The organism is Aliivibrio sp. S2TY2 (genome assembly GCF_028765525.1).
In the GTDB taxonomy this organism is placed as follows: domain Bacteria; phylum Pseudomonadota; class Gammaproteobacteria; order Enterobacterales; family Vibrionaceae; genus Aliivibrio; species Aliivibrio finisterrensis_A.
The window spans coordinates 1-108,892 of the sequence record NZ_JARACS010000013.1 but is presented as its reverse complement, the minus strand read 5'-3'; the positions used below and the strand labels follow the sequence as shown (position 1 = coordinate 108,892).

Here is a 108,892-nt window from a genome sequence, read left to right as displayed (position 1 = left end):
GACTCAATGATTAATACTGATTTGTTACATAAATAAATTTGTGTAGCCACTCAGTTCATTGATAGTTGCTTACCCATAAATGGATAATGCTATTTTGACTATCAATCCATAAGTGTCCACACAGATTGCTAAGGTCTAATTATTAAAGAGCTCAAAGCTAAGTTTTCACTTTGCTTTGCGTGAAGTGTCATCTAAATTACTAAAAGTAAGCTGCAAGCAACTTTTGAAGACTCCGTTCGCGTCAATGTTTCACTTCTTGCTGTACATAACCATTATTAGAAATGGTTTATTGTGACAACGGGAGCGGATTATAGACTTTTAATAACGAGTTGCAAGGCCTTTTTAAACATAAAAAATCGAATGATTAAAAAACAAGCAATAACCTCACTTAAGACCACTTTTATTGTTCCCACTCTTTCCTCATTCTCTTTATTACACTCTCAGGGACATTATGAATACTTTTAAATTGTCCTTTACACACTTCTATATGTAATTCGGCATTATACTTCTTAGCTATCTTTCTATATGCATCCATTTCCCATTGTTTCACAAAAGTATTCGCAACCACCACGCTTTTTCCATGATATAAATTAAATTCACACTGCGACTGACACCATTGATGAGCTGAACTTAATAAAGTACCGTCAAAACAATATAAACCTTCCTCATTAACAAAAAACTGATCCGCTTCAAGATGCACCAATCCCAACGTTTGCGCTAACGTTGATTTACCACTTCCAGGTAAGCCTCTTAGTAAGCGTAACTCGAGTTTCTCCATCATTTAGTCTGCCCTTTCATTAAGTTCTCTTTTACAAATTCAGTAAACACTTTTAAACGCGAAGGCATATATTTATTCTGAGCATATTGCATGGCTATTACGCCATGGTAATTCCCTTTGATTTTCCAATCAGAAAGTACAGGGACAACATCTTTATTTTCCAATGCATCTTTAATCACAAAATCAGGGAAAATACCGATCCCAAAGCCATCTTTAACACCATTTAATCTCATTTGTGAATGATTGACAGCATAGCGCCCAGTAACAGCGATAACATGACTTTCTTCAGCTTTAACAAATTCCCAGATATGATCCGTTGTCGTTTCACCTAAATACAAACAGTCATGATGAATAAGATCGTGTGGGTTGGTTGGCAATCCTCTCTTCTCTATATAAGAAGGACTCGCACATAAACTAAGGTTAACTTTACCGATCTCTTTCATGATCAGTCCTTCGGTCGGCTTGTCAGTTAAGCGAAAAACCACATCAATGCCTTGAGCTATCATATCAATATCGCCATCTGACGCTCTTAGCTTAAGTTGGATTTTAGGGTACTTAGTCAAAAAAGGCGTAACGAGCGGTTGAAGCACAATAGTTAAAAATGCCTTTGGTGCTGCCACCGTTAAACTTCCAGATGGAACGATATGTTCAGAACTAGAGATATCAATCGCTTGCTGTGCAGCTTCCACCATAATGACGGATTGCTGATATATTTTTTTACCCGATTCAGTAATCAATAAACTGCGGGTTGTACGCTCAAAGAGTTTAACTGATAACGCATTTTCTAATCGAGTAATTAATTTACTCAATGCAGATGGAGTAACACCTAGCTTCTTTGCTGCTGCAGTAAAGCTCCCTTCATTAACAACAACGATAAATGTGGCTAAATCCGGTAATAATGTAATGAGTTTATTTGTGACCATGATTCACTAATGCTTTTCCATTTTTAGGGATAATAGTCGTAATTGATTTGAATTAGAATCTATTTATCATAACTAAAAGAAGGGAACACAATGTCTTCTGCATTCTACACACAAATACAAAACCAAATTGAAGAAGTAAAAAACGAAGGTCTATATAAATCAGAACGTATTATTACTTCAGCTCAAAAAGCATCAGTTTCTATTTCTACTGGCCAAGAAGTACTGAATTTCTGTGCAAATAACTACTTAGGTTTAGCTAATCACCCTGCTCTTATTGAAGCTGCAAAAGATGGAATGGATGAGCATGGCTTTGGTATGGCATCAGTTCGTTTCATTTGTGGTACTCAAGACTCACATAAAGTACTGGAAGAGAAACTATCTACTTTCTTAGGTAAAGAAGACACCATTCTTTACACATCATGTTTTGATGCAAACGCGGGTTTATTTGAAACGATTTTAGGTGCAGAAGATGCAATCATCTCTGATGCTTTAAACCACGCATCAATCATTGATGGTGTCCGCCTTTGTAAAGCAATGCGTTTCCGTTACGCAAATAACAATATGGCTGAATTAGAAGAACAATTAATCGCAGCAAAAGAAGCCGGTGCGCGTCATACACTTATCGTTACGGATGGTGTGTTCTCAATGGACGGCGTAGTTGCTAATCTTCCTGCTATCTGTGACTTAGCTGATAAGTACGAAGCACTTGTTATGGTTGATGACTCTCACGCAGTTGGCTTTATGGGTGAAAACGGTGCTGGTACTCATGAGCATCACGACGTTATTGATCGCATCGATATCATTACTGGTACGCTAGGTAAAGCAATGGGTGGTGCATCAGGCGGTTATACTTCTGGCAAAAAAGAAGTGATTGATTGGTTACGTCAACGTTCTCGTCCGTACCTATTCTCGAACTCTGTTGCTCCTGCGATTGTTTCTGCTTCTATTCGCGTTCTTGATTTACTGGCTGAGTCTGGTGATTTACGTACAAGCCTATGGGAAAACTCTGCTCATTTCCGTACTCGTATGGAAGCTGCTGGTTTCACAATGGGTGGTGCTGACCACGCCATCATCCCAATCATGCTTGGTGACGCAAAAGTCGCTGTTGAGTTCGCAGAGCGTGCATTAGAAAAAGGCATTTACGTTGTTGCTTTCTCTTTCCCAGTAGTGCCTAAAGGCCAAGCTCGTATTCGTACACAAATGTCAGCGGCTCATTCTCGTGAGCAGTTAGATCGCGCAATTGATGCCTTTATCCAAGTGGGTAAAGACATGGAGATCATCAAATAATGAAAATTAAAGCACTTTCAAAACTAAAACCTGAAGAAGGCATCTGGATGACCGAGGTTGAGAAACCTGAAATGGGTCATAACGATCTTCTTATCCGCATTAAGAAAACCGCAATTTGTGGTACTGATGTACATATCTACAACTGGGATGAATGGTCACAAAAAACCATTCCTGTTCCTATGGTTGTAGGCCACGAATACGTAGGTGAAGTGGTTGGTATTGGCCAAGAAGTCCGTGGTTTTAGCATTGGCGACCGTGTTTCTGGTGAAGGTCACATCACTTGCGGTCATTGCCGTAACTGTCGTGGCGGTCGCACGCACTTGTGCCGTAATACAACAGGTGTAGGTGTTAACCGTACTGGTGCATTCTCTGAATTCTTAGTGATTCCTGCATTCAATGCATTTAAGATCCCTGCTGGAATTTCTGATGACCTAGCATCTATCTTCGACCCATTTGGTAACGCGGTTCACACTGCTCTATCATTTGACTTAGTAGGTGAAGACGTTCTTATCACAGGTGCTGGTCCAATTGGCATCATGGCTGCTGCAGTTGCTAAACACGTTGGTGCTCGTCACGTTGTAATTACTGATGTAAACGAATACCGCTTAGATCTTGCTAAAAAGATGGGCGTAACACGTGCAGTAAACGTAATGAACGAGAAGCTTGAAGACGTAATGTCAGATCTTGGCATGACAGAAGGCTTTGATGTTGGTTTAGAAATGTCTGGCGTTCCATCGGCATTCAACAGCATGCTAACTAACATGAACCATGGCGGTAAAATATCTCTATTAGGTATTCCACCATCAGACATGGCGGTAGATTGGAACCAAGTGATCTTTAAAGGCTTGGTAATTAAAGGCATCTATGGTCGAGAAATGTTTGAAACGTGGTACAAGATGGCAAGCTTGATCCAATCAGGTTTAGATCTAACCCCAATCATTACTCATCACTACAAAATTGACGACTTCCAAGCAGGCTTTGATATGATGCGCTCTGGTATGTCAGGTAAAGTTATTCTAGATTGGGAATAATCATTCTCATTTAAAATGAACTATAATAAGGCTAAACTTCGGTTTGGCCTTTTTTATATTTCCTATTTAAGAAGATAGTATGCACGAATCAGACATCAATGGTTATCATGTTCACGTTTATTTCGATCAAACAAGTATCGATTTTGCTGTTAGTTTAACAGAACAGCTGCATGAAAAATTTGGATACCAATTAGGAAAAGTGAATCAAAAACCTGTCGGACCTCATCCAGTTTGGAGTCGACAAGTTTCTTTCAAGCATCATGATTATGATGAAGTAATAGTATGGCTAGAAGAAAATAGAAATCAATTATCGGTGTTAGTCCATCCGTTAACTGAAGATGAATATCTTGATCATACTAGCTCTGCTGTGTGGTTAGGTTTACCACTAGAGCTAGATCTTAGTATATTCACAAAAAAATAAAAAAAGAACAAAGATACATGCTGATAAGTTAGGATTAAACTTTAATGGCGTGACCAACAAGTTAGTTCAAATGGCCTCAACACTCTATTGAGGCCATTTATTTTTAAACAGTTAATCTAAAAGTAATGTTAACGGTATTTATAATCAATCCATCCATTTGTGAATTTCCACTGATTACCATTTGACCAATATACTTCTGACTGTTGCGTACATTGATTTCCACTATTTACAAAACCAACACCATAGAAATCAGTTTTATTAATAGCACACAAGACTTGCCCGTTATTCGTTACCACTCGTTCACCTTTTTTCTCTGGAGAATATAGAGATAACCATTCAAATTCATTGATAGAAGAGGCAACATTCACTTTATCGCCACTTGGTAAGCGATAAGAGATCTCCTCTCCACCAGTACAACGATATTGTGTATCATCTACCGCTTCAACATAGCCATGCAACGTTGTTGAACCCATTTCTGTTGTGTATTCAAAACGACACAGATACGGATCATCACCATGGATCGGCATTTTCGCTAACATCATACGCTCTTGATTATTAAGGTTATCTGGCGCGAATTGATCTGAATGAGTAAACCAACCTTGTGGCATATCAGAGAATGTCATGAAATAATCATCAAGCAGATACATGTGTGATTCACTGCGGTGCTTACGTTTACCATGACTTATGCCAGCATAGTGATACTCAGTGTTTTCTTCTTTATAGAATCCATTGATGTTATCGTCCATGTAAGGCATATCACCCTTACGGATGTGGTAGTTTGCAACCACTGTCATTAATGGCTGCCAACCGTTACCACCATTTGCAAAACTGGTGTTGTGGCTATAAGATTTACCATCAAAACCGTGACCAAATTCATGCGCAATAATACCCCATTGACCGTAGTAGTGGCTATAGAACATCCATGAATCCACCCCCGTGATAGCCGCAGATCCTAGTCCGCCTCCCATTGCTGTAATGCCAACATTAACAAATGGACGCTTTAACATACTATTGTAATAATGCTTATAGTCTTCATCTGTAAAGTAACCACCCGGTTGATCCACAGGTCCCGCATACGCATGCATGTTGTAGCCCATGATATCTTCAAAATTAAACCATACATGTTTAAATTCACCTGACGAGACAAGGTGGGCAAAGTTAGTCATGATAATCAACCATTCACGAGCATATAAGCCATTCATATCACGCCACTTATGATCGGCAGTGCCTGCGAATCGAATTTCCCACGTTGGTTTTAAACGAGATAATTTTTGTGCAAACTCATCTGAACTAGAGCTAAAACGATGTTCAAAAAGATCTTTTACTTCAATATCACTCGAAAATAGATCAGAAAGATCAAATACACCATCACCATTAGCGCTATTAAATTGGTAATTTGAACTGAACGCAGATAACGGTAAAACAATTTGTGCATAAGCAGGAATACGATCAATCGTCCCAAGCTTAAACCACTTGTCTACACCATTTAATTTTAACTCAGAAGATATATCGCGTAACTCTTGAGCCGCATAGTTTGTAATTTGAACAGTATTATTATCTAGTAATTTAGTTTGAACTAATGAGTTAATGTTAACCGAACGCAACTCTCGGTTCATTAAAACATCATGCGCTTCATCATTAGTTAAAATCTGAGTTACTGATGTCGGCATTAATTGTTCAAATTTAATCGTATTTTGATCAATGCTATCACCAGATATAAATGTAATTTCATTATTCAATAAATGATTAATTGAAATTTTCTCATTCGTGGCAGTTACCATTTCATTATTTGAAAAATGAATATCTTTCAAACTAGAAATCGCTTTACCATCTAATGCATTGATCGTTCTTTTTGGTTCACCAAGCTCAAAATTATTTTGAATAAAGGCATCAACATCATGCCATTCAATACGATTATTAAAGCTAACTACTAACGTATTATTCTCTACGTCTATTTTTTGTACGTTAATTGACACTACTTTTTCAGCGGCTAAATTAACACCATCAACTAATGCTTGCTCTACTTTCGTTAAATCATAAATAAAGTAACCACGATCCGCCGTAGAAACAATAAGATGCTCACCAATTGTGTGCATTTGCACTTTACGATTACTGTATTTTCCTTCAAAAGCCAGGAAACCTGCACGCTTAGCATAATTAGGATTATCAAGTGTTAAATCTTTTTGGCGATACACCGATATACGAGTTTGTGCATCAGTTACAAAAACATAATCTTTTGTTGCCGCCGAAGCTTGTGCATGAATAAGTCCGTTTGAACCCGACCATGAACCAGTGCCAGATCCTAAAGAAACGACCAATTCATTATTGTTTTCTAAATCAAAAATATCAACACGGTTTGAAGAAAGAGAAGAAACATATAAACGCCCGTCAGTAATGGAGATTTCATTAATACGATTATATGCTTGGTACCCACGCGGGGTATCAACTCCCTCAATGCGACCAATCACTTCTTTAGTATTAACATCTAAAATAGTAACAAATGCTGGGTTCGTATCTTGAGTTACAAACAGTTTATCTTGGTAACGCTCAACTGCCGTAATTGCTAAAGTTTCAACACCCAATTGCTCAGCTGTAATAAATGAACCATTACTAAAGTACTGTTGAGTAGTTTCAAAATTATTTACTTTACAAGATGTTGTTTCAAGGGCTACATGAGTTGCGCCATTTACATCAACAGTACCATCTGGGTAATATTCCATTAAGCAGCCGTTGCCGTAATCGTAGTTACCAAAGTGCTTATTAACGACAACCATTCCGCCTTCATACCATGTTAATTCCCAGTCGTCATCAATGAAATCGAACACATTACGGAATGCGGTTTCATCAAGGAAAGGCCTAGGCATGTCAAAGAAAATATAGTTGTCATCAGTGATGTAGTATTTCTCTCCATTCACTTCAATTTTTCGCTTACCATTTTCAATAATGACATTATTTGTATCTGATGCATAAACTTGTAATTCATCAATTTTATTTACAATGTTTTGATGTATCGCTTCAGAAGTCGATTTAAAGTAGGTTTGCTCTACATCATTATTTGTAGCAATAGCGTTTGCTGATAATAGCGATGTTATTACAGCCGGTAAAAATTTAATTTTCATAACACTCTCGATAAAAGTAATCATTTCACAAATGAATATGACAGAACTTTAATAGAACGTATGTAGATATACCAGCTCACACATGTGACCTTCACCCAACAAATAGCGCTTTGAGTGATGAATTATTTTAATCGTTATAATGAAAATAATTAATAACTCTGGATTGAATTAAATATTACAAATCAATAATTTATCATGAAACAGCACTCACAAGGGCGAGAGTACCTGTGAACGTGTATTGAACAGACAAGAACGCTTACAGCAGTAATAGATAGATAGATAGATAGATAGATAGATAGATAGATAGATAGATAGAATTGAAAGTAGTAACAGGTGATCATAAGAAGTTCACTTATAACCACCCTGAAAAATGTTTAGAGCTCTAGTTGCCCACCACATTAAAAAAGAATAACCATTTCTGCTTGTCACTACATACTGTCACACTGCAACGTAAAATTCGGGTTTACTTTGCTTTATAAATTGAAAATTCCTTTGCCAATTTATACTCAGACCATGCGGTTTCACCCATAGCTTCAAGATAGGCTTGTTTTGCTGCAATAAACGCGTTTTTATCACTCATTGTTTTCGTTGAGAATATTTTAAATTTATAGCTGCTTCGCGGTGTTTGTCCAACAATGCCTTTATAGATAGTTTCATCTTCTACTACTTTAACAACGACACCAATAACACCAGATGAGGGGTGAGAAGCTTTAAAATACTTACCCTTTGCCGATTCAGCTTTACGCTCATTTTTATAATGAGCCCAATTATAATTAGCCTTCATTAACGCGACTTTTCGCAATACATGCGTAGGATGGGTACAAGCTATAAATTTGTGCAAATGAATGGTAGATCCGGTTTTCACAAATTCTTTCTTTACCACGAAATTAGACTTATCTTCCGCTTCAATCATGAGTATTTGCTTTGGTTTTCTTTTGAATTCAAACCAAGTATCTTTAAATTCAGCTTGGCAACCATCCATTGCTTTCTGAATTAATTGATCACAAATTTCACGCATTTCAAATTTAGATAATGGTGTTGTTGTTAATGTTTTACTTGGTATAAAACTTTTAATATCTGCATCTTTTGTTTTTAAGTAAGTATCTAATACCTCACCTATTGCATTTAATTCCGCAAGAAATGCACCAAGATCATCAAAATTAACGTTATATAAACTGCGAGAAAAATTATGTGAGCGGTAGCATGATTTGCTTTCATGTCGTTCAAAATGGCTATTAACGTAAGGAGTACCATTAACCATTGACAATTTTAATTGAATATTTGGATGTAGACCTTTAAATGCAGATTTAGCAGTAAACGTTTTTACCTTACGAGCCGCGTCTGCTGTTTCATATTCATCTTGCTCAACAAGTTCAGCAATTGACCACGCCGCTTCAATAATCGCCTCTGAACGTGCATCTACGTCATCTTCTTCATTATCAAAATCAGCGTAATAAGCTTTACTATAATAAGGTTGTCCTTTACGAGCGAATCGAACTTGTGCAAATTCCATGCGACGACGTTTAGTTGATTGCCCATCATTCCAATTTATTCCAATAGGGATCCAATATTCAGTCCCCGCTATATCTACTGGCTTAACTCTTAATAACAAATTTTCTTCGATATATGTCTTTTTGCCACGTACGACAAGAAAAGTACTGTAATCCAGTCGGGGAGATAAGGGATGGTACATAGTAAAGCCTCTGAACACATTGGAATAAACAAATCACACTAAATAAAAAGACTTGAAGAAAGCGCTTTTTATTACATTGTTATCTGTTTTTTATTATATCACCGTTTTAATTACTAATTCAATTCACTTATAACAATATAAAAAAAGGCATAAAAATGATCTTATGCCCTTCCCCTTTATTATATTTAAGAAGTTAGCTTAGAACGTATTACGTTATATATCCCCTCACCACTTTCTAATTCAATAGGAGACCCCATCAGTAATTCAATCGATTCACTTACGTGCTTTACAGCCCAAATTGTAAAAGTTCCTTTTTCTATCGCTTGAGTTACTTCACTGTTTAACATTAAGTTTTGAATATTAGATTGAGGAATAATCACACCTTGATTAGGCTGTAATCCTTTGATTTTACAGACTTGATAAAAACCCTCAATTTTTTCATTCACTCCACCAATTGGCTGTGCTTCACCAAACTGATTCATAGAGCCTGTAATTGCAATATCTTGACGAATTGGTTTTTCAGAAAAAGCAGAGATAATAGAACAAAACTCAGCCATTGATGCGCTGTCACCATCAACACCACCATAAGACTGCTCAAATGCAAGGCAAGTTTTTAATGGGATTCTTTTTTCATTGCCAAATAATGAAGATAAGTAAGCACTAAGAATAAACACTCCTTTTGAGTGAATACTTCCACCAAGCTCTACTTTTCTTTCAATATCAAAAACTTCACCTTTGCCAAAAGAGGTTGTTGCCGTGATTCTATTTGGCATACCGAATTGATGATTTGATGTCGATAAGACAGATAATGCATTGACCTGCCCAACAACTCCTCCATTCGTTTCCATTAAAGTAGTACCATTAATAAAGCTTTGCATTACCCCGTATTGTACTCGATTCACTCGATGTTCTTTATTCGCTAATGCTTGTTCTACATGCTTTAAACGGATCATATTTGAATTAGCTGTCTTCGCTATATAGTTGGTTTCTTTTAATAAATTAGAAATATCAGCAGAATGTAGAGAAAGTCGATTCTGATCCCCAGCTTGACGAGAGCTGTATTCTATAATTCGTTCTATTGCCTTTTTATCACATTGCAGCATTTTTCCATCATGAACAATACTTGAAATAAACTGAGCATAATGAAACTCCGAAGCCTCAGTTCTTGGCATATCGTCTTCAAAGTCTGCAGTCACTTTAAACAATTCACTAAATTCTGAATCATAATGCTGAAGTAGTTGGTAAGTTTGATAATCACCAAATAAAATTATTTTTACATTGAGCGGAATAGGCTCTGGCTCTAAAGAAACCGTACCAGAAAGTGTCACTTCTTTTTCAAGAGAACTCAGGTTTAAGTTTTGAGAGCGTAACGCCCGTTTTAACCCATCCCAAACATACGGTCTCTCAAGCACTTTCACTGCATCCATAAGCAATACACCCCCATTTGCTTTATGGAGACTCCCAGCTCGAATTAAAGAATAATCCGTAAAGACCGTTCCTTTAAATGTTGCATTTTCGATATAGCCAAACAAATTATGATAACTCGGGCTCTCTTCTACAATGAGTGGAAACTGTTCATCTTTTTGGCTAACAAGTAAATTAATCTGATATCTTCTTGGTAATTTTTTCTCTAGCGATGCATACGCTAACTCAGCATCTTCTTTGCCTTCTTGAAGGAACACATCAAAATTTTCTAATATGTCTTTTTCCATCTCTTTAAGATGTTGGGCAATAATTTTTGATTCATTATATTTACTTTTAATTGCTTCAAAGTTAACCGTTAATACTTGAGAAACAACATCTTCATTGAGCTTTTCAATCTTATCGGAATATTTGTCTTCCCACTCAGTCAATTGACGAACAAGGCTCCGTAATTTAATTTCTAACTCATCAATAATAGACTCAAGCTGACGTTGCTCTTGCCTATCTAACGCATCAAACGTTTCTTCTGTATGAAGTTCCTCACCGTTCATTGCGATAAATTGATAATCACCTTGTGTAGTCACTGCAAGGCTAATCCCTTTGCTTTTTGCTTCTTTGGTTAATGTACCAAGCAAAGATTCTTGTTTATCAACCAATTGATTCTTTAATGTTCCGGTTCTGGTGTAATAAAGTTCATTATCAAAAGCTAATGGGATCGCTTTTACCAATTTTAAGGTTATCTTTTCAATTTCTTTTTTAAAGCTTAACCCAGTTCCAATCGGTAATTTTAGTACTTTAGGGGTTCGAGTATCATCAAAATTAGTAACATAACACCAATCATATACTCCATTACCCGCTGGGTTATGACGTTTAAGATAGCGTAATACCATGGTGCGTTTACCAAGGCCATTTTGACCGACAGCGTAAATATTATAGCCCCGATCGGGAATAGACATCGCAAACTCAACGGCTTGTTGCGCTCTGTCTTGCCCTACAATTTCATCAATGGGTGTAATATATTTTGTTGATTTACAAGTATTTTCATCAAGACTTGCTGAACGATACACTTGCTTATGCGTGAGAGGTAAAGTTGACATAAGGCGACCTCTTATTTTGTTATAGTTCTCATCAGTATAGATTGAAAAAAATAACAATTAAGTGACCTAGAGTTAAATATTTGAAAAATTTATGGTTTTCACCAAGCGAGGCGATTAAAAATGAGATGAAATTATCACTATTACAAAACGCCAGATACGACAAAGCACGCCACTAAGCGCTTATTTTTCAATAAATTTGAATTTTAAAACAGAAACAATCTCTTGAGGATGATAAAAAGAGATTGGAGCGTACAGCGGGAATCGAACCCGCATCATCAGCTTGGAAGGCTGAGGTAATAGCCATTATACGATGTACGCACATCGTTGGAACGAGATAGATAATGCCACACTGAGCGCTGAGGTAAAGTTCTTTTTTCATTTCAACAAGTTAAACGGTGGATATTTGTTCAAATAACAATAAAAATCGAAGCTAGATCACAAAAAACCTATTCAAAAACTTATGCTGCTTTTGAATAGGGCTCTTTAAACCCTTTATATTTTTCTTTACGAGCAAAGCTGCCCTTTCCTTTTTTGGCTTTCATTACCCTTGTTGTAAATAATTGACTTGTAACAACGGCTTTTAAAGCATTATCTCTAATCGTGCCTCTGCCATGCTCATATTCAGAAGCTGGCATCCCTTCTTTTCTATTCTTTTTCATAGCGTCTCGTTCTCTTTTATCTGTATAAATACCGAGCACATTCTCTTTTCTTTTACCTTTTAAGTCAAATTTGTTACTAATTTCTACTTTATCCTATTTGTTTTATTCATTTTGCTTTAGAATCCTTTCGCCTAAGCAAACGATTAACTCGATAATTCTTAGGCTCTTATTTCTTTTTCTGGTGGGAGCAGCAAATGACAACTTTAACAATTACTCGTCCTGATGATTGGCATTTACACTTACGTGATGGTGATGTATTAACTGACACTGTACGTGATTCTGGCCGTTATAATGGCCGCGCATTAATTATGCCAAACCTAGTTCCACCAGTAACAACGACTGAGCAAGCGCTTAGCTACCGTGACCGCATTCAAGCAGTAAACCCATCTGATACTTTTGCTCCAATTATGTCTTTATACTTAACTGAAAAGACCACATCAGATGAGATCCGCAAAGCGAAAGCAACGGGCCATATTGTTGCCGCTAAACTTTATCCAGCTGGCGCAACAACCAATTCAGATTCTGGGGTAAGTGACGTTAGCAAGGTTTACCCTGTATTAAAAACCATGCAAGAAGAAGGTATGCTTTTACTTATTCATGGAGAAGTAACAACACACGACGTTGATATTTTTGACCGTGAAAAAACCTTTCTTGATACTGTTCTTGCGCCTATCGTTAATGATTTCCCTGAGCTAAAAATTGTTCTTGAGCACATCACAACAAAAGATGCGGCAGACTTTGTTAAAAATGCAGGCCCTAACGTAGCGGCAACAATTACAGCTCACCATTTATTGTTCAACCGCAATCATATGTTAGTGGGTGGTATTAAGCCTCACTTCTACTGCTTACCAATTTTGAAGCGTAATACGCACCAGCAAGCTTTAGTTGAAGCAGCAACAAGCGGTAACCCTAAATTCTTTATTGGTACTGACTCTGCACCACACGCGAAAGACAAAAAAGAAGCGGCGTGCGGCTGTGCTGGCTCTTATACCGCGCATGCCTCAATTGAATTATATGCTGAAGTATTTGAGAACGAAGGTAAATTAGAAAACCTTGAGGCATTTGCAAGCTTCAACGGTCCTGATTTTTACAACCTTCCTCGCAACACTGACTCGATTACTCTTGTAAAAGAAGCGTGGATCGCTCCTGAAACAATGACGTTTGGTGATGACTTTGTTGTGCCAATTCGCGCTGGTGAAGCAATCGAATGGCTAGTTAAATAATTAAAATCTATTTAATTAAATAAAAATGGGATGCTAATTGGCATCCCATTTTTGTATCCAATTGAATCTAGAGGCTGTTTCTATGGCACACCGTGGCCTTTTGACTCAACCCATACGCGATACCATTGTTCACGAGTTAAATTTATATCCATTGCATCAACAGCCGCTTGCACACGTTCAATTTTACCAGAACCAATAATAGGTAGGGGCTTTGACGGTAACTTACGCACCCAAGCATAAATCACTTGGTCAATACTTTTCGCTCCAACTTCTTCTCTTAACTCTTCAAGTACATTTCGGACACGAATCGCTTGCTCTGACTGACCAGAGAAAAGCTCTCCTCCCGCCAAACATGACCATGCCATAGGCTTAATACGATTCATCTGTAATTGGTCAAGCGTACCATCATGCGCCACTTCAAAATTAAGCGGGTTGATTTCAACTTGATTAGTCACTAATGGTTTATCCAGGCGTGATTGCAATAAATCAAAATGGCTTGGCGTGAAATTAGACACCCCAAAATGTTTAACCTTACCCTCTTTCTGGAGTTGATTAAACGTATCAGCTACTTCATCTGCATCCATTAATACATCTAAACGGTGGATCAAAAGTACATCAATTTCAGAAATATTAAGGCGAGAAAGTGAATTATTTACTGAGTTAACAATATGTTCTTTTGAGGTATCGTAATGATTAATTTTTCTATTTGGAAAATCTGAAGTACATAAATTAATATCACACTTAGTGATAATCTCTATTTGATCACGTACAGAAGGTTCTAAAGATAAAGCTTCGCCAAACAAATGTTCACATTGGTAACCACCATAGATATCGGCGTGATCAACGGTTGTAATACCCAAATCAATGTGTTGCTTTAAGAAAGTTAACCGTTGTTGTGGCGTCATACCCCAATCACCAAGTCGCCAGTAACCCTGAACAAGTTCAGAGAATTCTGGACCTTGTGGTGCTATTGTTGTTTTATTAATCATCGTATTCTCCATAGTCTTTTTTTATAGTAAAAGGCAACCCACGGAGTTACAGTGATGGAGGTCTTAAATTCAACATAATGAGTGAATAATAGTATTAGATACTGCCGTTATATTAGCAGCCTTATCAGTTGACAACCCTTACAGGACGACACCCCAATTAAAGGTAATTTATTTCCTCTCCAGTATTGCACTCCACATACTGTAAAAGTAGAATCGATAAACATTATTAAAGTAAGGTTTATGCCAGTATGATAAAGCGCCAATTCTACGCCTTATTACTTACATTCATTTCATTTAGTTCTGTTGCTAATATTGTAGCAACCCCTGAAAATGAAGATATTTGTCAGCAAAAATACGTTAAAGAAGTATTTGATAAACAAGTACAATACAGTAACTCTCAAAATAGCCCTCAGGTAAGACGTACTGCAGAGCGTCATATTGATCGTGCACGTGAAGTATACGGTGAGACAAGTAGTTTTTGCGCTGCACTAAACTATTTACAAAACGAAACATCAAATGGATTACAAGAAGATTTTCAACGCGCTAAAACTGGTGAATCTCAATTCAAATAACAAATAAACAAAGCATGAATTTAACCCTCATGCTTTGTTTTCATTAATGCCGCGATTATTGGTATTTTAATGGTCGAATGACCTCATCTAACCCTTCTATTTTCATCGCTAAACACAATGCCATTAGCTCACCTAACTCTCCGTTAGGAAAACCATCTTTGCGCTCAAACCACAAAAGATATTCTTCAGGCAAGTCAATAAGCACACGACCCGCATACTTACCAAAAGGCATTTTCATTTGAGTTAGTTTTAAGATCTGCTCTTTATTGAACATGTAAGCGCTCTTTGACAATTAAATGCAATAAGAAAGTTTCACGTTCAATGCTCATCCCTTTCTTATCACTGTTCATAATAATATCTTCATTATGCGCAATCGCTTCATGGATATTAATCCAAACGGGTTTCATGCCATTTCGGATTTCATAGCTTTCATAGTTCGTCTCACCAAGCTCTTTATCCGCATCGCAGGTATAGCAATATGAAATCATGTGTAAAACATTACATTCGTGCTTATACCAAGGACGAAACTCTTCATAAATACCAAAGGGTTCAATGTTTGAAATATTTTTGGCACCCGTTTCTTCTTCTATTTCTCGAACCAAACCCGCAATGACATCTTCCCCGTCATCAATACCACCACCAGGTAACGAGTAATCATGATAACGCTCAGTATATAAAAGAAGAATATCCTCCCCCTTCAATACAATGGCACGAGTCGCGTTACGTTGAAGAATTTTCTGATTATCTAAATGTTCTAGATCTGGATGCGTTGTAATATTTAAAATTCGCATAAAAACTGACAAGCCTACTTAAAAAATAACATGGCTATTATACGCATTTTGCTTTTTGTTGCAGCTATCAAATAATCTTAACGATTAACTTCATTTTTCAATGAAAGTGTAAAGAATGTGTAAATGTTGTGATAACCAACTACTTCTTTTGTTCATCCTTTCATATAATAGTGGTTTAAAATAATTACAAATCAAGGAAGTTTCAATTATGAAAACACTGAAAACATTGGTTATCGCTTCAACTCTTTTGGCTTCAACGTCTGTTTTAGCTCACACTTTTAACGAAGCAGATAAAGCGATTAAATACCGCCAAGCCGCATTTACCATGATTGCTGGTAACGTTAGTGAAATGGGCGAAATGGTCAAAGGAAAAACAGAGTGGAGCGATGCTATTTTTGCTAAACGTGCAAATCAACTGTCTGAACTTTCTCTTATGCCGCTTGATGCTTTTTATGTAGAAGGCTCAGATAAAGGTAAAACCAACGCACTGCCTAAAGTATGGGCCAACTTTCCTGATTTTGAAGCTCGTCTAGCGCAGTTCCAAGAAGATACAGCAGCTCTAGCAAGTATTGCCGATAAAGGCGACAAAGCAGCCATCCGTAAAGCATTTGGTAAAGCGGTTAAAAACTGTAAAGCTTGTCATTCTGATTACAAAGCAAAATAAGTAGTATTGAGTAATTAAAGGATATACATGAAAATCTGGGATAGCTTTATCCGAGTTTATCATTGGAGCCAAGTAATTTTACTTGGCTCACTTTGGTATACTGCGGAAGAAGGATTAATGGAATGGCATTTTACTCTTGCTTACCTATTAATGGCATTATTAAGCACAAGGATCTTATGGGGTATTGTTGGCAGTGATACCGCTAGATTTACTCACTTTGTCACTTCGCCCAAAAAAGCCATCAACTACCTTACAGCGATAAAATCTGGAAAAGTATCACAGGCTGTAGGACACAACCCCGCTGGTGGTTACATGGTGTTAGGTCTTTTCTTTTTACTGGTACTTCAATTAACAACAGGTTTATTTAGTAATGATGATATTTTGTCAGAAGGGCCGTTAGCGTCTTTAGTAAGTTACGATACCAGCAGTCTATTAACCTCAATACATCATCAAATATTTAATGTTCTTCTTGGTTTTATTGGTTTACATATCATTGCCGTATTATTTTATCGCGTAAAAGGGGTAAATTTAATTACTCCCATGCTCACAGGGATTGCTAACGTGGTAGGAAATAGTCCAAAAATGAAAAATGTGGCTATTGCATGGGGGATTTTTACAATAATATCAGTATTGATCTACTTCCTTTGGGCTAACGAAGTGATAAGCTATCTTTTTTAAATAAAAGAGAACTATCAATGACTCGCTTCCTTGATTGGTGGAACACCCTATTAGAATTTAAAGATCACGATTGGGCACAAAATATAATCGTGATCTCTTTATTCAGTGCTTTTCTTTGGTTATCTTGGCGCATTATTATTCAACGCCTACACCACATGGCAACAAAAACTCAACTTCCTTGGGATGATGCTGTTATCACTGCAATTTCATCCCCTATAACTCTTGTTATTTGGTTATGGCCAGCGACAGCCTCACTAAAAATACTACTGACAACCCATACTCACTTTAGTACGACTTGGTTACCGGAGTTGCAAGTATTCATTCTTGTTTGGAGTTTTATTTGGTCTGCCCTTAGACTAACCACGCTTATAGAAAAAGAAGTCCTAACCAACCCTAAACACGATGAAACTACGGTTCTTGCCTTGGGTAAGGTCAGTCGCCTTATATTCATTTCATTAGGTCTACTTTCATTAATGCAGGGAATGGGATTAAGTCTCTCGGGCCTTTTAACTTTTGGTGGCGTTGGTGGCTTAGTTGTCGGTTTAGCAGCAAAAGATTTATTGTCTAATTTCTTTGGCGGAATGATGATCTACTTTGATCGTCCTTTTAAAGTTGGAGATTGGATACGCTCACCTGATCGTTCTCTAGAAGGAACCGTCGAGCGCATTGGGTGGCGTATGACAGTGATCAGGACCTTTGATAAACGCCCTCTTTATGTACCTAACTCCGTATTTAGTAATATTGTTGTTGAAAACCCATCAAGAATGCTTAATCGTCGTATCAAAGAAGACATTGGTATTCGCTACGATGACATTAATAATATTGGGTTTATTGTTAGTGATATAAAAACAATGCTACAAGAACATAATGATATCGATTCTAATCAAACATTAATCGTTAACTTTAATGGCTTTGGTCCCTCTTCACTTGATCTATTAATTTACACCTTTACGAAAACGGTCAATTGGATTGAGTATCACGAAGTTAAGCAAGATGTGCTGATTAAGATTGGAAATATTGTTGCTAAATACAATGCTGAAATTGCGTTCCCTACACAAACAGTAAAAATTGAGCAGCTTCCTATTAATGAGTAATTGCATACAAATTAAGGTAATAATACTAAACAAAGTAGGCATCTAATCATTCTTATTTGAATTGGTATTACATAAAAGCCATATAAATAAAAAGGGCATCCACTTTCGTAGATGCCCTTTTCTATACTTTAAATTTACTAAATCAACCAGTTAACACTGTATCTTCAGGGTATTTAACGCAAGATTTTTCTGATCTTGCTAACATATAGGCTAAGGTTAATGGTCCAATTCGACCAATGACCATTACGATAACCATAATACATTTTCCTGTTTCTGATAGCTCAGCCGTTAAACCCGCAGTTAAGCCTACCGTGGCAAAAGCTGAAATCACTTCAAACATGACCTTATCAAAACCAGCTTGCTCAGTGAGCATTAAAGTAAACATTGCAATGGACAATAACGAGCCACTAACCACAATAATAGCCAATGATTTCGTTACGATTGGCCAGCCAACGGTTCTTTTAAACATCACAACGTGCTTTTTCTGACGTAAAAAAGTCCATGTAGCCACAGTCGCTACCGTAATTGTCGATACTTTTAAACCACCACCCGTAGATGTTGAGCCAGCACCAATAAGCATGAGTATAATCATGATAAACAACGCTGGTTGAGTGAAATGCGTTAAATCCACACTGTTAAAGCCCGCAGTACGCGCACTAGCGGATTGAAAAAAAGCCGCGAGCCATTTATCACCTGCAGATAATGACGCTAGCGTACTCGGGTTGTTATATTCAAGCACATAGAAAAATAGAGTACCTACCAATAATAAGGTTGGTGTTGCAATGATCATTATTTTTGTATGCAGTTGTAGACGACTAAACCCTTTTGAACTGTTTTTAACTAAATCAACAATAACAGTAAAGCCAAGCCCTCCTCCAATAAACAAACATGACAGCGTAAATATAACAAGAGGATCACCAACATACCCCATTAAGCTGTCCGAGAATAAAGAAAATCCTGCATTATTAAATGCTGAAATAGAGTGAAATGCTGCATAAAACAGTCCTTTAGCTAAACCAAGATCAGGCACCCAGCGAAAAGAGAGGATTATCATGCCTATAAGCTCAGCAATTAATGCAAAACAAATAATACTTTTTATCAACTTACGTAAATTTACTTTTTTCTCTTGGCCTAATGCTTCTTTAGCTAATGCTTGTTGACGTAAGCTCAAACGTAAACCAAAGACATACAATAGAACGGCTGATAGTGTCATTTGCCCTAGACCGCCAATCTGCATCAGAAACATAAGTAGGATCTTACCACTGATAGTAAAGTGTGTACCTGTATCAACCACACCTAGTCCAGTTACACTGATTGCCGATGTCGCCGTAAATAAAGCGTCAACAAAACTTAAACCTGAAACAGAAAAAACAGGTAACGTCAGTAATATAGCCGAGGGTAATAAAATAGCCAAAAACGAAAAAAGTATAATCCTCGGTTCAGACCACTCTTTCGCTTTTTGGTTATTCTTTATCGGATATAAGCCTCGCTTAGGTATATAACTCATAAGCTTCTAATTTTTTTTGCTAATTTATCTTCAGGACCTACGATAATTAAAATATCACCGATCTCTAATATTTTGCTGTGTTCTGGAGCACTTTCAATCTCAGGACCACGCTTAAGCGCTAAAATCTTCACGTCTGACATTTGACAAAAATCAAGCTGACCTAAAGTTTTCCCCATGTTCTGCCCTCCAATGACAATCTCTGTCATTGCTAAGCCACTGCCTAATTGATGGAACTCAAATACACGACGGTCTAACATTTTTCTTGCTACTCGGATCCCCATATCGCGCTCAGGAAGAATAATATGATCGGCACCAATTTTAGTGAGTATCTTTGCATGAAATTTATCATTCGCTTTTACCCAAACCGTTTTAACCCCTGCTTCTTTGAGTACCAAGGTCGTTAAAATACTTGCATTAATATCAGAACCAATCGCAACCATTACCATGTCATATTCATCAAGCTTTAATTCTGCAATGGTTTCTTCATTAGCACAATTTGCTACAACGGCCGTAGACACAAAATCGGTTGCTTTTTTTACTCGCTCTTCATTGATATCAATCGCTAATACTTGAGAGCCATATTGGTGTAATTCTTCACACACAGTTAATCCAAAACGGCCTAAACCAATCACTGCATATTGTTTATTCTCTGCTTTCATCTAATTTACTCACTCACATTATTACGATACAAAAAATGCGCTTTTCTGCATCATCCTCCTACCCACCATCAAGTTCAATCTAATTGAGGCACAGAAATAAAAAAACTTAATCCATGTATTAAAGCTAAGACTAACAAAAGGTTGCGATTGCCCCTTCACTTTCAACAAATTTAGTTATCAACAGGAAAATTAATCAAGATTCTATGAGAAAATGTGACCACAATCTCATGACACTATAAAATATAGGCATAAAATAGCCACATATCGAGAAAGATAATTCAACAAATTTAGTTACACCGATTTTATTTTTAATTTTTCAAACCGGAGACCTTATTATGGCTACCCCACACATTAATGCTCAAGCTGGTGATTTCGCAGAAACTGTTCTTATGCCTGGTGACCCACTTCGTGCAAAATTCATTGCTGAAAACTTCTTAGAAGACGTAAAGCAAGTATGTGATGTACGTAATATGTTTGGTTACACAGGTACATACAAAGGTAAAAAAGTATCGGTAATGGGTCACGGTATGGGTATTCCATCATGCTGTATCTATGTTCATGAACTTATCGCAGAATTTGGCGTGAAAAACGTAATTCGTGTTGGTAGCTGTGGCGCAGTACATGATGACGTTAAGTTAATGGACGTTGTTATAGGTATGGGTGCATCTACTGATTCTAAAGTAAACCGTATCCGCTTTAACAATCACGATTTCGCAGCAATCGCTGACTTTGGCCTTTTAGAAACAGCGGTAGGCCAAGCTCGTGAATTAAATGTTCCTGTTAAAGTAGGTAATGTTTTTTCTGCTGATCTTTTCTACTCACCAGAAGCTGATCTATTCGACAAAATGGAAAAATTAGGCATTTTAGGTGTTGATATGGAAGCAGCTGGCATTTATGGTGTAGCCGCTGACTTAGGAGCTAAAGCACTGACTATCCTAACCGTTTCTGATCACATCAAGCGTGGTGAGAAACTAAGTTCTGAAGACCGTCAAAAATCATTCAATGACATGATGACCGTTGCGCTAGAAACAGCAATCAAACTGTAATTATGCTGCGCCAGATAAACTCTGGCGCTCTCTATCTATAAGGGGTGTCTAGTGCCGACCGAAAAACTGCCGTTGGCTGCTAAAGGGTTACAACTCAATTTTTGTAAAACATTGGCGTGTGACAATTTTGGTGATAGCGATGAACAACATTATTTAGTTCAACGTACTAACCCTAAGCGACCGGCATTAGTTTGTCGGAAATGTGGCGCTTTTCCTCCCTTAATCAATAATAATGAAGTATTGAATGAACTGGCTCGTCAGCATACCGTTCAATCACACTCTTTGCCTTCCTGTAATAATTCAAATTGCGATCATTTTGGTCTTGATGTACTAACGCATCGAGAGCTTTATCACGCCTTTGGCTACAGTGGCGATCGTCAACGCTACCGTTGTAAAGCCTGTGCATCTACCTTTGTGGATAAATGGTCAGGAGAAAACCAAAAAAGCCCTATTCAGCAAAAGATTTTAGGTTTTTTATTTACTGGATATTCCGTACGTGAAATTTGCCGTCGATTGGATATAAACCCTAAAACCTTTTACGATCATATTAATCAAATAGCGAATCGCTGCCGTCGTCATATGTCTCTGTTTGATGCTCGATTACAGCACGACAGAACCGAAATTCAACTCGCTTCGAACGCGACCTCATTACAACCAATAAGTAACAATGGCGTATTTTGGTATGCCAGTGCTGAAATGAATTCAGGTTATGTTATTGCACAACATATTAATTACTCAGAATGTGATACACCTGGAACACAATCTGACCATGACCCTTTTCAGGATAATGCACAATTTTTACCAACCGCTTTTATTGGAGAAGCTAACTCTCAAAGCTCAGTGATGGAGCAATCTATTTTTAAGCGTGTTGATGCGAAGTATCAAGAAATACTAGCAAGAGCAAATGTAGAAGACCCTCTGGGAAACTACGTGTCTCTAAATTATCCATCTAAAGGGGCATTAATTAGACCTCCGTATACCTCCTATGCTCATTTTTTAGAGATCCAACAAGCCTTTGCTCATTGTGAATCTATTGAAATATATATGCCTCAGGAACCAATGTTGCGTTCGGCTGCAATGTCAGTATTTTTAAAGCGAATTACTGAAAACAGCATTGATTTATTATATGTAACCCAAGACGCTCAATTCCCACTAGAACAGAGTGGCGAAAAAATTGATATCCACCTAGTTGGTTGGTGGAGAGATCGCTGGGCTTTTACTGAATTTAATGGTTTACATAAAGGTATTTGCCACTTAAATGGGGCTGAAAATAATGAAGTCTATTGGCTAAAACGCGCATCGGCTAGCTCTGCTGCGGAATATCAAGAGCGTTTTTATACTCAGTTTACTTCGCTAGTGAATGAACCAAGACGTAAATTACGTCCTGCTAGCCTTCTTCCACTACTCGATATTTTCAGAGCGTGGCATAATCTCTGTCATCAGGATAAACTTGGCACTACGCCAGCACAAAAGCTTGGGTTGATATCTAAACCAATCACTCTTGCTGAATTATTAAGTTAGGAACACTTGCATGACCTTATTGCCTTCACAAGATCAAACTGAAAACACAGATATGCTAACTGAAATTGCGATTCTTTATTATCAAGAAGGTGCAACTCAAGAAGAAATATCGAAAAAATTTGGTTTATCTCGCGCAAAAGTAGGACGGATGCTAAGAAAAGCACGAGAAGAAGGCATCGTTGAAATTACGGTAAAATTTCACCCTGTCTACAGTGCACAACTAGAACAAAAATTAGTTGAGAAATTCAATCTAAAACGTGCGCTTATTTCATTAGATCAACCTAATACTAATGAACAACGTAAACAAGTGGCAGCTTTAGTCAGTTCATATTTAAACAATAACTTACAAGATGATATGGCGGTCGCTGTTGGTCAAGGCCAAAATGTAGCTGCAGTTGCTGATCACGCAGGTATTGTCTCTCATCGTAATGCTCGATTCGTTTCTGCTATTGGCGGCACTCATCGCAGCGGTGATATTATTAATGCTGACCATATTTGCCGTCGTTTAGCGAAAAAATACGGCGGCAGCAGTGAGACTCTTTATGCGCCTGCTTATGTGAATGATCCGAACCTTCGCTCAGCCTTTATGGAGCATACCACCATCAAAGAGACCTTAAACCAAGCCCGTAAAGCCGAGTTTGCTTTAGTAGGCATTGGTGATATGGATGAAAATAGCCATATGGTTAAACTAGGTTTTTTCACTCCTAAAGAGTTTGTGGAAGCACGATTAAACGATGGTATTGTCGGTGATATTGGTGGTTTTGATTTCTTTAAGTTAGATGGTACAAACGCAGATACGTTAATGCGTGGTCGTGTAATTGGACTTGAAATGGAAGATCTCCGTCAAATATCGAATGTTATTGCCATGGCCAGTGAAAGCCGTAAAGCACTCTCTATTATGGGAGCGTTAAGAACAGGTGTTATTGATGTTCTTGCTACCAGCGTTAGCTGCGCGATGGCATTATTAAACCTTGCTGAAAATGAATAAGAAAAAAACCTCTTTCCTTCCTTTTTAACTGGATCGCATATCCAGAAAATAGTTCGTGACTTCAATAGATTAGTGGATATATTGGGAGAATGAATAAGGAAGGATAGCTGTGAAAGAGTCTAAAAATAAGATCATTTCTAACCTAAAAGCACTAGAATTAATCGTCGGAGACGATACCTCAAATATACTGAAAGAAGCCAAGTACCAACTAGAACTCTCAGAAAAAATTCATTTTAAATACGGAACTGCATACTCAAAATTAATTATTTCTATCGCTCATTGGCATTTAATGGATTATCAAGCCGGCTTTAAGTCTGCAAAAGAAGTCTTGCAGCTTCAGCAAGAACTTGAAAATGATAATTTACTTCCATTAATTTTGCATACTTTAGCCTTACATTCGTGGGGACAAGCAAAACTTTTCTCTGCACAACAATACTGGATAAAAGCATTAGAGCAATCTTCTCTTATTGGCAATCATGAAATTGAGATCGAAGCATTAATTGGCCTAGGTAATACTTGGCGCATGACAAACTGCCTTGAACAAGCAAATTCCACCCACAATATTGCTGCGCAGCGTGCCAATTATTATCGTATGCCTCATTTAGAAGCCAAAGCTTATATCCTACAAGCTTGGGATAGTTACTTATTATGCGATTACCAAGCAATGCTGCCGATTTTATTCAAAGCAGAGAAGTTGCTAACAGATAATTCTAATTTAACTTGGAAAGCTGAAATCTACGACTTTCGAGGCCTTGCTTTTCTCGGTCTAGACGATCTTGATTCGGCACAAAAATGTTGTAGTTTAGCCAATCAACTTGCGATTCAACATGATCTTATATGGATGAAAGCTCACTCTGCCATTAGTTTAGCTCGGATCGCTTCAGCTCAATCTCATTTCACCTTAGCTTATCAGTTATTAACTGACGCGGAAGTCATCGCCCAGCAGTTTGACAAAGGGGAACTGCGCTCTCAAATTTGCCTTGAACAATCTAGGATCGCTGAACTAACTCAAAATTTTGAGCTCGCTCTATATTCTTACAAACGCTATCGTCAATATGAAATTGCATTAATTCAAGAACAGTCAAGCTCTTTAGGTCGTGATAAAACTAGCACTTCAAAAGAGCGGTTGGATATTCGAGCAAAGAACTTAATTCAGCGCATCGAAATGCAGTTAAAATTCAACTCAATGTCATCGCTTACCTATTTATTACCACGAGAAAAATGGTATGCTCATCTTAAATCAATACTCACAAATGTATTATCTGATGAATATCATTTAATTATGATAACTGACCCTTCTGAAGATAAAATTAATAACCTTATGTTATTAGGCCACCATTATTGCAAACACGGCGATACTATTACTCGTTTAAATGACACTGAGATAGCTATTCTTATCAACGAAAATAAAAATAAGTCTCAAGAGATCGCGCACTCAATATCAACATTACTTTCAACTTACCCTTGGTCCCGTTACTCACTGAATGTTTCTATACCATCAGTTACACATTTTAGTTTGCATGAATTAAATCATCACGCAACATTATCCCAAATGCAAATGGAGATCGTATAGTGGATAATCTATTAACTCGCATTTCATCCAAAGGAATAGACTTAATGGCACTTAACTCTCAGCAGTCATTAATGCTCTGGCACTATGTTGTTGATGAATTTGCCGAGTCTAATACTGAAAAAGCATATGCTCTACTGATGTGCTCTGAATTTGAAGTTGAATTCAATCAAACACAAAAAAGCATACAGCATTTACAGCGGGCTTTATTACTTTTATCTCTACCCGATAATATTGACCTAATATTACAAATCTACTCTTCGCTCAGTTATAGATATACTGATATTGGAGAATACCAATCTGCTTTAGAGAGCTTATATTCTCTTTCTAAACTTGCTGTTGATTTTGGAGATAATGAATTTTATATTCAATCGATTTTAGGGATAGGTAATTTATGCTCTATATATGGCGACCATTTAAAAGCATTACGTTACTATCAAAAAATAGAATCTTTAAGTAAAACTATACAAAGTAATAACCTTTCATTACGTTATCGGCTATATATTGTAGCTTGTTTATTAGACCTAAATAGATTATCAAAAGCAAAGCAATTATTAAATGAATGTCATGTTATTAAGTATGTATCTGACGATCTCCAATTAATGATGCAGGTGCAATTGTATTCAGCTAAATTACTTCGATTACAAAATAAACCTCAAACAGCATTAGATGCATTAATTGTATTTCGTAAAGAAAATATTAACCTAGATTCGTTTCCATGGTTGAACAAACTCTTTTCTATTGAGGCATCCTATTGCCTTATTCAATTGCAACGTGGAGAGTTAGCAGATGTTCTAATTACTCATCAGTTAAAGCGAACTAAAAAATATTCGCAAGGTTATTATATCCGTCAATTATTGGATGTAAAAAGTGATGCGCTTGCAAGTTGTCATGACTTTTCAGCAGCGCTTGAATGCGAAAAAGAAGCACATCAGCTTACTGTTGATATAGTTAAACACTTCCCTATCAATGAACTTGGCGGGCATGCTTTACGTCGCTTAACTCGCTTAGAGCTGCAACTGCGCTTAAATATATCTGAATCTGAAAACATAAAGCTCAAAAAAGTATCAGATGAACAAAAAGATACAGTAGCTAAATTACAAAAAGATGTATTCCACGACAGTTTAACTAAACTATTTAATCATCGCTGGTATAAATCAACCTTTGCTAACGAGATTAAGCCTAAATTAGCAACCTATCAACTTCTTGTCATTGATATCGATAATTTTAAATCTATCAATGATGAATACTCTCACCTTACTGGTGACGTTGTACTTAAGTTGGTTGCACGAATCATTGAAGAATCATCAGGCTCTAATAATTATGCCTTACGATACGGTGGTGAAGAGTTCATCATCATTGTTGCTTCAAATGATCAACAATATGGTAAAGAAATAGCGGATCGCTGCCGCTTAAGCATTTCTAATTTTGATTGGCACGAGACCTTGCAAGACAGGCTTGTTACTGTAAGCATAGGTATGACGGTATGCCAGCATAATGAAGATATAAATACAACCTTCCTACGAGCTGACAAAGCATTATACCAAGCTAAGCGCTCAGGAAAAAATAGAGTTTGTATTTACTAAAAAGAATATTAACCAAAAACTAAAAAGCCAGCATTCATGCTGGCTTTATTTATTAATGAAATACTTAACGATATAGACCAAGATCTTTTTGTAAGTGTTCCGATAATTCTGCAGTGTAATGTGTCGATGTTGTTTGGCCTTTGCCAAATAATACATCAACAAAATGAGCAATCAATCCTTTGATATTTACTGAGTAGGCCTTCTTATCCAAAGAAGAAGTAGCGATGGTATTAACGTTCATTGCTGCTTGTGCCATGATTGCCTCACTTAAAAGTTATTTTCGATTAGATGAGTTGATTTTAAGACTAATTTCACTGCTCAAAAAATGACTTTTTCTCTAAACTAATATTAGTTTTTCTAATGTAAAAATTACATTTAAAGGCAAGCGAAATAAATGCATATAAAATCACAATGCACAATAAATTTGAATAGTTAGTCATTAAATAAGAAAATTAAGCAGTTAGATATGAATATATTATCTTATATGTTTCGAAATTGTTAACTAAAACAAATCTCAGCTACATTAGCTCTATTAACCTAATGTAATACCATTCTGGATAAGTAGTTGTTCAGATAATTGCGTAGGAAAAATCGATTATAGCAAGGCATAAATTACAGTAACTAGTGGATCTAATTACACCTAATTTTTGCAATAGAAAGGTATAACGCTGATATAATCGATTTTAACAAGCAAGAATGATCAAATACTTATGTAGATTGGTATAATAAGGCCCTCTTAAGTTAGAGGGCCTTATTATTATCCAGAGAATTGGACAAAGTAGGCAATAACGGCCCAGGCAGAAAACCACGCTACGACCAAAAGTTTATCGGATAAATCACCATCCATACAAAAACCTATTCAATTAATTCAAATTTACTCATCTCATTTGAATTAATAGCAAAGCTCATGCCAATTAAACAAGCACTCGTTTATTTTTGTGATACTGGTTCAAACAAGCTGTTGGTTTCGCCAAATTAGGGTAATGTGATAAATAATCGATAAAACAATCGGCCATTGAAAAGGTCGTTGTTACACACTCACGTTCTTTATTGAGTAAAGGTGCATAACCTTCTTTACCTTTGATGGTATAAGCGGTTGATGTCCCAAAATATACCTGTTCATCAAGGATAGGTGCCCAACCAATATCTTGGTGATAAATGCTGAACTCAGTAATACGTTGGCCACTTGGCTTACTTGCTTCATAACAATAACGCATCTGTGATACATAAGGAAAACTACCTGAACCGCTGCCAATAATCCCGTTATCCGTAGCATTGTCTATAGCTCCTTCAATTGCCGCTTTAAGATGCCGCCCTTTGATACTATAGATGACAATCGGTATGGCAAAAGGCAAAACTTTTCCGGCAATATCAGAATAGGTGATATCACCTTGATTTAAGCCAGAACGCACTCCGCCAGCATTATGCATTGCGAATTGAACCCGATTATCCAATTGATGAGCCTTTGAATAAAAAGACTCTACAACCCATGGAGCAATATCACTTTGGCCTTTATCATCAGGGATCCGACGGTGTGATAAGTCTTCCATACAGTGACCAATCACTTTTTGAGAAAGTCGATCAACCTCACCACGGTATTTATCTATTAATAATGTTTCTATCTTAAGGTCTTTTTCACAGACCTCTGCTAGGTCGAATGAATTAATCAATGCTAGTGTCTTTGATAAATGAGGTTCATCCATTTTTTGGGTACATGCTTTGTCTTTGTAAGCCATCTTATCCAAAAGTAAAATATTACGACCATTAAAACTCAATAACTCACCTTCTTCAGAGTATTCTAAATCACAATAGCCAAGTGCAAGTGCGTGGCATCCAGCCTGAACAATATGTGTGTCATTAACAAGCTCACCGTAGTTATCACGAGCCTCTAAACCAACGTTTGAAAAATCACCCTGCAACACATGACTATGCCCTCCAATGATCAAATCAATACCATTAACCACTTTTGCTAGTTGTTTATCCCCCTCATAACCAAGGTGACTAACAATGATGACATTAGTTATGCCTTGAACGGCTAAGTAGTCAACGGTGTTCTGTGCTGTTTTAATAGCATTCATAAATGGCGTATCAGGATCTGGGCTTGCTAATACGTCCATTTGATCTATGGTTAAACCAAATACCGCGACATCCAAATTTCCTACTTTTTTAATCAAGTAGTTTGCAATACCGAGTGTTGGATTAAAATCTAATATTCGTTCTTGTTGTTTTAATTGATGGCCCTTAGTTTGATCTTCCTGGCTTAAATCCCAATTACCCATAAGAATAGGGAAATGGGTATTGGCAATAAAGTCACTGACTAATTCATTACCTAAATCAAACTCATGATTACCAAGAACCATACCATCTAAAGGGAGTTGATTTAGTAAATCTGCGTTGGCCTTTCCCTTATATAAAGAGAAATATAAGGTCCCTTGAAAACAATCGCCAGCATGGAAAAAAACGGTATTTCCCCCTTTTGCTTTTGCTTCCTCGGTAAGGACTGAGACTTGGTGAGATATTCGCGCAAATCCACCACATTTAATATAATATTTCTCACCAACATCACTGTGTAATGGGATCACTGATTCATCAAAATAAGAGTGTGTATCATTAATATGCATCACTCTTAAAACATGATTCTTTTGATTTTTCATTGATTTCATATCCTGTCTAGAACCGTATTTCAATTTAAGCAATCAGTTCACGGTAAACCATTTTTATAAACAATGCGTTAATTGGTAATATTTCAGTACTTGGTCACTCATCTATCAGTATAATTGATAAATGTGACTGCCATTGTGCTTTCATCGATTCAGTTGCTATATAGTTATTTATATAAGTCTCTGATAAGGAAGTGCTATGCTCTTAGAACGAATCGAAGTTTCAGGATTTAGAGGCATCAAACGCTTATCTCTTTCTTTTGAACAATTGACGACCTTGATTGGCGAAAATACATGGGGAAAATCATCGTTACTTGATGCCCTATCTATCGCCTTGCCTGTGTCTGGAGAGCTTCATCAGTTTACGTTAAAAGATTTCCATCAAGATCATTCCATCTCTTACACCCAAGACCAGCATATTCAAATTATTATTAGCTGGAAAACCACTGAAAACAACGAACATAAAGCAGGTCGTTACAGAAAGTTGTCTAGTTTATGGCAATCTAACCACAATGACCATGCTCAACGAATTTATTATCGCATTAGCGCAACGAATAATGAGGGAAAGATTAGCTCATCAAGTTCGTTTCTCGATAATGAAGGCAATGTTTTACGTTATCATAAAATTGAAAGTCTAGTGACTGAGTTAATACGCCTTCATCCCGTCATTCGTATTCGAGATTCTCGTCGCTTACAACCAGACGATACGCTTGATACCCTTTCTAATGACCGAATTGAACGACGAATAAATAATACCTGTCGTCGACTTATCACCGCTCCAGGCCAAGTAAATAGTGGCGAAATTAAAAGTGCCTTGCATTCTATGCAGTCTTTAGTGGAACATTACTTTGCATTTAAAGGACATAAAAGAAACGAGCAACACAAAATTCATGATGATCTCTTTTTTGGTCAAAAAACAGAAGGCGTTTCACTAACCCAGTTTATTAATCAAAACAAAAATAAACAAACTAAGCTCCTTCTACTTGGGCTGTTAAATACTTACCTAAGAGCTAAAGGGCCTAACACACTAAAAAAATCAGCTCGCCCTCTCATGATCATCGAAGATCCAGAAGGACGGTTACACCCAACACAGTTAATTCAAGCTTGGTCGTTGCTTAATCATATTCCCATGCAAAAGATATTGACCACAAATAGCAGTGAATTATTGAGTGCCGTTCCTCTATGCTCTATACGTAGATTAGTCAGAGAATCAGACTCGACATCAAGCTATTCTATCTCTCCAACCAGCTTATCTCGTGATGATTTACGACGCATTACGTTTCATATTCGCTTTCAACGTTCTAATGCCTTATTTGCGCGTTGCTGGTTACTGGTTGAGGGGGAAACCGAGGTATGGTTATTTAATGAGATGGCTCGCCTTCTAGGATATAACTTAGCAGCCGAAGGGGTACAGATCATTGAATTTGCACAATCAGGATTAAAGTCATTAATTAAAGTAGCAAAAGCACTTCATATTGAATGGCACGTTGTAACCGATGGTGATGCTGCTGGTAAGAAGTATGCGTTTGCAGTTAAAAATCAATTAGGTAATGAGCATGAACGACATCGACTCACTGAATTACCGCGTAAAGACATCGAACATTATCTTTATTACAATGGTTTTGAGGATTTATTTAGAGAACTTTCTAATATCTCAAAGGATCAACCGATCCCTCCGAAAAAAATCATTATTAAAGCATTAAAAAAATATGCGAAACCTGATTTAGCCTTAGCGATTGTCCAATATAGCGAAGAACAAGGTGTTGATATCATTCCATTGTTATTACGTTGGACTTTAAAAAGAACGGTAACCATGGCAAAAGGTCAAGGGTGACCCATTTTTTGTACTAAAAAAACGCCAGTCATGAAAATGGCTGGCGTTTCGTTATTCTAAATAACTTACTTATTTCGGCGAGCAGTTACCGCATCCGCTAATTGGCGAAGTACCGTTTCTGTATCATCCCAACCAATACATGCATCTGTGATTGATTGGCCATAAGTTTCTGCTTTACCGCAAACTAAATCTTGACGCCCTTCAACAAGATGACTTTCAATCATGACACCAAATACTGCGTCTTCACCACCAGAAATTTGACCACAAACATCATCAGCAACAATCATCTGACGCTTAAAGTCTTTTGAACTGTTCGCATGACTAAAGTCGATCATCACTTTTTCAGGTAAACCTGAAGCGGCTAATTGCTCTTTCACTGGCTTAACATGATCTGCGCTGTAGTTTGGCTCTTTACCACCACGAAGGATGATATGGCAATCAGGGTTACCGGCCGTTTCAATAATTGCAGAGTGACCATATTTAGTTACTGATAAGAAATGGTGAGAAGAACCCGCAGAGCGGATTGCATCAGTGGCAATTTTAATGTTGCCATCAGTACCATTCTTAAAACCAACAGGACAAGAAAGACCTGAAGATAGTTCACGGTGAACTTGTGACTCAGTAGTTCGTGCTCCGATAGCACCCCAACTGATTAAGTCACCCATGTATTGTGGAGTGATCATATCTAAGAATTCACCAGCAGTTGGTAAACCCATATCAGTAAGATCAAGCAGCAACTTACGTCCCATACGAAGACCATCATTTAACTTAAATGAATCATCCATGTACGGGTCATTGATTAACCCTTTCCACCCGACTGTTGTACGTGGTTTTTCAAAATAGACACGCATAACAACTTCAAGACGATCACCTAACTCATCACGTAATGTTTTAAGTTTTGCACCGTACTCTAAAGCCGCTTCAGTATCATGAATTGAACACGGGCCAATAATAACAAGAAGACGATCATCATCACCTTGTAAAATATTATGGATAGCTTCGCGAGATTGAAATACGGTTTTCGCCGCAATCTCAGTCGCAGGGAATTTTTCTAAAATAGCTACAGGCGGTAATAGTTCTTTTACTTTATTAATTCGTACATCATCAGTTTGATACATTGCTTCTCTTCCATTTATTTATGCAGTTTATTGTTTATATACTGCATCTTTATTCTCCATACTGTTAACGTAACGTGTCTTTAACTGTTGTGCAATGGTTAATTTAATATAAATTTGCTCTCAGCTGATTTTTAACATTTAGCAGGTATAACTTCATATTTTGATTAAAAATCAATCACTCCATTAAGAATCACTTCTTTAGCTTTATGAATATGTTACAGTAAGTTTAGTTCTCAAATGCTAGGATGAATTGTGACTAATAAAAATACAAATAAAGCCAATATCATTGAATTTAAGACCGTAGATAAGTACTACGGACAATTTCATGCATTAAAAAAGATTACCCTTTCTATCAATGAAGGGGAAAAGGTCGTTATCTGTGGTCCCTCTGGCTCAGGAAAATCCACTCTTATTCGTTGCATCAATGCCTTAGAATCCATTCAAAGTGGTACTCTGTCGCTCTTTGAGCAACCGCTCTCATCAAAACAACTAATGAATGGCCAAGTGGGTATGGTATTCCAACACTTTAATCTATTCCCTCACTTAACGGTATTAGAAAACCTAACGTTGGCACCAATTAAAACATTAAAATTATCAAAGAAAGCTGCCATTGAGCGTGCTTTAATCTATTTAGAACGTGTGAATATTGCAGAACAAGCAGATAAATACCCTTCTCAGCTTTCTGGTGGACAACAACAACGAGTCGCGATCGCTCGATCTCTGTGTATGGAGCCTCAAATCCTTCTGTTTGATGAACCGACATCTGCACTTGATCCTGAAATGATCAGCGAAGTATTAGACGTTATGTCAGATCTGGCTAAAGAGGGAATGACCATGGTCTGTGTCACGCATGAAATGGGCTTTGCTAAGAAAGTAGCAGACCGTGTGGTATTTATGGATGAAGGCGAAATCCTTGAAATTGCTGAGCCTGAGCAGTTCTTTGACAACCCACAACACCAACGTACTCAACAATTTTTAAACCAAATCTTAAGTTACTAATATGCTTCGTTTAAAAACTATTTTTTCACCAGCGCTCTCTGCTTTATTGCAAATCAGTTTATTAGCTGCCGCACTTTACTGGATTTTAAATAGCGGTGCTCAAGCCATGAACTACCAATGGCAATGGGATCGCGTACCTGATTTTCTGTTTTTTTATGAAGATGGCGAATGGTTCCCAGCAGAGCTTATTGAAGGCCTACTCGTCACTTTGCACATTTCAGCCATTAGCGCCATTGCCACTTTAGTCATCGCATTAATAACCGCTTTATTACGCCTTTCGAATTCAATCGTAGGTCGAAGTATCGCCACCTTATATATCGAACTAATACGTAATACGCCTTTACTTGTGCAAATCTACCTACTCTATTTTGTTTTTGGGCCATTTCTAGATTTAGATAGATTCACAACAGCAGTACTTGCTTTGGCTCTATTCCAAGGAGCCTATACTGCTGAGATTTTACGTTCAGGGTTAATCAATTTACCAAAAGGACAATTTGAAGCCTGTAAAACGTTAGGGCTATCTTCATTCAATAGCTATCGCCATGTCATATTACCCCAAGTGGTAAGAAAAACATTGCCTTCATTAACGAATGAATTAGTTTCTTTAGTCAAAAACTCTTCTATAGTCAGTGTGATGGCTATTTTTGACTTAACAACCGAGGGACGAAATATCGTCTCCGATACGGCAATGCCTTTTGAAATTTGGTTTACTGTCGCCGCTATCTATCTCATTATTACATTAACACTTTCTGGGCTATCAGCTTGGTTAGAACACCGCATGCACAATGCATATTAATGGAGAACCACTCGCATGAAGCAACTATTCACATCATTACTCAGCCTAAGCTTACTATTTAGTAGCTCAGTATTTTCAGCATCGTCATCAGACAGCACACCTAATCTTGATAAAATTCAAGAAAGAGGAACTCTTAAAGTTGGTTTAAGTACTTTTGTACCTTGGGCTATGCGAGATAAACAGGGCGAACTTATTGGCTTTGAAGTCGATGTTGCAAAACGTTTAGCAAAAGACTCAGGCTTAAAAATTGAATTTATTCCAACCGCTTGGGATGGGATCATCCCCTCTCTTATTTCAGGGAAATTCGATGTCATCATTGGTGGCTTAACCATTACTGACGAGCGTTCAAAAAGTGTTTTATTTACTGTTCCTTACTCGCACTCTGGCGTTCAAGTTGCAGCGAACAAACAACTAACTGACGGCTTTACGCGTGAACAGTTTAATTCTCGTCGTGTTAAATTTGCAGCACGTCGTGGCTCAATTACGGTTGCGGCAATTAAAGAAAACTTCCCTAAAGCAAAAGTGCTTCAATTTGATGATGAAGCACAAGCTTTCCAAGAAGTATTAAATGGCAATGCTCATGCGGTAGCAGCTTCCACACCAAAGCCTGAATTTGATTCTATCAAATACGCTGATATCTTATATTTACCTTTTAAAGAACGTTTATCGCAAGGTAATGAAGCGTTTGCTGTTCGTCTTGGTGAAGAGGATAAAAAAGCCTATTTTGATGCGTGGATTGAAGCACGAACAGCTGATGGTTGGCTACAAGAGCGTTACGATTATTGGTTTACCAGCCTAGATTGGCAAACACAAACAGCGAACTGATTACCATGCAGCAAAGCATTTCTTTAAAACTAAATCGTTTAGATTGGATATTACTGGCCATTATTGCTAGCGTTGTATTTTGGTTATTTACAAAAGAAAGCGGCACACTCGCTTATCATTGGCAGTGGTCTCGCGCTTTTGATTTGCTGTTTACGCGTAAGCCTGATGGCTCATTGCCCTATTTCTTCGATGGTGTATTCTCAACACTACGCCTCACATTTTGGGGAATGCTCTTTGCTTTACTATTTGGTGTCCTACTGGGTTTAGGACGCCGATCATCCCTTGCTGTCATTAGATCTTTATCAAACAGTTACATCCAGCTAATTCGTAATATTCCGCCATTAGTATTCATTTTCATTTTCTATTTCTTTATTGCAAATCAATTAGTGCCATTACTTGGATTAGAATCTTTGCTTAGGGATCACAATGGGAACATTAACGCGCTTCAATCGTTTTTATTTGGCTCTGCCAATTTATGGGAAAATTTAGCTTCAGGCGTACTTTGTATCGGAATGATTTCTGCCGCTTATATTGGTGAAGTTGTGCGCTCTGGTTTAGATGCAATCCCACGAGGTCAACATGAAGCAGCCAAAAGTTTAGGCTTATCCACTTGGCATCGCTACCGCTATATTATTGCACCTCAAGTATTTAAAGTGATCACCCCTCCTCTTGCTGGTCAATGTATTTCGTTAGTGAAAGATTCATCGATCATTTCATTAATATCAATTCAAGAGTTAACGTTTGTTGGAACTGAAATTGCGAATTCAAGCGGTATGATTTTTGAAGTTTGGATAGTAGTCGCTTTTTGCTACTTTATTCTTTGTTTTACATTATCACGTCTATTTGCTTATTGGGAACGCGATAACACAGCTGTTTAGTAGAAACCAACAGACAAATAAAAAAGCTCAGAGTCACCTCTGAGCTTTACTAGTTTGAAATTTACTATCAATTTTTCTGATAATAGTAATAAACTATATAAATTTTTATACCGTAAATCTATTCATGATTTTTTCTTGGCTTTCAACTAATGCCACTTGATCAGCTATTGCTACGCCTGCACCTTGCGCCGCTTCATGAACCAATATCGACAAGTCTTTAATATTTACTGTTTTGCCATTAATTTCTTCCGCTACATGGCTTTGCTCCTCTGCAGCTGAGGCAATATGAATGTTCATGTCGTTAATTTGTTGAATAGTTTCTCTGATCTGAGCTAATGCGTCCGCTGTTTGTTTCGCTTTCTCTACGGTTAATTCTGCTCTTTGTTGGCTACTCGACATTGAAGCCGATACTTTTGATGCCCCAGATTGAAGTTGATCAATCATGGTTGCAATTTCAGTCGTGGATTGCTGAGTACGCTGTGCTAACGTTCTCACTTCGTCAGCAACAACGGCAAAACCGCGACCAGCTTCACCTGCTCGTGCTGATTCTATTGCCGCATTCAAGGCTAATAGATTAGTTTGCTCTGCAATATCATTAATGACTCTTAGAATAGAGCCAATACTGTCCGTTGCTTGCTCTAACTTCTCAACCTCGCTTACTGCTTGATTAATATTTTCTGATAAATCTGTTATTTCTTCTGATGTTTGATTCAACACCATCATTCCATGCTCAGTAGCATCATCAGCTTGTTTGGCATATTCAGCGGCATTTTGGACATTACCTGCAACATCAACCGATGTCGCTGCCATTTCATTCATTGCAGTTGCAAGTTGTTCAAGTTCCATCATTTGGGTATTCATTGCATTTACTGATTCAGTTGCACCAGAGGAAATTCGTTGTGTACCTTCAGTGAGTTTATGACTTAATTCTTTTGTTTCAGTCACTTGAGTCTGTAGATTAGAAATAAATTGGTTAAACCCTTCTGCCAATGGTGAAAATTCAGGGTCTATATTAGTATCTAAACGTTGGCTTAAATCTGCTTCACCAGAAGCAACATTGTGAATGGCATGATTTAATGTTTGAACTGGACGTATAAGACGAGTAATAAAGATAAGCATTAATGTAATCGCGACAATAACAGCGATTACAGAATAAATTAGTGAGTCATTCTTTAATTCATTAATCTGCTGAAATACTTTCTCTTCATTTAAAACCACACCAATCGACCAAGGATGGCCATTAATAGGGCTAAATGATATATCGTGAGCGACCCCGTTAATCTCTGTCGTTTGTAACTTTGAATTTAATTGAATATTTGGTAAAAATGAGGTCATTGATTTACCGTTGAATTGGCTATCCGGATGAGCAATTACCGTGCCCGCATTGTCTACAATAAACAAATAACCAGCATCGAATAGTTCGACTTGGTTTACTAATTCTGCAAGACTACTCAAGCTTAAATCAAAAAATATTGAACCAATAAACTGACCATTTTCTTTCACAGCCGTACCAATTGAAATTAAAATCTCACCGGTAAGTGCATCTTCATAGGGTTCAGTGATTATTGTTCCATTATTTTGTTTTGCAGATTTATACCACCCACGAGTCCTTGCATCATAGTCCTGAGGGTCCCACGTTGGATCATTACTAATAAAATTATTCCCATCTTCAAAGCCAATTCCGGCCAGAACAAAAGCACTCTTAACTTGAGGCTGACTCAGTACCATCTCAAGCACATTTGAGTTTAAGTTACTTTCAGCGATTGCTGTTACATATTCTGCCAGTAATGTTTTCCCAGCTAATTCAGAGTTAACGGTAGTTCGAACCCCATCAACAATTTCATGAATACTGGATTGAACTTCATACTCAACCTCTTTTTTCATATTAAGGTATTGCACTGTACTTAATAAAGCCAACGTGACAGTCATAATAACTGAAAAGGCCAGAATAATTTTGTGTCGAAACTTCATAGATACTTCCCTATCTCTAACAATCCACGCTTTTTATAGTCCACATAATCTAATGGTTTAAACTTATTAATAAACCCAACAATAACATTTTTGCAACAGCTGTCTCATTTATAAAAAGACAAAAAAAAGCAGCCACTTTATCTAGTGGCTGCTTATTATTTAAATTCAATGAGTTATAAAAATTAAAATGCACTTCTAATTAATTTGTTGAATCTCTTCCAATCTGTTTGTATTTACCGTGAATACTCTAAAAATGAAGATAGTATTCATCATAGACAACACAACTTCTGCTATCGAAAACACGAACGACAGCACTGGTGACTGTAAACCTAATAGGCCTAAGCCATATTCTAGCGTCCACATTAAACCCGTTGTAAAACCAAAAATAATTACCAAGCCTTTAAAGAGGATCCAATAATTGTCTTTTGTATCATGCCAACCTAGTTTAATCGCATCCATTGTTTTCTCTTTATACAGCACACAATAAATTTCTGTAAACGAGAAACGAGCCATTAAGTAAAGACCAGGTAAAATAAGCGCAATAAAACCAGTTAAAATAGCAAGCCCTAAAATGATATTCATCAATACAAACGAAAACCACGTTTTGGCAGGGATCTGATACAACTGACTAAATGGGACACGACGACCATCAAAAGAGTAAGCGATATAGTAAAGTATCGCCCCTTTATAGAAAGGATAGATCGTCAGAATAAACAGCATATAAAGTAAAAATTGGCCTGAACCATCTTCTTCGTTAAAACTCAATGCGATCCCATTTGTAATGAGTGCAAATGGTAGAACAAGAATACAGAAAGCAATAAAATGCTTTTTGAAGTAATTGAAGCTGTCCATCAATAAAACTGATAAAGCTGGCATCTCTTTTTATCCCTAAATGTGTGTAATAAATCATGGTTATCTACATGAGAATAGCAAATAACAGACAAAGTAAGAAGTTGATTTATTAGATACCTATCGAATTATATGGTGGTCTTTAATCATTCGGATCCCTTCACGGCGAATACAGCTACTAATAGGGTTCTGATCCATACTAGCACGCCAAATAAATGAGAGTGTACGCTCCATGTTTAATTCAGGTACATTCAAGGCTACCAGCTCACCACGCTCAATATACTTAACAACATCTAAATAAGGTAAACAGCTCAAATATTGACCATTTGCAACTAATGTTCGTAATACAGGTACATGTTCATACTCACGCCAAACATCTAAGTCAGGAATTTTATCGTGGATGGCACTGTCAAAAATAGTTCGTGTCCCTGCACCATGCTCACGTAATACCCATTTCGCTTGCTCTAACTGGGCTAGACTCACGGTTTCGTGCTTTGCAAAAGGATGATGTGCCGCAGCAACAATAATCAAATGGTCTTTACAGAATACTTCCTGATGAATTCGATTATCATCACAGCGGCCTTCTATAATACCCAGTTCATATTTGTAATCTAACACGCCATTAATGATCCCTGAGGTATTTTTTACCCCTAAAGAGATACGTATTTCTGGGAAATCATTATCAATATTACTGATAAGGTTTGGAACCAAATGTTCCGCTGCCGTTTGACTCGCCCCTAGAGACAGTTCACCACTGATTAAATGCTGATCATAAAAGCCTAATTCTATCTGTTGTGCGTCATGGATCAGTTTTTTCGCTTTAGGTCGAAGCCATACACCCCAATGGGTTAACGCCATTCGCTTACCGTTACGTTCAAATAACGAGCGACCTAGCATTTTTTCTAATTGCGACAAGGACATACTGGTTGCCGATTGAGTTAACGACAACATTTCAGCAGCCTGGCTAACACTTCCTGTTGTTGCTACCGCATCAAAAACGGCCAACTGCTTTAATGAGTAACGCATAACTATCTCTTTTATAAGAATTTATTTTAAAACAATCATACCACTTCATCCCCATCAAGAAAACTGATATAGAACTTAAAAACAATCAATTTTACCTTCCGTGCATTTACTCATAATCTAAATGGGCTCAAGCAGAACAGGAACGAACACAACGTTTGAGCTTATTAATAATCACAATAACTTAAGGAGGACAAATGAGCACTAACCTCAGTCCAAATACTTCTGGACAATTTAATCCCAGTGAAATGATGGACCAAGCGGCTTATTACGCCCTTGCTAAATCAAAGAAGCCAACCAGCATGGTGATTGGCTTAGCAATTATGGCTGGTGTATTTATCGGTATTGCTTTCATTTTCTATATCACAGTCACAACAGGGAACTCACAAACGGGCTGGGGAATTAGTCGATTTGCTGGCGGTTTAGCATTTAGCTTGGGATTAATACTGGTTGTCATTGGTGGCGGAGAGCTTTTTACCAGCTCTGTACTTTCAGCCATTGCGGTTGCAAACAAACAAATTAGCTTTGGAAAAATGCTAGGAATATGGGGAAAGGTTTACATCGGTAATTTTATCGGTGCAACCTTACTGCTTGCTTTAGTTGTTTCTGCGGGAATGTATCAAAACGATGGTGGTCAATGGGGGTTGAACGCCCTAAACATTGCTCAACATAAGTTACATCACCAACCATTAGAAGCTTTTGCTTTAGGTATTTTATGTAATTTGTTGGTCTGTTTAGCCGTTTGGATGACGTTTTGCTCAACGAACATGTTAACTAAAGCTGTCATGGTTATTTTGCCTGTTGCGATGTTTGTTAGTAGTGGTTTTGAGCACTGTGTTGCCAATATGTTCATGGTTCCATTAGGTATTGCGATTCAACAATTAGCTCCACCTGAGTTTTGGTTGTCCGTTGGTGCGTCACCTGAGCAATACGCTGATTTAAATATTATTAACTTTATTACTGCCAATTTAATTCCGGTAACTCTTGGAAATATTGTCGGCGGTGCTGGCTTAGTTGGCCTAGGTTATTGGGCCATTTTTAGTCGTCCACAACTTAATGCTGTACCTGATTCACAAATTACTCCACTTTTTACCGATTCAGACACAAAGGAAATCACTAATATGAACGCGAACAAAACAGTAAATCAATTTATGGATATTAACGCTTACGTACTTCGCCCTGAAATGCCTGTTGAAATTGCATTAGACAACCTATTAGATCGTCATCTTTCTGGTGCAATCGTTATTAACAGTCATAATGAAGTTGTTGGTTTCTTTTCTGAACACGATGTATTAGTAGAATTATGGTGTGAAGATTACTTACCAGAACAAGGGCGCACTGTTGCTGATTTAATGAAGACGGATATCACTAGTATTTCACCTAAAGATACTCTACTTCAATTAGCTGAATTTTACGCAATTGATAAAGCAACATTATACCCAACAACAGATATGGGCTATGTAACAAGCTACAGCACTCTATCAGTTAATGACCGTGCTCGTGATATGCGCATCGCTAAACCTCGTATCTTGCCTGTTATTGACGATAATAAATTCGTTGGTATTGTCACTCGTGGTCATGTTATTGCTCAATTACGTTCAATCTACGGTGAACGAATGGAAGTAGTAAAATCTCATGAAGAAGAAATTGAAGCCGTTGTTGCTTAGAAACACAATAAAAATATAACAACGCTTTATGGCTAAAAAAAGGGAGCTGATTACCAGCTCCCTTTTGTATAAGAAAAAGCAGCAATGCGCACTCTCATAAATTTAGCGTTATTTTTTTTGGCTTAGATAATCATCTTGCAAAAGGTACATTCGTTTAACATCGCAGTATTGACCATTTACAAAAATTTCTTTGATTAAGTGTCCTTCCTCTACAAAGCCGCACGCCTCATACAAGTAAATTGCTTTATCATTATTAACCGCAACATGAAGATAAACTTTATGCAGGTTTAAAATGGTAAATGCATAGTTTAATGCTTTATTAATTAAACTTCTTGCATAACCACAACCTTGAAAGTCTGGTGCAATAATGATTTGAAATTCAGCATTACGGTGAATAGAGTTTATTTCAACTAGTTCAACTAACCCTATAGATTGCTGCTCTTCGTTTTCAGCAATGAAGCGGCGTTCATTACTGTCATGAATATGCTTTCGAAACAAATCTTCTAGTTCATAGTACGACTCGTACGGTTCTTCAAACCAGTAAGACATAATAGAACGGTTATTATTTAATTGATGAATGAAGCGAAGATCCGTTTGCTCTAAAGCGCGTAATCGAATTTGATTATCCATTTTGTTTTCCATTAACAAAAATTAGTCACGTCCAGTAACCTTATTAAGCGTTACTAATTTCGAAAAATACCACTCTTTTATAAAAACGAGAACAACTATTTTAAATCGCTGTTATTTATATTTAGGTTATACCATTCTACATAAGTATTTAACCAGCTAGGATCAACAGTGACTTACTATGATTGATATTATACCCACTAAAATAATAGACATAAAAAAACCGAGCTACTTGAGCTCGGTTTTTATTATCAATAAATTATTGATTAATCTTCGTTGCGAGGTTTACGTGGAGCACGGCTTGCACCTGGAGCTCTTTCGCCACGGTGACTGCCACGGTGATCGCCACCTTTGTTGCGGTCAAAACGACGTTCGCCACCACGGCCACCTTCACGGTTACCACCTTCACGATTACCACGGTAACCACCACGGCTGTTGCCGTTGCTGTTGCCACCACGGTTCTCATCACGGCCACCGCCAGTACGAGGACGACGATCAATTGTTAGGTCTACACCTTCAACAACAACCGCTTTCACTTCATTTTGACGAATACGTAGTTGCTTAAGTTTGCTTGCAACATCTGCAGACATTTTCTTAGGTAACTGTACGTAAGTGTGACCCGGAGCAAGTTTAATTGCACCGATAGCGCCTTTAGTAAAGCCTAATTCGTTAGCTAGAGCACCAACGATGTCTTTAACTTGAACGCCTTGCTCACGACCTACTTCTAGTTGGTACGTATCGAAGTCATCGTTATTGTATTGACGACGCTCACCGCGCTCAGGACGATCACCACGGCCACCACGCTCAGGACGGTCACCACGCTCAGGACGACGGTTTTTCGCACGCTCCATTGCAGCGATCATTGGATCTGGACCTTTGTAGAATAAAGGACGCTTACCTTGCTGACGCTTAAGAAGCATTGCTGCGATTGTCGCTGCGTCAACTTCTAATGTTTCTTGTAATTTAGTTATTAAGTCAGAGAACGCTTCTAGTGCAACGAATTCTTTTTCTGCTGCTAATTCAGCACCAAGAACCGCTAGACGAGCTTCTGCAACTTGATCACGATGTGGAAGTTCAATCTCTACCATTGTAGATTTAGTTACACGCTCAATCGTACGTAGCATACGAATTTGGTTTGTGCGAACTAAAAGAATCGCTTTACCTTTACGTCCAGCACGACCAGTACGACCGATACGGTGGATGTAAGATTCAACATCAAATGGGATATCGTAGTTAAATACGTGTGTAATACGTGGAACATCAAGACCACGTGCAACAACGTCAGTTGCAACTAGAATATCGATAACACCGTTTTTGATGTGGTCAACAGTACGCTCACGTAGAGACTGAGGAATATCACCGTGAAGAGCAGCAGCTTTAAAGCCACGAGCACTTAACCAATCAGCTAGACGCTCTGTATCTTGACGAGTACGAACGAATACGATTGACGCATCAGTTTCTTCCGTTTCAAGAAGACGAGACATTGCTTCGTCTTTTTCAACACCCTTAACGATCCAGAAGTTTTGCGTTACTTTATCAACAGTATGGTTAGTACCAGCAACATCAACACGCGCAGGATCACGTAGGTAACGGTCAACAATTGTTTTAACCATTGGAGGCATAGTTGCAGAGAACAGGATACGTTGAGCTGTATCTGGTGCTTTTTCAAGAATCCAAGTTACATCATCAACAAAACCCATTTTAAGCATTTCATCCGCTTCATCTAGGATGAACGTATGAACTTCGCCTAGGTTTAGACGGTCACGGTTTAGTAAATCTTTAACACGGCCCGGAGTACCAACGATGATATGAGCACCGCGGCTTAGAGCACGCATTTGATCAACGATAGAAGCACCACCGTAGATCTCTAATACTTTAAGACCCTTGATGTTACGACCAAGGTTTTTAACTTCAGCAGCAACCTGAATAGCAAGCTCACGCGTTGGTGCCATGATGATTGCTTGTGGGTTATGTTGCTTAAGGTTGATTTTGTTTAGTAGTGGCAAAGAGAAAGCAGCTGTTTTACCAGTACCTGTTTGTGCTTTACCAAGTGCGTCACGACCAGCTAACAAAAGAGGAATTGATTCTGCTTGGATTGGCGTTGGAGCAACAAAGCCCATTTCGTCAAGTGCAGATAAGATAGTTTCGTCTAAAGCCAGTTGGCGGAATTCAGTAATAGTTTCTGACATTGGGATCCCAATAATTAAACATATAAAAACGGTCCCATTTGCTCAGCAAGTTCCATACACACACACAAGCACTCGGGACAGGACAGTTAATCACCTAATACAACAAAAGAATAGATAAGTGATTAACTCAGGGCGCGGATGATGCCCTAATACGGCAAGAATTACCAGAAAAAATTGAGCAAGTTCACAAATTTAGCTCTATTTTCTTAGTTTTGATAGTTTTTTGTACGCTAAATACCCTTTTTTACATATTTAAGCGGACTTTTGTAGTAATCAATACAGGGCAATAGTAAAGTTAGGTCGTTATTTCTCTTAATTATACGTATGAAGGCTTATGTTTCAAGATAACCCACTACTTGCTCAATTAAAGCAGCAGATACAAGAAAACATCCCTAAAAAAGAAGGGACAGTAAAAGCAACCGACCGTGGTTTTGGTTTCTTAGAATCCGACGATAAGAAAAAAAGTATCTTTATTCCGCCAGCACAAATGAAAAAAGTAATGCATGGCGACAAAGTAGTGGCTTTGATCCGTACTGAAAACGATAAAGAACAAGCAGAGCCAGATCAACTTATTGAGCAATCAATCACTCGATTTATCGGCCGAATCCAGATGTTTAAAAAACGTCTACAGGTAATGCCTGATCATCCTAGCCTAAAAAATGCAATAAAAGCTAAAGCGCGTAAAGGCGTAAATCCAGAAACCTTAAAAGAAGGTGATTGGGTTGTTGCCGAGCTAACACAGCACCCATTAAAAGGTGATCAAAGCTTCTTATGTGAAGTTACGCATAAAATCACTGATAGCGATGACAAGATTGCACCGTGGTGGGTAACACTTGCTCAAAATGACTTGCCAAATTCAGAGCCTGAAGGCATTGAAAACTGGGAAATCAAAGACGATGCCGATTTAGTTCGTTTAGACATGACAGAAACACCATTCGTCACTATCGATGGTGAATCAACCAAAGACATGGACGATGCGCTATACATTAAAAAGCAAGCTGACGGTTCTTTTGAACTAACGATTGCAATCGCTGATCCAACCGCTTACATCACACCAGATGACAGCATGGATAAAGTGGCGCGTAAACGTGGTTATACTATCTACTTGCCTGGTCGCAACATTCCAATGCTACCTCGTGATTTAAGCGATCAATTATGTTCACTTATCGAAAACGAAGATCGTCCAGCGATTTGTTGTACAGTAAAAGTAGCGGCTGATGGCACTATTAATGAAGAATCTATCCACTTCTTTGCTGCAACGATTAAATCTCACGCCCGCTTAGCTTATGACAATGTATCTGATTTCTTAGAAACGGGATCATGTGATAAATGGCAACCAACTGAAGTGATCTCGCAAGTAGTTACTGAACTTCACGAATTTGCGCAAGCGCGTACAACGTGGCGTCAAACTCATGCCGTGATCTTCCCAGATCGCCCTGATTACCGTTTCGAATTAGACGAAGAAAATGACGTCGTTGCTATTCATGCAGATATGCGCCGTACAGCAAATAAGCTTGTTGAAGAGGCGATGGTAACAGCAAATATCTGCGCAGGTAAGACATTACGTAATACGTTTAACATGGGGGTATTTAACTCTCACGCTGGTATTAAATCAGATAAATTGAAAGACGTGATCGAAATTGTAAATCAATTAGATGATGTAGCATTCACAGAAGAGCACATTGCAACACTTGAAGGCTTTAGTGAACTACGTCGCTTATTAGGCAATCAACCAACCTCATACCTTGATGCTCGCATTCGCAAATATCAAACGTACAGTGAAACCGGTAACGAGCCGCTACCACATTACGCAATGGGTTTAGACATTTACGCGACATGGACTTCTCCTATCCGTAAATACAGCGACATGATCAACCATCGTATGTTAAAAGCGCATATCTTAGGCAAAGAACCAGTACAACGCCCTGATGATATTGTCGGTGAAGAGCTGGCATTAAGCCGTCGTTATCACCGTATGGCAGAAAGAAATGTAAGTGATTGGCTATACTGTAGAACGTTAGCTTCAGAAGTCGAAAAAGGCACGGAATTTACTGCTGAGATTTTTGATATTAATCGTGCAGGTATGCGTGTACGCTTAATTGAAAATGGCGCTGCTGCTTTCATCCCTGGTTCATTAATTGTCGATAACAAAGAGCGCATCGAATGTAATGCCGACCAAGGCACTATTTCAATCGATAAACATGAAACCTTCAAACTAGGTGATCAACTTCAGGTGACTTTAGCGGAAGTAAAAGAAGATACTCGTAATATGGTCGCAAAACCATTACAGGCCTTCCCTGCTTTAGAAATGGAAGACACTGTCGAGTCAACTGACGCTTAATTTCAGTTCAAAGATAAATAAATCCCATATCAGTTCTACTGTATGGGATTTATTTTAATCTAATTTAAGCTCACCAGAAAACGGTTCTTCTTCATCTTCTAATTCAAATCGATCTTTATGGACATAAAGCACAATATTTTCAAAGTCTGTATTACGCTCTCTACGATCATTTGCCACCATCTTTTCTGCATTTTCAACAGCAGCAGCAACCATTTCATTATATCGTACTAATTTTTTTTGAGGTGTTGCCGCTAACATATCTAAGCTATAACGAATATAGAGTGTTGGAAGCTGATTCAAAGCAATACATTTCATGTCTGTTATTTGGTCAAGGGTATATAACTGATGGAAATCTAGCTCGATAAAGCGTTTTCCAACAAGAATTTCCATATAGTTATGAATATTTGATTCCATATAGATGCCTTATTGTTATTAAATGCACTAAGTCGCGATGTAAGTATATGAATAGAGTTATCTTATTGGTAGAATCATACCTGTCCTATCAATTTAGTGACATCTCTCTCTTTTTTTAGAATTAGTTAGGATTAGTTAAAAAACAATGTCTTTTAGCCTTCTGAGTCATCCGCTATTTAAATTACTATTACCCTTAATCATCGTTGTATCAGTGATTACCGGTATGGATGGTATTATTCAGCTATCCTCTGAAAACAAAGGTTTTTCATACATACTGCCATATATTGTGTTGTTTATTGTGCTACTTTTAAGCCAGCCTTTCAACCAAGGTCGAGTCGGTATGATCGCCATCAGCATGGCTATTGCCTACTGGGTAATTCAAGAGCGCCTTCAAGTTCCTTTATCGCAAGGAACCACTCGTATTGAATTTACTCTAACCGCATTTTTACTTCCTATATGCATGATGGCGACGTTTATTTTTCCTGAACGCCGGATTTTCTCAAAATATGGCGCTGGTTATTTAGGCATTTTGCTATTTATGTTCTTTTGGTGTTGGATCATTGTGGCGCACTTTGCCGACAATGACATGAGTGAAATGTGGGAGACCTATTTACTTAACATCCCTGAAGTTTCTCCTCTTCCAATTATTGTTGTTCTTTACAGTTTAGTCATGTGTGGGCTTTCTGCTATCTTCGTTCTTACACGCAATAATAGTACAGATTTAGCCTCTTATACTTGTTTACTCTACTCTTCGCTGACTTTTGCTCTATTCAGTGTCGAGTTTATTTCAAGCACCATGTTTTCTATTGCTGGTTTACTTCTGCTCTTATATATCATCTCTGCAAGCCATGAACTGGCCTTTATTGACCAATTAACCGGCATTCCTGGTCGTCGTGCATTAGAGTCAGAAATGAAGCATTTAGGACGTCGCTATACCATAGCAATGCTTGATGTTGACCACTTCAAAAAATTTAATGATACCTATGGGCATGACACCGGCGATGACGTTCTCAAATTAGTAGCCAGTATCATGGCTCAAACAGGTGGTAACGCAAAAGTATATCGTTATGGCGGGGAAGAATTTACCGTATTATTTAAAGGTAAAACCGCAGAGCAGAGCTTAGAATACCTTGAAGAATTACGTGAGGACATTGCTGATTATGACCTTATCATTCGCGATACTTCAACTCGCCCTAAAGATAAAAAAGAAGGGCAAGCAAAACGTGGCAAAGCAAACAAAACGAAAGTGGTGAATGTTACGATTAGTATTGGTGTTGCTGATAATACAGAATATCGTAAGCCTCAAGAAGTAATAAAAGCATCAGATAATGCGCTATATCGCGCAAAAGATGGCGGCCGTAACTGCGTTAGCCTGTAACAAATCATAAGCCTTTATTAAATAGCCGACATAGATATATGTCGGCTTTTTTCTATCAAAACAACATCCCTACTTGCGTATTTAATCTAGCAGTGTCACACTCAAGTTACTAAAAAATATATGATTTGTTAACAACTTAATTATAAACAAGGATACGTTTATGTTTTTAGATTATTTTGCTCTTGGGTTATTGGTGTTTGTTGCCTTGGTTATTTTCTATGGGATCATCGTCATTCATGACATTCCGTATGAAATCGCCCATAAACGTGACCACCCCCATTCAGATGCAATACACATTGCAGGCTGGGTCAGCTTATTTACGCTTCATGTGTTGTGGCCATTCTTATGGATTTGGGCAACCTTATGGCGTGAAGACCGTGGTTGGGGCTTCCACAAAATCGAAAATAACCAATTAGAACTTCAAACTCGTGTTAATCATCTTAATGACCAAGTTGAGCTATTGACTGAAAAATTATCACAGCTAGAAGTGAATCAAGCAAAATCATCACCTAGTCAACCATCTAAAGAGGAGCAAGTATAATGGATTTATTGCTTATTCTTACGTATACCGCGTTATGTATTGCCATCTTCAAAATATTTAAGATCCCTTTAAATAAATGGACAGTTCCTACTGCGGGTCTAGGTGGCGTTGTGCTCGTTGGTACGCTGGTTTTATTAATGAACTACAACCACCCTTTCACGCAATTTGGCAGTCAATTTTATGTAACAACACCCATCGTACCAAGCGTTAAAGGTAAGGTAACTGAGGTAAATGTGGTTCCTAACCAACCTGTTGCTGCCGGTGATATATTATTTAAAATCGATGATATCCCATTTCAAGCAGAAGTTATCCGTAAGCAAGCTGCATTAAACGAAGCAGAGCAAGCGGCTTTACAGCTGGAATCTATCTATAAATCAGCGCAAGCCAATACAATTAAAGCCATCGCTGAAAAAGACAAAGCGTATCGTGAATTTAAGCGTTACGAAAAAGGCTACAAAAAAGGCGCATTTACTGCTCAACAACTTGATACAAGAAAGCAAAACTATAAAGCAGCAGAGGCAACGGTAGAATCTGTTCAAGCTCAAGAGCAACAAGCAAAACTGGCTTTAGAGTCTGAGATAAACGGAGAGAATACAACGGTTGCTCGTACGCGTGCAGAATTAGAACAAGCGCAATTCAATTTAGATGAAACCGTTGTAAGAGCACCAACAGATGGTTATGTGACTCAAATGGCTCTTCGTCCGGGTATGATGGCTGTCCCTCTTCCTTTGCGACCTGTAATGACCTTTGTCCACACAGAAGATGAATTTTTTGTTGGTGCATTCCGCCAAAACTCTCTTCAACGTTTACAAAAAGGATTTAAAGCAGAGTTTTTATTTAGAGCAATCCCTGGTCGCGTATTTCAAGGTGAAGTGGTCGAAGTTATTCCAGCCATTGGTGAAGGTCAAATCCAAGCTTCCGGTGCTTTATTAGGTACAAACGCAATCAGAACAAATGGTCGCGCTTTAGTTAAGTTAAAATTAACTGACGATGTGTCTGAATTTCATCTTCCAGCAGGTTCTAATGCAGAAATATCTGTTTACTCTGATAGCTTTGAGCATGTTTCCATCATGAGAAAAGTACTAATCCGTATGAAATCTTGGCAAAACTATCTATACCTTGACCATTAATTAATCGTATAGAACAAAAGTGCCTTAAGCTTATGTTTTAAGGCACTTTTATTTATATCAACCTCGATACAAATATATTTTATTAAAATCTTAAGTCTGATACTATTCGTTACGAAAAAGCTGTTACAAGAATGTTGCAGCCGTTTGACAGACTCCAATGGGAGCTGTTACGAATATTATGTGAGGACACATGAATACTACCGATAAGTACAGTATTGACAGTACTGATTATGAAGTTGGACAAGACAATATTCAAAAATGGGGTTTTGATATACATAACCAAGTTTTTGGTATTAGTGCTGGTGCTATAATTTTATTTCTTACTGTGCTTCTAATTATGGATCCAGCAGAAGCCAAATCCCTTCTTGACGGCATAAAGTTACAAATCATCGATAATTTTGATGGTTTATTTATGTGGTCTAGCAACATTTTCCTTGTTTTCTGCTTAGGGTTAATCGTATCGCCTTTCGGTAAAATTCGAATTGGTGGCGATAATGCAAAACCTGAACACTCTACAATCTCATGGATGGCAATGCTGTTTGCTGCTGGTATGGGTATTGGTTTAATGTTCTATGGTGTCGCTGAGCCTCTTGCTTACTTCACTGACTGGTATGGTACACCTCTAGATGTTGAACCATTTACCGAAGAAGCTAAAAAACTGGCTCTGGGCGGAACCATGTATCACTGGGGTATTCACCCTTGGGCAATATACGGTTTAGTGGCTTTATCATTAGCTTTCTTTACCTATAACAAGGGCTTACCGCTATCTATGCGTTCTGTTTTCTATCCTATTTTAGGTGATAGAACATGGGGTTGGTTTGGTCATATTATTGATATCATGACAGTACTTGCTACGCTATTTGGTCTTGCTACCTCTCTTGGTCTTGGTGCTCAACAAGCAGCAGGCGGCATCAATCATGTATTTGGTACCGATGGTGGCGTTAATATGCAAATAGGCGTGATCATTTTCGTTACTATGCTTGCAATGATCTCTGTTATTCGCGGTATCGATGGCGGTGTAAAACTACTAAGTAACGTAAACATGCTAGTTGCTGTTGCTTTATTGTTCTTCATTATTTTCATTGGTTTCTCTGATGTAATGAGCACATTACCATTAACGGTAACAGGATATATTGAGAATATTATTCCTCTGAGTAACCCACACGGCCGTGAAGATGAAACTTGGATGCACGGTTGGACAGTATTCTACTGGGCTTGGTGGATTTCCTGGTCACCATTCGTAGGTATGTTCATTGCTCGTGTTTCTAAAGGTCGTACTGTTCGTCAGTTCTTAATCTCTGTAATGATTATTCCAACATTAGCAACAGCATTATGGATGTCTGCGTTTGGTGGTATTGCGATTGAACAAGTGAAGAACAAAGTTGGTGAGCTTGGTGCTAATGGCTTAGAAGACATTACGATGGCACTGTTTAACATGTATGATGCACTGCCAATGAGCACAGCACTGTCTGTTATTTCTATCGTACTTATCATGGTGTTCTTTGTAACGTCATCAGACTCAGGATCATTGGTTATCGACAGTATCACTGCTGGTGGTAAAGTCGACGCTCCTGTTCCTCAGCGTATATTCTGGGCAACCGTTCAAGGTTCTATTGCTGCAGTATTACTATGGGTTGGTGGTACAGAAGCAATGCAAGCACTACAAGCTGGTACGGTTTCTACCGCTCTACCGTTTACGTTTATTCTACTAATGATGTGCGTTAGTTTAATTAAAGGCTTCAGTACTGAAAAGTTTGGTACTGTGCCAAAAACAGGTAAAACAAAAGCATAATTCGTAAAATATTAAAAAAGCCTCGAATAATACTTTATTTATAAAGTTCCTATTCGAGGCTTTTTATTGTCTGAAAATTAGTTACTTATTTTTTATATGCTAACTCTTTATCATCATGAGCTTTCGCAAAATCTGCAATTTGTTGGAAATCATCTGGAGTCCAATAAGGCTTACTTTTTAATGATTCAGGCAATGCCGAAAAAGCGATGTCATTTTTGTTTGGCATTAACTTAAAAGTCACTAAGGCTTCATGCTTCGTTGATACACTTTCTTCTACACCATTCTCAATTCCATTAGGCTTAAGCTCTGTTCCTAAATGGTACTCTCTATGGATCACTACCCATTTATTTGGTAAACGCTTACTGCTGTCCCACCATTTGCCATCCATCTTTTTAATTTGTGCTTTGGACTCTTCTTTTGTACCTACATCTAGCTCAATAAACTTTGCTTTAATCGCTTTAGTCATCGCTAAAGAAAAATCATCTTTGCTTAGTTTAGGTTTAGCAGTAATAACGTCGCTCGCCAATAATGCACCAAGCATATTTGAATACAGATCTTCTGGCGAAAAAGCAGAAGCATATTCTTTAAAGCCACCTACCGATTCCATTCCAAACCATTGAGCTATTTCATGCCACTGAGCGAATCGATAAGCCGTTAGCGCTGCTAATTCAATGCTCATTTTTTGGCGTTCAGTTTCTGTGTAAACGTCAGAACTAGCATGCAACTGAACCACACGATTTTTTAGCTCAGGTGACAATGTAACCTTGTGTTCCGTACCTAAATGAGCATAAAACTCTCCGTAGAGATAATAAGTAAAATCGGCAGTATCCCGAATATGAGCAGAATCTAAAAATCCGCCTTTCTCTGAATAAAAAATGCCATTACTTTCATCACCAAAACCCATCAAGCTGCTTGCAATGCCTTGACTGCCATCGTTATAAATATGATCACCAAGATCATCAATATTTAATACATTCTCAACGGATACAAAAGGAACAGGGATCCCCCCCACTTCAGTTTGTAAATTGGTTCCAAATGCACAACAGGGCCTAACGCCAACAGGTGCTTCTGCAAACGAAGAAAAAGACGCACCATATAAAAGACTGCTAATAACAATGGACGCTATTTTATTTTTCATATTGAATCCTTCTAGAACGCTTCATTTATTTGAAAGTAGACAGCTTGGCTATTTTTCCCTAGACCATAATCCAATCTCACGTTAACCCTTGGTTTAAACGCAAATCGGTAACCTATCCCGTAGGTAGGAAGCCATTTACTATCAAGTAACCCCTGATAACTGTCAGCGATATTTCCTCCGCCGACCCATGCAACCATTCCATGACGTTGATTAAATTGATGACGAACCTCAAGTTGGGAAGAGAGCTGACTATTATCTCTGTATTGCCCAGAGTAGTACCCTCGCATTCTCTTATCACTACCTAGAGCGGATAGCGCAAACCAAGGGGCATCTCCTTGAATATCTTGCGCGTATATTTCCCAAGCAAGAACGGTATCAGACGTCATTTTATAATATTGACGATAATTCACAGTTATCTCATCAAAATCAACATCGGAACCAAATTCAGAACGATAAGCATTCCAGTTAATACTAAATAGCATTCCTTTATACGCATTAAGTTCAAAATCGCGGCTGTCATATTCAACACTTAACGTTGCTGCACTTAAAAATGCATCTTTCAGTTCGCTTTGATTTAATGTATCAGTATCTGACGAAAGCTTACGATAGCTCTCCATATCAGCACCAAAAAGTACATAGGTATTTGGTAAAAATTGATAAGCTACTTTTGGCGTAAAGCCTAGTATTTGAGCTTCAACAAGAGTCTTATTACTGTCTATTTCAGCAGCTTGTTTACCTACGCCCCAATAGTATTCAGGGGTATGACTTGCTTTTGCTTGAACCAACAAACGTAAATCATCATTTTCAAAATACGTTCGGTTATTAATGCCAATTCCATAAGACCCAGATGTTGAACCATACCCTGTAATGCTAACCGTAGATAAAGGGGCGCTATCGATATCTTCAAGAGGTGAATACAAACCTACAGCAGCAACTCCGATCCCAAAGCCTTGCTCAGGATTAGCAAAAGGTCCCGGAAGCACAGCCCAGTCAATCCCTTTACTGACATCAATATCTTCTGATGAACCTAACTCTTCAAGGAAGGTATCAACCCAACTTTGTTGTTCTTTCGCAGAGATCGATATTGCACAGCAACTTAGCAAAACTGCTGTTGATATATTCAATAACTTCATGATCTAAAATCGCATATCAACGGTTAAGAAAAGGCTTTTGCGCTTACCTAAACCTGCTTCACCCAATAGATATAAACCATCATCAAGTTTATATTGCATACCAAGTAAGGTATTCCACGGAGTCACAAGACGCTGCTCTACGTTGAAACGACCTTCATCATTTTTATTTACAAGTCCAAGAAGTCCTTCTAAATTTGGTGGAAGAGATAAATCAGAAAGTTTTCCAGATAAAGATTGCTCAACATCTTGATACATAGCACCAACCCATATACGAAGCGGCGCTCCTGAGCGAGTAAAGTCATAGCCAATTCGAGGTGACACGACTATAGAACTAATTGTGCCATCAATAACATTCAACTCAGTTTCTGTATAACTTGCATCAACTAATGTGAAAATATCTTTATAACCACCAGCCAAAACAAAGCCTGCGCCATAAAGAGTGCCATTAAGGTCTAATCGAAAAGGCATTGGATCTTTTGATATAAATGGTGCGTCTACACTAATTGTTGTTTCTGAATAACCTTTCATTTGTCCAACAATTGCATATAAATTCAAAAAAGGAAATAACCAAACATCACCACGTAATGTCAGTACTTCACTCATTTGTTCTCCAGCTCCAGCATCAACTTTTACCCATGATTCAGGTAATGGGAAATTCCCTAACTTTAAGCCCTCAAACCCAATACTATCAACCGAAATATCTTGGGTTTGCTTCATGTAACTAACGTTAAGACCAAATGCTTCAGGAAGCGTATATCCTCGCGCTTCCGCTTCTTCTTTCCAAATAGGTAAGGTAAAAGATTCTGCAAATAAAGAAGAGGAATAAGATAAAAACAATAAGCAAAGTACAGAAAGTGCTCTTTGCGACATAAAGACTCCAATACTGAAGGGAAAGAATCCAAAAGTGGCTTCAGCTTTTTTCGGCATGATACGCCTCAAACTTAGACATTCAACTTAATTTTACACTATTTTACATATGAATAAGTCAAGTCTAAGATTTGATAAATACAGAGTAAACTATGGACAAGATCGCAAAAATTAAGATAAGTTTTATAACTATAAATAGAAATAATACAATTCAAGCTATGGAGTAACAGACAATATGATAAAAGAGGCATCTATCTTTTATTGCTTGTTGGCTTTGTATAATAAAAATGCCAGAGTGAAGACTTATTTATCTTCATGCTGGCATTTATCATTCATGACTAATAAGAACGGTTTATTAACGCTTGTTCTTACCGCGATTCGAATGAATTTTCATCTTCGCTTTCATTTTTCTCTTATCTGCTGAGCGACCACGACTTTGTCTTGCACCCTCTTCTTTTACTGGTGCATTTGGATCAGGCTCATAACCTTTTAACCACTCTTGAGGTAAACGAGTATCAAGTAATGCTTCAATGGCTTGTAATAAATACTCTTCATTACTGCTCATTAGTGAAATGGCTTTACCAGTACAACCTGCTCGGCCTGTTCGACCAATACGGTGAACATAATCTTCCGCTTTAAATGGCAATTCGTAGTTAATCACACATTCTAATTGCTCGATATCCAAACCACGAGCAGCAATATCTGTAGCAATTAATGCTCTAACTTTACCCGTTTTAAACTCTTCTAACGCACGTAAACGCGCACCTTGGCTTTTATCACCATTAATAGATACTGCTTTTATGCCGTCTTTTTTCAGCTCTTTAACTAATTCATCCGATCCTTGCTTCGTTTTAGTAAACACAAGTACCTGTTGCCAGTTACGAGAACCAATTAAATAGGCAAGTAGTTCACTTTTACGGTGTTTATCAACAGGGTAAACCATCTGTTCAACTGTATCAGCAGTACTATTTGTCGGTGTCACTTGAACTTCTTTTGGTTTATGCAACATATAGTAAGCAATCTCTCTTACTTTTTTGCTAAATGTCGCAGAGAAGAATAAGGTTTGATGCTCAGCAGGCATTTTACGTAAGATCTTTTTAATATCAGGAATAAAGCCCATATCTAACATTCGATCGGCTTCATCTAAGACTAAATATCCCGCTTGATTTAAGGTAATGGTATTAATATGCAAAAGATCCAATAGACGCCCAGGCGTTGCGACTAAAATATCAGCGCCACCGACTAAATTGTCTTTCTGAACATTAATGCTTGTGCCACCATAAGCAACCACCACTTTAATATTGGTACCTTTGGTATAACTGACTAAGCTATCGAATACTTGCTGTGCTAATTCACGCGTTGGCGTTAAGATTAAGCTGCCAATCACTTTTGAGTTCTGAGTACGATTAATCGGATTTTCAATTAATCGCTGAATAAGCGGTAAACCAAAAGCGGCGGTTTTGCCTGTTCCTGTTTGCGCTCCGGCAAGTACATCATGTCCTTGTAATACGAGAGGAATCGCTTGTTCTTGAATTGGTGTTGCCTCTTTAAAACCCAATTCTGCAACGGTATTCAGTAACTGTTCCGTTAACCCTAATGACGCAAATGACATGATGAACCTTTAAATACGATAATTTTCGCCGATTGTAGCAAACCCTTGCCATTATCCCTATTAGAAGTAAGCGTCATTTTACTTTTCTTATCTCTTTAGATGCAAAAAATCCAGCGTACTTTGCGATACGCTGGATTATCATAGGAAAGTTAAAGATTAATAACTAATGTCGATTATAGGTAGTAACGTGCACCTAGCATCCACTTATTATCTTCTTTATTATTGTAGTCGTTACCTAAATCAAATTGGTAACCAGTAAAGCCAACGAACTTCTTAGTGAAATTGTATTCTGCTTGAATTGCCGAAGTGCTATAAACCGTTTTACTTGCGTCATTATCAACCACAGATTCATAGTTCACACTTAGGTTTAAACTGTTATCTAATGCATAAGCAAACAACGCTTCGTATGCTGAGCCGTCTTCGATAAGATTACCATTTACATCGCTATTCATGTTTTCATTCATTGCATAAACACCTGCAACGTATAAACCAGAACCATAGCTACCGTAAGTACCACTGATCACGTGAGATTCTGAGGTTTCTGATTTAGTACCTACCGAGCCATAAGTTACATCACCCGTGTTATACGCGTAGTTTGCAGAGAAGCCAGCAACACTGTAGTTCAATGCGATTTGTGCACGATCTCCATATTTAGCATCCTGAATTTTATTTCCACCAGCATCTGTATGATCGTATGTCTTACTTCCTTGCCAGCCCGCAGCAACGCCTAACTTACCCGCATCACCAAACTCAAACATTTTGCCGTAGCTCAGCATCTCTTCTGCACGACCCGTACCTAAATTACCGTGATCTTCATAGATAAAGTCATTGGCAAAGGCGATTGGCATATCAGCAACACCTGCAACACTGTAATAAGGTGCCCATTGTGTACCAGCAACCATGCGACCAAAGTCATTGTGCGTTACGCCAATGTAACCTAAACGAGTTGTAAATGCGTTCTCGCCACCATCTAAGTAATTAAGTGCCCACTCACCTTTTGCATCAGCAACAAAGCCATTACCCAAGTCATGCGTCGCATTAAAGTTTAAACGTGGAGAAACCGCAGTTAAACCAGTATCACCTTCATCAGAACCTTCTAAAGCAACCGATACGTGACCGCCAATATCAAAAGTAGTGCCATCTTCATTGTATAACTCAACAGCAACTGCATTTGAAGACGCTGCGATAACAGCCAGAGCAAGTAATTTTTTATTCATTTCAATTTCCATTTAAAAGTAGTCTTTTATGCTTTTTATACATAAAAGATCCAAACGACCAACAATTGAAATGAAGATAAACAGTTTTAAAACACAAGTAGAGTAAATCGTTAACAAAAGATCAAATAGAAAATAAATTTTATATAAAAGCACTTGATATGCATACGATATTTTTTTGTTTATCAAATGTATCTAAATGTTTTATTGATGTTTTTTTATCTATATCGAACAATTTAATTTTGGATAAAATGTATAGAAACGGACCAATCAGAGCAATAAAAGGCCAAACAGTCTATTTAAATAAAAATAGGGGTTTACAAGAAAAGCCATTCCCCCTATTATACGCGGCATCGGAGGGATGGCTGAGTGGTCGAAAGCACCGGTCTTGAAAACCGGCAACCGTTAATAGCGGTTCTAGGGTTCAAATCCCTATCCCTCCACCAAATTAAAAGATTAAACCGCTGTTTTTACAGCGGTTTTTTATATCTGTACTATCGAAAATCGCCTTGCACAGAAAGGTGGCACAGATGTACTTATTAAGACTTCCAAATAGCGTCTACTATACTCGTATCGCTACTCCACTTTCACTCCGTGAAAGTGGTTATCCTAACGAACTAAAATTCTCCCTACTTACTCGTGAGCGTAAAACCGCTTATCGTCGAAATGTTGAGCAAGTTCAATTGCTTCATGCGTTGTTTGAGAAAGCCATTGCGCTCTCTTTAACGATTGTCGAGTTTAAAATTGAACTGGCTGAGTCGATTAACGCTCTACGAGCCGCTTATAACGCACAACCTGAGACTCAAACCAAAGCCCCTAAGCTTGTGGTAGATCCTTTACCAAAAATAAAAATCGCCACTACCCCCTCACCTGGTATTACTACAAATACGCTCACTGAATTTATTCAATCTAAGCAATTAGAAGGTGTCACACAACTCACCCTTAATCAGTTAGAGCAACGATGTAATGATTTTTTAGGCTATCTAAAAGAATTAAATACAGATAAGCCCACCAATAGTATTGCAATGCACTATCGAGACCGATTACTCAAACGAAAATTAAGCAGCAAAACTTTAAAAGACTACATTGCGGCAAATAGACAGTTTTTTAATTGGTGTTTAGCTCATGAGCTTATTACGGCTAATCCATTTGCTGTCGTCAAAACATCCTCTAAAAATGCAAAGAGTGCTCAAGAGCAACGACAACGTTGGAAAAATGAGGATTTACAGAAGCTATTCTCAAGCGACGCTTATCGCAAACAAAACACAGACTTTAAGTGGATAACCTTATTGATGCTTTATCAAGGCTGCAGGCCGTCAGAAGCTTGTCAGCTTCAAGTTCGGGATATCAAGCAAGGCGAACTGCCTTGCATTCAGTTCTCGGACTCAGGTGACACTCAGAAGCTGAAAAACCAGTTATCCAATCGAACCGTGCCCATTCATCAAACATTGCTAGATATGGGGTTTCTGACCTTCGTGAAAGCTCGCCAACGATCAAAAGAGACGCAGCTCTTTAATGTAAAACCTCGCGGTGCAGATAATGATTGGTCAAAGGATTATAGAAAGACCTTCGGCAACATTCTTAATGATGTGGGATTTAAAGCAGGACAACGAGCAACCGCCTATTCATTCCGCCATACCTTTATTGATGAGTTAAAACGAGCGAATGTCGAAGAGCATGTGGTTTCTGAAATTGTAGGCCATAAGCATCAAAACATGACCTACGGAAGATATGGTAAACGATTGGAGCCAGAGCAGCTTGTAGAGGCCGTAAATCTATTTCAGTTAGACGACGTAGATATCACCTTAAGTGCATAGACAAGTATTGGGGCCAACCTCGAAATAGGCGTTCACTGAAAGTGTGACGACAATGCAACCCGCTGCGCTATCGTCACACTTTTGCTACGCAAAAGATGCACGATATCTGCGGGCAAGAGGAGTGCCTCTTGACTCCCAGCCCACGAAGGTGGGCAGATAGCGTTTTCTAACTCGCTTTTGCCCCAAAATTAGTTAGTGTGAGATTGAGCTTAAATTCAAGTTCTGCAAAGAGGCTTACTAGTTTATGCCTAGAACTCTAAGTAGGCAGCATAATTTACTATGCCACTACAATCCATTTATTAGTAATGTTTGTTCCAAACAAAACATACCTAACTTTAAACACTTATCCTAATATAAATATCATAACAAATCAGGTCGCTTTATTGAGGTTGCTCTAACGTATGATTTTTCCATTTATCTAGAATAAAATCAGCCAATTCCTTACTACGAAATAACAATGACGGGTGGTTATCACTAACTCGCTTCATAATATAGACCTGCCCGTTACCACGTAAAATAACATATTCCTTATCATTCATAGTAATCAAGCCATTTTCAATATTAGAAACAGTAATACTTCCTTTGCTAATCTCACTAAGAACAGGATTTGAGTTCCAATTATTTGATTTATCATCAAGATGATGATAACTATTTTCCTTGATATTCATACCAGTTAAAGGAAAACTATCAACCCCTAACAATAGGTTAGTAATCAACTCCGTTGAACTTGGTTTCAAGTACATTTGAAGATCACCATCAATAGATGTAGCTAAGGCAAACTTATTATCTATAAAAATAAAGTCATCTTGCATTTCAGAACGACAAATTCCTGCGGTATAAGCAACCTCACAGCCCTCTCCATTATCTGGAAATGTCATAAAAAAAGAATTCGGATTAAATTTATCAAACATTAATTCAAATAAGTTACCCTCAATAGAAACCGTATTTTTCTTGATATCAAACTGCCAATTTGCTAGCTCACCATCTCGCGTTCTCCAAAAATCATTAAAACTCATCGATGTATATTTAGTATTATCTAAAAATTCATTCAGTGTTGGTTGCATTGGCACTGTTGACGCTAGACCTGTATCAGATAAGTAAATATTTAAACTATCAAGATCTTCATCTTTATTTACCAAGGTATCAATCTCGTCCTTAATCGTTTTAATTTGTTTATCAAAAATATCGCTTCCCAAATCTTTATTTAATTCACCTACCACACTACGAGCAAAAAGATGCACTTTTTTAGCTTCTGGGTTAGAGGCCTTTAGTGCGATGTAATCTTGACTTAATACTTCAACATCATAACCGAGCTCTGTGGCTAATTCTTGAAGTGTTTTGTTTTGTGCCTTTGCAATAGTAGTAAATGGCGTAATTACTGATCCACTACCATTAGCTACAAGCCTAAAGCTTTGATCTATCGTACCGCCTTTGTCACTATCACGTGTTTTACCTACAATTGCTTCAACAATAATATCAAAATCTCTATCTTTAACTGGTATGCCAATAACACCAGACTCATTTGTTAATTGCTTTAATTTCTCATCATCCTCTGGTATGCCGTTCCCATTACGATCAATGTAAACTTCAGCATCAACTAAATAGCCATCGATAGCTTTAAGAAAATGAGTGTCAGAATTTGAATTATTAGATTTATTTGATTCATTACAGCCAGTTAACAAAGCGGCTACTAAAATCATGCATACTGTTAATTTCGAGCGTGTCATACAGATTCTCGCGTTTTAATTATCTAAATGAAAAGGGGAATGTACTCGAAATAGACAGAGTGCGGATCAGTAAAAATTACTAGGTTTGATTATAATTCAAACCGAAAAGCACTATTTGCGAATAACTTGATTGCATCTTAAACAATTGCATTATCGTAATGGTATTTCAGAAAAAATAATTGTAACGATAACTATAAATGGTTATAGTTTGCGCCGCATTATCAGCCTACGGGCAGTATTTATTAAAATAAATAAGTAGATCCTAGTGAATAGCACTTCTTTTCTTTATGGCTTACGCTATATCATTACATTTATCTTGCTATATCAATTTTCTCTACTATTTTTAGTAGATCCACATGCCTCTGCGTTAAGTACCTTTTTTCCTGCTCCTGCCTTTATATTAGCCATTAGTTTTGTTCAAGGTTTGAAGGTATTGCCGCTTATTTATATTTGTGCCACTTTAGCTAGTTTTTTTGATGTTCCTCCTTGGGAGTTAACATCGTTCAATTGGTTACATATTTTACGTCAAACCTTAACTTATGGCTTGTCTGGTATCGTATTAAAATGGTTATTAGGTTCTAAAATATTCTGTATTATTCACGTAAAAACACTTTGGCCTTTTATCATCACGTGTCTAGTCTCAACATTAATTTCTAGTATGCTTGCATCTGCTCTCTTTTATCATTATGGATTTATCAACTGGCAAAATATTCATAAACTCTTTATATCCTTTTTTATCGGTGATTTCACGGGGTTATTAATGTTTACTCTCCTCGCTTTTTGGCTAGAGTATACTGCTTATAATCGGAATGTAAGGACGCAATTTCTACTCCTAAAACGTAGCGTGCACTCTTTAATACTAGTGCATTGTTTTCTTGCTATTTCACTTAGTGCAGGGCTTTTTATCTTAGTAACTTTAAAGCCTGAGCTTGCTACGTATCACTATTTGCTTCTTCTTCCTGTCACATTAATCTCAGCCAAGTATGGTCTAAAATCAGGGATAACTACCGCATTTATTGTTAACTTATTCGTTGCATTTATTTTCATCTACACTGAAACAACAATATATACAGTAACTGAGATACAAACGTTATTTGCAGTTATTGCATTTATTGCTCTGTTACTCGGGACTTATTACGATAATCAAAAAATATCAAATGAGCGTTTACGTAATAGTGAAATGATGTTGGCAAACTTGGCGCAAAAGTCATCATTAAGTGAACTAGGCTCAACCATTGCACACGAAGTTGCCTCACCTCTACAAGCCGCATTAACCACTAGTCAGCTATCTATCGACCTGCTAAAAAAAGGAAAGGATGTTAGTCGAAGCTTACTACTAGAACTTAATCAAGATGTCGAATTTGCTTTAAGTAAAGCGGTGCAAATTCACCATCGAATTTACAAAGGTACACTTGCAAAGGAAGCTCTTTATATTGAGGAAATAATATTATCAAGTTGCGTTAATGACGCTCTACGTTTATTGAGTGAAGCATATACGAATAATCAAGTTCAATTCAAAGGTATCGATAGTCTCTTTAACGTGACCATAAAAGCCGACCGCCTTTGCATGATGCAAGTCTTCATTAATTTAATTAAAAACGCTATTCAAGCAGATGCTACTTATGTTGAAATTTCAGCACGAACAAGTCATGGATATGTAGAGATAAATATAACTAATGATGGTAAAGATATTGACAATGTTGTCGCTGACCGTATTTTTGATAGCTTATTTACCACAAAAAAAGATGGCTTTGGATTAGGCTTATCGGTTTGTCGAACAATGTTAGAAGGCTTTGGTGGAAAAATAAATTTAATACACAAAGAAAAAACACACCATAAAACAGGTGCAACATTCCAACTATATTTACCTACAGTTAACACATTATCATGACCGTATATTTTATTGATGACGACCCACTATTATTAAAAGCAATGACACGATTATTTCTTATTAATAACCTAAATTGCAAAGGATTTTCCTCTGCAACGGCATTTTTAGAAAGCATTAAAGTAACTTATGAACCTGCATGTATTATACTCGATCTACGCATGCCAGAAATGAGTGGATTAGAACTGCAAAATAAACTAGATGAAATAATGCCTCATTGGCCAATTATTTTTTTAACGGGTCATAGCCAAGTCCATATTGTGGTCGAAGCTATAAAAAAAGGGGCTATCGATTTTTTAGAAAAACCAATTGATAACCATATTTTACTAGAAACCATCAATACTGCATTAACTCGCAGTGGGTCCTTAATTGAGTTTTATCAAGAGAGGCACAAACTGACAAAAAGAGAATGTGTAATAGCTGATTGGCTTGCCTTTGGGTTCTCTTCTAAAGAGATTGCAATAGAATTAAATCTAGCTATTAAAACAGTCGAATACCATAGAGCTAATATTAAATCAAAAATAGATTTAAGCTTATTTAAGAAAAACCTAAAATTAATTTCGTAATACTTAAACTAGCTTCATTCAATCTGTCAGTTAAGTAACAATCATAGACTGAGCATTAAGCATTAAGCATTAAGCATTAAGCATTAAGCATTAATATTTGCACGAACCCCTTCCAACATAATGTTTTATCTGGATTTTATTTTTGTTACTTTTTGGCATTTTTCATTATAGATTTGCAAGCTCAATCAATTCCCTCAACTATTCCTGACCAAGATTTGTGGCTGATACACTCAAATAATGGTAGTAACCATTCATCCACATTTTTGGCTGCTTTAAAAAGTGATACTGAAGGTAATATTTGGAGTGCGATACTACGCCTTATGATTGGTGACAAACCTCCAAAACCAATTGATCCAAAATTGAAGAATCAAATGCATATTTGTTTTCATCTGGTTCAATTACATTTGCTATAGAGCCATGGATTAACGACGCTGGTTTATCTGTAGATGGGATGTGGACTCGGAGAATCCCATCTTTACTTTTTACCGTAAACGTCCGTGATAATATATATTTACTAACCTCAAAGATAAACGTAACATTTCCAATATCATGATAATATTTCGATAATTGGTTTTTAAGCTCAGGTGTATTCTCATTAAACCATTTATTTAAATCATTAATAGCCCGTAAAACTATATTTGCACTTTCAATTTCATTTATCCCTAAGCCTCCACTGCTAATACCACCTCCAGGTCCGAAATATATAGACCCATTTATTTTAACTGGTGAGTTAATATTGTTGCTACGTAATAACTGTCTATCTGATTCAGTCACATCTCTAGAAAGGTCAATAGCTCTATTTATACGATACGGCTCAATTAAATTAGGCCAATTATTTTTTACCGTTAATAACACATCTTCACGAACCCATGAACGATGGTCATAAACGCCAATTATATATGCGCAATCATAAGTAAAAAATACAAAGAGAATTTCTTTATTTCCTTTTATCAACCCTTTATTTTTACCTTTTTCAATAAATTGTGTCCCTAAGTGTAAATGATGAACTCCCCAGTCAATAAGCATTCCATCCACATGTACATCGACATTATTTTGTTGCCTACTTCCACGGGGAGACAAATCTTTACCTTTCTTAATCTCAGAGATAATTTGGTTATACCCTTCAATATAATCTTTTGGGCAAACAAAACCTTTCGCTACTTTGACGTTTCTTGATGTAGGAGTAATCAAATGTCTCGTAATAGTAAACACTTGAGCTAAAGATGGAAGAGGGTCATTCTCTGCTTTAGCTCTATGCCCTAAACGAGTAATTGTATTTACACTCCAATCAAGGACATCTTTTTCAAAATTGTATTTCATATTGTCCTTTGCAATTTTTAACTCCTGCATAACACGTACTAAGTACCTAAAAAGAAGTTATCGGGAATTTAAGCCCTATCATTTCATATAATATCAATCACTTAAGTATTGATAACTTTTCAGTTAGTACTTACCAAGCAATTATACTTAATTTTGACGCCTTAAAACGAGAAACACTCGACAACCTGATATACCGAATGTAGTAAATCGTGCTGAAGAATTTGTATGTTTATTCTACACTTGTACAACTACGACTTTTAATAAATCGATATAACGAATACCCTATGAGAGTAGATATCACGCACGCAAAGATAGAGAATCAAGTTGAAAATACAAATGAAATTTCAGGAAAATCCTCTCTTGGATATCTTCTTTGAAGATCTCCCACAGACTGCTTATTAATTAAATAACTAATATCGGCTTTCATAACCAAAAACAGTTCGTCAGACACAACTTGTTCATAACTATCTTTTAAATTGCTATCCAACTGAGCTGTATAGAAGTAATTTTCTTTTGCTTTTAAGCAATATTTCTCAGTATTCGTAGGATCAAGTTCGTGTGAAGCCATACATGCATCAATCAAATCCAAAACATACTGATTATGTATTTTTTCTTGTTGTTCACTCACATTTGCATAATTCTCTGAGTTACTATTAACTACTTTATTTACAAGATATAAAGATACAAACTGTGATGAAAATGCAAGAGATACTGTTATAACCGTTACGGTAATGAAAGTTAACAGTTTTGAATTAGCAACCACTGATAACAGAGCTTCAAGCCACTTTTTTATTACCCAAAAATTCTTTTCAACAAGACTTAAATCTTCCATTTTATCCTCTTAAACATAAAATTTAATTATACGAATCTGATTAGTATACCTCTACTCTAAATTTAAGGCACGATATAACCAATATGTGAAATGGCAGGTTTCGGGACATAGATTAGAACATTTGTTTGTTAGTAATGTTTGTTCCGAACAAACATTACTAACAAACAAACTTACCTAACATTGACCGATGGTTTCCCAAACATATAATACAAACAATCTGAATTTTCCTTAATTGACCCATAAAAACACAAACATCAGATAAATAATCGGATTTCCTTGACGGTTAACTGTTTTATCGCTATTAATATGTACCAGACATACGGTTAAATTGATTTTTGATAAAAACAGATAACCCATTGTAATTACAGCACTTTTGATTGATAGGTGTAGCATTCAAATCCCTATCCCTCCACCAAACATTAAGCCCTTGATTATTCAAGGGCTTTTCTTGTTTTTGGGGCTGCATTAAGTCATCACATAGGATTGACTGAGACAATGTACCTTTTTCGCGCCCCAAACTCGACCTACTATACCCGCATCTGCTTGCCTAAATCTTTAAGAGATAATGGCTTTCCGTTTGACCTGAAAATTTCTCTACTTACTAAGCGACGTGATGAAGCTGTGGAGCGTAATTTTATCCTTGTTCCCCCACTAAAAAAGCTCATAGACGAAGCTTTCCAGGAAAATGATGCTGCGTCTTTTCGCTTAAAGGTGGATGAACTCGTCAACCATGTACGAGAGGGATTCCCATTGCGTGACATGGTTCGACAAGTGCGAACTGCAAGTTCGCTATCTTCACTGACAGCAGTGAACACTGTTGAACCACCAACTATAAAACCAAAGATCGTCATCACTCCTGAAAATGCGTTAGAAGAATTTATCGTTTCTAAGCAACATGCCAAGGTGCGTCCACTTACAATCGAGCAATTAAATCAACGTACTGCTCATTTCCTGAATCCTTTGGCAATTGATTGTGTATCTAAAATAACAAGTGCCGATGCTGTACGTTTTCGTGATCGTTTGTATAAAGAAGGACGAAGCTACAAAACCAATAAAGATTACCTAGCATCCTGCCGTCAGTTCTTCAAATGGTGTAAGCAAATGAATTACATCTCGGAAAACCCATTTCAAGGCATTACAGTTCAAGAGCAAGTGAAGAAGAAAAGTCAGGATGAAGAGCGTGAGCGTTGGTCGAATAAGGATTTGATGAAACTCTTTAGCTCAGCTGCATATAAGGCGAAACCTGATGAATTTAAATGGATTACGAAGATTATGCTTTACCATGGTCTACGACCTGCGGAAGCCTGCCAGCTACGAGTAGCAGACATTCGCTATAAAGATGGCATCCAATGCTTTGTGGTATCGGAAGATGGCGATAATCAGCGTGTTAAAACCACAAGCAGTATCCGTTATGTACCGATTCATAGCGCTCTTATTAATCAAGGTTTTCTAGACTACATGACTAATCGTAAATCAACACGATGCATTCAGCTGTTTAGCTATAAACCTGATGGTAAGTGGGAAGACTGGTCAAAACGCTATTGTCAGCAGTTCGGGCGTTTACAGACAGAAATAGGAATGCCAGCCAAAGCTCGCCCAACCGCTTATGGTTTTAGACATACATTCATTGATGAGTTGAAACAGAAAGGGATTGAAGAATCATTGGTAGCGCAAATTGTTGGTCATACACATCAAAGCATGACATTTGGACGCTACGGGAAGAAATATCCAATTGAGATGTTGGCATCGACGATAGAAAATGTGCGGTTTCATAAGCTGTAAGATAAGAATACTGCTAGCAAAAAGACTTTGTTTGACTACATTTTCATAATAGAACTATATTGCTGATTATCGATTTATTGTTTACCAATGAGGTCAAACTGATGATAGTCCCAATTAAGGTCACTGATGAAGGCGAGCATTACTTTGAAATTTCAGAACAATATTTAGAGGAACTAGGTTGGAGTGCTGGCGACATCGTTGTTTGGACTCAAAACGACGATGGTAGTTTTTCACTTGCTAATTCTGAAGATACCCAGCCGTGACCTCATGTTCATCTAAACTTAGATATACGCCAATGGTTATGCCTGACTAAGATGAGGAAATTACCACGCACTACAAGTAACCTTATCGACTTTAAAAACTAATACACGGTTTTCTTGACTCTGTCGCTAAGCGAAAATCTGCGCGCTGTATTCAGCTTTTTAGCTACAAGCCTGAAGGTAAATAAGGAGATTGGTCAAAACGCCCCTTTTGTTATGCATCTAGCACCGTACAATCAGAAGTTGGTATTTCATAACTCGGAAGTGTCCCAAAGTGAGTTTCAACCAAACTTCACTTTCGAAACTAGATCATTTTTTGACCTGTTTTTTTATAATATCATTGTAAACCAGTGTCACACCGAGCAAAGGCTAATCGATGAGAGCTTTCCTACTTCTCTCTGATGCTAGAGTATAAAAAGGGGGGGCGGTGTATACAGTAAAAGCCATGTCTATTCGCGCGTGAGTGGCAACCCTATACTGACAATACTTGTTTTGGATAGGTAATGTATACTGTATAATAGTGTGTACGCTTTTTTTGCCCCTGATTTCTTAATAGGGTGATGGTTTCACGCAGTGAGGCCCCCCCCCCTACTGAAAGCATGGGTAGAGCGAAACTCAAAGTATTCTGGGGCAGATAATTTCTCAAAATTATTTAAGTTTTTCGGCTAAAAGTGAAGATTGGGATGGATTAGGGTATTGATCCACAATCAGTAGTTTTGGATATTAAATTAAATGAGTGTTTATCGCTCCATTATCAAACAAAAACAATATAGGAGCAACCGCAATGCTTAAGAAGTCCCTAGCATTTGCAATTTCATCAATTCTCGTTGGCTGCGGTGGTGGCTCATCATCTGAGCATAAACCGACTAACCCACCTGTTAATCCAGAAATACCAAGTGAAGAAACTCTAAGCGTAATCACGGCTGCGTTCGATGCAGATCCAGTATTGATATCAACGGTGTGTAACGATGTATCTAAATTTAAATGTATAGCGAATGCTAGTACAAAGACGATCCTACCAGAAGTAGAGTTATCTAGTTACGATGGTTTATTTTATATGGCTACCATTGGTAATGAATTCGTTAATGATGGCGCGATTGCGACATCTCGCTTGGGTATTATGAAACCTGAGTTCATTGGTTCGGTTGATTTGAGTGTAAGAGTTATTACCCCAAGCAATGTATTTAATCATATCATTGATAATGCCCGTTACACTATCAGCCCAGAGCACATTGTCGCTTACATGCCGTTTAGTGTGTACGAGTTTGAACAAGAGATAACACTTCATGAAATATTAAAAGAAGAAACTATTTTACTTGAAGTGCAAACTGTTATTAACGGTAAAGATGGTTCGACCCAATTTGATGTTCAGACTATCAACTTAAATAGTGACTCTTATCGAGCTGCGATGGAAATCGTACAACAAAGAGCGCATGACCTATATCAAGGCGATGGTGAAATTACTCCACCTGTTAATACTGCACCTGTATTTGACTCTGTTTCTCCTATTGTCCTTACTGCTGGTGATCGTACTCATATGATGATTACAGCTAAAGATAAAGAAGATGATCACCTGACGTACTCAAGCGACGAATTACCATTGTTTATGTATCTAATGCCTAATGGACAACTTAACTTTTACCCTAATGATAGTGATGTTGGTTTGCATGTTATCACTGTTACCGCATCAGATGGTTCGTTATCTAACTCGATGGATATTACGGTCAACGTGAATGAAGTGCCCGTTGTAAACAATCCACCTTACATACAATACCCTGATAAAGTAGATGTAGTAATAAATGAAAATACATCACAATTACTGTATATCACTGTTGGTGATTTGGATGGTGATGAAATAACTCTATCGGTTGATAGTGACCTGCCTTGGATCAGTTTTAATGTTGATTCAGGGATTGTGTTACTTAACCCAACTTATACCGATGCTGGAGAGTATGAGTTTAATATCGTGGTTTCCGACGGTAAACTAACTGACGCTATCCCTGCTAAGGTTATAGTTAATGATGTAGTATCACCTATTGAATTCGCTGAACTGGTAAATGAACCACTTCAAAAGGTAGAGGCACTATTTAACCATGACCACATTGAACCTACTATTGTTGATGGTTCGCCAGTAATCAAGTTTATTCAAGGTTCTGGAATGCGTTTCTTTGAGTTCAACATTGATAAGCAGTCTCTACGTGTTGGCGGGTTATCAAATGGTTCATTAAGCGGTGACTATGAGCTAGGTGAGGTGGTAACAAGCCTTACTGTTAGTGATGTACAAGTTAATGAGTTTGAGTCTGGTTATGTTCGACCATACGTTAACCATCCATCTTTGATTGAAACAGTAGCTACCACTACTTACACACAAGAGATCATTGATAATATGCTAGTTAACTTCAATGATCGTGCCATATCAGGTTATGCGTGTAAATCCGCATTATCGGATGAATGGAAAACTTGCTATACAGGTACGCATTTGGAGTATGTAAGTAATGAATACTTACAATATGTAGGGACAATCATCAGTAAGTTTATGTAATACATTTCAGATGTATTAGTGTAATTACTAAGGGAAACAGGCTGTATAAGCACCAAGCGTTTTTGTCGTAAGGAGACTAGCAATCTTCGCACTATTCCTCAACAAACCGCCGTCAGGCCGTTTGTTGAGGAATGTTTTTCAGCGAAACGAGTTGGAAACTGTTAACTCAACAGTTCTTTAAGCTAGCTATTCCGCATATCAGAGTGGCTAGGCTCTTCGGTGATTTGCCTCATGCCATCACTACTTCCAACGATATGAATTTCGCTTTCTGCTCTTGTAATTGCCGTAAGTCGGTGAATATGCTTATTCACGTTACTTGTTGAACTTGGCACCCAATACACCCCTGATGGGTCAAGTCCATCTTCACCAATCATTCCAGTGTACAACCGCTTAGAAAAGGTCTGGAAGATCAACTTCAGATCGTCAAATAACCCTCTATTTGCTTCCATATAATCCAGCAACAAGGACACAACTTGAAGAAATCCATTCATGACGGAATTACTCACACCGTCGGCTTCTAGCTTGAGTAAGTAGTCTGTGACCGTACTTTACTCTCCCTGTTCAGTTAGCAAGATAGGCCGTTGGCTTTTGATGTCCGTATTGTCCTCTACAATTGCAACTCTAACTTTTACTGATGGCAAATTATGCTTTACTTATATATGGTATATATTATTCACTATAAACCTACAATTTAAGTTGTGCAATAAAAAGGCAGATTTCTCTGCCTTAATACATAATATACACCCTTTAAGTTACTATATAAGCATAACCCCCTTTCCTAGCAATTATGGCTATTTAGATATTAGATTAACGTCGAAATTTACCCATTCGAGACTTATTTAGAGGACTCATTGCTGCAATTTCATCTAAAGCAGTATCAACTTTCTCCTTCAGTGAGGCGTTACTCCCTGACAATAAAATGAATACCTTGATATTTTCATACAGTTCTTTTCCCTTAAAGCTCAAAAACATCGCTTTAATCTCGTCTTTGCTCATTCGATCTAGTATCTCGGGTTCTCCTACATTGTATGAGTTAGTTCCTTTTCTTTTTTCCAAGATACTTTCAATGGTAATGACTGGCGCATGAATTCTATGCGCTTCTCTTAAACTTCGAGCAAACTCTTTATCACGAACGCCAAATGGGTTAGCCTCAAAGCTATCAAGATCAAAAACCTCGTAGTCTTTCTTTCTTGTATCAATAAACAATGCAATTAACTCATCAGCCTTAGTTACGCCATTTCCCCCAATTTCACGTAGCACAGACAAACCTGAACTAAACTGAGAAGGCGAAGCACTCCCTACAACATCTTTGAGACCAGCCTCCATAGCTCTGATAACATCAACTTCATCCGCTTCAAATGAACCATGAAAAACATCCCAAGCTTCATCTAGCTTTTTACTCTTGTTTTGTATGTTAATCGCACTCTGCTTAGAAGAGCACAAAGTTGATAACTTTTCTCGATCAAAGAAACCTTGTTTAATGCCTGAAGCTAGTGCCAAATCTAACTCATCAAGCCACCCTGAGCCGTATTGTGTTAAAAAGGTGTCCCAATTGTTCTCATCGGCTTCTTTTTTTAGTTCTTCATCATAATCATGAGCAAAAGCACTTTTGTTATAGGTCAAGTATTTAAAGCTAGGGATATATTTATGTTCTGACCCAGAACCGTAATAGCTAAAACTTAATAGTACAACTGAACGAATAATCTGTTGTTGTATGCTTAGGTAAAAACCTGCATTAACAAGTTGTCCTAAAGAGTCTTGGATATGTCCTTCTATCTTAGTGATGATTCGTTTGTTTTTAATATTCAGTGAGACACAGCAATGACGAACGTAATCCTTGATGTCATCGTCTTTACTGTACATAGTGTCAAAGCTTTCTTCTGCTGTTGGCTCAAAATGAAGTTGCTTATCAACTACTTTCTCTTTGTATTTTTGATAATCATTAAAAGTTTCATCTCCCACCTCTTCGTTTAGCAACAAAACAACCTTGCAGCTTTTCTGCTCTTTGTAGTACGAAACAAGCCCCATGAAGTCTTTGATAGTTATACCTTTACTATGCCGCTCTAGGTCATCAAAACAAATAATCGTCTTATCCATAGCCAATTGTGAAACAGCGCCAAGCATATCTCCAACACTAACGCCTTTAATTTTGATACCTTGCAGTGACTCAGTCCAAGATTTAGAACGAGACTTAATATTTAATGGCTGACCGATGTTATGAGTATCAATAGTATTCAGAAACGTAGCCTTTTTGATATCATCAAGAGATTTGGCACCAAACAAAGATACATAGGAGTAGTGCTTCAAAGCACAATATCCTTTAAACTCTTTCACATACTGCTCCCAACTGAAAGTCTTACCAACCCCCCAACCACCTTTAATGGCAAGAACTTCTGGCTTATCTGTGGCTAAGAATTTCTGTATTTGCTCTTTTACTAAATCAGCGGGCATCACTGTCCTCACAAAAAGAATGGTTACTAAGGAGGATACTATAATGTTTTTAATCAGATACTTGAATAAAATAAAGTGTTTTCACAAGTATCCATCAGCAAAGACTCCGTTAAAATTAATCTTACAGACTTTAAACCACTGGAGTCGCCACCCAGTTAATAGTCGTTAGTAAACTAGATTTAAACAAGTTCAGCCTATTCGAAATGCTAGACATACCGTCCCTTTATATCCCACTCATGTAATCTTTTGATTGCTTCGCTCTGTTTCATTCCAAGTCATCGTTAATACGTCATATAGTTAGCATAACCACCCACTTAACTAATTCCGCACACTATCTGTAAAGTTTTGGCTTTGCATCATTTTTCTGATTTAACGGCAGTTTTCACTGCACGCAAGCGTGACCAAGATCACAAAACGTAAAACTCTTAAAAATTCTTTTTTCCGTTCAGATTACCCACCAATGAGTCAAAAACTCTAAATTGAACTCGATTGATAAATTAGGGGAAATTTCATCTCTTTTTGTTCTTGTTATACATAACCCATGATCACGAGTCATTATTTATATTTTAATTTCATCAACTTAGGGATTTGACGTAACGTTTTCTTCATCGTAATTTCCATTCAAGACGCAGCATTTGGGCTGCTAAATGAGTAAATTATGAAAATAAAAACAATCAACGACTATCTAGATTCTTACCTCGCAGAAAGGCGTTTTAGCGTATCTCCATCAACGCTAAGATCAGAAGCAAGCAAAACAAACAATATAAGAAAATCTCTCGGTAAACGAATGATCGATTCAGTGCTACATAGCGACCTTCGTCAACTCATTATGAAATGGCACAAACGTTTTTCAAATAAAACTATCAATGGTCATTTAACGATTCTTCGCGCCATTTTTGTTCGAGCGATGCTTGATGGAGTCATTGTTCGTAATCCAATGACTGGCATCGAAAACCTAAAGAATTCACACAATGAACCAAATCCATTCACTAAGGCAGAAATAGCACTCATGTATGAGTGCAGTAACGTATGTGAACAGGGTAAGAATGCCACCTTATTCAACTTACTTACGGGTTTACGAATTGGCGAGTTGATTGCTACTTCTTGGGATGATGTAGATTGGCAACGCAGTGTTATTTATGTACGACGTGCTCGTGTATTGAACAGTTATAAAGTACCAAAAACATCAGGCTCTGTACGTGCTGTTGAGCTTAATCCACTCGCTGTCGATATTCTGAAAAAGCAGTTGTTACTTACAAGTAAACGTCGTCGAAAAACTATTGATGTTTTACAGCGAGACAATAAAACGTATCAGAAAGAATCTATCGCGTTTATTTTTATCAACAGTAAAACACGTCAGCCCTTTCTCAATGCCAAGCAATTTGGTAAAACTTTTTTTAATCCCTTTTTAGAAACTGCTGCTATCGCACACAGAGGTTCTGGTCAGCTTCGTCACACGTTCGCTTCACAGTGTTTAACAGCAGGCATTAGCAAAGAGTGGATATCAAACCAGATGGGACATACTGGCACAAACATGGTCGATATCCATTATGGCAAATGGCTGCGTGAAGATGCTCCAGATTGTGCATTGCTTGCTTCTCTGCATCTACAAGATGCATTTGGAATGCCTGTGGTCAAGCGCACTGTATCCTTCCCTGCTGCACCTGACTCATCTTCTGCATTGCTAGTAAGTCAACTTACAAAAAAGCCGCATTTAATGCAGTTAATCCAAGCGATGTTGGAGGATGCGTAATGGGTGTCTTTTCGCTTGAGAACAATTCAAGAGGCGCGCATTTGGTAAATGTGACGACAACGCAACCCGCTGCGCTTGCGTCACACTTTTGCTTCGCAAAAGATGCACGCAAGCTGCGGGCAAGAGGAGTGCCTCTTAACTCCCTACTAGCTCCTCACGGGAGCTAGCATGAAATCGATCCGCTTCTTTCATCGCCGATACAATTTCACATCAAATCAGAAAGACCGTTCTCGTTGTGAGCGATCACTGATGCATTCTCTACGCATAGTAACAGAGGCAAATGTGGCCAAGCAGTTTGAGTGGAATGAAGATTTATCAGACTCAAACTTAGTATGGCTAAATGGTGAAACTTTACAATTAAACTCACTTAGCGATGAACATAAAAAGAGGCTACTTTTTACGACTGCACCCGCTCCATTAATCCGAGATCATACAAAGTTACAAACCCGTCAGCGCCAGTACCGTAAGAAAATAAAAACGGCGATCACGGCTGAATATAAAAATGGTAACGGTACAGCAGCGAAGTTTCTAGAAGAGGTCCTCGACTCATTAGGGCATATCTCCTATAGCAAAATCGACCTATTCAAAACGATGGAAATGTCGCGGAAAAATCAGCGTATCAAAATGCTGGAGACTTATCTTGATGCGCATAACCAAATGCAAAGTCGCCCCAACCTTAATTGCACATTTATCCAAGAAGGCATCTTTAAGATCCCTCACCAATGGAAAGTGGGCAATGATCTTATACCATTGCATGAGTATGTGGACTTTACCGTTACGTTTTTAACTCATCACTTTCCTGACTATCCGATCAAAATGGTGATCGGACATGATGACGAGCGTCATGCCCAGGAGAACACTGGAGCGCATACCCATTACTTCTTATCAGCTAAGAATAAGATTACTGGTGAATCTGACCTATTGAGAAGCCAGAAGATCGTAGTTAATCAATACATAGAAAAAGTTGGGTTGAAAGATAAGGCTCTTCCTGTTGACGCAGACCTGTCTGTAGAGCAACGCAAATTCTTTGGAGAGATGTTTCAGAAAATGGTGTTTGAGTACGCTAACCAACACCTTTTTAAACAGAAAGGTTTAATCGCAGAACTTGCTCCAGAATCAGAACGTAGATCTAAACAGCGTCAAAAAATGAATCAGGAAGCCAAACTACCGAAATCAGAGAGGGAGTTCAATTTCCATAATCTAATGATTAAAAAGAAAAAAGAACAATTATTAGAACTAAATTATCAAGTAACTAATACAGAGAGTCGACTTGATGAAAAAAACACTCAGCTCAATATCATGGTTGGAGAATTGCTGATGCTAAAAGAAGAGCAAAGTGAAACTCAGCAGAAAAACTCCATTTTATTAGAGCAAGTACAGGAATTACGTGCTGAGAAACAAACGCTTCTAATAACGTTACGTACATTTAATGATGAGTTAATGAATAAACTAACGATGTTCTGTACCCATTTTTTTATGGCGTTACATACAAAAGATCTTGGTTATCAGCATAAAGCAATACGCTTTCTTGACGAGGCAATGAATACTCTCTGGGAATTACCCGCCCCTTTGAAAGTCAAGGCTCAAGAATTAATAAATAAATTATCACCTTCTAACAAAGAAGAACGCCCACGACTCGATAGTAAAGAGCGATAGCTATCTATGACGCATTAAGCCTCCTATTTGTTTGTTAGTAATGTTTGTTACTAACAAACATTACTAACAAACAAACTCCAATAACTATAAAAACAATCATGGTGAAAAAATGGCTAGACCAAAATCCTATACTCAAAATGATATTATCAACGCAGCGAATCAGTTAATTGAAAAAGGAACAGAAATTTCAGGATGGCAACTCAGGGAAATAATAGGGCATGGACGGTGTGATACGTTATATAAAGATCTAAAACAATTGATTGAACAAGGGCATATAAATCTACCAGACAAGTCTAGTATTGAAATACAACCAACAGTGCAGGAGGATCCAAAAGTATTGCCACTCCCCATCGAGGTTCAGGAGTCACTTAAACTAATTGAAGGTCAATTATCATCATTACTTTTTGCTCTCGTCACTGAACTCAATGCATCAACTGATACTCATTACGAGCACCTAACACGCGCTCGACTTCTTGAGTCAAAAACAATTGCCGAGGAAGCCATCAAAAAACTTGTTGCAGCCGAGGAGAACCTTCTCATAACGGAAGATCGCGTGAAGGTTCAAGTCGAATTAAATGAACAATTAGAACAGGATAATATCGCATTAGAAGAACAGCTATCTACAGCAGAGCTACACAGCATTAAACAACTTGAAACTATGAAATCAGTGTTGAGTGAGAATAAATATCTACTTAGTGACCTTGATAGTTGCAGGATAAATACCGATCGATTAAATGAACAGGCATCAACACTTACTAAGCAAAATACAGTATTGGAAATTCAATTGAATAATTGCCAATCTAAGATAGAAAAACAACGTGAAACAGAGTCTAGGTTAGTAGTTGATTTAGACCATGTTAGCCAACAGCTTACTATTTTATCAACCAAATATGAGGGAATAATTCAAGCAGAAGCCAAATTACAAGCCAAGCTTGAAAGCGCTGTAGTAGAAGTAGCTGAGTCGAAAAAGTTAGAAGCAGTTCTGTCAGAAAAGATAAGACAGTTAAAGAAGCATCAACGCATAATACCAAAGCAGCCTATTACTCAAGATTAACTGTAGTGGCTTAATAATTCAGGTTGGATTTTAGCTAAATATTCATTTATGGAAATTGTAAGATTACTGTATAACTTTCTTTTGAAATCAGTATTATGCTCGAAATGTATATATACAAAAACGGCGTAACTCTCTTTTGAAATCTGTATTGCGCCCGAAATGTGTATACACAAAAACGGCGTAACTCTCTTTTGAAATCTGTATTACGCCCGAAATGTGTATATAACTACATTACGCTATAAAATCGATAATTTATTTTTATCTATTTTCCCTCAATGAAAACTAGGCTGTTATACTTTCATTTTTATGGAACTTATTATGGGTATTTCGATTTCAGCTTTTACATTTCAAAGTAATAATCTCAATTCAGAATATTGCTGTTCTAGCAAACTCGACGCTGAAAAGCTAAGTGTAGAAGTCGATAGAATCTATTCCATAAACGAGAGCAACGAATCTCTTTCATTGTCATTTCGCTCTTACTCTAACTTGAAAAATTATCTAGATTTCTTAAGCAATGAGATAAATATAGAAGGCTTTGAACATCATTTTTTGGACTCTGAAGGTGTGATTACTAACAATGAATGCCAAGAGTTATTATCTGTCATTAATAAAAATCTGGATAAGATAAAAGCGATCACATGGAAAGAATACGCTTTCTCATATTACAGTGATTATGATGATAAGAAGGAATTTCTCGATAGCATTGAACATGTGACTAAGCGTTGTTATCAATCAGAGCAAGCATTAATGAATTGCCGATTTCGAATGTTGCTCGCACTTTTGAAGTTTGCTGAAAAACAACATGGATTCATTGAATATGGTTAAGCTAACGTTTGTTAGGCTAATAAACGTTAGCTTAATTTTAGTAACTTCGTATGTTTTTTCTACACCGCTATATAGTATATAGCAAACGAAGCTATGAAAAGTCCCCAGTTTCGATCCTATCGAGCATATCTAGAATTTTTTCTTTTCCACCAGCGATTTTAAGAACCTTTAAGGGACTTAAGCCACCCAGTGGTATTTTACAGCTCTTTAGCCACTCTTCACATAATGCTTCATCATTAAAAAGAACCATTAGCCGCGACTTTATTTCGTTATCTAATTCATCTTTCATTTTTTGTTCTTAAATTAGTTAAGTGCCAACAAGAAAATTATCAAACTTTGATTCTGAATATAAGAAACACAGTGTTTAAAATACAATTAGATAATTTCCGAACTGAGAGTCCAATATAAAACAAATCAGAGGTTTCACTACAGGCTAATTTAGGCCATGCGAAACAACTACTCACCATCACTATCACTATCAACCAAAGTAAAGTAGCTGTCTCAAGGTGATACGGAGCAATAGATGCTATAGCTTTGTTGCTCTAAGTGAATCCAACTCAAGCATATGACATTCGTTGAATTCCATTATGAATTTTGACAACTCATTCAATGAGTCAATCTCACTTAATGCCATGGGATTTTGTAGCTCAACTAAAAGAAAAATATTATTAATTCTACTAAATGGTACGCCTGTAAAAAGGGCCAGAGCTTTTATTAATTCACTACTCATACAATTTCCTTATAATATTTCAATAATATGTGATTTGGTGTTACAGCAAATGAAATCTAGCATTCCCTTGCCAAAAGTAAAGTACTTTTTCATTTTTTTGCTCTGGTGTGATTTAGTGTGATTATGATAATGTATGGTACTAATAGACTGTGGAGTAAAGAATATGAATGAGAAACTCTTCAAAGACTGGCTCTCTAGTGAGTTGAAAAATAACAATTGGACTCAAAAAAAGCTTAGCCAGGAATCTGGGGTAAGTAAGAACACACTCACAAGGGTCCTAAATGGCACTATAAATAAACCAAAGTTTGATACTATTTCGAAGATAGAATTAGCGCTTGGAAGTAATTACATTGCAGTAAAAGATTTAGTAGAAGATAGATGCCACCTTGAGAAATCTAAATTAAAAAGCTTGTTAACGGAACAAGGTGAAAAATGTGCTTATTGTGCTGAAGAAATTAGCATTGATACGTGCAAAACTGTATTAATACCTAACTCAATTAATGATAAAGTATTATCATGCGATGATTGTGAAGAAAAAGAATCTAAACTTCCTAAAACAACTGACCATGAAAAAATACATAGTATTCTCTCTTATTTAAAGCAATCAGATTTAGCTAGATTAATTAAAGCTAATGATTCAACTATCCATAGAGTCAAGAATAATTCTTCCGCAAATTTTTCTGGCAAAACTTCTAAACTACTTCATATCGAATATTTTAAGTCCATTTATTTTAATGATTTTTCTAACCTAAAAAAAGGTGATGAATTAACCAATTTAAGAATTACTGAAATTTTCAAATGTTCATCCCAAGGAGGAATGAGGAGATCACATGCTACTAACTCCCTAGTTATTTTTATAAATAACCGAGATAGTATGTGGAATGGTGATGTTTGCTATTTTGAAGGTATGGGATCAAGGGGGGAGCAAAGTCTTAATTTTGCTCAAAACAAAACTCTTGCAGAGTCGAATGAAAATAATGTGAACTTATGTCTATTCGAGCACATGAAAGATTCAAAAAAATATATTTATAGAGGTAAAGTAAAGCTTATAGGAAAACCATCCAATGAAAAGTTACCTGACATTTCTGGTAATTTGAGGAGTGTATTAATTTTCACTTTGAAAGTAGATGGTGAGTCAAATAGAGTAATAGATATGGATTTTTTAAAAGAAAACTCAAACGATGCAAATTTTGAAAAAATACATAATTTTGAAGTTAACAAAATAAAAGAAATAGCATTACATTCATTCAATCCTGTACAAAAAGAGAAAGTATCTAAGACAGTATATAAACGTAATGCGTTAATAAGTGCTTTTGTGATGACGCGATCTAGTGGAGTATGTGAATTGTGTGGAAATCACGCCCCATTTAAAACTAATAATGGTTTGCCATATTTAGAGGTTCATCATATAAAACCTTTAAATGACGGTGGCTTAGATTCAATAGACAATGCAGTCGCACTATGCCCAAACTGTCATAGAAAAATGCATATCGTTGATGATGAAAAAGATAAGAAAGCTCTACTATCAAAAATTATAATTAATAATGGCTACTCATAAAGTTGTTGAAATAAGAGTTTAAATCAACTTTGTAGATGATATATAAATATTACAAACGGTTAATCGACCAGATTGAATACCTGAACGATAAAATAACAACATAGAATGCTTTCACGATTTTGAAGGTAATCTGGCAAAGATATCACCGTAATACTAATAATTAATCAATTATACTGAAGTTGCATTCTGTAAATATATTACTTAGTGAGAATACATCATCGAAATTACAGAGATATTCCTAAATACATTTGGAAATAGTGGAACTATTCAGCGCAAAAGTGAAGGATATTTAATCACGATAGATAAATGGAATAACAACGATTTATACACACTGCAAAACCTACCAAAAGGTAGGCTGCGGGGACCTATAAATCACTGCGTGATCACACACAGTAAACTTGACCAACTTATTAACGATCAAATTATTGATCAGAACAAAATAAACGAGATAATCACTTCAGCTAGTAACAATTATGCTGAAATAATTGACCTCAAAGTGGGTTCTAAAGGAGCTATAACATTCAGAGTTAACGACATTAATGGCCATAATCGCTCTAAATGGTGGAACTTAAACGAGGCCATCAATTGTACATGGGGCAATACGAAAATATTAATGGGGCAAAGTACACTCTATTCATTTATGAAAAGTGCGTTTCCCTCTTTCAAGTGGAAATATAATGACCGCACGTTGCTTGGGGGTAACCTTGAAATAGATATACTTGGCGAAGAAAAAGGGAAGTATATAGCTGTAGAGTTTCAAGGTCATCAATCACACCGCAGTGATATTGAAGTAATCGATCGGGATATCAAAAAAAAAGAGATATTTGAAAACCGTAAGTTAGGACATTGGATAGTAGTAAACCCACCTAAACGTTACACTATGATTGAACTAAAAAAACAACTTGATGATGCTTTTGCACAGCAAGCTCCAACCTACAGAACAAACATTGAATCACTCGATTTAAATCAAGAACTCAAACAACTTCCAATAACTACCGCTCAATTATTGGAGTCGCGTTACGAACACATTATTGATGCTGCACACAAGAGTAATAAAAATCACCAAATTATAAATAATAAAGCTTCCTTAATCATCGGTGAGGAAATTAAGTACCAATGTGGGCATTGCGGCAGGAATGCGACACTCAATCAAAGCTACTTAAACGATTTCCCTTTAGGTTGTAGTAATAGCCAATGCAAAAGCGTTCGGATGCAAGCTTGCCATCAGCTAAATAGAAAAATAGTATATAAGAATGAACTGGGTACACTATGGAATGACCTAAGTACCAACCTACAAAATCAGCTAATTCAGAATACTAGTAAAGATGGTATTCAGTGCCTAAATTGTAAGAATTCAAACCATATTGGTGACTCCTTATATGAAACGGCTAGAGATATCAAAGCCTCAAATGGGTATTTTTGCTGGTTCTGCCTCAACACAGAGAATACTCTTACCGATTCTTCCGCTCTAGCAGGAACAATAAAACAAAGCTATAAAGCTATAGTAAAAATAATTAGACTCACAAAAATGGGTAGCGTAGACGAATGGAATAACTATATAAGCTTAGCTCCTGCAAGATACAATCAAAAGGGCCAAGAAATTGAACTATCTTTACGTTGTAAAAATACTCAGAAAGAAACGAAAAAAACCTTATCTGAATGGACTAACTGCCTTAAAAATAGCAAAATCAGAATTATGTATGACTCTTGGTGTGATTGTTGTGGTGCGGGTGACGGCAATTTTAAACCATATGTAGCGTACAAGCAGGAAATTCAAAAGTCTCACCCTAACGGCTACCTTGTCAATAGAACCCCCGATAGAAACGAGAATGTTGCCAATAAAAATCAAACCAAAACATACAATTGTGGTGAGAGCCTTACAATAGGGAGATCATTAGTTCTTCATCCTAATTTTAGAGCGCGAACAGATAGGATGAATAACCACAAAGGCCCATATTGCTTTATTTGTGATGATAATGTTCGGTTCCTAACTAATGAACATTGCGAAAAAAATGCTCCAAGTGTAAGTAAAACTCTAGAGCTTATTCGCGCATGGTGGCTAAACCGAGCAATAATTGTTGGCTTACTTTCGGGATCTACTCATTACATAAATGCTTCTGTAGAAGTTGTAAATAACATAACCAAACTTGAAAACATCATCAGCACAACCAAAGTATCTCTTGTATTTCATTGTGGCAACGAAACTCACTCTCCTATTAAATCAAATTTCGACAATATGAAAAATAAAGCCAAAAATGGCATGTGCCCACTTTGTTTAAAATCTTTACATGGTAAAAAGATAAAATATGCGCAGTTAAAAGAGTTTTACAAACAAGATATTGCCGAGATCCTCACACAAAAGTAAATGCCTCCTAATGCTTATTGGAGAATTGTTACCAAATAAGGTTAAGGTTTAGTCACCTATTCTTCCTGTGAAGACTTCCCATATTTAAGGCAACCAATAGATCACAAAATTAGCAAAACACCTGAAACAATACTATTTAAAAGTCAGTTAGGCGGTATACGTTTATTCAGGATAAATATATCTCACATTAGTTTAAATTTAGAATCATCCAATCGTCATTTTCAACTGGACAAATATTTAAAAGTGATATAGATTGAACTCATTGAAATTTATCAGCTTAATGCAGATAGAAGAGTTAGGGATAGTTTTCAAATCCCTATCCCTCCACCACATTCAAAGCCCTAGCAGAAATGCTGGGGCTTTTTTGTATCTGAAATCTAAACTATTCCACGAATGAACTGAGGCAGTGATTTCCACTACCTCAGTAATACCGACTCTACCCCTTCGATTTACCAATCATTGCAGCATCGTGGCCACTTAACGCTTGGTAAGGGCGTAAATCAAATAATGGCATGATGGAATAAATATGGTCGAAGATATCGGCTTGTACCCCTTCGTAGAATACCCAATCCGTATTATTGGTAAACGCATAAATCTGCAATGGCAAACCTTCAGGGGTTGGTTCTAACTGACGCACCATGAATAGCATATAAGAATGAATATCTTTATTGGTACGCAAGTAAGCGGCCAAATAAGCACGAAAAATCCCGACATTAGTCATTTGGCGAGTGTTACCTAAATGAGGAATATCATCCAACTCTTCATTAAATGTAGCTATTTCTTTTGATTTCTCAAATAAGTACTCACGCAAAATTCGAATACCTTTCAGTGATTCAATTTCATCATCAGTCATAAAACGAATCGAATTTACATCAATATTTACTGCTCGTTTAATACGTCTACCACCAGAATCTGACATTCCTTGCCAATTAATAAAGGCGTTTTGAACCAACGCATAAGCTGGGATCATGCTGACAGTATTATCAAAGTTTCGAACTTTTACGGTGGTTAATGAAATCTCTTCAACTGAACCGTTGGCTTTAAACGAATCCATTTCAATCCAGTCATTTAACGTAATCATTCGGTTTGCTGAAAGCTGAATTCCTGCCACGAAACCTAAAATCGTATCTTTAAATACCAACATCACAAAACCGGTAGCAACCCCTAACCCACTCAAGAAAATAACCGGTGATTCATTGGCAAGAATAGACATGGATACCACAAGGCCAACAAAAAAGGTAAATAACTTAATCAGTTGAACAAAGCTCTTAACTGGCATTCGACGGGTAATGCCTTTGAAAGTAGCAACATCATTAAGCGCATCAAGTAAGGCAAAAACTAACCTTATAAAACTGACGAGAATAGAGATACTGAGAACTTTATCTGCAATGGCTGATAGTAATGTGTAATGCCCAAGTGCCAATGGGATCAATAGATCCAATACCATTACAGGGACAAGAAGCGTTAATTTTTCCAGTACTTTATATTTAGCAAACGCATCAAATAAGGGTTCATTTGTTCGATGCAGTACATTTTTAATGGTGCGAACGATAATATGATGAGTAACTAGGTGACCAATAATAGCAATGCCGATAACCACCGATACAAATACGATAGTAAGTTCAATCCCATAAGGATCACTGTTGATCCCTAAGGCGCTTAATTTATCTGAAATATAGTCTCGAACATGATGCTCTAACACGCAGCCACCCTTAATTTCCTAGGACATTTAATATGTTAATAATCATAGACTTTTAGCTTGTTTCTACAAGCACTATTTTTAGTATAGGCTCTATAACTGTACAAAATGCCTGATGACGCTATTCCCTCTAAGAAACGGTGTTTTTCTTATACAAAGAGACCAAAATATGCACATGATCACAAAATCTGAAAACTTAGTTTGCTTTCCAGTTAAATCTTATATTTAGGACTACAATCAAAGCGTCTCTTATATTTAACTCAGAGGTTAAAATGGAAAATCAAACACTAAGTCAGGCTTTAATTTCAAAAAGTTGGAAATACTTTATTACTGTAGGTGTAATAGTTGCAGTCGCAGGATTAGGTGCGACTAGCTTACCAGTGATGGCTGGTGTGACGATTTCGACGATCATTGGCACGCTATTATTAATCACAGGCTTGGTTCAGGTTTATCATACTTTTCACATTCACTCTTGGAAAGAAAAGCTATGGTATGTATTAAGTGCCTTATTTTATATTGTTGGTGCTGTATTTATTCTCTTTAAGCCACTAGAAGGGCTTATGACTATCACTACCATCATGGTTGTGGTTATGATCTTTAACGGCCTAACACGCATGATTTTTGGATTTACCAATAAAAATCTACCTGGTAGTGGCATGGTTATTTTAAGTGGATTACTTTCTGTCGTTATTGGTGGGTACTTCTTTAGCCTATTAGATAATCCTGAGTTTTCATTATCATTACTCGGCACTTTTGTTGGTGTATCGCTACTAATAGAAGGTATCAGTTTTGTTTTTCTTGGTCTACGAATGAAAAAAGTGGCTAATAATCAATAATTTCTAAGCGGTTCATAGAAAGTAGTTTTAAAAAAATGCCACTTACCTATAGATAAGTGGCATTTTCAATCATTATCTTTTAACTAAATAATTTAATTAAAATTATAATTTATTCCATGCGTCTTGCCAGAATGCACTCACTGCTGGCTCATAGCTTGGGTTTGAACACCAACCAGAGTTAGGCCATGGCTTACATTGGTATAATTGCTCATCTTTACCCATTACGATGTCACCTTCTTTATAGCTTGTTCCTGCTTGATAAAGTGGGTGCTCACCTGATGGTGGTGGAGTTGGTTCTGGATCTGGTGTCACAGGCTTATCAACTGAACAACCGCTGTCTGAGACTTTTTTCCAAACGCCCCATTCACCTGTTGTGCCAGGTTCTTCACCTTTTGTCCACCAACCCGCTTGCCATATTGCGCCATTATGTGCAACAAGATCACCAGCAACATACGTTCCGTTCATTGTCCATGCATCTTCACAGTTTTCCACTTCGGCAACTACCGTAATATTACGGGTAGCAGTCACTGTTTGACTCGCACTATCAATAACGCGGTAAGTCAGTGTGTAGATACCTGCAGTATTAACGTCTACGCTTCCTGATACCTGGATTTTAGATGAAATATCACCATCTTCTGCATCGGTTGCTGACACACCAGACATTGGATCAAATGCTGCACCTGCATCAATCGTTAAATCATTAACGCCCACAAATACTGGTTTTTCACTGTGTACATCAATCTGACGAGTAACAACTGATTCACTGCCGGCATTATCATACGCTTTATAAGTTAAGGTATAACGACCCGCCATATTGGTATCAACAACACCATCAACGGTGATCGATGCTGTCACATCACCATCATAGTCATCTGTCGCTTTTACACCTGCTAATGGATCAAACTCGGCACCTTGAGCAAGAACCACATTATCTGCACCGATAATCTCAGGCGCAAAACCTGATTCAGTAGTAATAATGCTTACTTTTAGTGGTGCTTTTGGCGCTGCCAGTTCAATGCTATCTAATGTTTCATCATTACACACGACATTCGCTTGATATGGTTTCAGAGCAGTCTCAACGTTAACGTGGAAACGGTTCATCTTACCTGTTGTTAAACGACGGTTATGTAGATTATACGTTTTCACTCCCGCTTCTTGTGTCATCACTTCTAACTGACAAGAAGAGGGGCTGAAGTTATCTTCATACACAGAACCATACGCACCGTGCAGTGCAGGGTAAATGTAGCTTGGTAATGTGTTTTCAGGATCGTAGTAACCCACAAGTGTTGTTACCGCTACGCCTTGTTTTGATGGTGTTAGTTCGACCTTCTTATTTAGAACATCGTTTTCAATTTCAACCCATTCACCATTGGTATATTGGTAAGCAAACTTACTGCCCGTTGGCAATGAAATCGTTGTGCCATTTAGGTGTAAATAAGCGGTCCATCCTGCCCACGATTCAACAACCGCGATCTTACCTTCAAAAGCAACATCGTTAGTCAGATGAATATCTCTTGCCCAGTAACCATTACCCATATTGAAATGGATTAGATTAAACCTTGCATACAACTCTTGAAGCTTTGTATCTTCTGGTCCAAATTCATGCAATGAATCGGTATTAGAGATCGTCGTTAACAGGCGACCAAGATCATCATTCACGCTATACGTCCATGGTGCCATGCTTTGCGTTTCATGATCCCATTTGCTGTAGCCAGTTGGTGAATTTAGATCAAAGTTCGCTTTTGATTCCATCGCATCTTGGAACACACTTGATTCATAAGGTGCTAAAAGCGTGTATGCATTTTGCGAAGGATATAATGGCCAACCACCAGACATGGTGCCTTTACCAAACATGTGACCAGCAAATGGTTCTGCACACCCACCTTCAGCACACATGCTTTGATTGTTCGCTTCACGAGTGAAGTTTGGAATAAAGATGTTCTTATTGGCATCCCATCCCCATGCAGAGTTACGCTCAGTTGAACGGTTATGTACTGCACCGTTAAAACCACCTGGGTAGTGAGCGCCTACGCCAAACTCATGACCCACTTCATGACTAAATTCGTTACCTGTAGAGTTAGCAACCGATGCAACACCCACGTAAGAACCTAGCATACCGTGATTAATTAAACCGCCAGAGTACTTGCCCACAGACATATTTACCGTTACTTGAACAGCATGGTATGGATTATCAATATTCCAAGCGGTAGCACTACGTACATTAGATGAGTTAACACCATAGTTTGCACTGTTAATGCCCGCAGACACTAACTCACGAGCGACGCGGTAATGTGAATCACTGCCGTAACCATCTGCTTTACTTGGATCATAATCTTGCAGTAATCGGCCATCTGGCAGCATAATTTCAGGGAAGTGAATAGACTCATACGGGTTTACCGTCAGTTTACTTACTTGAATATTTTGGAAATATTGACGCTGTAATTCACGCTCTTTCGCAAATGAAAACGCATTGCGAGGCTCAGTTAATAGACCGATATCAACAGCATTGATAATAAAGTTAGTATTTGCACCAAGTTTAATATCCGTTAATAGGCCTTCTTGGCCTTCATTAGTAGAGAAGGTTAAGGTTAAGCCCGGCTGCATCACTTCAGCAGGAAGTGCTACAGTGTACGCTTTGTCACTATAAGCAACCTTTTGGATGTCCATGTCACCTTTACCATACCATTTGCCACCGACATTATGGTACGTCAGTGATGTTCCTCGGCTCAGCGTATCATTGCCAGTCGAGTGTTGGATATGTGAGTTGTAACCTGCATGAGAAGAGAATGTCACTAATTTATCATTAAACGCTTCACTTTCAGGCAAGGTAAAATGCTTCATCCAGTGATGGTCACTTAGCTCTACATGAATAGTATTATGCTTATTTAATAGTTCTCTAAAAGCAGGTTGACCTTCTTCATTTGCAATCAATGATATCTCATTGTAATGCGTAAGGTGACGCTCAAATTGTTCTGGTTGAGTCGTATCTACTTCAACATCCAGTTGGCTTGCAATTGCTGGTTGTTGTGTTGGTAATTGCATTACTGCTTGGTGCACAGTTTCACCTTGTGCATTTTTTGCAATAAGCGTTATCGATTCATTCAATTCAACTTCATTCGCCAATGGTTCAAAAATAACCAATGTTTTACGTAATGACACTAAATGAGGATGACGATCATCTTGAATTTTATTCGTCGTTGGCAGTGTTAAACTCTGCGCTAAACTCACGCTACCAAGAAGGTTACCTTGCGTATCTGAGCCAAGGTCTTTTTGATTGAAATAATTAATCTCGGTATTATTTTGAGCCGCAAACACAGATCCACTCGTCAAAACGGCAGAAATTAAGCAGGCAATATATGTTTTTTTCATACAGTCCAAACAGTTAAGTTAAATTTTGGCTGAATATATTTCACTTTAAATATATTAGTTATTCGTATGATTAAAAATTTGAACTAACACCACAAAATTACAGTCATTTATGTGCCACAGAAAAAAAACTAAACTATTTTATCGAAAAATTCATTATATTCAATAACATAACCGAAACAAAAAAAAGCCTCTAAGGGGGACTAAGAGGCTTTTAGTTAGGAGATTTTATTCAGAGAAGATGGTTAGTCTTTTCTGTATTTTACAGTTAACCTTGAATCAGTGTTAACGCGTTTTTCATTGCTTCTTTTGTTGAACATTCAACTTGGCGAATATTTGCAAAACGGTCTGATTCTTTTACTGGAATATCATGAGCAAGGATGATGAACTTCGCGTTCGCAACATCTTTTGCTGTCAGTTTATTCACCAAGCCGTTAGACCCTTGTGTTTCAACTTTAATCTTGATGCCTGCTGCTGCACCTGCTTTCTCTAGTGCTTTTGCTGCCATGAACGTGTGTGCTACACCTGAAGGACAACATGTTACCGCTAGAACATCATACTCACCTTCGCCTGCAACTGGTGTCGCTTGAGCTTGTACTGGCGCTGTTGTAGCTGCATCATTTTCTTCAACATAAACCGGCTTCCAGAAACCAACTATCATCGCTGTTGTTAATGAACCCAGAGCAATACCAACTACGTACATTGGAATGTTACTAGATACAGGAGCCGTAATCAGACCACCCCAAGGTGCATGAAGTAAAACATCAGTCATGAAGCCGAACACACAACCAACCATACCACCAGCAACGATAGACGGAAGAACACGCATTGGGTCATTTGCTGCGAATGGGATAGCCCCTTCAGAGATACCAATCGAACCCATGATTGCTGCTGCTTTACCTGCTTCTTGCTCTTCTTTAGAGAATTTCTTTTTAAACATGAATGTCGCAAGAGCCATACCTAGAGGTGGAGTACAAATCGCGATACCAACGCCACCCATTAGCCATGGTTGTGTGTTTACTTGTGTTTGAGCAAATAGCGTTGCTACTTTGTTGATTGGGCCACCCATATCAAACGCCGTCATACCACCAAGAATCGCACCAAGTACTGCTTTAGAAGAACCCGCCATCGATGCTAGGAATTCATTCATGCCAACCATGAAAGAAGAAATAGCTGCACCTAAGCCCCACATTACGATACCCGCAGACACTAGCGTACCAACAAGAGGATAGATAAAGTAAACACCTAGTGCGCTTAAATGTGCAGGAATAGGCAGTCTCTTAAGTTGAAGAACCACACCGCCAGCAATGAAACCAGCAACGATACAACCAAGGAAGCCACCACCTAAATCAGCCATAATACCTGATGCAATAAATGCAGGCGCTAATGCTGGTTTATCCGCAATAGAGTAACCAATAAAGCCACCAAGAATGATTGGGAAAAGTACAAGACCTTTAATCGCGATAGTTGAGATATCCGCTAGAATACCCGTATCAGGAACCGCACCTTTACCTGTCGCCATTACCGCTAGAGCCAAAAGTACCCCACCAGCGACCACGAATGGAAGCATGTGAGAAGTACCAAAAAGCAGGTGTCCTTTTAATTTGGATAGTGTTTGTTTCCAATCACCAGATGGTTGAGTTGTTGCAGTCATCGTTGACATAAAAGTAATCCTAAAAGTTAGTTAATCAGTAAATCTAGAATGTCTTGCTCGGTCGTCGCTTTTTGCATATCTGCAATCAGATCATCGCCGAATTTCTCAAATAACGCTTGTAGTGCATAAATGTGGTGATCGCCGCTTTCTGGTGAGGCAATCATAAAAAATACGGTTGGTTGGTCATCATCAGCACCGTATTCAATCGCCGTTTTTGATACGCCAATCGCAATAGCGGGTTCAATAACCGCGGCATTTTTTGTATGAGGGTAAGCAATACCCATATCAGAAGTCACACACTGCGCTTCACGCTCATAAATACCCGCTAAAAAGTTTTCTTTATTATCGATACGGTTATTTTTTAATAACATTTCAGCTAACTCAGCAAATACGCCATCTTTCGTTGTCGCTTCTAAGTTCAATTTAATTAAATTAGTATTTACTAGTGTTGTGATCATTATATTTCCCTTAATAAGAATTTTTACTTAATTCAAACTGCATTAAGTTGATGAGGGAATAATATGAATTAAAGTGACATTTAGTAAGTTGACATTTAAAGCATTTACTGGACTTTTGTACCCGCAAAATCAAAGTGTGATGGCAGTAACAATTAAGGCTATAAAAAGAAAGCAGAAAACTAAAAGCAAAGTTATCGAACAACAAAATCTATAACTAACAAGAGCTTAATTTAAAATAGGATTTTAAGAGCAAGCAGAACCGAGCGTAAAAATAAAAAAGGATAAGGAATAAAGGGAGAAAATGAGAACTAAACCACATTAAATATGTGTCATCTAATGTGGTTTATTTAAAACATAGAAGCAGAAGTAAAAAGCACCCGTTCGGATTTTTAGATGCTTGGTAATAATAAATCTATAGCAAACTAAGCTGACTCAATATCATTGATAATGATATTTTTTGTACTGTGTTTTGCCTTATACAATAACTCGTCAGCCGCTTTATAAGTATTTTTTTCTTGAGAAGAATCACTCAACCCACCACTAATAGTGACAGATATTCCATTATCCCAAACTAATGCTTCTATTGCTTTTCGAATATTTTCAGCAATAGTTATACTTCGAGTTTTACTGATGGTATGGAAAATCACTACGAACTCCTCACCACCAATACGATAGCATTTATGTTCACGCCCCAAAATACTAGTAATCGCACTAGCTACTTTTAGCAATACTTCATCACCAACATCATGACCATAATTGTCATTAATCGGCTTAAAGTTATCAATATCTAAAATCAAGAATGTATGCTCGGATTTCGCTGAGTTACCGTAATCAATATTGAACTTTCGACGATTTAAGCAATTTGTTAGTGGATCTGTGAAATTTTCAATATTTAAGTATTTAATTTTCACAATCGTAAAGAATAATAATGTCGATATAACCATTAATACACTAAATGATATTTTTAAGAAAAGCAGCGATTTTTCATGATCATCACTTAAATGATCATTCTCACTTTGTTTTAATTTATTAGAAATTAACAACTTATAATTATCACTTTGTCTTTTATCCATTAATCTATGATAACGATTATTAATATCATAAAGATCTGATATATTATTTGTTTGATGATAATAATCAAATAAAGTGTTATACACAATTTTTGCCTGATTATCCCGCTCTACTATAGAAAGTAATTCTTCTTTTTTTTCTTCTATATATAAAAAATCTTTTTTTCTAAACGATAATTGAAATTCCGCAACAGAAACAAGCGTATCCTTCCCTAACAAAAGTCGCAGCTGATCTTTCTCTAACTCCTCTTTCGCTACCGACAAGCATTGGCTCGCTTGTTCAAGTTGCCCAAGATAAGTGTAAGCCTCTGCTTTCAAGGCAAGCGTATATATATAATAATCACGCCAATCTTCTTCAGTGTAAGAAGCTTGGTGTGGCTTTACCATCTCAAGCATATTTAATGCATCTTGGGGCTTATTCATCGCTAATTTATTTTCAACAAAACTTAATCTTGCCTGATTTTTTAATCTATACCAATCGTTAGATTTATCAGAATATATAATCTCCTCAATAATATTATTAGAAAATTCATACTCTTTAAAATAACTAATAGCAAGTGCTAAGCTTAATTCACCTGATGCTATTTTAAAATCATCACCACTCTCATTTGCTATTTTTATATAGCTAAGAATAGGATCTATCATTCCAAATAGGTCATTGTCTTTGTATTTTAATGTCGATATTTTATCTAAAAAATACAGCTTATCATCACAACTAAATGAACCATTTTCAGAAACAATATTTAAAATTGCAATTCCTATTTTAGGGCCGTTTGTATAAGCAAGAATAGGACGAATACTTTCTGCTATCGCTTTAATATTTTCATTATATTCGCTCTTATCAAGACGATTAAAATCATCAATAATACGGCATTCTAATGGTTCACAATTCTGAGTAAGTGATATTAATTGCTGCTCGTAATCCGTCAAACTAACACTATCATCATGATTATGAGATAACTCATTAACAATAAAAACAATGGCATTGGAAATAATGATTATTCCAGTGATAAATAGGATTACTTTTTTCATTCTGAATATTATAAAAAAGGAAAGAAGTATACACCTAAAACTTCTATTCACAATCTGTTAATGCATTTATTGTTGCCATTAAAAATATTCTCTTCCTCTTTCTTACTTCACCATGGTTCGATAGTCTGATGGGGTATAACTGGTTTTCTTTTTAAATACGCGGTAAAAATAGTTCACATCTTGAAAACCGCAACGCGTAGCGACTTCAGTTAAACGGAAGGTATATTTCTTCAACATGAATTTCGCACGTTCAATGCGCACCCAAGTAATGTAATCAGCTAGCGTCATATGTCCTTGCTGTCTAAACATACGTGATAAATGGTTTGGCGAGATATTAAATCGATTAGCTATGTTATTTCTATCAATACTTCGATGAAAGTTTTCTTGGATATAAATACAAATCCCTTGATAAAGATCTTCACTGCGCTTTTTCGGTGAAATTACCTCATTTGGTTCACCTAGCATTGATTTACTGTAACTCAACAATGCCAAAAGCAGATACTCATCAATCTGGTTTTTATTCGGTTCACGAGCAAGGGCATTTAGTGCTTCTAAAATATTGTCAATCGCATGGCCAGTTCGAGTTTGAATACTGTACTTTTGCACATCATAGAAACCCTCCTCGCCCTTGCGCTTACTCACTAAGCTAAAGCCCACTTGTCTGCGACCAAAAAGTAAACTAAGCACAGAGCAGTCTTCACTCCAAACGGGTTTATTCCAGCAGTTTGGTGGGATATAGAGCGCATCACCTGCCATGATTTTAACTTCGGTAATCCCAATGTCTGGATCTTCGATCTGATTTAGATATTCACCGCTGATCACTAGCTCTAAACGAGGAAAGTTAACTTGATAACAGCATGATGGAGGCGTGACTTTATCGCCTGCAAACCAGATCTGATTAAAGCTTTCTCTTTCTGACAGTAATGCCTCTAAAACAGTATTAAATACTAAACCCATGTCCATCACTTACTAAAATTAATCACACTTTTATCCACCAATCACATCAAAATCAGGATGTTATTGATAAATAACCCATCAATAATTACATAAAAATAACAATGTAAGTCATTATTTATTAAGTACTTTTTTGACTGGTACATTATAGCTTTTTGGTTTTATAAAAATCGGAGCTGAATCACACTTGGCTTTAGAGGATACAAAAATCCAGTAAATGCATTTCTCGCACACTTACCAATCTATCTCATCAGAATCACACTATTCCCACACAAGACATCCACCCAAATGGGAATAACTTATGATTACTGACTTAATCAACGAACAGCTAATTTGCTTAGATCTTGCAGCAAAAACCAAAGACGACGTTTTTTCTGAAATGGCAGAGCATCTTCTGCAACAAGGTCGAATCAATGACAAACAGGTGTTTCTTAATGATATCTACGCAAGAGAGGAATTAGGAAATACAGGCTTTGAAGAAGGCGTCGCACTACCACATGCGAAAAGCTCGGCGGTTATCTCCCCTGCAGTCATGATTGGTATCAGCAAGCAAGGTATCGAATATGGCGCTGAAGATGGGTTACCGTCTCGACTGTTCTTTATGATTGCCTCTCCTGAAAACGGTGCAGATCATCATATTGAAGTACTGGCTGAACTTTCTTGTAAACTCATTGAAGATGGATTTATTGAAAAATTCCTAGCCGCAACATCACCAAAAATGGCGTTAGCGCTACTGCTTGAAAAAACAGAAAACACCAATATAGGAGAAGCAACCAATGGCTTTTTGATTGGTGTTACAGGCTGTCCTGCAGGTATTGCTCACACCTACTTAGCCTCTGAAGCACTAGAAAAAGGCGCGGCAGAATTAGGCTACACCATCAAGGTAGAAACTAACGGTTCTATTGGCGTTAAAAACAGTCCTACCGCAGAAGAAATTGAAAAATCGGAAGCGATTATCGTCGCGTGTGACAAGCAAGTAGATCTGACTCGCTTCGCAGGTAAAAAGCTGATCCAAACCAACGTTAAAGCCCCAATAAAAGATGCAAAAGGCTTAATCACTCAATCTCTTACACAGCCTCCTTTTGTCGCTGATACAACTAAATCAAGCTCAGATAACAAAGGCAGTGCTTCTCAAACACGCTCAGATATTTATCGTTACCTAATGAATGGCGTATCACACATGATCCCATTTGTGGTCACTGGCGGTTTGTTAATCGCACTGGCACTTGCTTTAGGTGGTCAACCAACAGAAAGCGGTATGGCTATCCCTCCGGGTAGTTTATGGAACAAAGTACTAGATGTGGGTGTCGTTGCCTTTACCTTAATGATCCCAATTCTTGCAGGTTACATTGCGTATGCAATTGCTGATCGCCCTGCACTTGCACCGGGCCTAATTGGTGGTTGGATTGCAAATAACGGTTCTTTCTATGGTGCTGAAGCCGGTACTGGTTTCATTGGCGCTATCATTGCCGGTTTGCTTGTTGGTTACTTTGTTAAGTTTATTGCCAACATCAACTACCACAAGTTCATTCAACCTCTTGTGCCTATCGTTATTGCGCCGATCACAGGTTCATTATTCATCGCTTCATTATTTATCTTTGTTATTGGTGCGCCAATCGCCGACTTAATGGACTCTCTAAACGTACTACTTACTAACATGAGTACAGGTAACGTAGTTCTACTTGGGATAGTTCTGGGTGGCATGGCAGGCTTCGATATGGGTGGTCCATTCAATAAAGTTGCCTTCCTATTCTCTGTCGGCATGATTGCGAGTGGTCAAACTCAATTCATGGGCGCGATGGCGTGTGCAATCCCTGTTGCTCCGCTAGGTATGTCATTAGCAACCGTTATTGGCCGTAAATTCAACATCTTCGAAGAATCTGAAATTGAAGCAGGTAAAGCCTCTGGTGCCATGGGTCTAGTAGGTATCTCTGAAGGTGCAATTCCATTCGCAGCACAAGATCCACTCTCTGTTATCCCTGCCAACATCCTTGGTTCTATGGTTGCCGCAGTAATGGCGTTCTCATTTGGTATCACAAACAGCGTTGCTCATGGTGGTCCTGTTGTTGCCCTACTTGGTGCAATGAATAAACCGGTATTAGCACTGGCTTGTATGGCAGCGGGCGCAACCGTAACCGCATTGGTTTGTGTTTCTATTAAAAAAGCTCGCCAAGCTAAATCGTTTTCTGTAGCGGCAGCCTAACCTTCCCTTTCTCCAGTGTTTTCTCTCTTGATTCAGTAAAACAAGATTTGAAACGCACTGGAGAAGTTTTCCATTGATGACATCGAGTGCATTATGAATAAATCAACTCAACAATTCTTTTACCCTATGACCAATGTAATTCAAGATTATGCATGGGGAAGCTTCACCTCTATCGAAGCTCTATTTGATATAAAAAACACCAGCAATAAGCCACAAGCTGAATTATGGATGGGCGCTCACCCAAATGGCTGCTCTACCGTTACCATTAATGGGCAACCAACCTTATTGTCTGAGCTGATCAATCAAGATCAAACCGCCTATTTATCTTCGTTAACGGCAGACCACTTTGGTGAGTTACCATATTTATTCAAAGTATTAGCGGCAGAAAAAGCATTATCAATTCAAGTTCATCCTAATAAACAACAAGCGATGGCAGGCTACGATAAAGAAGAACTATCAGGCGTTGCGCTTAATGCCTTTAATCGTAATTATAAAGACAGCAACCACAAACCAGAATTGGTATACGCATTAACACCTTACAAAGCGATGAATGGTTTTAGAGAATACCAAGAGATCATCAACCTATTTAACCAGATGGCTCTGCCTTCCCTTGAAGAAATCATCACACGTTTTGAACAACAGCCAAACTCACAAGGCTTAAAATGTTTCTTTAAAGCGATCCTTTCATTAACTGATAAGGCAAAAGAGTCAGCATTAGCAGAGTTAGGTCACTTCGCCAGTAATAATAAACAGAGTGAACTATTTGCCTTAATTGATGATTTATCAATTCAGTACCCAAATGACATTGGCTTATTTACTCCATTAATTCTTAATGTCATTACTCTGCAACCGGACGAAGCCATGTATTTAAATGCGTGTACGCCTCATGCTTACATTAATGGGACTGGGCTAGAGATAATGGCGAACTCAGACAATGTACTGCGCGCAGGGTTAACCCCAAAATTCATGGATATTGATGAGCTTATGGATTGCACAGAGTTTGTAAGCATTCCAGCAGACTCTTTGATTATGCAACCTAACATTATTAATGGAGGGATGAATTACCCTATCCCTGTGAGCGATTTTAAATTCTCAGTATTTGCACCTGCTGATGACCTACCATTAGAAACACACAGCGCAGAGATCTTGTTTGCGATTGATGGTGACATGACGTTAAATCACTCGACAGGTGAAACCGTCAATGTGCCTAAAGGTCATTCTATTTTTGTTCCAGCTTACGCACACCAATACACACTAAAATCCAACGGAAAAGTGGCTAGAGCCTATAATTAACAATTAAATATAAGGGCATGAACAAGCTGGCTCAATATGTTGTTGAGTCAGCTTTTTTTATTTATAACAGCTGACACATGGCGTATAAAATCAACGCCTGTAGCCCTTTTGGTTGTCTCGTATTTACCAAGCGTTGGCTAAACTCCTCAGACAACATATTACGAGTTAAGTAGGTCGCAGCCATAATCATAGGTTTGCTTGGTTTCTCAGGCAGAACTAAGGCAATAATTAAGTTTACCTCCCCCATTTTTGATGCCCAATCCACCGAGTAATCACTGCGAATGATCGCAATAGTCGGTTTTTCAACATAAGGAGAAATAACATGAGGTAAGGCGATTTGTTTTGCCATTGCCGTTGATGAACGCTCTTCTCGCTTTATCAAAGACAGCAACAATTCATCAGACTCTTGTGGGTAAATGAGCTGCGACAGGCCTTTTAAAATCTCAAATTTAGATAAGATGGCTTGCGCCTTTACATAATGGAAATCAACTTCGCAGTTAGGGGTTAATTGCGGGCGGGTATTAACAATAGTTTCTGAGAAATCACACAGTTTATCAGAAGCAACAAAATCAAAGGTGGAAGCAAGTAAGTCAGTCAGAACAAAGTTAGCCCACTCAGCATCTATTCCTACCGTCACTAATTGGCAAAAATCTCCCGGTCTTAACCCTATTTTTAGCAAACCCAATGGACTTTCGGCGTCGCTACTGAGATTTTGAGTAATATTATCGATATATACAAGGCTCTGAAACTTTTTAGCAAGCCGAGTGAGTTGGCTCGCCACTTGAGGTGGCAAGCCTTGCTCTTTCACAAAGAAGGTAATGCGATAGTCGATAATTGTCGACATCATTATGAAAGGTGTTTTCTCAAAATAGTGTCTACATCTGTCAATATAGATTCAATACTGTATTGCTTAGTATTAATGCCTAAAAAACGACTCTTATTTTCAATTTCAATATCTGATGCAATGATAACAAGATCTGCATTCACAATATCCACAGGTGTAAGTACTTCTTCGACACCCATTGCGCCTTGAGTTTCCACTTTGATTGACACTCCCAATTTCGCAGCCGCCTTTTTAAGCACATCAGCTGCCATGTAAGTGTGTGCAATTCCGGTTGGACACGCTGTTACTGCCACAATTTTCATGATTTACTCTTAACTGGTAAAAATTCAAATAACTCAATGTATTCACAAGATACTAATTTAAATAACAATACATTGGCTATTTATCTCTCATTTATCATAAAGTGCTTTAGCATCAATTAATAAGGAGCAAACTCACACTTTACTACAGAGGGTACAATAATCCAGTAAATGCCTTTTTTATCCAGTTATTAAAATCCAAAGATCCACTAACATGGCCAACAAATTATCGATAAAAAATGGAATCGTTATGAATATCACCTCTCTTATTGACATTAATGTTATCTGTTTAGACCTAAAATCAACGTCTAAAGAAAGCATTCTTGAAGAGATGGTTAATATATTAAACGATGCTGGAAAACTGTCGAATAAACAACAATTTCTAAGCGATGTGTGGGCGAGAGAGGCTATTGGGAATACGGGTTTTGAAGACGGTATTGCTATCCCTCACGCCAAAAGTACCGCTGTCATTACGCCCTCCGTCGCTATTGGTATTAGCCGCACAGGCATTGATTATGGTGCTGAGGATGGTCTTCCATCTGATGTCTTTTTTATGCTTGCATCAACAGATGGTGACGACAATCAACACATCGAAGTATTATCACAAATATCCATTCGATTAATTGAAGATGGTTTTACCGACAAGTTAAAAGCCGCGCAAAGCAAAGAAGAAGCTTTAGCCTTGTTTACTGATTCAATTCAACCAGAAGAAGCACTGACTTCAACAACCATAGCTGAACCACAAGCTGAAAAAAGTGAACTCTCTCGCGGCTTAGGTCGTGCTAAAGAACACTTACTCTTTGGCACCTCACACATGATCCCCTTTATTGTTGCCGGTGGAGTTTTACTCTCTTTATCTGTCATGATCTCAGGCCATGGCGCCGTACCCACAGAAGGGGTCTTGGCTGATATCGCACAAATGGGCATTGCCGGATTAACCTTATTTACCGTGGTGCTTGGTGGTTACATCTCTTATTCCATTGCTGATAAACCGGGATTAGCTCCAGGAATGATTGGATCTTGGATCGCTGTTCAGCAATACAATACTGGATTTTTAGGGGCAATCATCATTGGTTTTTTTGCAGGATTTGTCGTTCGTACATTAAAGCAAATTAAGCTGCCAGAAAGCATGACCTCGCTTAGATCTATTTTTATCTATCCGCTTATCGGCACCTTCATCACTTGTGCGGCTGTCATGTGGGTTATTGGCGCACCAATCGCTAATACTATGACGCTGCTAAATGAATGGCTCGCAAGCATGGTAGGTTCAGGCAAGGTGGTTTTAGGCGCTATTCTTGGCGCAATGGCAGCCTTTGATATGGGAGGGCCAATCAATAAAGTTGCTACCCTATTTGCTCAAACTCAAGTGAATACGCAACCTTGGTTAATGGGCGGTGTCGGCATTGCGATTTGTACCCCACCATTAGGCATGGCGTTAGCGACCTTCTTATCCCCTAAAAAATTCAAACGAGAAGAGCGTGAAGCTGGAAAAGCGGCAGGTATTATGGGAATGATTGGGATCACTGAGGGCGCAATTCCATTTGCAGCGGCCGATCCTGCTCGTGTTATCCCAGCCATTGTTGCCGGCGGTATTGTGGGCAACGTAACTGGATTTTTGTTTAACGTATTAAATCATGCGCCATGGGGCGGCTGGATTGTATTACCCGTTGTTGATGGGAAATTTGGTTATGTAGTTGGTACCCTACTGGGGGCATTAACCACGGCACTCATTGTTATTTCATTAAAGAAAAATGCCGTAGAAGATGAAGATAAAGAGATCCGTGAACTGATCTTAACTGCCGTAAAAAATGAAGGCGAAGCTGATGTATTAGCGGTAACAGCCTGCCCATCAGGAGTGGCTCATACCTTCCTTGCTGCCAAGAGTTTAGAAAAAGCCGCACAACGATTAGGCATTAAAATAAAGGTCGAAACTCAAGGGGCCGATGGCATTAATAACCGCATTACCCCATTAGATATTAAAAACGCTAAATTGGTTATTTTTGCTCATGATGTAGCAATAAAAGAACCGCTTAGATTTGCAGGAAAACGCACTCTAGATATCAGCACTAAAGAAGCAATGTATAATGGTGAGGCACTACTTAAATCAAGTTTAGTCAATTAAATTTATATTCAATTTAAAGTTCATCAAGCTAAATAATAGTATTTCTAAATTGCATTTTACTTAGCAAATTGATTCCTATTATGAAATTATCGCCTATTCACTGTTTATTATTGTAAATAAACAGTACACTTCCTCAAAACCACCAAACCCACAACCAACTGATAGTATAGAGTTTTATTTATTTATAAAGTCGTTTCTCATCCATTAAACGCTTCCTGGTATACATATTGCCTGATTATACTTACTTGAAGAAACGGTACGTTAAATGAATTAACAAATACTATCCGTAGCATCGCTTTACTATAAAGTCAGTTGAGCTTGCTTAGTAACAAATTCTAGTTGTTTTTATTTACCGAATAATTTCAAGTCAATGTATCTATTCATTGTATTGAGGGGATTTCCTCATTCAAATAATCGAAGAGGCTTATTATGAAATATAAACAGCTTTTCTCTCTTATCGCGTTTACTTTAGCAAGCGCACCCATCTACGCGACCACTGTAGATTTGGATTTTTCTAATCATATAGAATCCACCAATCTAACTAACAGCTTCGGCCCCTCGTACGATGGTCCTGTAATGCATTTTCTTAACGTAGGTGAACACAATGGTAAAACTATTGATGCTAAAATAAGCAGCCGAATCATTGGTGATGCAACCTTTTTATATCACACTCCAAATTATAAAGAAGGCGCAACACAACCTAGTGGAGATATAGGTTTCCTTTATCAAACAAACTCCCCCGGTCCGGCAGGCCTTATTTATACTTTTGAATTTTACGATGGCACCGATGGGCTATCAGGCACATTTTCAATTCCCTACACAATCCCTGAGTTTGAAATGATTGGTTACGATATAGATGGTGAGCCCGTTCAATCAGAGCAAGTCCGTGTATACAAAAACGAAGGTTTCTATAGCTACCAAACAGGTTCTGCAGGAGCAAGCCTAACAGCAGAAGAAAGCTCTGATGGGCTTTCTGTTTTATTTACAGGTCCGGGGACAAACTACAATGAAACTGACACATCGGGCGCTGTAAAATTCACTTATAAAAATACGTCTATTGTTACACTTCAATTTGAAACCGTTACTGCGAGTAACAGCCCTTTACCAAACCCAATTTTCTCTGCTTTTGATGGTAACTGGGATATTGATGAGTTTACTCCACCAATTGGTAGCTCTGATGAATCTGATTTTGGTGATGCCCCAGATAGCTACAACACACTTAAATCAAATAATGGAGCTGAACATGCAATGACCAGTAACGTATATCTAGGCAGTAGTGTTGATGCTGATACCGATGGTCAACCAGGTATCGCATCAAATGGTGATGATCTTGATGTTGATGGTAATGATGATGACGGTATTACCATTTTAACTAGCTTAGAAAAAGGGCTTGATGCTCTAATTAATGTAACTGTTACTGGTAGTGGTTATTTACAAGCATGGGCTGACTGGGATATGAATGGAACATTTGATGAGGGTGAACAAATTTTAACAAATCACCCAGTTGTTAGTGGTGTACAAGTGGTTCCTATCCGAGTCAGTGATAGCGCCATTATTGGTTCTGTTCAAACACGTTTCCGCTTATCAAGTAATCCTAACATACCAAGCTCTGGCTATGTTGGTGATGGGGAAGTCGAAGATTATGTATTTAACGTAACGGATCCAGGAACAACAATTCAGCATTCAGGTTATTACACTGCAGCATTTGAGGATAATTGGCCTGAAATTGGTGATTTCGACTTAAATGATGTGGTTGTTTATTACCGAACTACCATTGTAAGTAAAGATGGTGAAGTATTACGATTTGATCTTACTGGTACTATCATGGCATACGGTGCTTCTTATGGTAATGGATTAGGTTGGAAACTTAATGGTTTCTCCGAATCTGATATTAATCTTCCATTAGCCCGCTTAGAAAAAAATGGAGTAACTCGAGCGAATATCTCACCGTTTACAGGTGAGGATAAAAGTGTTGACTCTCCAGGTGGAGATCTTATTGTTGTAGCATCACTAAATTTACGCGATGACATCATTATTAATGAAGAGTGTAAATTCCACCGCACCAATCCATCTTGTAGTGCTTCATTAGAATCAGAACAAATGACCTTTAGTATCTCCCTACCTTTCAATGATGGTAGTGAGCCAAGCGTTAGTTCATTATTACCATTAAATGGTGCAGACCCATTCATCTTTGCAGCTGGCTATGGGCTGTATCATGGTGATAGTTTCTCTACCGCACCAGGTACAGATCTAGAAATTCATACAGCAGGATTTCCTCCAACTACACGAGGAACTCTGGTCAGCAGTTTCTACGGTATCGCTCAGGATGATTCAGATCCTTCAGCTAGTAAATATTACCGTACGACAGGTAACCTGCCGTGGGGGATCTTGATTTCATCACCTTGGAATCACCCTTCAGAGTACATTGATGTTGGTTATGCTTATCCCGATTTTGCAGAATGGGCAACTTCAGGCGGTATTGATAAACCAACTTGGTACCTTAACCCTAATGCTAGCGAAACTTGGTCAACTGCTGACTAATACGGAGGATTTATGAAAAGAATTAATTTATTACTGAGCATTGCAGCCCTAGTTTTTATTACTGCTTGTAGTGATTCTGGATCTGGTTCTTCTTCCCCAGGTTCTACAGCTCCATCCTCAAGCGCAACACCTGATACTAACGATGGGATAAGAACGAGTGAGTTATCGATACCTGAAGGCTTTAATTTTGCAACAGAACGAGAAGTTTCCATCACCCTTTCTGTTGCAAATTCTCAAAGTGATCGAGGGTTTATGTCTCTCTATAGTGAATTCAATGAAGGCGCTGTAGATTACACATCCCAATTTATTTTGACGCCAATGAATGATCAAACAGAGCTTAAAACTACAGTAATGCTTCCTAACCATGTTGATAAAATTTGGGTTGAAGTTTGGTATCCTTCAGCATTAGGCCATGAGATCACTCAATCTATAGATATAGTAAATAATACTGTTAATACAGTTCTATAAACTATAGAACAACCTTATACCTAACTAATGCCAGTCAGTTAATCTGACTGGCATTTTATTTTTCCAACAAGGTCTATTTATAGGGACTAATTATTTATCACCACACGCTTTGGCATTGCTCTACTAAAGGCTCTATTAACAAAGATAGTAATAAATACAGGAAGCAACCAAGAAGTATGAGAAGCATACAACGGCAACCATTGCTCACAAAACGCGTTCATGCCCTCTGGTAATTTATCCAAAATATGCAGCGCATCAATCGTACCAAACAGAGCGGCGATACATACTACCGTGGTGTGGCTCATTGAAATCGCAGGTTTCTCTGTGCTTGTTTTCTCTGGCATCAAGATCATCGCAATAATAAGCGCAATCGCAATCGGACATAAGATCAGAATGGCAGGTAAACTCACCTCAATGATCGTCTCTAATCCTACGTTTGAAATGATCGCCGTTAATACCATGATCACGGTCGCGCTCACCTTAAACGTAACGCCGTAAGTATTTTTATAGTACTCAGAGTTCGCATTCGTTAAGCCGATCGTAGTGGTTAAACACGCCATTAAGGTAATGGCTGCCAATAGGAGTTGACCTAATACCCCAAACTCCCCTGCGGCATAACGCGTTAAGATCTCACCACCATTACTTGCACTTGGTGCAATTTCAGAAGATGTTGAGCCTAAATAGCCCATTGCTAAGTAACATAATGACATTAATACAGAGTAAATAACGGCAATGCGTAACGTGTAGTAAGAAATGGCTTTTTTGCTCTCAACTCCTTTGCTACGAATGGTTTGGATAATCACCCAACCAAAGGCTACCGCTGCGATGGCATCCAATGTCATGTAACCTTGAATTAACCCATTTACCGCAGGCGCTTGCTCATAAATCTCAATAGCTTGGCTTGGAGAGCCTAATGGATTTAATAATGCAGCGACCACCAATATAGTTAACATGCCAATTAACGCGGGTGTCATGATTTTACCAATGTAATCCACTAATTTACCCGGTTTTAATGCTAACCATAACGTCAGAGCACAGAATAAAGCAGAGAACACCATTAACCCATTACCTGAATAGAAAGGCTTAATGCCCATTTCATAAGCAACGGTAACAGCACGAGGCAATACAAACGCAGGACCCAATGTGGTTAATACCAAGAACCAGAATGAACGGTCCATCCACTTTGGTAAGGCTGATGTCAGCTTATCCGCAGAAGATAAACGCCCTAACACGACCAAAGTAATAGCAGGAAGACCAACAGCAGTTAATAGAAAGCCACCAATCGCGATAAGCCAATGCTCACCCGCTTGCTGTGCCATCAAGGGTGGATAGATTAAGTTACCTGCACCAAGAAAGAGTGCAAATGTCATAAAGCCGATAGCGGCGAGATCTCTTCTGTTCAAACGACATACCTTTTATAAAATGAAACAGGGTGTCAATTTGGCTAGAAGATGATAAAGAAAGGGTCTTAGTTATCCGCCAGCCTAACTGACGAATAACACAATCGTCAGTATCAGTTAATGACAACGACGACAGAGACAAGTGCATAAGCATGATGCTTAGAAGCAGTCAGTGAAGCTGCTTGATGTTTTTTGATGCCTGTAGACATAACTTACACACTCTAGAAAAAATAATTGCCCTTAAGCTAAAGGAATTACCGAGGATTGTAAAGCCTAATTATAACTTTGTTAATTATCACTCTAAAATCAGATGTGCCTCTAACATTTGTGGCTCACTAGCTGCAGGTTCTAAAGACGGATTACGAGGATATTGTTCACCGTTGAACTTCATTAAAACAAACCCTGAACCACGCGACCACACGATTAAGTCTTTCCACCCATTAGTTTCGGTTTTAGCCACACTAATTGGAGTACTCGTTACGGATGATTTGGATATCAATTGATAGCTATTACCCAGATTTTGGAAAATCATAAGCGTGCAACCACCAGAGCCACACCATTGCATTCCTTTAAGAAAAACCACGGCATCCTCTAAACCATCACCATTTAGATCTGCATATCTGGTAGAGAATACTGGCTCATTTTCTTGGGTAGCTTCAGAGACTGATTGCTGTAAATCAGGTTTTAGATCTGCTTGATTGCTGCACCCAAAAATCACAAAAGACAGGCACAATATTAAATATCTCATGTTTTATCCTCTTAAATTACACTCCCATATTATCTGAAGTTGTTTTACATGAGTTAAATTGTTTCGGCAACAGTTTACGTATAAACAATACGATTGCGACGGTCTAAATTATGCTTATATTGACGCCATAAAATAAAAAAACACCCGACAAGCTGAGCTGCCGAGTGTAGTAATTATCTTGGTGTTTTTGTTCTGTGTAATTTATTCGTACACACGCCCATTGTGTTTTAACCACCCATGAGCATGCCTATTACGTGGGTCTTTATGAGTCCAATGAATTACCCCACCTTTCTTATTCCACTCATATTCACCATAAAACTGAACGGTATCACCAACATTCAAGTTCGGTATTCTAGGTGCTAAATCAATATTATGAGCAACCAGTAATGTTTGCTGATTATTAAGTTTTAGTAGAAATCTTTGATGCCTAGACCCTTTATTATCATCTGGTAAAATATGAACAACTTTCCCTTGCCCCTTAATTTGAAGATCACTTTGATGATTTTCAAATGCTTTCTTAAGTTGATAATCATTAGCTTGTGCATTAAATGAAATAATGCCGAATACAGCAACCAAAAGAACGATAAAACGTTTCATTTACCTATGAACCTCTATTTTAACATCACGATGTAAATACATATTTATTATCCAAATATACTTGAATTTGGCATATAAAAATGAGAAACACCCGACAACCTGAGCTGCCGAGTGTAGTTATTATCTTGGTGTATTTGTTATATTTTTTTGCCTGAAAATAGCGCAACACATCCTACAACTTCCACTTTTACATCAGTAAAGTATTCGTTTAACGATGACAGCAATGAGTCTAGATCATCGTTGTTATTGCTAAAGATCCCTTTCTTATTGTAAACACCCATCAATTTTTTAGCGAAAAAGTTTAGTTTTGTTCCCTTACCTAAAATGGTACTACCGAACAATACACCACCATCGTTCAGATGATCCTTTAGATGCTTAAACATAATGCCTTTATCCGTTAAGTTTCCAGGCAAGCAATGAAGTAAATAATTAACACTAATTGAATCAAATTTATCGATATTCAATTCAAGAGGCTCAAGCACATCCCCGCAGTAGACTTCAGGTTGGAAATAATTAATGGCTTTTGACGTTGTATCAAGACTGTTTTGATTCAAGTCCAGTAAAGCGATACGTTTTGTTGATTGAGGCAGATAATTCTTGAGGTAATAACCAGAGCCAACACCAACATCTAAATGGTTAGATGAAACTAACATTGAAAACTGCTCGCTAATAAATCTGGTTGGGCATTTCCAAAAGTAGTTATTTGAGACTCCTAAAACCCAGAAATCATATATTGAGAGTACTTTCTTCGAGTAAACAGCTTGTCCAGCAACTGTGGATTCTTTATTCATTTTTAATTTCATATAGTTATAAATTATTAGCCGTCAATTTATACTAAAAAATAAAGATAACAAATCTTACCAGAGATAAAAACTGGAACCCATCTTAAGGCTGTATACTCAAAGAAACTTAGAACGCCGAGTGTAGTAAATTATGTTGATGCGATTGTATGGATAATAAACACTCACGCCTACTTATCTAATTACTAACTCGTGAGTCGTTGTATCGAATACGCCAATACAAGTTTCATCGAAGGGTAATTGCGCAATAATATTACCATGACTTGAGATTATCTTACTGCCGCCTAACCCATTATCATTGGGGTTATTCAAAGAATTAGGCCAATTACATTGAATAACCATGGTAGAAAGTGATTGAGCTATCTTTTTTGAACCCGCGTCATAATTTGTACTTCCAGCATTTATTGACGATTCAGCTTCCCCAATATAACTTGGCCATAGAATGTAAGATGGCGATTGACTTGATAATTGATCAATAATCCAATTCACATCGCTTGCCTCTCGGCACAAATAAGAGCTGAACGTCCCAAGTGGATGATCCAAAATACTACGCTGATCACCAGATTCAAAAAATGTACACTCACTTGGAGTTAGTCCTACTTTTCGCCAAACTATCGCTAAAGTACCCTGCTCATTTATAGCAGCATACGCATTATAAACCTTATTATTTTCATTTAATGGGTAGCCGATGAAAACCAATGTATCTGATAGTTGGCATTGAATTGAAATTTCATTCAGTGCATTTTCAACCAAATGTTGCTGTGCCTGATTTTTAATATCTCGATGGAAGCCAGTCATTGCCAGTTCAGGAAACACAAGAACATCCAAATCATGATTCTTGGTAACGATATTACAAATCGTTTTTGTATTCCCCTCAGTAGTCCAATCCATGGGCATTTGAGCTATACCTACTTTCAACGAGTACCTCATTAACTATAAAAAATGAATCAGTGTTATAACGCCTGCATAACACGTTTACTACTATGCAGATTAAACTCAAATTTACCACTTAATGCGCTAAACCCAAAGAAATCTAGAATGCCGAATGTAGCAAATTGTGTTGATGCA

General features: G+C 37.7%; 87 protein-coding genes and 2 tRNA genes. 43 read left to right on the top strand and 46 right to left on the bottom strand.

Annotation, left to right across the window (positions count from 1 at the left end; all coding sequences use genetic code 11):
* Positions 1–400: 400 nt before the first annotated feature.
* Together PVK63_RS16750 and PVK63_RS16745 are read right to left on the bottom strand one after the other, a co-directional pair.
* The gene (locus PVK63_RS16750) at positions 401–778 is read right to left on the bottom strand and encodes an ATP-binding protein (RefSeq protein ID WP_130088341.1); all 378 of its coding nucleotides are present in this window, start codon (positions 776–778) and stop codon (positions 401–403) included.
* Positions 778–1,701 carry a LysR family transcriptional regulator gene (locus PVK63_RS16745; protein WP_130088340.1) on the bottom strand — a complete coding sequence of 308 codons (924 nt, stop codon included), beginning with the start codon at positions 1,699–1,701 and terminating at the stop codon, positions 778–780. The genes PVK63_RS16750 and PVK63_RS16745 overlap by 1 nt, the downstream gene beginning before the upstream one ends.
* Before the next feature lie 90 nt (positions 1,702–1,791).
* On the opposite strand from PVK63_RS16745, the gene PVK63_RS16740 reads away from it, so the two are divergent.
* The 3 genes from PVK63_RS16740 to PVK63_RS16730 all read left to right on the top strand — a co-directional run bounded on the left by PVK63_RS16740 (position 1,792) and on the right by PVK63_RS16730 (position 4,440).
* Entirely contained in the window at positions 1,792–2,988 is a 1,197-nt protein-coding gene (locus PVK63_RS16740) for a glycine C-acetyltransferase (protein ID WP_130088339.1), read from the top strand.
* The gene (gene tdh / locus PVK63_RS16735) at positions 2,988–4,019 is read left to right on the top strand and encodes an L-threonine 3-dehydrogenase (protein WP_072054914.1); all 1,032 of its coding nucleotides are present in this window, start codon (positions 2,988–2,990) and stop codon (positions 4,017–4,019) included. The genes PVK63_RS16740 and tdh overlap by 1 nt, the downstream gene beginning before the upstream one ends.
* Positions 4,020–4,098: 79 nt before the next feature.
* Complete coding sequence (locus PVK63_RS16730; protein ID WP_130088338.1) at positions 4,099–4,440, top strand: DOPA 4,5-dioxygenase family protein; 342 nt, start codon at positions 4,099–4,101, stop codon at positions 4,438–4,440.
* A gap of 128 nt (positions 4,441–4,568) precedes the next feature.
* Here PVK63_RS16730 and PVK63_RS16725 read toward each other — a convergent pair whose 3' ends face one another.
* From PVK63_RS16725 to PVK63_RS16705, 5 genes are all read right to left on the bottom strand, one after another.
* On the bottom strand, positions 4,569–7,559 hold the full coding sequence (locus PVK63_RS16725; protein ID WP_130088337.1) for a YncE family protein: 2,991 nt from the start codon (positions 7,557–7,559) through the stop codon (positions 4,569–4,571).
* Positions 7,560–8,022: 463 nt separating this feature from the next.
* Entirely contained in the window at positions 8,023–9,252 is a 1,230-nt protein-coding gene (locus PVK63_RS16720) for a hypothetical protein (RefSeq protein ID WP_130088336.1), read from the bottom strand.
* A gap of 185 nt (positions 9,253–9,437) precedes the next feature.
* On the bottom strand, positions 9,438–11,771 hold the full coding sequence (locus tag PVK63_RS16715) for a Lon protease family protein (protein WP_130088335.1): 2,334 nt from the start codon (positions 11,769–11,771) through the stop codon (positions 9,438–9,440).
* Positions 11,772–12,014: 243 nt separating this feature from the next.
* Positions 12,015–12,089 (bottom strand) — tRNA-Gly (locus PVK63_RS16710).
* A 140-nt stretch (positions 12,090–12,229) separates the two neighbouring features.
* Positions 12,230–12,430, bottom strand: coding sequence for a ribosome alternative rescue factor ArfA (locus tag PVK63_RS16705; RefSeq protein WP_130088334.1), 201 nt, complete (start codon positions 12,428–12,430; stop codon positions 12,230–12,232).
* A 194-nt stretch (positions 12,431–12,624) separates the two neighbouring features.
* Between PVK63_RS16705 and pyrC the strand changes: the two genes are divergently transcribed.
* Positions 12,625–13,653 (top strand): dihydroorotase, encoded by a 1,029-nt coding sequence (pyrC, locus tag PVK63_RS16700; protein ID WP_130049020.1) that lies wholly within the window; start codon positions 12,625–12,627, stop codon positions 13,651–13,653.
* 80 nt (positions 13,654–13,733) lie between these two features.
* On the opposite strand, the gene PVK63_RS16695 is transcribed toward pyrC, so the two are convergent.
* Positions 13,734–14,642 (bottom strand): aldo/keto reductase, encoded by a 909-nt coding sequence (locus tag PVK63_RS16695; protein ID WP_130088333.1) that lies wholly within the window; start codon positions 14,640–14,642, stop codon positions 13,734–13,736.
* 248 nt (positions 14,643–14,890) lie between these two features.
* Here PVK63_RS16695 and PVK63_RS16690 point away from each other — a divergent pair, with 248 nt between their 5' ends.
* The gene (locus PVK63_RS16690; RefSeq protein WP_130049018.1) at positions 14,891–15,214 is read left to right on the top strand and encodes a hypothetical protein; all 324 of its coding nucleotides are present in this window, start codon (positions 14,891–14,893) and stop codon (positions 15,212–15,214) included.
* Between the two features lie 55 nt (positions 15,215–15,269).
* Here PVK63_RS16690 and PVK63_RS16685 read toward each other — a convergent pair whose 3' ends face one another.
* Positions 15,270–15,488: a DUF3820 family protein gene (locus tag PVK63_RS16685; RefSeq protein WP_130046364.1), complete on the bottom strand. Its 219-nt coding sequence runs from the start codon at positions 15,486–15,488 to the stop codon at positions 15,270–15,272.
* Entirely contained in the window at positions 15,478–16,005 is a 528-nt protein-coding gene (locus PVK63_RS16680; RefSeq protein WP_130049016.1) for an NUDIX hydrolase, read from the bottom strand. The genes PVK63_RS16685 and PVK63_RS16680 overlap by 11 nt, the downstream gene beginning before the upstream one ends.
* A 208-nt stretch (positions 16,006–16,213) precedes the next feature.
* Between PVK63_RS16680 and PVK63_RS16675 the strand changes: the two genes are divergently transcribed.
* The 3 genes from PVK63_RS16675 to PVK63_RS16665 are packed head-to-tail and all read left to right on the top strand — an operon-like array spanning position 16,214 to position 18,441.
* Positions 16,214–16,669 (top strand): c-type cytochrome, encoded by a 456-nt coding sequence (locus PVK63_RS16675; protein WP_130088332.1) that lies wholly within the window; start codon positions 16,214–16,216, stop codon positions 16,667–16,669.
* A 27-nt stretch (positions 16,670–16,696) separates the two neighbouring features.
* Entirely contained in the window at positions 16,697–17,347 is a 651-nt protein-coding gene (locus tag PVK63_RS16670; RefSeq protein WP_130088331.1) for a cytochrome b/b6 domain-containing protein, read from the top strand.
* 17 nt (positions 17,348–17,364) lie between these two features.
* On the top strand, positions 17,365–18,441 hold the full coding sequence (locus PVK63_RS16665) for a mechanosensitive ion channel family protein (RefSeq protein WP_130088330.1): 1,077 nt from the start codon (positions 17,365–17,367) through the stop codon (positions 18,439–18,441).
* Between the two features lie 142 nt (positions 18,442–18,583).
* Here PVK63_RS16665 and PVK63_RS16660 read toward each other — a convergent pair whose 3' ends face one another.
* Both PVK63_RS16660 and PVK63_RS16655 read right to left on the bottom strand, forming a co-directional pair.
* Positions 18,584–19,948: a TrkH family potassium uptake protein gene (locus PVK63_RS16660; protein ID WP_130088329.1), complete on the bottom strand. Its 1,365-nt coding sequence runs from the start codon at positions 19,946–19,948 to the stop codon at positions 18,584–18,586.
* Entirely contained in the window at positions 19,945–20,607 is a 663-nt protein-coding gene (locus tag PVK63_RS16655) for a potassium channel family protein (protein WP_130046359.1), read from the bottom strand. Before PVK63_RS16655 ends, PVK63_RS16660 begins: the two co-directional genes overlap by 4 nt.
* A gap of 335 nt (positions 20,608–20,942) precedes the next feature.
* On the opposite strand from PVK63_RS16655, the gene deoD reads away from it, so the two are divergent.
* From deoD to PVK63_RS16630, 5 genes are all read left to right on the top strand, one after another.
* Positions 20,943–21,653 carry a purine-nucleoside phosphorylase gene (gene deoD, locus PVK63_RS16650; protein WP_130049011.1) on the top strand — a complete coding sequence of 237 codons (711 nt, stop codon included), beginning with the start codon at positions 20,943–20,945 and terminating at the stop codon, positions 21,651–21,653.
* A 51-nt stretch (positions 21,654–21,704) separates the two neighbouring features.
* On the top strand, positions 21,705–23,174 hold the full coding sequence (locus tag PVK63_RS16645; protein ID WP_130049010.1) for an IS1 family transposase: 1,470 nt from the start codon (positions 21,705–21,707) through the stop codon (positions 23,172–23,174).
* Between the two features lie 10 nt (positions 23,175–23,184).
* A complete protein-coding gene (locus PVK63_RS16640; protein ID WP_130046356.1) occupies positions 23,185–24,162 on the top strand; it encodes a sugar-binding transcriptional regulator in 978 nt (325 codons plus the stop codon).
* Between the two features lie 109 nt (positions 24,163–24,271).
* Positions 24,272–25,735: an ATP-dependent transcriptional regulator gene (locus PVK63_RS16635; protein ID WP_274440784.1), complete on the top strand. Its 1,464-nt coding sequence runs from the start codon at positions 24,272–24,274 to the stop codon at positions 25,733–25,735.
* On the top strand, positions 25,735–27,318 hold the full coding sequence (locus PVK63_RS16630) for a GGDEF domain-containing protein (RefSeq protein ID WP_274440783.1): 1,584 nt from the start codon (positions 25,735–25,737) through the stop codon (positions 27,316–27,318). The genes PVK63_RS16635 and PVK63_RS16630 overlap by 1 nt, the downstream gene beginning before the upstream one ends.
* 64 nt (positions 27,319–27,382) lie before the next feature.
* On the opposite strand, the gene PVK63_RS16625 is transcribed toward PVK63_RS16630, so the two are convergent.
* Together PVK63_RS16625 and PVK63_RS16620 are read right to left on the bottom strand one after the other, a co-directional pair.
* Positions 27,383–27,574 (bottom strand): hypothetical protein, encoded by a 192-nt coding sequence (locus PVK63_RS16625; protein WP_130046353.1) that lies wholly within the window; start codon positions 27,572–27,574, stop codon positions 27,383–27,385.
* A gap of 658 nt (positions 27,575–28,232) precedes the next feature.
* The gene (locus PVK63_RS16620) at positions 28,233–29,972 is read right to left on the bottom strand and encodes a bifunctional metallophosphatase/5'-nucleotidase (protein WP_274440782.1); all 1,740 of its coding nucleotides are present in this window, start codon (positions 29,970–29,972) and stop codon (positions 28,233–28,235) included.
* 205 nt (positions 29,973–30,177) lie between these two features.
* On the opposite strand from PVK63_RS16620, the gene PVK63_RS16615 reads away from it, so the two are divergent.
* Positions 30,178–31,812 carry an ATP-dependent endonuclease gene (locus PVK63_RS16615; protein WP_130046351.1) on the top strand — a complete coding sequence of 545 codons (1,635 nt, stop codon included), beginning with the start codon at positions 30,178–30,180 and terminating at the stop codon, positions 31,810–31,812.
* 65 nt (positions 31,813–31,877) lie between these two features.
* On the opposite strand, the gene aroG is transcribed toward PVK63_RS16615, so the two are convergent.
* Positions 31,878–32,930: a 3-deoxy-7-phosphoheptulonate synthase AroG gene (aroG, locus tag PVK63_RS16610; protein ID WP_274440781.1), complete on the bottom strand. Its 1,053-nt coding sequence runs from the start codon at positions 32,928–32,930 to the stop codon at positions 31,878–31,880.
* Between the two features lie 252 nt (positions 32,931–33,182).
* Between aroG and PVK63_RS16605 the strand changes: the two genes are divergently transcribed.
* The 4 genes from PVK63_RS16605 to PVK63_RS16590 are packed head-to-tail and all read left to right on the top strand — an operon-like array spanning position 33,183 to position 36,428.
* Positions 33,183–33,929, top strand: a complete 747-nt coding sequence (locus tag PVK63_RS16605) for an amino acid ABC transporter ATP-binding protein (RefSeq protein ID WP_130086413.1) — start codon at positions 33,183–33,185, stop codon at positions 33,927–33,929.
* 1 nt (position 33,930) lies between these two features.
* Positions 33,931–34,725 carry an amino acid ABC transporter permease gene (locus tag PVK63_RS16600; protein ID WP_274440780.1) on the top strand — a complete coding sequence of 265 codons (795 nt, stop codon included), beginning with the start codon at positions 33,931–33,933 and terminating at the stop codon, positions 34,723–34,725.
* A gap of 15 nt (positions 34,726–34,740) precedes the next feature.
* Positions 34,741–35,550 (top strand): transporter substrate-binding domain-containing protein, encoded by an 810-nt coding sequence (locus PVK63_RS16595; RefSeq protein ID WP_151656226.1) that lies wholly within the window; start codon positions 34,741–34,743, stop codon positions 35,548–35,550.
* Positions 35,551–35,555: 5 nt separating this feature from the next.
* Positions 35,556–36,428 (top strand): amino acid ABC transporter permease, encoded by an 873-nt coding sequence (locus PVK63_RS16590; RefSeq protein ID WP_274440779.1) that lies wholly within the window; start codon positions 35,556–35,558, stop codon positions 36,426–36,428.
* Between the two features lie 105 nt (positions 36,429–36,533).
* Here PVK63_RS16590 and PVK63_RS16585 read toward each other — a convergent pair whose 3' ends face one another.
* The 3 genes from PVK63_RS16585 to PVK63_RS16575 form a co-directional block, all read right to left on the bottom strand.
* Positions 36,534–38,399 carry a methyl-accepting chemotaxis protein gene (locus PVK63_RS16585; protein WP_274440778.1) on the bottom strand — a complete coding sequence of 622 codons (1,866 nt, stop codon included), beginning with the start codon at positions 38,397–38,399 and terminating at the stop codon, positions 36,534–36,536.
* 195 nt (positions 38,400–38,594) lie between these two features.
* Positions 38,595–39,275, bottom strand: a complete 681-nt coding sequence (locus PVK63_RS16580) for a hypothetical protein (protein ID WP_130049000.1) — start codon at positions 39,273–39,275, stop codon at positions 38,595–38,597.
* A gap of 93 nt (positions 39,276–39,368) precedes the next feature.
* The gene (locus PVK63_RS16575; RefSeq protein ID WP_130086418.1) at positions 39,369–40,274 is read right to left on the bottom strand and encodes a LysR substrate-binding domain-containing protein; all 906 of its coding nucleotides are present in this window, start codon (positions 40,272–40,274) and stop codon (positions 39,369–39,371) included.
* 194 nt (positions 40,275–40,468) lie between these two features.
* Between PVK63_RS16575 and focA the strand changes: the two genes are divergently transcribed.
* Positions 40,469–41,938, top strand: a complete 1,470-nt coding sequence (gene focA, locus PVK63_RS16570; RefSeq protein WP_130048998.1) for a formate transporter FocA — start codon at positions 40,469–40,471, stop codon at positions 41,936–41,938.
* 108 nt (positions 41,939–42,046) lie between these two features.
* Here the strand turns inward: focA and speG are convergent, their stop codons facing one another.
* Complete coding sequence (speG, locus tag PVK63_RS16565; RefSeq protein WP_165367238.1) at positions 42,047–42,568, bottom strand: spermidine N1-acetyltransferase; 522 nt, start codon at positions 42,566–42,568, stop codon at positions 42,047–42,049.
* A gap of 263 nt (positions 42,569–42,831) precedes the next feature.
* Positions 42,832–44,754, bottom strand: a complete 1,923-nt coding sequence (locus PVK63_RS16560) for a DEAD/DEAH box helicase (RefSeq protein WP_274440777.1) — start codon at positions 44,752–44,754, stop codon at positions 42,832–42,834.
* A gap of 334 nt (positions 44,755–45,088) precedes the next feature.
* On the opposite strand from PVK63_RS16560, the gene PVK63_RS16555 reads away from it, so the two are divergent.
* A complete protein-coding gene (locus tag PVK63_RS16555; protein WP_274440776.1) occupies positions 45,089–47,095 on the top strand; it encodes an exoribonuclease II in 2,007 nt (668 codons plus the stop codon).
* 54 nt (positions 47,096–47,149) lie between these two features.
* Here the strand turns inward: PVK63_RS16555 and PVK63_RS16550 are convergent, their stop codons facing one another.
* On the bottom strand, positions 47,150–47,509 hold the full coding sequence (locus PVK63_RS16550) for a late competence development ComFB family protein (protein ID WP_130086422.1): 360 nt from the start codon (positions 47,507–47,509) through the stop codon (positions 47,150–47,152).
* A gap of 145 nt (positions 47,510–47,654) precedes the next feature.
* Between PVK63_RS16550 and PVK63_RS16545 the strand changes: the two genes are divergently transcribed.
* From PVK63_RS16545 to PVK63_RS16530, 4 genes are all read left to right on the top strand, one after another.
* On the top strand, positions 47,655–48,887 hold the full coding sequence (locus tag PVK63_RS16545; RefSeq protein WP_165371163.1) for a GGDEF domain-containing protein: 1,233 nt from the start codon (positions 47,655–47,657) through the stop codon (positions 48,885–48,887).
* A 160-nt stretch (positions 48,888–49,047) separates the two neighbouring features.
* The gene (locus PVK63_RS16540; RefSeq protein ID WP_130049163.1) at positions 49,048–49,428 is read left to right on the top strand and encodes a DUF3302 domain-containing protein; all 381 of its coding nucleotides are present in this window, start codon (positions 49,048–49,050) and stop codon (positions 49,426–49,428) included.
* Positions 49,428–50,558 carry an HlyD family secretion protein gene (locus PVK63_RS16535; RefSeq protein ID WP_130045443.1) on the top strand — a complete coding sequence of 377 codons (1,131 nt, stop codon included), beginning with the start codon at positions 49,428–49,430 and terminating at the stop codon, positions 50,556–50,558. The genes PVK63_RS16540 and PVK63_RS16535 overlap by 1 nt, the downstream gene beginning before the upstream one ends.
* Positions 50,559–50,748: 190 nt before the next feature.
* Entirely contained in the window at positions 50,749–52,350 is a 1,602-nt protein-coding gene (locus PVK63_RS16530; RefSeq protein WP_130086423.1) for a BCCT family transporter, read from the top strand.
* Between the two features lie 85 nt (positions 52,351–52,435).
* On the opposite strand, the gene PVK63_RS16525 is transcribed toward PVK63_RS16530, so the two are convergent.
* The 5 genes from PVK63_RS16525 to PVK63_RS16505 form a co-directional block, all read right to left on the bottom strand.
* Positions 52,436–53,488, bottom strand: coding sequence for a DUF4056 domain-containing protein (locus tag PVK63_RS16525; protein WP_130086424.1), 1,053 nt, complete (start codon positions 53,486–53,488; stop codon positions 52,436–52,438).
* Between the two features lie 11 nt (positions 53,489–53,499).
* Positions 53,500–54,621 (bottom strand): BamA/TamA family outer membrane protein, encoded by a 1,122-nt coding sequence (locus PVK63_RS16520; RefSeq protein ID WP_130086425.1) that lies wholly within the window; start codon positions 54,619–54,621, stop codon positions 53,500–53,502.
* Between the two features lie 3 nt (positions 54,622–54,624).
* Positions 54,625–55,491: a TonB-dependent receptor gene (locus PVK63_RS16515; RefSeq protein ID WP_130086582.1), complete on the bottom strand. Its 867-nt coding sequence runs from the start codon at positions 55,489–55,491 to the stop codon at positions 54,625–54,627.
* A 352-nt stretch (positions 55,492–55,843) separates the two neighbouring features.
* Positions 55,844–57,100, bottom strand: coding sequence for a DEAD/DEAH box helicase (locus tag PVK63_RS16510; RefSeq protein ID WP_130049167.1), 1,257 nt, complete (start codon positions 57,098–57,100; stop codon positions 55,844–55,846).
* Positions 57,101–57,273: 173 nt separating this feature from the next.
* On the bottom strand, positions 57,274–58,317 hold the full coding sequence (locus PVK63_RS16505; RefSeq protein ID WP_130086426.1) for a porin: 1,044 nt from the start codon (positions 58,315–58,317) through the stop codon (positions 57,274–57,276).
* A 352-nt stretch (positions 58,318–58,669) separates the two neighbouring features.
* Here PVK63_RS16505 and PVK63_RS16500 point away from each other — a divergent pair.
* Positions 58,670–58,760, top strand: a tRNA-Ser gene (locus PVK63_RS16500).
* 84 nt (positions 58,761–58,844) lie between these two features.
* Positions 58,845–60,131: a tyrosine-type recombinase/integrase gene (locus PVK63_RS16495; protein WP_274440775.1), complete on the top strand. Its 1,287-nt coding sequence runs from the start codon at positions 58,845–58,847 to the stop codon at positions 60,129–60,131.
* 380 nt (positions 60,132–60,511) lie between these two features.
* Here the strand turns inward: PVK63_RS16495 and PVK63_RS16490 are convergent, their stop codons facing one another.
* The gene (locus tag PVK63_RS16490; protein ID WP_274440774.1) at positions 60,512–61,858 is read right to left on the bottom strand and encodes a hypothetical protein; all 1,347 of its coding nucleotides are present in this window, start codon (positions 61,856–61,858) and stop codon (positions 60,512–60,514) included.
* A 265-nt stretch (positions 61,859–62,123) separates the two neighbouring features.
* Here PVK63_RS16490 and PVK63_RS16485 point away from each other — a divergent pair, with 265 nt between their 5' ends.
* Together PVK63_RS16485 and PVK63_RS16480 are read left to right on the top strand one after the other, a co-directional pair.
* Complete coding sequence (locus tag PVK63_RS16485) at positions 62,124–63,749, top strand: ATP-binding protein (protein WP_274440773.1); 1,626 nt, start codon at positions 62,124–62,126, stop codon at positions 63,747–63,749.
* Positions 63,746–64,312, top strand: coding sequence for a response regulator transcription factor (locus PVK63_RS16480; RefSeq protein WP_151656254.1), 567 nt, complete (start codon positions 63,746–63,748; stop codon positions 64,310–64,312). Before PVK63_RS16485 ends, PVK63_RS16480 begins: the two co-directional genes overlap by 4 nt.
* A 318-nt stretch (positions 64,313–64,630) precedes the next feature.
* Here PVK63_RS16480 and PVK63_RS16470 read toward each other — a convergent pair whose 3' ends face one another.
* Complete coding sequence (locus tag PVK63_RS16470) at positions 64,631–65,662, bottom strand: hypothetical protein (protein WP_274440772.1); 1,032 nt, start codon at positions 65,660–65,662, stop codon at positions 64,631–64,633.
* A 289-nt stretch (positions 65,663–65,951) separates the two neighbouring features.
* Positions 65,952–66,464 (bottom strand): hypothetical protein, encoded by a 513-nt coding sequence (locus tag PVK63_RS16465; protein WP_274440771.1) that lies wholly within the window; start codon positions 66,462–66,464, stop codon positions 65,952–65,954.
* A gap of 711 nt (positions 66,465–67,175) precedes the next feature.
* Between PVK63_RS16465 and PVK63_RS16460 the strand changes: the two genes are divergently transcribed.
* The 3 genes from PVK63_RS16460 to PVK63_RS16450 all read left to right on the top strand — a co-directional run bounded on the left by PVK63_RS16460 (position 67,176) and on the right by PVK63_RS16450 (position 71,048).
* The gene (locus tag PVK63_RS16460) at positions 67,176–68,246 is read left to right on the top strand and encodes a tyrosine-type recombinase/integrase (RefSeq protein WP_274440770.1); all 1,071 of its coding nucleotides are present in this window, start codon (positions 67,176–67,178) and stop codon (positions 68,244–68,246) included.
* A gap of 101 nt (positions 68,247–68,347) precedes the next feature.
* On the top strand, positions 68,348–68,509 hold the full coding sequence (locus tag PVK63_RS16455) for a hypothetical protein (protein WP_274440769.1): 162 nt from the start codon (positions 68,348–68,350) through the stop codon (positions 68,507–68,509).
* A 781-nt stretch (positions 68,510–69,290) separates the two neighbouring features.
* Positions 69,291–71,048 carry a putative Ig domain-containing protein gene (locus PVK63_RS16450; RefSeq protein ID WP_274440768.1) on the top strand — a complete coding sequence of 586 codons (1,758 nt, stop codon included), beginning with the start codon at positions 69,291–69,293 and terminating at the stop codon, positions 71,046–71,048.
* A 182-nt stretch (positions 71,049–71,230) separates the two neighbouring features.
* Here the strand turns inward: PVK63_RS16450 and PVK63_RS16445 are convergent, their stop codons facing one another.
* Together PVK63_RS16445 and PVK63_RS16440 are read right to left on the bottom strand one after the other, a co-directional pair.
* Complete coding sequence (locus PVK63_RS16445; protein WP_274440767.1) at positions 71,231–71,497, bottom strand: hypothetical protein; 267 nt, start codon at positions 71,495–71,497, stop codon at positions 71,231–71,233.
* Between the two features lie 358 nt (positions 71,498–71,855).
* Positions 71,856–73,499 carry a hypothetical protein gene (locus tag PVK63_RS16440; protein ID WP_274440766.1) on the bottom strand — a complete coding sequence of 548 codons (1,644 nt, stop codon included), beginning with the start codon at positions 73,497–73,499 and terminating at the stop codon, positions 71,856–71,858.
* A 658-nt stretch (positions 73,500–74,157) separates the two neighbouring features.
* Here PVK63_RS16440 and PVK63_RS16435 point away from each other — a divergent pair.
* The 4 genes from PVK63_RS16435 to PVK63_RS16420 all read left to right on the top strand — a co-directional run bounded on the left by PVK63_RS16435 (position 74,158) and on the right by PVK63_RS16420 (position 78,787).
* Positions 74,158–75,252, top strand: coding sequence for a tyrosine-type recombinase/integrase (locus PVK63_RS16435; RefSeq protein WP_274440765.1), 1,095 nt, complete (start codon positions 74,158–74,160; stop codon positions 75,250–75,252).
* Between the two features lie 168 nt (positions 75,253–75,420).
* On the top strand, positions 75,421–76,908 hold the full coding sequence (locus PVK63_RS16430; protein WP_274440764.1) for a hypothetical protein: 1,488 nt from the start codon (positions 75,421–75,423) through the stop codon (positions 76,906–76,908).
* A gap of 109 nt (positions 76,909–77,017) precedes the next feature.
* Positions 77,018–77,962: a hypothetical protein gene (locus PVK63_RS16425; RefSeq protein WP_274440763.1), complete on the top strand. Its 945-nt coding sequence runs from the start codon at positions 77,018–77,020 to the stop codon at positions 77,960–77,962.
* 318 nt (positions 77,963–78,280) lie between these two features.
* Positions 78,281–78,787: a hypothetical protein gene (locus PVK63_RS16420; RefSeq protein ID WP_274440762.1), complete on the top strand. Its 507-nt coding sequence runs from the start codon at positions 78,281–78,283 to the stop codon at positions 78,785–78,787.
* Positions 78,788–78,878: 91 nt separating this feature from the next.
* On the opposite strand, the gene PVK63_RS16415 is transcribed toward PVK63_RS16420, so the two are convergent.
* Positions 78,879–79,076, bottom strand: a complete 198-nt coding sequence (locus PVK63_RS16415; RefSeq protein WP_274440761.1) for an MbcA/ParS/Xre antitoxin family protein — start codon at positions 79,074–79,076, stop codon at positions 78,879–78,881.
* Between the two features lie 237 nt (positions 79,077–79,313).
* On the bottom strand, positions 79,314–79,517 hold the full coding sequence (locus tag PVK63_RS16410) for a hypothetical protein (protein ID WP_274440760.1): 204 nt from the start codon (positions 79,515–79,517) through the stop codon (positions 79,314–79,316).
* 163 nt (positions 79,518–79,680) lie between these two features.
* Here PVK63_RS16410 and PVK63_RS16405 point away from each other — a divergent pair, with 163 nt between their 5' ends.
* Together PVK63_RS16405 and PVK63_RS16400 are read left to right on the top strand one after the other, a co-directional pair.
* Positions 79,681–81,075 carry an HNH endonuclease gene (locus PVK63_RS16405; RefSeq protein ID WP_274449267.1) on the top strand — a complete coding sequence of 465 codons (1,395 nt, stop codon included), beginning with the start codon at positions 79,681–79,683 and terminating at the stop codon, positions 81,073–81,075.
* 379 nt (positions 81,076–81,454) lie between these two features.
* Complete coding sequence (locus tag PVK63_RS16400) at positions 81,455–83,440, top strand: hypothetical protein (RefSeq protein ID WP_274440758.1); 1,986 nt, start codon at positions 81,455–81,457, stop codon at positions 83,438–83,440.
* Between the two features lie 436 nt (positions 83,441–83,876).
* On the opposite strand, the gene PVK63_RS16395 is transcribed toward PVK63_RS16400, so the two are convergent.
* The gene (locus PVK63_RS16395; RefSeq protein ID WP_130086427.1) at positions 83,877–85,142 is read right to left on the bottom strand and encodes a mechanosensitive ion channel family protein; all 1,266 of its coding nucleotides are present in this window, start codon (positions 85,140–85,142) and stop codon (positions 83,877–83,879) included.
* A 269-nt stretch (positions 85,143–85,411) separates the two neighbouring features.
* Between PVK63_RS16395 and PVK63_RS16390 the strand changes: the two genes are divergently transcribed.
* On the top strand, positions 85,412–85,975 hold the full coding sequence (locus PVK63_RS16390) for an HdeD family acid-resistance protein (RefSeq protein WP_130086428.1): 564 nt from the start codon (positions 85,412–85,414) through the stop codon (positions 85,973–85,975).
* 102 nt (positions 85,976–86,077) lie between these two features.
* On the opposite strand, the gene PVK63_RS16385 is transcribed toward PVK63_RS16390, so the two are convergent.
* The 5 genes from PVK63_RS16385 to PVK63_RS16365 form a co-directional block, all read right to left on the bottom strand.
* Positions 86,078–89,344: a M66 family metalloprotease gene (locus PVK63_RS16385; RefSeq protein WP_274440757.1), complete on the bottom strand. Its 3,267-nt coding sequence runs from the start codon at positions 89,342–89,344 to the stop codon at positions 86,078–86,080.
* Positions 89,345–89,609: 265 nt separating this feature from the next.
* Positions 89,610–91,004, bottom strand: a complete 1,395-nt coding sequence (locus PVK63_RS16380; protein WP_274440756.1) for a fructose-specific PTS transporter subunit EIIC — start codon at positions 91,002–91,004, stop codon at positions 89,610–89,612.
* A gap of 17 nt (positions 91,005–91,021) precedes the next feature.
* Positions 91,022–91,453, bottom strand: coding sequence for a PTS sugar transporter subunit IIA (locus tag PVK63_RS16375; RefSeq protein ID WP_122031983.1), 432 nt, complete (start codon positions 91,451–91,453; stop codon positions 91,022–91,024).
* A 422-nt stretch (positions 91,454–91,875) separates the two neighbouring features.
* Complete coding sequence (locus tag PVK63_RS16370; protein WP_274440755.1) at positions 91,876–93,555, bottom strand: GGDEF domain-containing protein; 1,680 nt, start codon at positions 93,553–93,555, stop codon at positions 91,876–91,878.
* Between the two features lie 102 nt (positions 93,556–93,657).
* A complete protein-coding gene (locus PVK63_RS16365) occupies positions 93,658–94,512 on the bottom strand; it encodes a helix-turn-helix transcriptional regulator (RefSeq protein ID WP_130086433.1) in 855 nt (284 codons plus the stop codon).
* A gap of 298 nt (positions 94,513–94,810) precedes the next feature.
* Between PVK63_RS16365 and PVK63_RS16360 the strand changes: the two genes are divergently transcribed.
* The gene (locus PVK63_RS16360; RefSeq protein ID WP_274440754.1) at positions 94,811–96,712 is read left to right on the top strand and encodes a PTS fructose transporter subunit IIABC; all 1,902 of its coding nucleotides are present in this window, start codon (positions 94,811–94,813) and stop codon (positions 96,710–96,712) included.
* Positions 96,713–96,805: 93 nt separating this feature from the next.
* Positions 96,806–98,005 carry a mannose-6-phosphate isomerase, class I gene (gene manA, locus PVK63_RS16355; RefSeq protein ID WP_274440753.1) on the top strand — a complete coding sequence of 400 codons (1,200 nt, stop codon included), beginning with the start codon at positions 96,806–96,808 and terminating at the stop codon, positions 98,003–98,005.
* A gap of 61 nt (positions 98,006–98,066) precedes the next feature.
* Here manA and PVK63_RS16350 read toward each other — a convergent pair whose 3' ends face one another.
* Together PVK63_RS16350 and PVK63_RS16345 are read right to left on the bottom strand one after the other, a co-directional pair.
* On the bottom strand, positions 98,067–98,852 hold the full coding sequence (locus tag PVK63_RS16350) for a PTS sugar transporter subunit IIA (RefSeq protein WP_130045429.1): 786 nt from the start codon (positions 98,850–98,852) through the stop codon (positions 98,067–98,069).
* Positions 98,852–99,151: a PTS fructose transporter subunit IIB gene (locus PVK63_RS16345; protein ID WP_122031986.1), complete on the bottom strand. Its 300-nt coding sequence runs from the start codon at positions 99,149–99,151 to the stop codon at positions 98,852–98,854. Before PVK63_RS16345 ends, PVK63_RS16350 begins: the two co-directional genes overlap by 1 nt.
* 247 nt (positions 99,152–99,398) lie before the next feature.
* On the opposite strand from PVK63_RS16345, the gene PVK63_RS16340 reads away from it, so the two are divergent.
* The 3 genes from PVK63_RS16340 to PVK63_RS16330 all read left to right on the top strand — a co-directional run bounded on the left by PVK63_RS16340 (position 99,399) and on the right by PVK63_RS16330 (position 104,279).
* A complete protein-coding gene (locus PVK63_RS16340; protein WP_274440752.1) occupies positions 99,399–101,270 on the top strand; it encodes a fructose-specific PTS transporter subunit EIIC in 1,872 nt (623 codons plus the stop codon).
* Positions 101,271–101,699: 429 nt separating this feature from the next.
* Positions 101,700–103,811 (top strand): LruC domain-containing protein, encoded by a 2,112-nt coding sequence (locus tag PVK63_RS16335; RefSeq protein ID WP_274440751.1) that lies wholly within the window; start codon positions 101,700–101,702, stop codon positions 103,809–103,811.
* A 12-nt stretch (positions 103,812–103,823) separates the two neighbouring features.
* Complete coding sequence (locus tag PVK63_RS16330; protein WP_274440749.1) at positions 103,824–104,279, top strand: hypothetical protein; 456 nt, start codon at positions 103,824–103,826, stop codon at positions 104,277–104,279.
* An 86-nt stretch (positions 104,280–104,365) separates the two neighbouring features.
* Here PVK63_RS16330 and brnQ read toward each other — a convergent pair whose 3' ends face one another.
* The 5 genes from brnQ to PVK63_RS16305 form a co-directional block, all read right to left on the bottom strand.
* Positions 104,366–105,682 carry a branched-chain amino acid transport system II carrier protein gene (gene brnQ, locus PVK63_RS16325; RefSeq protein ID WP_274440748.1) on the bottom strand — a complete coding sequence of 439 codons (1,317 nt, stop codon included), beginning with the start codon at positions 105,680–105,682 and terminating at the stop codon, positions 104,366–104,368.
* A gap of 292 nt (positions 105,683–105,974) precedes the next feature.
* On the bottom strand, positions 105,975–106,427 hold the full coding sequence (locus PVK63_RS16320) for a hypothetical protein (protein ID WP_274440747.1): 453 nt from the start codon (positions 106,425–106,427) through the stop codon (positions 105,975–105,977).
* A 201-nt stretch (positions 106,428–106,628) separates the two neighbouring features.
* The gene (locus tag PVK63_RS16315) at positions 106,629–107,024 is read right to left on the bottom strand and encodes a DUF3465 domain-containing protein (RefSeq protein ID WP_130048312.1); all 396 of its coding nucleotides are present in this window, start codon (positions 107,022–107,024) and stop codon (positions 106,629–106,631) included.
* Between the two features lie 137 nt (positions 107,025–107,161).
* Complete coding sequence (locus PVK63_RS16310; protein WP_274440746.1) at positions 107,162–107,815, bottom strand: class I SAM-dependent methyltransferase; 654 nt, start codon at positions 107,813–107,815, stop codon at positions 107,162–107,164.
* A 183-nt stretch (positions 107,816–107,998) separates the two neighbouring features.
* On the bottom strand, positions 107,999–108,754 hold the full coding sequence (locus PVK63_RS16305; protein ID WP_274440745.1) for a nitrilase-related carbon-nitrogen hydrolase: 756 nt from the start codon (positions 108,752–108,754) through the stop codon (positions 107,999–108,001).
* Positions 108,755–108,892: the final 138 nt, after the last annotated feature.

Bases quoted from the DNA above. Each gene is read 5' to 3' on its own strand.
- PVK63_RS16750 (WP_130088341.1), bottom strand. From the start codon at position 778: ATGGAGAAACTCGAGTTACGCTTACTAAGAGGCTTACCTGGAAGTGGT.
- PVK63_RS16745 (WP_130088340.1), bottom strand. From the start codon at position 1,701: ATGGTCACAAATAAACTCATTACATTATTACCGGATTTAGCCACATTT.
- PVK63_RS16740 (WP_130088339.1), top strand. From the start codon at position 1,792: ATGTCTTCTGCATTCTACACACAAATACAAAACCAAATTGAAGAAGTA.
- tdh (WP_072054914.1), top strand. From the start codon at position 2,988: ATGAAAATTAAAGCACTTTCAAAACTAAAACCTGAAGAAGGCATCTGG.
- PVK63_RS16730 (WP_130088338.1), top strand. From the start codon at position 4,099: ATGCACGAATCAGACATCAATGGTTATCATGTTCACGTTTATTTCGAT.
- PVK63_RS16725 (WP_130088337.1), bottom strand. From the start codon at position 7,559: ATGAAAATTAAATTTTTACCGGCTGTAATAACATCGCTATTATCAGCA.
- PVK63_RS16720 (WP_130088336.1), bottom strand. From the start codon at position 9,252: ATGTACCATCCCTTATCTCCCCGACTGGATTACAGTACTTTTCTTGTC.
- PVK63_RS16715 (WP_130088335.1), bottom strand. From the start codon at position 11,771: ATGTCAACTTTACCTCTCACGCATAAGCAAGTGTATCGTTCAGCAAGT.
- PVK63_RS16705 (WP_130088334.1), bottom strand. From the start codon at position 12,430: ATGAAAAAGAATAGAAAAGAAGGGATGCCAGCTTCTGAATATGAGCAT.
- pyrC (WP_130049020.1), top strand. From the start codon at position 12,625: ATGACAACTTTAACAATTACTCGTCCTGATGATTGGCATTTACACTTA.
- PVK63_RS16695 (WP_130088333.1), bottom strand. From the start codon at position 14,642: ATGATTAATAAAACAACAATAGCACCACAAGGTCCAGAATTCTCTGAA.
- PVK63_RS16690 (WP_130049018.1), top strand. From the start codon at position 14,891: ATGATAAAGCGCCAATTCTACGCCTTATTACTTACATTCATTTCATTT.
- PVK63_RS16685 (WP_130046364.1), bottom strand. From the start codon at position 15,488: ATGTTCAATAAAGAGCAGATCTTAAAACTAACTCAAATGAAAATGCCT.
- PVK63_RS16680 (WP_130049016.1), bottom strand. From the start codon at position 16,005: ATGCGAATTTTAAATATTACAACGCATCCAGATCTAGAACATTTAGAT.
- PVK63_RS16675 (WP_130088332.1), top strand. From the start codon at position 16,214: ATGAAAACACTGAAAACATTGGTTATCGCTTCAACTCTTTTGGCTTCA.
- PVK63_RS16670 (WP_130088331.1), top strand. From the start codon at position 16,697: ATGAAAATCTGGGATAGCTTTATCCGAGTTTATCATTGGAGCCAAGTA.
- PVK63_RS16665 (WP_130088330.1), top strand. From the start codon at position 17,365: ATGACTCGCTTCCTTGATTGGTGGAACACCCTATTAGAATTTAAAGAT.
- PVK63_RS16660 (WP_130088329.1), bottom strand. From the start codon at position 19,948: ATGAGTTATATACCTAAGCGAGGCTTATATCCGATAAAGAATAACCAA.
- PVK63_RS16655 (WP_130046359.1), bottom strand. From the start codon at position 20,607: ATGAAAGCAGAGAATAAACAATATGCAGTGATTGGTTTAGGCCGTTTT.
- deoD (WP_130049011.1), top strand. From the start codon at position 20,943: ATGGCTACCCCACACATTAATGCTCAAGCTGGTGATTTCGCAGAAACT.
- PVK63_RS16640 (WP_130046356.1), top strand. From the start codon at position 23,185: ATGACCTTATTGCCTTCACAAGATCAAACTGAAAACACAGATATGCTA.
- PVK63_RS16625 (WP_130046353.1), bottom strand. From the start codon at position 27,574: ATGGCACAAGCAGCAATGAACGTTAATACCATCGCTACTTCTTCTTTG.
- PVK63_RS16620 (WP_274440782.1), bottom strand. From the start codon at position 29,972: ATGAAAAATCAAAAGAATCATGTTTTAAGAGTGATGCATATTAATGAT.
- PVK63_RS16615 (WP_130046351.1), top strand. From the start codon at position 30,178: ATGCTCTTAGAACGAATCGAAGTTTCAGGATTTAGAGGCATCAAACGC.
- aroG (WP_274440781.1), bottom strand. From the start codon at position 32,930: ATGTATCAAACTGATGATGTACGAATTAATAAAGTAAAAGAACTATTA.
- PVK63_RS16600 (WP_274440780.1), top strand. From the start codon at position 33,931: ATGCTTCGTTTAAAAACTATTTTTTCACCAGCGCTCTCTGCTTTATTG.
- PVK63_RS16595 (WP_151656226.1), top strand. From the start codon at position 34,741: ATGAAGCAACTATTCACATCATTACTCAGCCTAAGCTTACTATTTAGT.
- PVK63_RS16590 (WP_274440779.1), top strand. From the start codon at position 35,556: ATGCAGCAAAGCATTTCTTTAAAACTAAATCGTTTAGATTGGATATTA.
- PVK63_RS16585 (WP_274440778.1), bottom strand. From the start codon at position 38,399: ATGAAGTTTCGACACAAAATTATTCTGGCCTTTTCAGTTATTATGACT.
- PVK63_RS16580 (WP_130049000.1), bottom strand. From the start codon at position 39,275: ATGCCAGCTTTATCAGTTTTATTGATGGACAGCTTCAATTACTTCAAA.
- PVK63_RS16575 (WP_130086418.1), bottom strand. From the start codon at position 40,274: ATGCGTTACTCATTAAAGCAGTTGGCCGTTTTTGATGCGGTAGCAACA.
- focA (WP_130048998.1), top strand. From the start codon at position 40,469: ATGAGCACTAACCTCAGTCCAAATACTTCTGGACAATTTAATCCCAGT.
- speG (WP_165367238.1), bottom strand. From the start codon at position 42,568: ATGGATAATCAAATTCGATTACGCGCTTTAGAGCAAACGGATCTTCGC.
- PVK63_RS16560 (WP_274440777.1), bottom strand. From the start codon at position 44,754: ATGTCAGAAACTATTACTGAATTCCGCCAACTGGCTTTAGACGAAACT.
- PVK63_RS16555 (WP_274440776.1), top strand. From the start codon at position 45,089: ATGTTTCAAGATAACCCACTACTTGCTCAATTAAAGCAGCAGATACAA.
- PVK63_RS16550 (WP_130086422.1), bottom strand. From the start codon at position 47,509: ATGGAATCAAATATTCATAACTATATGGAAATTCTTGTTGGAAAACGC.
- PVK63_RS16545 (WP_165371163.1), top strand. From the start codon at position 47,655: ATGTCTTTTAGCCTTCTGAGTCATCCGCTATTTAAATTACTATTACCC.
- PVK63_RS16540 (WP_130049163.1), top strand. From the start codon at position 49,048: ATGTTTTTAGATTATTTTGCTCTTGGGTTATTGGTGTTTGTTGCCTTG.
- PVK63_RS16535 (WP_130045443.1), top strand. From the start codon at position 49,428: ATGGATTTATTGCTTATTCTTACGTATACCGCGTTATGTATTGCCATC.
- PVK63_RS16530 (WP_130086423.1), top strand. From the start codon at position 50,749: ATGAATACTACCGATAAGTACAGTATTGACAGTACTGATTATGAAGTT.
- PVK63_RS16525 (WP_130086424.1), bottom strand. From the start codon at position 53,488: ATGAAAAATAAAATAGCGTCCATTGTTATTAGCAGTCTTTTATATGGT.
- PVK63_RS16520 (WP_130086425.1), bottom strand. From the start codon at position 54,621: ATGAAGTTATTGAATATATCAACAGCAGTTTTGCTAAGTTGCTGTGCA.
- PVK63_RS16515 (WP_130086582.1), bottom strand. From the start codon at position 55,491: ATGTCGCAAAGAGCACTTTCTGTACTTTGCTTATTGTTTTTATCTTAT.
- PVK63_RS16510 (WP_130049167.1), bottom strand. From the start codon at position 57,100: ATGTCATTTGCGTCATTAGGGTTAACGGAACAGTTACTGAATACCGTT.
- PVK63_RS16505 (WP_130086426.1), bottom strand. From the start codon at position 58,317: ATGAATAAAAAATTACTTGCTCTGGCTGTTATCGCAGCGTCTTCAAAT.
- PVK63_RS16495 (WP_274440775.1), top strand. From the start codon at position 58,845: ATGTACTTATTAAGACTTCCAAATAGCGTCTACTATACTCGTATCGCT.
- PVK63_RS16490 (WP_274440774.1), bottom strand. From the start codon at position 61,858: ATGACACGCTCGAAATTAACAGTATGCATGATTTTAGTAGCCGCTTTG.
- PVK63_RS16480 (WP_151656254.1), top strand. From the start codon at position 63,746: ATGACCGTATATTTTATTGATGACGACCCACTATTATTAAAAGCAATG.
- PVK63_RS16470 (WP_274440772.1), bottom strand. From the start codon at position 65,662: ATGCAGGAGTTAAAAATTGCAAAGGACAATATGAAATACAATTTTGAA.
- PVK63_RS16465 (WP_274440771.1), bottom strand. From the start codon at position 66,464: ATGGAAGATTTAAGTCTTGTTGAAAAGAATTTTTGGGTAATAAAAAAG.
- PVK63_RS16455 (WP_274440769.1), top strand. From the start codon at position 68,348: ATGATAGTCCCAATTAAGGTCACTGATGAAGGCGAGCATTACTTTGAA.
- PVK63_RS16450 (WP_274440768.1), top strand. From the start codon at position 69,291: ATGCTTAAGAAGTCCCTAGCATTTGCAATTTCATCAATTCTCGTTGGC.
- PVK63_RS16445 (WP_274440767.1), bottom strand. From the start codon at position 71,497: ATGGAAGCAAATAGAGGGTTATTTGACGATCTGAAGTTGATCTTCCAG.
- PVK63_RS16440 (WP_274440766.1), bottom strand. From the start codon at position 73,499: ATGCCCGCTGATTTAGTAAAAGAGCAAATACAGAAATTCTTAGCCACA.
- PVK63_RS16435 (WP_274440765.1), top strand. From the start codon at position 74,158: ATGAAAATAAAAACAATCAACGACTATCTAGATTCTTACCTCGCAGAA.
- PVK63_RS16430 (WP_274440764.1), top strand. From the start codon at position 75,421: ATGAAATCGATCCGCTTCTTTCATCGCCGATACAATTTCACATCAAAT.
- PVK63_RS16425 (WP_274440763.1), top strand. From the start codon at position 77,018: ATGGCTAGACCAAAATCCTATACTCAAAATGATATTATCAACGCAGCG.
- PVK63_RS16420 (WP_274440762.1), top strand. From the start codon at position 78,281: ATGGGTATTTCGATTTCAGCTTTTACATTTCAAAGTAATAATCTCAAT.
- PVK63_RS16415 (WP_274440761.1), bottom strand. From the start codon at position 79,076: ATGAAAGATGAATTAGATAACGAAATAAAGTCGCGGCTAATGGTTCTT.
- PVK63_RS16410 (WP_274440760.1), bottom strand. From the start codon at position 79,517: ATGAGTAGTGAATTAATAAAAGCTCTGGCCCTTTTTACAGGCGTACCA.
- PVK63_RS16405 (WP_274449267.1), top strand. From the start codon at position 79,681: ATGAATGAGAAACTCTTCAAAGACTGGCTCTCTAGTGAGTTGAAAAAT.
- PVK63_RS16390 (WP_130086428.1), top strand. From the start codon at position 85,412: ATGGAAAATCAAACACTAAGTCAGGCTTTAATTTCAAAAAGTTGGAAA.
- PVK63_RS16385 (WP_274440757.1), bottom strand. From the start codon at position 89,344: ATGAAAAAAACATATATTGCCTGCTTAATTTCTGCCGTTTTGACGAGT.
- PVK63_RS16380 (WP_274440756.1), bottom strand. From the start codon at position 91,004: ATGTCAACGATGACTGCAACAACTCAACCATCTGGTGATTGGAAACAA.
- PVK63_RS16375 (WP_122031983.1), bottom strand. From the start codon at position 91,453: ATGATCACAACACTAGTAAATACTAATTTAATTAAATTGAACTTAGAA.
- PVK63_RS16370 (WP_274440755.1), bottom strand. From the start codon at position 93,555: ATGAAAAAAGTAATCCTATTTATCACTGGAATAATCATTATTTCCAAT.
- PVK63_RS16365 (WP_130086433.1), bottom strand. From the start codon at position 94,512: ATGGGTTTAGTATTTAATACTGTTTTAGAGGCATTACTGTCAGAAAGA.
- PVK63_RS16360 (WP_274440754.1), top strand. From the start codon at position 94,811: ATGATTACTGACTTAATCAACGAACAGCTAATTTGCTTAGATCTTGCA.
- manA (WP_274440753.1), top strand. From the start codon at position 96,806: ATGAATAAATCAACTCAACAATTCTTTTACCCTATGACCAATGTAATT.
- PVK63_RS16350 (WP_130045429.1), bottom strand. From the start codon at position 98,852: ATGATGTCGACAATTATCGACTATCGCATTACCTTCTTTGTGAAAGAG.
- PVK63_RS16345 (WP_122031986.1), bottom strand. From the start codon at position 99,151: ATGAAAATTGTGGCAGTAACAGCGTGTCCAACCGGAATTGCACACACT.
- PVK63_RS16340 (WP_274440752.1), top strand. From the start codon at position 99,399: ATGAATATCACCTCTCTTATTGACATTAATGTTATCTGTTTAGACCTA.
- PVK63_RS16335 (WP_274440751.1), top strand. From the start codon at position 101,700: ATGAAATATAAACAGCTTTTCTCTCTTATCGCGTTTACTTTAGCAAGC.
- PVK63_RS16330 (WP_274440749.1), top strand. From the start codon at position 103,824: ATGAAAAGAATTAATTTATTACTGAGCATTGCAGCCCTAGTTTTTATT.
- PVK63_RS16320 (WP_274440747.1), bottom strand. From the start codon at position 106,427: ATGAGATATTTAATATTGTGCCTGTCTTTTGTGATTTTTGGGTGCAGC.
- PVK63_RS16315 (WP_130048312.1), bottom strand. From the start codon at position 107,024: ATGAAACGTTTTATCGTTCTTTTGGTTGCTGTATTCGGCATTATTTCA.
- PVK63_RS16310 (WP_274440746.1), bottom strand. From the start codon at position 107,815: ATGAATAAAGAATCCACAGTTGCTGGACAAGCTGTTTACTCGAAGAAA.
- PVK63_RS16305 (WP_274440745.1), bottom strand. From the start codon at position 108,754: ATGAGGTACTCGTTGAAAGTAGGTATAGCTCAAATGCCCATGGATTGG.